Origin of the sequence: Pseudomonas vancouverensis, assembly GCF_004348895.1 — a bacterium.
GTDB classification, from domain to species: domain Bacteria; phylum Pseudomonadota; class Gammaproteobacteria; order Pseudomonadales; family Pseudomonadaceae; genus Aquipseudomonas; species Aquipseudomonas vancouverensis.
The window spans coordinates 1-115,343 of the sequence record NZ_RRZK01000032.1 but is presented as its reverse complement, the minus strand read 5'-3'; the positions used below and the strand labels follow the sequence as shown (position 1 = coordinate 115,343).

The 115,343-nt window shown below is 60.4% G+C and carries 103 protein-coding genes (1 of these 103 running past the window's edge); 41 read left to right on the top strand and 62 right to left on the bottom strand.

All coding sequences use genetic code 11. The features are described from left to right. Positions 1-1,261: the 5' portion of a multicopper oxidase family protein gene (locus EIY72_RS24730; protein WP_093230301.1), read on the bottom strand. The gene continues 116 nt to the left of window position 1, outside the view; only the first 1,261 of its 1,377 coding nucleotides appear in the window; the start codon lies at positions 1,259-1,261; its stop codon lies off the left edge, out of view. A gap of 207 nt (positions 1,262-1,468) precedes the next feature. Between EIY72_RS24730 and EIY72_RS24725 the strand changes: the two genes are divergently transcribed. After that, positions 1,469-4,486, top strand: a complete 3,018-nt coding sequence (locus EIY72_RS24725; RefSeq protein WP_093214465.1) for a membrane-targeted effector domain-containing toxin — start codon at positions 1,469-1,471, stop codon at positions 4,484-4,486. A gap of 83 nt (positions 4,487-4,569) precedes the next feature. Here EIY72_RS24725 and guaA read toward each other — a convergent pair whose 3' ends face one another. The 8 genes from guaA to EIY72_RS24685 all read right to left on the bottom strand — a co-directional run bounded on the left by guaA (position 4,570) and on the right by EIY72_RS24685 (position 11,935). Further along, the gene (gene guaA / locus EIY72_RS24720) at positions 4,570-6,147 is read right to left on the bottom strand and encodes a glutamine-hydrolyzing GMP synthase (RefSeq protein ID WP_093214462.1); all 1,578 of its coding nucleotides are present in this window, start codon (positions 6,145-6,147) and stop codon (positions 4,570-4,572) included. A 99-nt stretch (positions 6,148-6,246) separates the two neighbouring features. Further along, on the bottom strand, positions 6,247-7,716 hold the full coding sequence (guaB, locus tag EIY72_RS24715; protein ID WP_093214457.1) for an IMP dehydrogenase: 1,470 nt from the start codon (positions 7,714-7,716) through the stop codon (positions 6,247-6,249). Positions 7,717-7,946: 230 nt separating this feature from the next. Continuing rightward, positions 7,947-8,495 carry a sugar ABC transporter ATPase gene (locus EIY72_RS24710; RefSeq protein ID WP_093214452.1) on the bottom strand — a complete coding sequence of 183 codons (549 nt, stop codon included), beginning with the start codon at positions 8,493-8,495 and terminating at the stop codon, positions 7,947-7,949. Between the two features lie 109 nt (positions 8,496-8,604). Beyond that, entirely contained in the window at positions 8,605-9,786 is a 1,182-nt protein-coding gene (gene purT / locus EIY72_RS24705; RefSeq protein WP_093230298.1) for a formate-dependent phosphoribosylglycinamide formyltransferase, read from the bottom strand. 90 nt (positions 9,787-9,876) lie between these two features. Beyond that, positions 9,877-10,344: a VUT family protein gene (locus EIY72_RS24700; RefSeq protein ID WP_093214448.1), complete on the bottom strand. Its 468-nt coding sequence runs from the start codon at positions 10,342-10,344 to the stop codon at positions 9,877-9,879. A 209-nt stretch (positions 10,345-10,553) separates the two neighbouring features. Further along, on the bottom strand, positions 10,554-10,769 hold the full coding sequence (locus EIY72_RS24695) for a DUF1289 domain-containing protein (RefSeq protein WP_093214443.1): 216 nt from the start codon (positions 10,767-10,769) through the stop codon (positions 10,554-10,556). Next, positions 10,766-11,290, bottom strand: a complete 525-nt coding sequence (locus EIY72_RS24690) for a gamma carbonic anhydrase family protein (RefSeq protein ID WP_093214439.1) — start codon at positions 11,288-11,290, stop codon at positions 10,766-10,768. Before EIY72_RS24690 ends, EIY72_RS24695 begins: the two co-directional genes overlap by 4 nt. Before the next feature lie 45 nt (positions 11,291-11,335). Continuing rightward, positions 11,336-11,935, bottom strand: a complete 600-nt coding sequence (locus EIY72_RS24685) for a CoA pyrophosphatase (RefSeq protein WP_093214435.1) — start codon at positions 11,933-11,935, stop codon at positions 11,336-11,338. Positions 11,936-12,082: 147 nt separating this feature from the next. On the opposite strand from EIY72_RS24685, the gene EIY72_RS24680 reads away from it, so the two are divergent. The 7 genes from EIY72_RS24680 to nagE all read left to right on the top strand — a co-directional run bounded on the left by EIY72_RS24680 (position 12,083) and on the right by nagE (position 20,775). Then, the gene (locus tag EIY72_RS24680) at positions 12,083-12,631 is read left to right on the top strand and encodes an NUDIX hydrolase (protein ID WP_093214430.1); all 549 of its coding nucleotides are present in this window, start codon (positions 12,083-12,085) and stop codon (positions 12,629-12,631) included. 48 nt (positions 12,632-12,679) lie between these two features. After that, positions 12,680-13,183: a L,D-transpeptidase family protein gene (locus EIY72_RS24675; protein ID WP_093214424.1), complete on the top strand. Its 504-nt coding sequence runs from the start codon at positions 12,680-12,682 to the stop codon at positions 13,181-13,183. 295 nt (positions 13,184-13,478) lie between these two features. Then, positions 13,479-14,210, top strand: a complete 732-nt coding sequence (locus EIY72_RS24670) for a GntR family transcriptional regulator (protein ID WP_093214419.1) — start codon at positions 13,479-13,481, stop codon at positions 14,208-14,210. 29 nt (positions 14,211-14,239) lie between these two features. Further along, positions 14,240-15,346 carry an N-acetylglucosamine-6-phosphate deacetylase gene (nagA, locus tag EIY72_RS24665; RefSeq protein ID WP_093214414.1) on the top strand — a complete coding sequence of 369 codons (1,107 nt, stop codon included), beginning with the start codon at positions 14,240-14,242 and terminating at the stop codon, positions 15,344-15,346. Then, complete coding sequence (locus EIY72_RS24660; protein WP_093214409.1) at positions 15,327-16,349, top strand: SIS domain-containing protein; 1,023 nt, start codon at positions 15,327-15,329, stop codon at positions 16,347-16,349. Before nagA ends, EIY72_RS24660 begins: the two co-directional genes overlap by 20 nt. Positions 16,350-16,502: 153 nt before the next feature. Continuing rightward, complete coding sequence (gene ptsP / locus EIY72_RS24655; protein ID WP_093214405.1) at positions 16,503-19,019, top strand: phosphoenolpyruvate--protein phosphotransferase; 2,517 nt, start codon at positions 16,503-16,505, stop codon at positions 19,017-19,019. 40 nt (positions 19,020-19,059) lie between these two features. Continuing rightward, positions 19,060-20,775, top strand: coding sequence for an N-acetylglucosamine-specific PTS transporter subunit IIBC (gene nagE / locus EIY72_RS24650; protein WP_093214399.1), 1,716 nt, complete (start codon positions 19,060-19,062; stop codon positions 20,773-20,775). 198 nt (positions 20,776-20,973) lie between these two features. On the opposite strand, the gene EIY72_RS24645 is transcribed toward nagE, so the two are convergent. After that, complete coding sequence (locus tag EIY72_RS24645; protein ID WP_093214395.1) at positions 20,974-21,285, bottom strand: YqfO family protein; 312 nt, start codon at positions 21,283-21,285, stop codon at positions 20,974-20,976. Positions 21,286-21,290: 5 nt separating this feature from the next. Beyond that, positions 21,291-25,187 carry a phosphoribosylformylglycinamidine synthase gene (gene purL, locus EIY72_RS24640; protein WP_093214391.1) on the bottom strand — a complete coding sequence of 1,299 codons (3,897 nt, stop codon included), beginning with the start codon at positions 25,185-25,187 and terminating at the stop codon, positions 21,291-21,293. 285 nt (positions 25,188-25,472) lie between these two features. On the opposite strand from purL, the gene mltF reads away from it, so the two are divergent. Continuing rightward, positions 25,473-26,933, top strand: a complete 1,461-nt coding sequence (mltF, locus tag EIY72_RS24635) for a membrane-bound lytic murein transglycosylase MltF (RefSeq protein ID WP_093214379.1) — start codon at positions 25,473-25,475, stop codon at positions 26,931-26,933. Between the two features lie 111 nt (positions 26,934-27,044). Here mltF and pdxJ read toward each other — a convergent pair whose 3' ends face one another. The 8 genes from pdxJ to lptF form a co-directional block, all read right to left on the bottom strand. Further along, a complete protein-coding gene (gene pdxJ / locus EIY72_RS24630; protein WP_093214373.1) occupies positions 27,045-27,791 on the bottom strand; it encodes a pyridoxine 5'-phosphate synthase in 747 nt (248 codons plus the stop codon). 49 nt (positions 27,792-27,840) lie between these two features. Beyond that, positions 27,841-28,530, bottom strand: coding sequence for a DNA repair protein RecO (gene recO / locus EIY72_RS24625; protein ID WP_093214370.1), 690 nt, complete (start codon positions 28,528-28,530; stop codon positions 27,841-27,843). 191 nt (positions 28,531-28,721) lie between these two features. After that, positions 28,722-29,624: a GTPase Era gene (era, locus tag EIY72_RS24620; protein ID WP_093214366.1), complete on the bottom strand. Its 903-nt coding sequence runs from the start codon at positions 29,622-29,624 to the stop codon at positions 28,722-28,724. Next, positions 29,617-30,306 carry a ribonuclease III gene (rnc, locus tag EIY72_RS24615; RefSeq protein ID WP_093214361.1) on the bottom strand — a complete coding sequence of 230 codons (690 nt, stop codon included), beginning with the start codon at positions 30,304-30,306 and terminating at the stop codon, positions 29,617-29,619. The genes era and rnc overlap by 8 nt, the downstream gene beginning before the upstream one ends. A 184-nt stretch (positions 30,307-30,490) precedes the next feature. Next, positions 30,491-31,345 (bottom strand): signal peptidase I, encoded by an 855-nt coding sequence (lepB, locus tag EIY72_RS24610; RefSeq protein WP_093214357.1) that lies wholly within the window; start codon positions 31,343-31,345, stop codon positions 30,491-30,493. A 5-nt stretch (positions 31,346-31,350) separates the two neighbouring features. After that, positions 31,351-33,150, bottom strand: a complete 1,800-nt coding sequence (lepA, locus tag EIY72_RS24605) for a translation elongation factor 4 (RefSeq protein WP_093214352.1) — start codon at positions 33,148-33,150, stop codon at positions 31,351-31,353. A gap of 172 nt (positions 33,151-33,322) precedes the next feature. Next, positions 33,323-34,384, bottom strand: coding sequence for an LPS export ABC transporter permease LptG (gene lptG / locus EIY72_RS24600; RefSeq protein ID WP_093214348.1), 1,062 nt, complete (start codon positions 34,382-34,384; stop codon positions 33,323-33,325). After that, the gene (lptF, locus tag EIY72_RS24595; protein WP_093214342.1) at positions 34,377-35,495 is read right to left on the bottom strand and encodes an LPS export ABC transporter permease LptF; all 1,119 of its coding nucleotides are present in this window, start codon (positions 35,493-35,495) and stop codon (positions 34,377-34,379) included. The genes lptG and lptF overlap by 8 nt, the downstream gene beginning before the upstream one ends. Positions 35,496-35,802: 307 nt before the next feature. Here lptF and EIY72_RS24590 point away from each other — a divergent pair, with 307 nt between their 5' ends. Genes EIY72_RS24590 through EIY72_RS24580 form a run of 3 tightly spaced genes read left to right on the top strand, consistent with a single transcriptional unit; the run spans position 35,803 to position 38,194 of the window. Then, a complete protein-coding gene (locus EIY72_RS24590; protein WP_093214338.1) occupies positions 35,803-37,293 on the top strand; it encodes a leucyl aminopeptidase in 1,491 nt (496 codons plus the stop codon). 59 nt (positions 37,294-37,352) lie between these two features. Beyond that, positions 37,353-37,781, top strand: a complete 429-nt coding sequence (locus tag EIY72_RS24585; RefSeq protein ID WP_093214332.1) for a DNA polymerase III subunit chi — start codon at positions 37,353-37,355, stop codon at positions 37,779-37,781. 8 nt (positions 37,782-37,789) lie between these two features. Further along, positions 37,790-38,194, top strand: coding sequence for a DNA polymerase III subunit chi (locus tag EIY72_RS24580; protein ID WP_093214329.1), 405 nt, complete (start codon positions 37,790-37,792; stop codon positions 38,192-38,194). A gap of 63 nt (positions 38,195-38,257) precedes the next feature. Here the strand turns inward: EIY72_RS24580 and EIY72_RS24575 are convergent, their stop codons facing one another. After that, positions 38,258-39,025, bottom strand: coding sequence for a sulfite exporter TauE/SafE family protein (locus EIY72_RS24575; protein WP_093214325.1), 768 nt, complete (start codon positions 39,023-39,025; stop codon positions 38,258-38,260). A 145-nt stretch (positions 39,026-39,170) separates the two neighbouring features. Between EIY72_RS24575 and xseA the strand changes: the two genes are divergently transcribed. From xseA to leuA, 3 genes are all read left to right on the top strand, one after another. Then, entirely contained in the window at positions 39,171-40,550 is a 1,380-nt protein-coding gene (xseA, locus tag EIY72_RS24570; RefSeq protein ID WP_093214320.1) for an exodeoxyribonuclease VII large subunit, read from the top strand. A 3-nt stretch (positions 40,551-40,553) separates the two neighbouring features. After that, positions 40,554-41,375 (top strand): M23 family metallopeptidase, encoded by an 822-nt coding sequence (locus EIY72_RS24565; RefSeq protein WP_093214315.1) that lies wholly within the window; start codon positions 40,554-40,556, stop codon positions 41,373-41,375. Between the two features lie 409 nt (positions 41,376-41,784). Next, entirely contained in the window at positions 41,785-43,464 is a 1,680-nt protein-coding gene (leuA, locus tag EIY72_RS24560; protein ID WP_093214310.1) for a 2-isopropylmalate synthase, read from the top strand. 89 nt (positions 43,465-43,553) lie between these two features. Here the strand turns inward: leuA and EIY72_RS24555 are convergent, their stop codons facing one another. The 21 genes from EIY72_RS24555 to trmJ form a co-directional block, all read right to left on the bottom strand. After that, the gene (locus EIY72_RS24555; protein WP_093214306.1) at positions 43,554-44,345 is read right to left on the bottom strand and encodes an amidohydrolase; all 792 of its coding nucleotides are present in this window, start codon (positions 44,343-44,345) and stop codon (positions 43,554-43,556) included. After that, positions 44,333-45,481, bottom strand: a complete 1,149-nt coding sequence (locus EIY72_RS24550; protein WP_093214302.1) for a pyridoxal phosphate-dependent aminotransferase — start codon at positions 45,479-45,481, stop codon at positions 44,333-44,335. The genes EIY72_RS24555 and EIY72_RS24550 overlap by 13 nt, the downstream gene beginning before the upstream one ends. Before the next feature lie 122 nt (positions 45,482-45,603). Then, positions 45,604-47,073: a ribosome biogenesis GTPase Der gene (gene der / locus EIY72_RS24545; RefSeq protein WP_093214297.1), complete on the bottom strand. Its 1,470-nt coding sequence runs from the start codon at positions 47,071-47,073 to the stop codon at positions 45,604-45,606. A 134-nt stretch (positions 47,074-47,207) separates the two neighbouring features. Then, the gene (gene bamB, locus EIY72_RS24540) at positions 47,208-48,359 is read right to left on the bottom strand and encodes an outer membrane protein assembly factor BamB (protein WP_093214292.1); all 1,152 of its coding nucleotides are present in this window, start codon (positions 48,357-48,359) and stop codon (positions 47,208-47,210) included. Next, a complete protein-coding gene (locus EIY72_RS24535; protein ID WP_093214288.1) occupies positions 48,352-48,993 on the bottom strand; it encodes a YfgM family protein in 642 nt (213 codons plus the stop codon). The genes bamB and EIY72_RS24535 overlap by 8 nt, the downstream gene beginning before the upstream one ends. Positions 48,994-49,034: 41 nt before the next feature. Next, positions 49,035-50,324, bottom strand: a complete 1,290-nt coding sequence (hisS, locus tag EIY72_RS24530) for a histidine--tRNA ligase (protein WP_093214283.1) — start codon at positions 50,322-50,324, stop codon at positions 49,035-49,037. Positions 50,325-50,363: 39 nt separating this feature from the next. Beyond that, positions 50,364-51,473 carry a flavodoxin-dependent (E)-4-hydroxy-3-methylbut-2-enyl-diphosphate synthase gene (ispG, locus tag EIY72_RS24525; protein ID WP_093214278.1) on the bottom strand — a complete coding sequence of 370 codons (1,110 nt, stop codon included), beginning with the start codon at positions 51,471-51,473 and terminating at the stop codon, positions 50,364-50,366. 3 nt (positions 51,474-51,476) lie between these two features. Continuing rightward, positions 51,477-52,508 (bottom strand): RodZ domain-containing protein, encoded by a 1,032-nt coding sequence (locus EIY72_RS24520; RefSeq protein WP_093214274.1) that lies wholly within the window; start codon positions 52,506-52,508, stop codon positions 51,477-51,479. Then, positions 52,508-53,266: a type IV pilus biogenesis/stability protein PilW gene (pilW, locus tag EIY72_RS24515; RefSeq protein ID WP_093214269.1), complete on the bottom strand. Its 759-nt coding sequence runs from the start codon at positions 53,264-53,266 to the stop codon at positions 52,508-52,510. Before pilW ends, EIY72_RS24520 begins: the two co-directional genes overlap by 1 nt. A 12-nt stretch (positions 53,267-53,278) precedes the next feature. Beyond that, on the bottom strand, positions 53,279-54,418 hold the full coding sequence (rlmN, locus tag EIY72_RS24510) for a dual-specificity RNA methyltransferase RlmN (protein ID WP_093214260.1): 1,140 nt from the start codon (positions 54,416-54,418) through the stop codon (positions 53,279-53,281). A 28-nt stretch (positions 54,419-54,446) separates the two neighbouring features. Next, on the bottom strand, positions 54,447-54,872 hold the full coding sequence (ndk, locus tag EIY72_RS24505; protein WP_003227894.1) for a nucleoside-diphosphate kinase: 426 nt from the start codon (positions 54,870-54,872) through the stop codon (positions 54,447-54,449). A gap of 88 nt (positions 54,873-54,960) precedes the next feature. Continuing rightward, positions 54,961-55,161 carry a Fe-S cluster assembly protein IscX gene (iscX, locus tag EIY72_RS24500; protein ID WP_093214252.1) on the bottom strand — a complete coding sequence of 67 codons (201 nt, stop codon included), beginning with the start codon at positions 55,159-55,161 and terminating at the stop codon, positions 54,961-54,963. A gap of 14 nt (positions 55,162-55,175) precedes the next feature. After that, entirely contained in the window at positions 55,176-55,517 is a 342-nt protein-coding gene (fdx, locus tag EIY72_RS24495; RefSeq protein ID WP_093214247.1) for an ISC system 2Fe-2S type ferredoxin, read from the bottom strand. 2 nt (positions 55,518-55,519) lie between these two features. Next, a complete protein-coding gene (gene hscA / locus EIY72_RS24490) occupies positions 55,520-57,382 on the bottom strand; it encodes a Fe-S protein assembly chaperone HscA (protein ID WP_093214243.1) in 1,863 nt (620 codons plus the stop codon). Positions 57,383-57,433: 51 nt separating this feature from the next. After that, positions 57,434-57,955, bottom strand: a complete 522-nt coding sequence (gene hscB, locus EIY72_RS24485; protein WP_093214238.1) for a co-chaperone HscB — start codon at positions 57,953-57,955, stop codon at positions 57,434-57,436. Between the two features lie 8 nt (positions 57,956-57,963). After that, positions 57,964-58,287: an iron-sulfur cluster assembly protein IscA gene (gene iscA / locus EIY72_RS24480; protein WP_003227904.1), complete on the bottom strand. Its 324-nt coding sequence runs from the start codon at positions 58,285-58,287 to the stop codon at positions 57,964-57,966. A gap of 34 nt (positions 58,288-58,321) precedes the next feature. Next, on the bottom strand, positions 58,322-58,708 hold the full coding sequence (gene iscU, locus EIY72_RS24475; RefSeq protein ID WP_028620148.1) for a Fe-S cluster assembly scaffold IscU: 387 nt from the start codon (positions 58,706-58,708) through the stop codon (positions 58,322-58,324). 99 nt (positions 58,709-58,807) lie between these two features. Further along, on the bottom strand, positions 58,808-60,022 hold the full coding sequence (locus EIY72_RS24470; protein WP_093214233.1) for an IscS subfamily cysteine desulfurase: 1,215 nt from the start codon (positions 60,020-60,022) through the stop codon (positions 58,808-58,810). Positions 60,023-60,069: 47 nt separating this feature from the next. Continuing rightward, the gene (gene iscR / locus EIY72_RS24465) at positions 60,070-60,561 is read right to left on the bottom strand and encodes a Fe-S cluster assembly transcriptional regulator IscR (protein ID WP_007982741.1); all 492 of its coding nucleotides are present in this window, start codon (positions 60,559-60,561) and stop codon (positions 60,070-60,072) included. A gap of 249 nt (positions 60,562-60,810) precedes the next feature. After that, on the bottom strand, positions 60,811-61,587 hold the full coding sequence (gene cysE, locus EIY72_RS24460; protein WP_060543103.1) for a serine O-acetyltransferase: 777 nt from the start codon (positions 61,585-61,587) through the stop codon (positions 60,811-60,813). A 2-nt stretch (positions 61,588-61,589) separates the two neighbouring features. Further along, positions 61,590-62,360, bottom strand: a complete 771-nt coding sequence (gene trmJ / locus EIY72_RS24455; RefSeq protein ID WP_093214228.1) for a tRNA (cytosine(32)/uridine(32)-2'-O)-methyltransferase TrmJ — start codon at positions 62,358-62,360, stop codon at positions 61,590-61,592. 146 nt (positions 62,361-62,506) lie between these two features. Between trmJ and suhB the strand changes: the two genes are divergently transcribed. Beyond that, entirely contained in the window at positions 62,507-63,325 is an 819-nt protein-coding gene (gene suhB / locus EIY72_RS24450; RefSeq protein ID WP_007941397.1) for a type III secretion system regulator SuhB, read from the top strand. Positions 63,326-63,574: 249 nt separating this feature from the next. On the opposite strand, the gene rplS is transcribed toward suhB, so the two are convergent. The 5 genes from rplS to ffh all read right to left on the bottom strand — a co-directional run bounded on the left by rplS (position 63,575) and on the right by ffh (position 67,144). Then, positions 63,575-63,925: a 50S ribosomal protein L19 gene (gene rplS, locus EIY72_RS24445; protein ID WP_003175895.1), complete on the bottom strand. Its 351-nt coding sequence runs from the start codon at positions 63,923-63,925 to the stop codon at positions 63,575-63,577. A 45-nt stretch (positions 63,926-63,970) separates the two neighbouring features. Further along, on the bottom strand, positions 63,971-64,723 hold the full coding sequence (gene trmD, locus EIY72_RS24440; RefSeq protein ID WP_007941398.1) for a tRNA (guanosine(37)-N1)-methyltransferase TrmD: 753 nt from the start codon (positions 64,721-64,723) through the stop codon (positions 63,971-63,973). A 2-nt stretch (positions 64,724-64,725) separates the two neighbouring features. Further along, entirely contained in the window at positions 64,726-65,262 is a 537-nt protein-coding gene (rimM, locus tag EIY72_RS24435; protein ID WP_093214223.1) for a ribosome maturation factor RimM, read from the bottom strand. 5 nt (positions 65,263-65,267) lie between these two features. Continuing rightward, complete coding sequence (gene rpsP, locus EIY72_RS24430) at positions 65,268-65,519, bottom strand: 30S ribosomal protein S16 (RefSeq protein ID WP_007972721.1); 252 nt, start codon at positions 65,517-65,519, stop codon at positions 65,268-65,270. 248 nt (positions 65,520-65,767) lie between these two features. Beyond that, positions 65,768-67,144, bottom strand: coding sequence for a signal recognition particle protein (gene ffh / locus EIY72_RS24425; protein ID WP_093214218.1), 1,377 nt, complete (start codon positions 67,142-67,144; stop codon positions 65,768-65,770). A gap of 210 nt (positions 67,145-67,354) precedes the next feature. On the opposite strand from ffh, the gene EIY72_RS24420 reads away from it, so the two are divergent. The 5 genes from EIY72_RS24420 to rlmF all read left to right on the top strand — a co-directional run bounded on the left by EIY72_RS24420 (position 67,355) and on the right by rlmF (position 75,318). After that, on the top strand, positions 67,355-68,167 hold the full coding sequence (locus EIY72_RS24420; protein WP_093214215.1) for a cytochrome C assembly family protein: 813 nt from the start codon (positions 67,355-67,357) through the stop codon (positions 68,165-68,167). Positions 68,168-68,179: 12 nt separating this feature from the next. Continuing rightward, a complete protein-coding gene (locus EIY72_RS24415; protein WP_093214212.1) occupies positions 68,180-69,415 on the top strand; it encodes an HlyC/CorC family transporter in 1,236 nt (411 codons plus the stop codon). A 293-nt stretch (positions 69,416-69,708) separates the two neighbouring features. Next, on the top strand, positions 69,709-71,022 hold the full coding sequence (locus EIY72_RS24410) for an MFS transporter (RefSeq protein ID WP_093214209.1): 1,314 nt from the start codon (positions 69,709-69,711) through the stop codon (positions 71,020-71,022). Between the two features lie 183 nt (positions 71,023-71,205). Further along, positions 71,206-74,052 carry a valine--tRNA ligase gene (locus EIY72_RS24405; protein ID WP_093214206.1) on the top strand — a complete coding sequence of 949 codons (2,847 nt, stop codon included), beginning with the start codon at positions 71,206-71,208 and terminating at the stop codon, positions 74,050-74,052. Between the two features lie 240 nt (positions 74,053-74,292). Continuing rightward, a complete protein-coding gene (gene rlmF / locus EIY72_RS24400; protein ID WP_093214199.1) occupies positions 74,293-75,318 on the top strand; it encodes a 23S rRNA (adenine(1618)-N(6))-methyltransferase RlmF in 1,026 nt (341 codons plus the stop codon). 112 nt (positions 75,319-75,430) lie between these two features. Here rlmF and EIY72_RS24395 read toward each other — a convergent pair whose 3' ends face one another. Next, entirely contained in the window at positions 75,431-75,712 is a 282-nt protein-coding gene (locus EIY72_RS24395; protein WP_007905514.1) for an HU family DNA-binding protein, read from the bottom strand. A 396-nt stretch (positions 75,713-76,108) separates the two neighbouring features. Here EIY72_RS24395 and yejK point away from each other — a divergent pair, with 396 nt between their 5' ends. After that, positions 76,109-77,113 carry a nucleoid-associated protein YejK gene (gene yejK / locus EIY72_RS24390; protein WP_093214193.1) on the top strand — a complete coding sequence of 335 codons (1,005 nt, stop codon included), beginning with the start codon at positions 76,109-76,111 and terminating at the stop codon, positions 77,111-77,113. After that, on the top strand, positions 77,113-77,463 hold the full coding sequence (locus tag EIY72_RS24385) for a glutaredoxin family protein (RefSeq protein WP_093214189.1): 351 nt from the start codon (positions 77,113-77,115) through the stop codon (positions 77,461-77,463). The genes yejK and EIY72_RS24385 overlap by 1 nt, the downstream gene beginning before the upstream one ends. A gap of 169 nt (positions 77,464-77,632) precedes the next feature. On the opposite strand, the gene EIY72_RS24375 is transcribed toward EIY72_RS24385, so the two are convergent. From EIY72_RS24375 to EIY72_RS24335, 9 genes are all read right to left on the bottom strand, one after another. Further along, complete coding sequence (locus EIY72_RS24375) at positions 77,633-78,568, bottom strand: glutathione S-transferase family protein (protein ID WP_093214175.1); 936 nt, start codon at positions 78,566-78,568, stop codon at positions 77,633-77,635. 88 nt (positions 78,569-78,656) lie between these two features. Then, positions 78,657-78,950 (bottom strand): GIY-YIG nuclease family protein, encoded by a 294-nt coding sequence (locus EIY72_RS24370; protein WP_093214170.1) that lies wholly within the window; start codon positions 78,948-78,950, stop codon positions 78,657-78,659. A gap of 40 nt (positions 78,951-78,990) precedes the next feature. After that, positions 78,991-79,461, bottom strand: coding sequence for a nuclear transport factor 2 family protein (locus tag EIY72_RS24365; RefSeq protein ID WP_093214165.1), 471 nt, complete (start codon positions 79,459-79,461; stop codon positions 78,991-78,993). A gap of 100 nt (positions 79,462-79,561) precedes the next feature. Further along, positions 79,562-80,866: a CynX/NimT family MFS transporter gene (locus EIY72_RS24360; protein WP_093214158.1), complete on the bottom strand. Its 1,305-nt coding sequence runs from the start codon at positions 80,864-80,866 to the stop codon at positions 79,562-79,564. Further along, positions 80,856-81,515, bottom strand: coding sequence for a FadR/GntR family transcriptional regulator (locus EIY72_RS24355; protein ID WP_093214155.1), 660 nt, complete (start codon positions 81,513-81,515; stop codon positions 80,856-80,858). Before EIY72_RS24355 ends, EIY72_RS24360 begins: the two co-directional genes overlap by 11 nt. Positions 81,516-81,768: 253 nt before the next feature. Continuing rightward, the gene (locus tag EIY72_RS24350; protein WP_093214152.1) at positions 81,769-82,533 is read right to left on the bottom strand and encodes an amino acid ABC transporter ATP-binding protein; all 765 of its coding nucleotides are present in this window, start codon (positions 82,531-82,533) and stop codon (positions 81,769-81,771) included. Positions 82,534-82,561: 28 nt separating this feature from the next. Further along, entirely contained in the window at positions 82,562-83,659 is a 1,098-nt protein-coding gene (locus EIY72_RS24345; protein WP_093214148.1) for an amino acid ABC transporter permease, read from the bottom strand. Positions 83,660-83,669: 10 nt separating this feature from the next. After that, a complete protein-coding gene (locus EIY72_RS24340) occupies positions 83,670-84,851 on the bottom strand; it encodes an amino acid ABC transporter permease (RefSeq protein ID WP_093214146.1) in 1,182 nt (393 codons plus the stop codon). Positions 84,852-84,916: 65 nt separating this feature from the next. Then, positions 84,917-85,948: an amino acid ABC transporter substrate-binding protein gene (locus EIY72_RS24335; protein WP_093214143.1), complete on the bottom strand. Its 1,032-nt coding sequence runs from the start codon at positions 85,946-85,948 to the stop codon at positions 84,917-84,919. Between the two features lie 467 nt (positions 85,949-86,415). On the opposite strand from EIY72_RS24335, the gene EIY72_RS24330 reads away from it, so the two are divergent. The 5 genes from EIY72_RS24330 to EIY72_RS24310 all read left to right on the top strand — a co-directional run bounded on the left by EIY72_RS24330 (position 86,416) and on the right by EIY72_RS24310 (position 91,642). Then, on the top strand, positions 86,416-87,072 hold the full coding sequence (locus EIY72_RS24330; RefSeq protein WP_093214140.1) for an alpha/beta hydrolase: 657 nt from the start codon (positions 86,416-86,418) through the stop codon (positions 87,070-87,072). Positions 87,073-87,170: 98 nt separating this feature from the next. Continuing rightward, entirely contained in the window at positions 87,171-88,661 is a 1,491-nt protein-coding gene (gene rhlB, locus EIY72_RS24325) for an ATP-dependent RNA helicase RhlB (protein WP_093214137.1), read from the top strand. 123 nt (positions 88,662-88,784) lie between these two features. Further along, positions 88,785-89,729: an ornithine cyclodeaminase family protein gene (locus EIY72_RS24320; RefSeq protein ID WP_093214134.1), complete on the top strand. Its 945-nt coding sequence runs from the start codon at positions 88,785-88,787 to the stop codon at positions 89,727-89,729. 52 nt (positions 89,730-89,781) lie between these two features. Then, positions 89,782-90,909, top strand: a complete 1,128-nt coding sequence (locus tag EIY72_RS24315) for an NAD(P)/FAD-dependent oxidoreductase (protein WP_093214131.1) — start codon at positions 89,782-89,784, stop codon at positions 90,907-90,909. Positions 90,910-91,000: 91 nt separating this feature from the next. Continuing rightward, positions 91,001-91,642, top strand: coding sequence for a helix-turn-helix transcriptional regulator (locus tag EIY72_RS24310; protein WP_093214128.1), 642 nt, complete (start codon positions 91,001-91,003; stop codon positions 91,640-91,642). 150 nt (positions 91,643-91,792) lie between these two features. Here the strand turns inward: EIY72_RS24310 and EIY72_RS24305 are convergent, their stop codons facing one another. The 6 genes from EIY72_RS24305 to EIY72_RS24280 all read right to left on the bottom strand — a co-directional run bounded on the left by EIY72_RS24305 (position 91,793) and on the right by EIY72_RS24280 (position 97,007). Beyond that, positions 91,793-92,569: an ABC transporter substrate-binding protein gene (locus EIY72_RS24305; RefSeq protein WP_093214124.1), complete on the bottom strand. Its 777-nt coding sequence runs from the start codon at positions 92,567-92,569 to the stop codon at positions 91,793-91,795. Between the two features lie 254 nt (positions 92,570-92,823). Next, complete coding sequence (gene moaE / locus EIY72_RS24300; protein ID WP_093214121.1) at positions 92,824-93,276, bottom strand: molybdopterin synthase catalytic subunit MoaE; 453 nt, start codon at positions 93,274-93,276, stop codon at positions 92,824-92,826. A 3-nt stretch (positions 93,277-93,279) separates the two neighbouring features. Beyond that, positions 93,280-93,522 carry a molybdopterin converting factor subunit 1 gene (gene moaD / locus EIY72_RS24295; RefSeq protein ID WP_093214116.1) on the bottom strand — a complete coding sequence of 81 codons (243 nt, stop codon included), beginning with the start codon at positions 93,520-93,522 and terminating at the stop codon, positions 93,280-93,282. After that, on the bottom strand, positions 93,519-93,992 hold the full coding sequence (gene moaC, locus EIY72_RS24290; RefSeq protein WP_093214112.1) for a cyclic pyranopterin monophosphate synthase MoaC: 474 nt from the start codon (positions 93,990-93,992) through the stop codon (positions 93,519-93,521). Before moaC ends, moaD begins: the two co-directional genes overlap by 4 nt. A 169-nt stretch (positions 93,993-94,161) precedes the next feature. Next, positions 94,162-95,556 (bottom strand): PhoH family protein, encoded by a 1,395-nt coding sequence (locus EIY72_RS24285; protein ID WP_093214108.1) that lies wholly within the window; start codon positions 95,554-95,556, stop codon positions 94,162-94,164. 326 nt (positions 95,557-95,882) lie between these two features. Beyond that, positions 95,883-97,007: a polysaccharide deacetylase family protein gene (locus tag EIY72_RS24280; protein ID WP_093214105.1), complete on the bottom strand. Its 1,125-nt coding sequence runs from the start codon at positions 97,005-97,007 to the stop codon at positions 95,883-95,885. Positions 97,008-97,157: 150 nt separating this feature from the next. On the opposite strand from EIY72_RS24280, the gene yaaA reads away from it, so the two are divergent. From yaaA to EIY72_RS24205, 13 genes are all read left to right on the top strand, one after another. Further along, the gene (gene yaaA, locus EIY72_RS24275; RefSeq protein ID WP_093214101.1) at positions 97,158-97,937 is read left to right on the top strand and encodes a peroxide stress protein YaaA; all 780 of its coding nucleotides are present in this window, start codon (positions 97,158-97,160) and stop codon (positions 97,935-97,937) included. Between the two features lie 799 nt (positions 97,938-98,736). Continuing rightward, the gene (locus EIY72_RS24270) at positions 98,737-100,053 is read left to right on the top strand and encodes a nucleotide sugar dehydrogenase (RefSeq protein ID WP_093214096.1); all 1,317 of its coding nucleotides are present in this window, start codon (positions 98,737-98,739) and stop codon (positions 100,051-100,053) included. Positions 100,054-100,148: 95 nt separating this feature from the next. Continuing rightward, positions 100,149-101,630, top strand: a complete 1,482-nt coding sequence (alg8, locus tag EIY72_RS24265) for a mannuronan synthase (RefSeq protein ID WP_093214088.1) — start codon at positions 100,149-100,151, stop codon at positions 101,628-101,630. 35 nt (positions 101,631-101,665) lie between these two features. Then, a complete protein-coding gene (locus tag EIY72_RS24255; protein WP_093214085.1) occupies positions 101,666-102,835 on the top strand; it encodes an alginate biosynthesis protein Alg44 in 1,170 nt (389 codons plus the stop codon). A gap of 15 nt (positions 102,836-102,850) precedes the next feature. Then, positions 102,851-104,350 (top strand): alginate biosynthesis TPR repeat lipoprotein AlgK, encoded by a 1,500-nt coding sequence (gene algK / locus EIY72_RS24250; protein WP_093230292.1) that lies wholly within the window; start codon positions 102,851-102,853, stop codon positions 104,348-104,350. Continuing rightward, positions 104,347-105,831: an alginate export family protein gene (locus EIY72_RS24245; RefSeq protein ID WP_093214081.1), complete on the top strand. Its 1,485-nt coding sequence runs from the start codon at positions 104,347-104,349 to the stop codon at positions 105,829-105,831. Before algK ends, EIY72_RS24245 begins: the two co-directional genes overlap by 4 nt. Before the next feature lie 26 nt (positions 105,832-105,857). Then, positions 105,858-107,444 carry a mannuronan 5-epimerase AlgG gene (gene algG / locus EIY72_RS24240; RefSeq protein ID WP_093214078.1) on the top strand — a complete coding sequence of 529 codons (1,587 nt, stop codon included), beginning with the start codon at positions 105,858-105,860 and terminating at the stop codon, positions 107,442-107,444. Between the two features lie 10 nt (positions 107,445-107,454). Further along, positions 107,455-108,906, top strand: a complete 1,452-nt coding sequence (locus EIY72_RS24235) for an alginate O-acetyltransferase (protein ID WP_093214075.1) — start codon at positions 107,455-107,457, stop codon at positions 108,904-108,906. 8 nt (positions 108,907-108,914) lie between these two features. Beyond that, positions 108,915-110,039: a mannuronate-specific alginate lyase gene (locus EIY72_RS24230; RefSeq protein WP_093214072.1), complete on the top strand. Its 1,125-nt coding sequence runs from the start codon at positions 108,915-108,917 to the stop codon at positions 110,037-110,039. Positions 110,040-110,285: 246 nt separating this feature from the next. Next, positions 110,286-111,851 (top strand): MBOAT family O-acyltransferase, encoded by a 1,566-nt coding sequence (locus EIY72_RS24220; protein ID WP_093214068.1) that lies wholly within the window; start codon positions 110,286-110,288, stop codon positions 111,849-111,851. An 11-nt stretch (positions 111,852-111,862) separates the two neighbouring features. Then, entirely contained in the window at positions 111,863-113,038 is a 1,176-nt protein-coding gene (locus EIY72_RS24215; protein ID WP_093214064.1) for an alginate O-acetyltransferase, read from the top strand. Positions 113,039-113,055: 17 nt separating this feature from the next. Further along, on the top strand, positions 113,056-113,709 hold the full coding sequence (locus EIY72_RS24210; RefSeq protein ID WP_093214059.1) for an alginate O-acetyltransferase AlgF: 654 nt from the start codon (positions 113,056-113,058) through the stop codon (positions 113,707-113,709). 126 nt (positions 113,710-113,835) lie between these two features. Continuing rightward, entirely contained in the window at positions 113,836-115,287 is a 1,452-nt protein-coding gene (locus tag EIY72_RS24205) for a mannose-1-phosphate guanylyltransferase/mannose-6-phosphate isomerase (RefSeq protein WP_093214054.1), read from the top strand. The last annotated feature ends 56 nt before the right edge of the window (positions 115,288-115,343 follow it).

Sequence of the window (115,343 nt, the reverse complement as noted above, 5' to 3'; positions counted from 1 at the left end):
TGCCCAGCAGGTACGTGTCGGTGAAATACGGGATCACCTTGTGCCGGTTCGAGGCAATCACCTTGAAACTCATGCCGTGCAGGTGAATCGGGTGCTGATACTGCGTCATGTTTTTCAGTTCGAGAATGTAGCTCTTGCCCAGCTCAAGCTTGGCAATCGGTCGGTCGGCACAGGTCTTGTCGGTGATGTCCCAGGCTTTGCCGTTGATCTGCCAGAGGCTCGGCGGCTTGCCGTTGTCGACGTTGACCGACACCGAACCGACCCACTCGAAATTGAAGTTGAGTTTCTCCGCATTGGCCAGGTCCGGCTCGGCGATCGGGTTGGCCGGCAAGGCTTTCGGCCAGTCGGTCGGAGCATCGCTGTTGGCCACCGAGCGCAACGTGCCCAGGCGTACCGGACCGTTGCGCAAGGACAACTCTTCACCGGCGGGCGGTGCCTTGATCGCCAGGCAGATACGCATGCCGGGGCCCAACCAGTATTCCTTGCCCAATGGCCGTGGCTCCACCGGGTTGCCGTCCAGAGCATAGATCTGCGCTTCGACACCGGGGATGTTGATGCGATAGGTCAGGGTGTTGTCGAGGTTAAGCAGGCGCACCCGGGTGATCTGCCCGGCCGGCAATTCGATCACTGGCGACGGCACACCATTGATGGTCGACAGGCGACCTGCCGTACCGCCACGAGCCGCCTCGCGGGGAATGCTGAAATCGACGAAGTTGCCTTCATCGTCGATGTGCCAGTTTTTCAGGCTCAGGGTCTTTTCATACTTGAAGCCGGTCGGCTCGCGTTCCTCGATGATCAGCGGCCCGACCAGCCCGCGACCGAGTTCTTCGCTGCTGCTGACGTGCGGGTGATACCAGTAGCTGCCGGCATCCGGCACGCGGAACTTGTAGTCGAAGTATTCCCCCGGCAACACCGGCAGTTGCGAGACGTAAGGCACGCCGTCCATTTCCAGCGGCAGGCGGATGCCATGCCAGTGGATGGTGGTCGCCACCGGCAGGTGATTGATGAAGCGCACCCGCAGCCAATCACCCTGGCGTGCCCGCAACTCGGTGCCCGGCGCCGACGGGCCGAACGCCCAGGCCTCGGTCTTGTGCCCGGCCACCAGTTCGACGTCCAGCGGCGCAGCAATCAGCTCGTAATCGTGACCGGCTTCGGCGTCGGCCATCTTGCCCAGCCAGTACCGCGACGCGCCCCCGGCCCCTACGCCAACGACTACAAGACCGACCAGGCCACCGAGGATTTGGCGACGGGTAAAGGACATGAACTCAACTACCTCACGTTTCTGCGGCGGGCCCAGGCCCGCAAAAGGCGAATACGATACACCTGCAAGTGCGAAACAGTAAGGGCAGCGCGGCGGATGGACGCAGTCCTGGCATATTTGGGCCAGTGTCAGGCGGTACATATCAGTCGCCACTGCGCTCAACCCAAGCGCCATGCTCAACGTCCCGTATTCAAGGACGAAGACCCCATGAACCCATCGCATACCCACACGCTGCCCAACGCCGCCGACAAAGCCGCACTGCAAACCATCGCCGCGACGGTAGTGGCTTCCTGCCCAGGCTTGCAGGACAGTGCACACCAGGTCGCCAGCGACCTTCTGACTCGACAAGGCTTGAGTGATCTGGACCCGGACCACGTCTACTTTCATCGATTCAAGGCGGCCAAAAGCAGCTCAACGTCATTTACCGGCTGGGAACACAGCCTGCACAAACCCTACGAATCCCAGACCCTCACCCAACTGGTGATCCATCGCTTCCGTGCCACCGATCAGGACAACGCCGACCTGCTGGACGTGTGGGGCGGCTTCTACACGGCCGGGCCGCAGGAGGAGGAATTCAATCAAACCAACGAAGTACGCCTGCATGGCAACGAGGTGCTGAGAGCGTTTTGGGCGGTTGATTTCAGCACCCTTTATACCGACCACTTGAACGCTTTCTGGAGCGAACATGCCGACGATTTTCGCACGCTCGCCAAGTGCCAATTCCTGATCAAGGCCGTGGAGGCACGGGACAAGCAACAATTGTCCGAAGAGGACCTGGCGTTTGTCGTCAATGCACTGATGGCGCCGATGAGCTGGCCGGTCAATCTGCAGACACTGCAACAAACCCAGGAGGCAGGCAGCGAAGTCCGGGCGTTCGACATCGCCGGGCACGTGGCGACCAATGTGCTACGCATCGTCGACCCCAAGGGCCGGCAGATTGTCTATCTGCCCGGAGAAGCTCAGCCACTGCGGGTATTCGAGACCGAAGCGGACTTGCACTGGTGGGTCCTGGGGCAGATGAACGACGAGACCTCGCGCCAGTCCTTCCTGACCCACTTTCCCCTGGCTGATCGCCAGGAAATAACAGACAACCTCACAGACCTGATGAATCGACTGGTGAGCACCTGGGGTAAAGCCGAGCATCACTTGATCAACCAGAAAAACCAGGCCGTGAGTGCCGATGCCTTCACCTGGTTAATGGACATGACCCGCAACAGCATGAATGCAGAGGCCAGCCTGTCGCTGACCTCCAATGGTGATTTGCGTAAAAAGCTCTGGGTCGGCTACCTCAGCGCCGGCCTCAAAGTCTTTGGGCCGATGGCCATCATCGGCTGGCCAGTAGCACTGCCGTTACTTGGCGCCAGCATTGCCAGCCTGGGGCTGAACATTGATCAGGCCGTCAGTGGCAAGACCTCAGCCGAACGCAAGGCCGGCGTCATCGGTGCGGTGATTGCCGGCCTCGATACGCTGTTCAACCTGCTGTCACTCAATGGCCCGAAGGTACTGGCCGAAACCGGACCCGACATCGATGCCGCGCTGGCTGCCGAAGACGCGGAATTGGCTGAGGCCACGTCCAACCCGAAAGGGGAACCCTCGGATCCCGAGGAAGATGCCGCACCGGCGATCCCCGAGGTTATCGCTCCCGTGCCCGCAGAACCCACGATCCACCCAGTGGTTCCGGACGCCTGGCAAGCCAACGAACTGCTGGAAGGCGAAACGCTGGTCACCGAACCCGGAAAGTACAACGGCATCTACAAGCTGAGATCCAATCCGTCCACCGCCATCATGATGAATGACATGGCGTATTACGTGCGCTATGAAAAGGACCTCAATGGCCCCGACTATTGGGCGATTTTTGATCCACAGAAACCCGACGCCTGGTCCCCCTCGATTCCGGTACGCCTGAATGCCGAAGGCAACTGGGAGACCTTGCCACGCAGCGGGCTAAAGGGCGGCGGCAAACCCGCGACGATTGCCAACGAGTTGTCGCCGGCACCCGGCGCATCGTCCACAGCACCGCAACCCTATTCCGCCTATGAAGTCCCCTCGCAGTTTCGCGCAAGATTGAACCGTGCGGCGCAAGGCTTTGAAGAGCGGTCATTGATGGACATCACCGACACCCTCGATGAAGTTGATCCGTACCGAGAATTCAAGGCCCTCAGAAAACGCCTGTACCAGGACGCCCAAGTTTTTTTCGCTAAGCCCGCCCTGCCACCCCGCCCGCCGATCCCGCAAATGCACCCTCAGACAGAGGGGTACGACATCCTCAAGCGGATCTTCAACAATGCCCGCGGCCTGGTGGTTGGTGAAAGCCATGCCGACATTGGCAGCAAGCAGTTCCTGATCGAAAACATGGGCTGGTTGGCGCGCAACAACGTGAAAACCCTCTACATGGAGCATCTGTTCACCGATTTCCATCAGGTCGATTTGGACCTGTTCGGCAAGACCGGGCTGATGTCGAAGGGGCTGGAACTTGACTTGGCCAGGCTCGACGCGGGGCATATCACCGACCCGCTGGAACGCTACAACTTCCTCGAGCTGGTCAGGGCGGCGCAACGACACGGCGTGCGGGTGCAGGCTATCGATTGCATGGCCAGCTACAGACTCGGTGGCATGGAGCTCTTTACGCCGGAAGGGGGCCGTTTGCTTGACCCTCTGGCGCGTCAGAAAATGATGAACTTCTATGCCCGCGGCGTGATTCGCGCAGATCAGGCCTCCCGTGGCGTGCATAAATGGGTCGCGCTGGTGGGCAATACCCATTCCAATACTTTTCAAGGGGTGCCGGGCGTCAGCGAAATGGAGGAAGCCATCGGCGTTCGGGTCGTGGATGTCGCTGAGGGGCAATCCGCCGGCATCGTGGCAGATCCGGGTGAACAGCTGGCAACCTCCCAACTCGAGCGAACACAACAGCTCGTCAAAGGTGATCTACGGCTGCAAATCGAAACCCCCTGGGCCGCCCAGAGGACCAGTGAGATCAAGGACCTTCTGCCTCGCCAGGGCATGTACACCCTGGTTCAGGAGCCGCGGGCGACGTACCTGGTCCATCGCAGCAAGGATGGCTCCCTCGTTCGCACGGCCATCGAAAACGACAGTGGCCGCTTCTCCATTGAACGTACGAACTGGCCGACAATCAGTGGCCAACGTTTCAACAGCATTCCAGCACTGCTGAAGACGCTCGATCGCATGGGCATGAAACTCGCCGGCTGGTCCCGGCCGCTTTTGTAAACTCAAAAAAAAGGCCCCGTGACATGGATTCACGGGGCCTTTGCGGTGCAATGTCTGCTCAGGTCACAAGGACCGGTGCAACATCATTCCCACTCAATGGTCGCCGGCGGCTTGCTCGACACGTCGTAGGTGACGCGGGAGATGCCTTCGATTTCATTGATGATGCGGCCGGAAACGGTTTCCAGCAGTTCGTAAGGCAGGTGTGCCCAACGCGCAGTCATGAAGTCGATGGTTTCCACGGCACGCAGGGCCACAACCCAGGCGTAACGACGGCCATCGCCGACCACGCCCACGGATTTCACTGGCTGGAACACCACGAAAGCCTGGCTGACCTTGTGGTACCAGTCGGCCTTGCGCAGTTCTTCGATGAAGATGTGGTCGGCGCGACGCAGCAGGTCGGCGTATTCCTTCTTCACTTCGCCAAGGATGCGCACACCCAGGCCCGGGCCCGGGAACGGGTGACGGTAGACCATGTCGTACGGCAGGCCCAATTCCAGGCCAAGACGACGGACTTCGTCCTTGAACAGTTCGCGCAGTGGCTCGACCAGTTTCAGGTTCATCTCTTCCGGCAAGCCGCCCACGTTGTGGTGCGACTTGATCACGTGGGCCTTGCCGCTTTTCGCGCCAGCCGACTCGATCACGTCCGGGTAGATGGTGCCCTGGGCCAGATACTTGATGTTGTCCAGCTTGCAGGATTCGGCATCGAACACGTCGATGAAGGTACGACCGATGATCTTGCGCTTTTTCTCAGGGTCAGCTTCGCCGGCCAGGTTGTTGAGGAACTGGTCCTCGGCGTTGGCGCGGATCACCTTGACGCCCATGTTCTCGGCGAACATGGCCATTACTTGCTCGCCTTCGTGCAGGCGCAGCAGGCCGTTGTCGACGAATACGCAGGTCAGTTGGTCGCCAATGGCCTTGTGCAGCAGCGCAGCAACCACGGACGAATCAACGCCGCCGGACAGGCCGAGCAGGACGTTGTCGGTGCCGACCTGGGCGCGCACCTGGGCGATGGCGTCTTCAGCGATTTTCGAAGGGGTCCACAGGGCTTCACACTCGCAGATGTCGAGAATGAAGCGCGACAGGATGCGGCCGCCCTGCTTGGTGTGGGTCACTTCCGGGTGGAACTGCACGCCGTAGTAGCGACGCTCGTCGCTGAACATGCCGGCAATCGGGCAGCTCGGGGTGCTGGCCAGGATGTGGAAGTCTTCCGGCATCTTGGTGACCTTGTCACCGTGGCTCATCCACACGTCGAGGCCGAACAGGCCGTCGGCGTCGATGTGATCTTCGATGCCGTCGAGCAGGCGGCTCTTGCCGACCACGTCAACGCGGGCATAACCGAACTCACGCAACTCGGAACCTTCAACCTTGCCGCCCAGTTGCTCGGCCATGGTCTGCATGCCGTAGCAGATGCCGAAGACCGGGACGCCCAGATCAAATACGGCCTGCGGGCAGCGCGGGCTGCCGGCTTCGTGCACGGACTCGGGGCCGCCGGCGAGGATGACGCCTTTTGGAGCGAATTCGCGGATCGCATCTTCGTCCATGTCGAACGGGTGCAGTTCGCAGTACACGCCGATTTCACGCACGCGACGGGCGATCAGTTGGGTGTATTGGGAACCGAAGTCGAGGATCAGGATGCGGTGAGCGTGAATATCGAGGGCCATGATTCAGTCTCGTTTAAGTCATTCAGAAACAGTCGTGATTCAGAAACAACTCGGGGCTGAATCAAACAGCCCCGGTTGCTTAACTTATTGCTTGAAGGCTCAACCTACGCGGTAGTTCGGCGCTTCTTTGGTGATTTGCACGTCGTGAACGTGGGACTCGGCCATACCGGCACCGGTGATCCGCACGAACTCGGGCTTGGTGCGCATTTCTTCGATGTTGGCGCTACCGGTGTAGCCCATCGAGGAGCGCAGGCCGCCCATCAACTGGTGGATGATCGCGCTCAGGGTGCCCTTGTAAGGAACACGGCCTTCGATACCTTCCGGAACCAGCTTCTCGGCGCCTGCCGAGGAGTCCTGGAAGTAGCGGTCGGAAGAACCTTGGGCCTGGGACATGGCGCCCAGCGAACCCATGCCGCGATAAGCCTTGTAGGAACGGCCCTGGAACAGTTCGATCTCGCCCGGAGCCTCTTCGGTACCGGCGAACATCGAGCCCATCATCACGCAGGAAGCACCGGCGACGATGGCCTTGGACAGGTCACCGGAGAAACGGATGCCGCCGTCGGCGATCAACGGTACGCCAGTACCTTCAAGGGCAGCGGCGACGTTGGCGATGGCACTGATTTGCGGGACGCCGACACCGGCGACGATACGGGTGGTGCAGATCGAGCCAGGGCCGATACCGACCTTGACCGCATCAGCGCCGGCTTCGGCCAGGGCCTTGGCGGCAGCGCCGGTGGCGATGTTGCCGCCGATGACCTGCACTTCAGGGAAGTTTTCCTTGACCCAGCGCACGCGGTCGATCACGCCTTTGGAGTGGCCGTGAGCGGTGTCGACCACCACCACGTCAACACCGGCGTTGACCAGAGCGGTCACACGGTCACCGGTGTCTTTACCGGTACCGACGGCAGCGCCCACACGCAGACGACCTTGATCGTCCTTGCTGGCCAGCGGGTAAGCCTTGGCTTTTTCGATGTCGTTGACGGTCATCATGCCCTTGAGGGCGAACTTGTCGTCGACGATCAGCACGCGTTCGATGCGGTGCTTGTGCAGCAGCTCGCGAACGTCGTTCTTGTCGGCACCTTCGCGGACAGTGACCAGACGCTCTTTAGGCGTCATCACTTCACGCACACTGGCGTCCAGACGGTTTTCGAAACGCACGTCACGGGAAGTGACGATGCCGACCAGGTCGCCATCGTGCAGCACCGGAACGCCGGAAATGTTGTGCATGCGGGTCAGTTCGAACAGATCACGAACCGTGGCGTCAGCCTCGATGGTGATCGGGTCTTTGACGACGCCGGCTTCGAACTTCTTGACCTTGCGCACTTCGGCAGCTTGCTGCTCGATGGTCATGTTCTTGTGGATGATGCCGATACCACCTTCCTGAGCCATGGCAATTGCCAGACGGGCTTCAGTGACGGTGTCCATGGCGGCGGAAACCAGTGGAATATTCAGCTCGATGCCACGGGTAAGGCGGGTCTTGAGACTGACTTCGTTAGGAAGCACCTCGGAATAACCGGGCACGAGGAGAATGTCGTCGAATGTCAGAGCTTCTTGGCTGATACGCAGCATCGCGGGGGCTCCCGAGCGGGAAAATGGAAGCGCGCCATTATAGTCAGACACCCTCTCGGGTTCAATGTAAAACTCTGTCTATTATTGGCATTACAGATATACGGGATGCGATGGCAGCTTTCCCGCAGGAGCGAGCTTGCTCGCGATGGCATTAAATCCACTGCGGGGCACCAGGGTAATCGCGTTTTCGTTGACGACCATCGCGAGCAAGCTCGCTCCTACAAAGGCGATCAGAGTTCGACTTTTACCCAACTGACAGGCTGATCCAGCCAGTCGGCGAACTCATCGAGAAAGCTCTGCTTGAACCCGGCTTCGGCCCAGTTGTTGAAGATGAACCCGAGGTTGGAAAAGCCGCACTCCTGCAGGAACAGAAAGCCGTTGATGTCGTCTTCATGCCCACATTCAGGGCAGGTGAAGTTATCGGTCCGCCCGGGCATCCAGTCTTCCAGGCTTTCGAACAGCGCCTCACCGATTTCCTTGCGGCACTCGGCGCACCCAGCTTCTTCCAGGAAACCCTTGGCCGGCGTATAGATGCAACGCTTGGTGACGATCTCCAGGCCATTGACCGGCTCGCTGAACGGCAACGCCTCCGGGTGCAACACCACGGCGCGGGCGCCCTCGGCAATGGCATGGCCCATGCGATTGCCGGTGCGGCCGCAGGTGGTCAGTTCTTCCTGAATGATGTTCTTGCGCACCAGCCAGCGCACGATCGCCCGGGCCCGCGGCTCGTGCACCGGCAGGGTGGAGATTTTCGGGACGATGATGCTTTGGGAATTCATGGAATACAGGCCTGAAGCTTTGATAAATGACCTGTAGGAGCGAGCTCGCTCCTACAGGTAAAGCATTGGGGCGATACCCATAGAAGGTATAGGCCCGCCAGCGAGGTTTTTACAGTTCGACGACAACTGCCTGCGACGCACGGGTCGCCTTGGCGCGGGCAGCTTCGATCGATTCGTCACGTGCCAGGGCCACGCCCATGCGGCGTTGGCCGTTGACTTCAGGCTTGCCGAACAAACGCAGGGCGGTATCCGGCTCGCTGAGTGCCGCGCCCAGATTGGCGAAAGCGGTCTGAGTCGACTGCCCTTCCACCAGAATCACTGCCGAAGCCGAAGGCCCGAACTGCCGCACGACCGGAATCGGCAGGCCGAGGATCGCCCGGGCGTGCAGGGCGAACTGCGACAGGTCCTGGGAAATCATGGTGACCATGCCGGTGTCGTGCGGTCGCGGCGACACTTCGCTGAACCACACCTGATCACCCTTGATGAACAGCTCGACGCCGAACAGACCGCGACCGCCCAGCGCTTCGGTAACGGCCTTGGCGACGCGCTCGGATTCGGCCAGGGCAATCGGGCTCATGGCCTGTGGCTGCCAGGACTCCTGATAGTCGCCCTTCTCCTGACGGTGGCCGACCGGCGCAAGGAAGGTGGTGCCACCGACGTGGCGCACGGTCAGCAGGGTGATTTCGTAGTCGAAATCGATGAAGCCTTCGATGATCACCCGACCTTTACCGGCACGGCCACCTTCCTGGGCGTAGTCCCAGGCTTGCTGTACGTCATCGGCGCTGCGCAGCAGGCTCTGGCCTTTGCCCGACGAGCTCATCACTGGCTTGACCACACAAGGGAACCCGAGGTCCTCGACAGCCTTGCTGTAGTCCTCGAAAGTGTCGGCGAAGTGGTAAGGCGAAGTCGGCAGGTCCAGCTCTTCAGCAGCCAGGCGACGGATGCCTTCGCGGTTCATGGTCAACTGCGTGGCGCGGGCAGTCGGGATCACGGTGAAGCCTTCGGCTTCCAGCTCCACCAGGGTGGCGGTGGCGATGGCTTCGATTTCCGGGACGATGAAGTGCGGCTTTTCCGCCTCGATCACCGCACGCAGGGCGGCGCCATCGAGCATGTTGATCACGTGACTGCGATGCGCGACCTGCATGGCCGGTGCGTTGGCGTAGCGGTCCACGGCAATCACTTCAACACCCAGGCGTTGCAGCTCGATCACCACTTCCTTGCCCAACTCGCCACAGCCACACATCAATACGCGGGTCGCGGTCGGCGACAATGGGGTTCCGATACGGGTCATCTTGAGGTCCTCAAAGAAGCGGATCATCGAGGGAAGCACGCTTCCCATGGGAGAAAGCGCGGCATTTTACATGAACCGCGAGGTTTGGCTTCAGCTGACGACGGCTTGTTTGCGCAGGCGCCAGGCCATGATCAGCCAGACGGCGGTGACCCCGGCGAACTTCGAGCCCAGTGCGGTGAGGATCACCCCGGGGGTCAAGGCGCCGATCATGCCGAAGAAGATGAAGGTATCGAGGGGAATACTCAGGGCCGAACTTATCCACAGGCGGTCATGCAAAGGGCGCTTGGTGATGCTGAACACCAGCCAGTCGATGCACTCGGACACCGCGAACGCTGTGGCGCTGGCCAGGGCGATGGACGGATCGGAAGTGAGGTAGGACAACACCAGCGCGGCCAGCATGGCGACCAGCGCGCCATGGCCAAAGCGGGTTTGCACCATGTCGCGCAGGATGAACACCAGACCACCCCAGGCGGACCAGATGATGTCCAGGTGCGGGGCGGTGGAGAAAGCGAAGTTGATCAGCACGACGCTGCTGATGTAGGCGATCAGGAAGAGCATGGATTAGGAAACACCTGTGAATGTGCCGCACAGGGTACTTCATCTTCAGATCACAAATAACCTGTGGCGAGGGAGCTTGCTCCCGCTGGGCTGCGAAGCGGCCCCCGTTTGTTCAATGCCGTAGAACTGACACACCGCATGTTCTGATTTTGGGACCGCTCCGCGCTCCAGCGGGAGCAAGCTCCCTCGCCACAGAAGAATCGATCGGCTCAGGCGTCAGATTTGGAAGGCAACATCCAGATCAACCCACTGGCCTTGGCCCGCTCATGACACAACCCCAGCACCTTGCGGCGCTCGTCGTTGTCCATGCGGCTCCAGCGGGTAATTTCCTCCACCGTACGCTGACACCCGGTGCAGATATCATCCTCATCCAGCGCACAAATGCTCACGCAGGGCGATGCCACCGGGCGTTCGGGAACGGTCATTGTTCCTGCTCGACCAGATCACGGGCATAACGCTGGGCGTTATGCACATAGTGGGCGGCGCTGGCCTGGAGCATTTTGATCTGCGCCTCGGTCAGTTCTCGAACGACCTTGCCCGGCGAGCCCATGACCAGCGAACCGTCAGGAATCTCCTTGCCTTCACCGATCAGCGAATTGGCGCCGATGATGCAGTTCCTGCCAATTTTGGCGCCGTTGAGGATGATGGCGTTGATGCCGATCAGGCTGTTGTCGCCCACGGTGCAGCCGTGCAGCATGGCGTTGTGGCCGACGGTCACGCCGGTGCCGAGGGTCAGCGGGTAGCCCATGTCGGTGTGCATCACGGTGCCGTCCTGGACGTTGCTGTTCTTGCCGATCAGGATCAGTTCGTTATCGCCACGAAGTACGGCGTTGAACCAGACGTTGGCGCCCTCTTCCAGTTTGACCTTGCCCACCAGCACGGCATTGGGTGCAACCCAGCTCTGTGGGTGGGTTTCGACACGGGCGTCGCCCAGGCGGTATTTCATGGTGGTTGTCCTCAGGGCTCTGGCACGGCCATTCGAATGATGGCTTCAGATATTGATAAAGCTTTTGGGTGGCTGGTGCAGGCTGATTTTCGCGTCATAGAGCAGGTTGATCAACTCGACGATCATGATCGCCGTCAGCCCCCAGATCTTGTACTCGCCGAAGCGATAGCTCGGCACGTACCAACTGCGGCCCTGATAATCGATGCGGTGGGTGTGTTCGCGCGGGTCCTTGCGGAAAAACTCCAGGGGCACGCTGAACACGGCCGCAATCTCGGCATCGTTGGCCTGGTATTCGACAAAATCCGGCACCACACCGACGTACGGCGTCACCTTGATGCCGTGCAGGGAAATCAGCGGGCTTAAAGGGCCGATCACCTCAACCAGGCCCGGCGGCAAGCCGATTTCCTCTTCGGCCTCACGCAGGGCGGTGAAAATCAGGTCTGGGTCTTCGGGGTCACGGCGACCGCCGGGGAAGGCGACTTCGCCGCCATGGGTCGAGAGCCCGCTGGCGCGAAGGGTCAGTACCAGCTCCGGCTCGTCACTGCGGGTGATCGGCACCAGCACCGCGGCCTCGGGGAATCGCCGGTCGGTCTCCAGCGTGTGCGGTGTATGGTTACTTACCCGATGCAGTAGCTCATCCAGCATGAGTGTTCTCGATCTGTAGCTTACCCTGCATCATGCACCAATCATTGCGGCCGCCCAACCCCCGAATCGGCCCCATGTCGCGAAACGACAACTTGCCGACCGGCACCGCCGCACGCCAAGATAGGCGCAGCCTCCAGAGACCCCAGCATGAAATTTTGCAGCCAGTGCGGTAACCCGGTGACCCAACGCATTCCCGAAGGCGATTCACGCCTGCGTTTTGTCTGTGACAGCTGTCACACCATCCATTACCAGAACCCCAATATCGTCGCCGGCTGCGTGGCGACCTGGGGCAACAAGGTTCTGCTGTGCCGGCGCGCCATCGAGCCACGGCTGGGCTACTGGACCCTGCCCGCCGGCTTCATGGAGAACGGTGAAACCATCGAACAGGCGGCCATTCGCGAAACAGCGGAAGAAGCCTGTGCGCGGGTACGCAACCTGAGCATCTACACCCTGATCGACGTGCCGCACATCAGCCAGGTGCACGTGTTCTTCCGTGCCGAGCTTGCGGACCTGGACTTTGCCGCTGGCCCCGAAAGCCTGGAAGTGCAGCTTTTCGATGAAGCCGACATCCCTTGGTCCGACCTGGCTTTCCGCACGGTGGGCCGTACCTTAGAATGCTTCTTCGCTGACCGGCGGACCGAAGTCTACCCCGTGCGGTCGGAATCGATCCCGCCGCTGGCTCAGCCTGCCATCTAAAAACATCTATAAATAAATAGTCGCGACACCTTTTGGGGAATTGTTTCAATGCGCTGGTTGCTTGCCGTTTTTTGCTTGACGTTCATCAGTGTTTCCCAGGCGTCGACCGTGGAAACCCTGGACGGCAAGGTCATCGAGAAAATCCTGGTCCTGAAGTCTTCCCATCAACTGCAATTGATCAACGACGGCAAACCACTCAAGACCTACCGCATCTCCCTGGGCAAGCGCCCCAAGGGCCAGAAGCTGATGGAAGGTGACAAACGCACGCCTGAAGGCTTCTACTGGGTGGACTGGCGCAAGGTCAGCGACAAGTTCAACCTGGCGATGCACATTTCCTACCCGAACATCAGTGATTCAGCCCGCGCACGCCGCGAAGGCGTCGATCCCGGCGGCATGATCATGATCCATGGCACCCCGGACACCGAAGACACCCCGGAAGACCTGTTCCACACCCTGGACTGGACCGACGGCTGCATCGCCATGCGCAACATGGACATGCGCGAAGTCTGGAACCTGGTGCCGGACGGCACGATGATCGAGATTCGGCCGTAATCCCCACGACCATTGGTCGCCAGAAAAAATAAATTCAAAAAAACGCAGCCTGAATCAGTGCCGGGACAAGTGATACCACTTCTCTTCAAAGGCACTGGCACTGGCTGCTTTTTTTTGTCTTTGAATACCCACCACTAATACCACTTCAAACCAAGCACTTTTCAGATCACCTGAACAGGCCGGTTTTGCTGCGTTAGCGCGCCAGCACCCGCGTTGACATGGTATTCAAGTGGTATTAGGTTTCACCCCACAACCGAGCGACAACAATCCTACAACCGCATCGGAACAGACCTACATGAATGACCTTCACGCCCTGCGTCCTGACGAAACCCAGCCCACGCCGCTGTACCTGCAACTGGCGCGTAATCTGGAAGCGGCGATCCATGCCGGCCAGTGGAAAGCCGAACAGGCCATGCCGTCGGAGCGCAATCTCAGCGAAGTGCTCGGCATCTCGCGCGTCACCGCCCGCAAGGCCTTGGAAGTGTTGTTCGAACAAGGCCTGATCCGCCGTAATCAAGGTTCCGGCACCTTCATCACGCCACGCCTGGAACAACCGCTGTCGCGGCTTTCCGGTTTCAGTGAAATGTTGCGCCTCAAGGGTTTCGTGCCCAGCTCGCAGTGGCTGGAGCGGGACATCACCCTGCCGACCCACGAAGAACTGATTCGCCTGGGCCTGTCGCCCAACGACAAGGTCGCGCGTCTCAAGCGGCTGCGCAAAGCCGACGACACGGTCATGGCCATTGAAATGAGCACCCTGCCCGCCTCGATCATTGCCAAGCCGCAAACCGTCGGCGACTCGCTTTACGAATACCTCGACGGCATCGGCAAGCCGATCGTCCGCGCCTTGCAGCACATTCAGGCGATCAACGCCTCGGACGAGTTTGCCGCCCTGGTCGGCATCGCTCCGGGCACCGCCATGTTGCTGATGACCCGGGTCGGCTACCTGGAAGACAACACGCCGATCGAAGTCACCGACACCTATTGCCGCAACGATTACTACGACTTTGTTGCCGAGCTGCGCCGCTAGCGCGCGTCGCCACACAGCGAGATACGATCATGTCCGAAGACAATATCCTTACCCCCAACGGCTGGGTTCGCGGCCGAGTGGTGCACGAGCACGGCAAAGTCGTGTCGATTGAAGGCGTGCCTTGCGATCCCGCGGACAACGATCTGCCCTACCTGCTGCCGGGGTTCATCGACCTGCACGTCCACGGCGGTGGCGGCAAGGACATCATGGAAGGTGCTCCGGCGTTCGAGACCATCACCAGAACACACGTGCGTTTCGGCACCACTTCGCTGCTGGCCACCACCATGACTGCGCCGAGCGAAGAGATTTCCAGCGTGCTCAAGGCCGTCGGCGAATTCTGCGAAACACGGCCGCAAGGCAGCGCGCGGGTGCTGGGCGTGCACCTGGAAGGTCCGTACATCAACCCGGGCAAACTCGGCGCACAACCCAACTTCGCCCACACCGCTCTGATGGCCGAAGTCGAGGAGTACCTGGCGCTGGCGCCGATTCGGGTGATCACCATCGCCCCGGAAATCGCCGGTCACGCGGCCTTGATCCGTGACTTGAGCAACCGGGGCGTGCGCATGCAGATTGGCCACACCCTGGGCAGCTACGAGGAAGGCGTGGCCGCGCTGGAAGCGGGAGCCACCAGTTTCACCCATTTGTACAACGCCATGAGCCCGCTGCATCACCGCGAACCGGGCATCGTCGGCGCCGCTCTGGCCCACGCCCGATATGCCGAACTGATCCCCGACCTGCTGCACGTGCACCCTGGTGCCATACGCGTGGCCCTGCGCTCGATCCCGTGCCTGTATTGCGTCACCGACTCGACCGCGGCCGCCGGCATGCCCGATGGCCAATACAAGCTCGGCAGCCACACCGTGACCAAATGCCTGGGCGGCGTACGCCTGCCCGACGGCACCCTGGCCGGCAGCACCCTGACCATGGACCAGGCCCTGCGCAATCTGGTGAAGATCGGCCTGCCCATCGCCGAAGCCTCGCAACGCCTGTCGCAATTCCCCGCCGACTACCTCGGCATCACCGAACGCGGGCGCCTGCAGCCCGGCGCCTGGGCCGACTGCGTGCGGCTGGACCGTTCACTCACACTGACCGCCGTCATGGTCGAAGGAGAAGACATTGACTTCAAAAATGCTTGAAGAGGCGCTGTCCTCGTTCGAGGCCGTGCACGCCCAATTGCAGCAGCTCGATCCGCAGATGATCGAAATCGCCGGGCGTTTGCGTCGCCAGCCACCGCAAGTAGCCATGACCGTGGCCCGCGGCAGCTCCGATCACGCAGCGAGTTACTTCGCTTACCTGACCATGCAACTGCTGGGCATTCCGGTGGCCTCGTTGCCCATGTCGGTGGTGACCATGCAACAGGCGCCCTTGAAGGTCAGCGGTCAGGTGGCGTTCGCCTTTTCGCAATCGGGGCAAAGCCCTGACCTGGTGAACAGCCTGCGTCTGCTGCGCAAACGTGGCGCCCTGAGCATTTCCCTGGTCAATGCCGAAGATTCACCTCTGGAAGCCGCCTGCGAATTCAGCCTGCCCCTGTGCGCCGGCACGGAAAGCAGCGTGGCAGCGACCAAGAGTTTCATCGCCACCCTCAGCGCCAGCGCACGACTGATCGGCCACTGGAAAGAAGACGGCGACCTGCTCGAAGCCGGCCTCGCCCTGCCCGAAGGTCTGCGCGACGCCGCGCAGCAGGACTGGAGCGTGGCCGTCAAAGCCCTGCGCGATTGCCAACGCCTGATGGTCATCGGCCGTGGCGCCGGGTTCGCCATCGCCCAGGAAGCGGCGCTCAAGTTCAAGGAAACCTCGGCGATCCAGGCCGAAGCCTTCAGCAGCGCCGAGGTACGTCACGGTCCGATGGCGCTGATCGGTGATAACTACCCACTGCTGGTATTCGCCCCGCGTGGTGCCGAACAGGCCGGCTTGCTCAGCCTGGCCGCCGACATGCGCCAGCGCGGCGCCCGCGTGCTGCTGGCCGCACCGGACGACGTGCGCGAACGCGACCTGACATTGACCCGCGCCGAACACCCGGCCCTCGATCCGATCCTGGCGATCCAGAGCTTCTATGTGATGGCCGCCAACCTCGCCGTCGCCCGCGGCATGGACCCGGATCAGCCGCGGCATTTGAGCAAGGTCACCCGAACCCATTAACGCCCTCCCTGTAGGAGCGAGCTTGCTCGCGATGACGTCGGTACATCCGATATTCAACTGCGACTGGAATGCCGCCATCGTCGGAACGCCGCCCGGAGCAAGCTCTCTCCCACAGGGTGATGTGTTGATCCGAACTTTTTATGAGACCGAGCCATGCACAACAACAATAAAGAGCTGACCCTCAGCGCCCCGCTCAGCGGCCCGGTACTCACGCTCGCGAAAGTCCCGGACCCGGTGTTCGCCAGCGGCACCATGGGTGACGGTATCGCCATCGATCCGCTGAATGACACCCTGCACGCACCGTGCGCCGGCGTCGTGGTGCACATTGCCCGTACAGGTCACGCGCTGACACTGCGAGCCGACAACGGTGCCGAACTGCTGCTGCACCTGGGCCTGGATACCGTGGAGTTGCAAGGTCAAGGCTTCTCGGTGCTGGTCAAGGAAGGCGACCGGGTCAGCAACAGCCAGCCACTGCTGCGCTACGACCTGGACCAGGTCGCGCAACAATGCAAAAGCCTGGTCAGCCTGCTGATCCTCACCAACAGCCAGGACTTTCAGGTGCGGCCCATTACCCTGAAGTCAGTGAAGGTCGGCGAACCGCTGCTGCACATCATCCGGCGGCAGACATCGGGCGGGGAGTCCGCTGAGGACTTCATCGGCGAGGAGCTGACAGGACACGTCCGTATCGCCCATCGCGGCGGCTTGCACGCTCGCCCTGCGGCGCTGATCCGCCAGACCGCGCAAGGCTTCAAGAGCAAATCCTGGCTGCATTACGCTGGCAAGTCGGCGACCTGCGACAGCCTGATCGGGCTGATGGGTCTGGCTATCGGTGAGCAAGCCGAGGTGCATGTCAGCTGCCAGGGACCGGATGCCGAGGCGGCATTACAGGCATTGCTGGCAGCACTTTCCACAGCGCTGGCCGAAGACAGCCACGCAGCGGCGCCAGCCATGCCCGCTGCCCGTGTGCGTGCCGCCGAAGCAGGCGTATTGCACGGCGTTTGCGCAGCACCGGGCCTGGTCAGCGGGCCGTTGTTTCGCCTGAGCGCCATCAGCCTGCCACAAGATCCCGGTGATCATGATCCACAGCAGCAACTGCAAGCTCTGGAAACTGCGCTGAATCAGGTCCGCAGTGACATCGACCACACACTGAACCAGGCAAAAAAACAGCGCAACAGCGACGAAGAAGCGATCTTCAGCGCGCACCTGGCCTTGCTTGAGGATCCTGCACTGCTGGAGGCCGCAGGCCAGTTCATGGCCTCGGGCATGGCCGCGACGCACGCCTGGAGCCAGGCGATTGAGTCGCAATGCGAGGTACTCCGGCAAACCGGCAGCACCTTGCTCGCCGAGCGCGCCAACGACCTCATCGACCTCAAGCAACGGGTATTGCGCGCGCTGCTCGGCGACGCCTGGCATTACGAGGTGCCGGCCGGTGCCATCGTCGCCGCCCATGAACTGACACCGTCCGACCTGCTTCAACTAAGCCAGCAAGGCGTCGGCGGACTGTGCATGGCCGAAGGTGGCGCGACCTCCCATGTCGCCATCCTTGCCCGCGGCAAAGGCCTGCCCTGCATGGTCGCGCTGGGATCGACACTGCTCGATCAGCCACAAGGCCAATCAGTCGTGCTGGACGCCGATGGCGGTCGCCTCGAGTTGACGCCTGGCCCCGAGCGGCTGGCGGAGGTCCACCAGATCCAGCTACAGCAGCAACAACGCCGCGCCGAACAGCAAGCACAGGCGCACTCGTCGGCACTGACCCGCGATGGCCTGCACATCGAAGTCGCCGCCAATGTTGCATCCGCCACCGAAGCCGCCGAGGCCCTGGCCAATGGCGCTGACGGCGTCGGCCTGTTGCGCACTGAATTCCTCTTCGTCGATCGCCACACCGCACCGGATGAACAGGAACAACGCCTGGCCTATCAAGCCGTGCTCGACGCCATGGGCGACAAGTCGGTGATCATCCGCACCATCGATGTCGGCGGCGACAAACAACTCGATTACCTGCCACTGCCCGTGGAGGCCAACCCGGTGCTCGGTCTGCGCGGCATTCGCCTGGCTCAGGTTCGCCCCGAACTGCTCGATCAACAACTGCGCGCGCTGCTGCAGGTGAGCCCGCTGTCGCGTTGCCGGATCCTCCTGCCGATGGTGACCGAGGTCGACGAACTGCTGCATATCCGCCGGCGTCTCGATGCCCTGTGCAGTGAACTCAGGGTCAAGCAGCGTCCGCAACTGGGCGTGATGATCGAAGTGCCGGCCGCTGCGCTGTTGGCCGAACAACTGGCCGAGCACGCGGACTTCCTGTCCATTGGCACCAACGACCTGTCGCAATACACCCTGGCCATGGACCGCGATCACGCCGGCCTCGCGGCGCGGGTCGATGCCCTGCATCCAGCCTTGTTGCGGTTGATTGCCCAAACCTGCGCCGGTGCTGCTGTGCATGACTGCTGGGTCGGCGTGTGCGGTGCGCTGGCATCGGACCCACTGGCCACTGCGCTATTGATCGGCCTCGGCGTCCGCGAGCTGTCGGTCAGCCCGGTGCAGGTCGCAGAAATCAAGGATCGCGTGCGTCACCTCGATGCCAGCGAATGCCGACGCATCAGCCAGGACCTGCTCACGTTGAGCAGCGCCAGCGCCGTACGACACGCCTGTCACCAGCATTGGCCGTTGGGCTGAGCTTTTGCCCAAGAACAACAAGAACCCACGGAGAAGCGCCATGTACCAATACTTCATCGAAGGCCTGCAACGCCTCGGTCGCGCGCTGATGCTGCCGATCGCGATCCTGCCGATTGCCGGGCTGCTCCTGCGCCTGGGCGATACCGACCTGCTGAACATCGCGATCATCCACGATGCCGGTCAGGTGATCTTCGCCAACCTGGCGATGATCTTCGCCATCGGCATCGCCGTCGGGTTCGCCAAGGACAACAACGGCACTGCTGGCCTTGCCGGGGTGATCGGCTACCTGGTGATGATCTCCACGCTCAAGGTGCTCGACGCGAGCATCAACATGGGCATGCTCGCCGGGATCGTCAGTGGTTTGATGGCCGGTGCGCTGTACAACCGCTTCAAGGACATCAAGCTGCCGGAGTACCTGGCGTTTTTCGGTGGTCGGCGCTTCGTGCCGATCATCACCGGCTTCGCCGCCGTCGGCCTCGGGGTCGCCTTCGGCTACATCTGGCCGCCGATCCAGCACGCCATCAACAGCTTCGGCACCCTGATGATGGAGAGCGGAAGTTTCGGCGCCTTCGTCTTCGGCGTGTTCAACCGCCTGCTGATCGTCACCGGCCTGCATCACATCCTCAACAACATGGCCTGGTTCGTGTTCGGCAACTTCACCGACCCGACTACCGGGGCGCTGGTAACCGGGGACTTGTCACGCTATTTCGCTGGCGACCCGAAAGGCGGCCAGTTCATGACCGGCATGTTCCCGATGATGATCTTCGGCCTTCCCGCCGCCTGCCTGGCGATGTACCGCAACGCCTTGCCGGAACGGCGCAAAGTGATGGGAGGGATTTTCCTGTCGATGGCGCTGACCTCGTTCCTGACTGGCGTGACCGAACCCATCGAGTTTGCCTTCATGTTCCTCGCGCCGCTGCTGTACCTGCTGCACGCCTTGCTGACTGGCCTGTCGATGGCGATCACCAATGCGCTGAACATTCACCTGGGCTTCACCTTTTCCGGCGGTTTCATCGACATGATCCTCGGTTGGGGCAAGTCAACCAACGGCTGGCTGGTGGTACCGGTGGGCCTGGCGTATGCAGTGATCTACTACGCGGTGTTCGACTTCTGCATTCGTCGCTTCAACCTCAAGACGCCTGGCCGTGAAGACGTCGCCGTCACCGGACAAATCGCCGTAGCAGAAAACGAGCGTGCCGGGGCTTATATCAAGGCACTGGGTGGCGCAGCCAACCTGATCACGGTCGGCGCCTGCACCACGCGGCTGCGGCTGGACATGGTCGATCGCAACAAGGTCTCGGATGCGGAGTTGAAAGCATTGGGTGCGATGGCAGTGGTACGCCCCGGTAAAGGCGGAAGCCTGCAAGTGGTGGTCGGGCCGATGGCCGATGCGATTGCCGATGAGATTCGCCTGGCCATGCCAGCACTGGGCCGCGCCATTACCTCGTCACCGGCAGCGGAGATCGACTCACCGCCCGCTGCCGATGTCGCCACATCCGAAGCACAACAATGGCTGAATGCCCTGGGTGGCAGTGAAAATGTGCTGCAACTCGACTGCATCGCGATGACCCGCATTCGCCTGCAACTGGCTGGCAGCAATGCCCTGCCGGAGAGTGAATTGAAAGCACTGGGGTGTCAGGGTGTGAGTCAGTTGGACGGTGGTGTCTGGCACCTGTTGATTGGGGACAAGGCGCAGAGTTTGTGTGCAGCGCTGGAGAGGCTGGTCAATCGCAGTGAGGTGAGTGCCAGGGTTTAGCTTCTCTGTGCCTGATAGTCCTTCATCGTCGGAACGCCGCCCGGAGCAGGCTAGCTCCCACATTTGATCCGCGAACACCGGACCATTGTGGGAGCGAGCTTGCTCGCGAAGAGGCCCTGACGGTCAGCACAAAATCCGGGGCAACAAAAAACCCGCTGAAATCACTTTCAGCGGGTTTTTCATTTCAGCGGTCGAGAATCAGAAATCCTCCAGCCGCCACACCTCATAAGCCGGTGTCTCGTAGGGGTGGCTCTGCTTCAGAGCCGCCACCACCGAACGAATCAACTCATCGGCCACAACCAGCTCAACCTTCCACTCCTCGACCTGTTCGACCTGCCCCGCTTCGCCAATGAACGGCTGGCTGCCGTCCAGAGGACGAAACTGACCCAGGCCCAACACCTGCCATGCGCAATGATCGTAAGCGCCGATCCGCCCACCACCGGCGGCGAATACGGCACTTTTGACCTGTTCCACATGACTGGCCGGAACGAAAAAGCCGAGCTTGTACACAGGCCTTAGTTCACCCACACGCGAGCGTTACGGAACATGCGCATCAGCGGAGCGTCTTCGTTCCAGTCATCGGAACGCCACGAGTTCTGCACGGCGCGGAACACACGCTCCGGGTGCGGCATCATGATGGTCACGCGACCGTCGCGGCTGGTCAGACCGGTAATCCCGCGCGGCGAGCCGTTCGGGTTGGCCGGGTAGCTTTCGGTGACCTTGCCGTGGTTGTCGACGAAACGCATTGCCACGCAACCGGACAGGTCGGCTTCCAGCAGTGCCTCTTCGCTGGCGAACTCGGCATGACCTTCACCGTGGGCAATGGCGATCGGCATACGCGAACCGGCCATGCCTTGCAGGAAGATCGAGTTCGATTCCTGGATCTGCACCATCGCCACACGCGCTTCGAACTGCTCGGAACGGTTACGCACGAAGTGCGGCCAGAGCTCGCTGCCCGGGATCAGTTCGTGCAGGTTGGACATCATCTGGCAACCGTTGCACACACCGAGGGTGAAGCTGTCGTTGCGCTCGAAGAAGCCCTGGAAGGCATCGCGGGCACGGCTGTTGAACAGTGCCGACTTGGCCCAGCCTTCACCGGCACCCAGCACGTCACCGTAGGAGAAACCGCCACAAGCGACCATGCCCTTGAACTCGTTCAGGTCGACGCGGCCGGCCAGAATGTCGCTCATGTGCACGTCGATCGCGCTGAAACCGGCGCGGTCGAACGCGGCGGCCATTTCCACCTGACCGTTGACGCCCTGCTCGCGCAGCACGGCAACCTTCGGACGAATGCCTTTCTTGATGTAAGGCGCGGCGATGTCCTGGTTGATGTCGTAGCTCAGCTTGACGCTCAGGCCAGGGTTGTCTTCTTCCAGCAGCACGTCGAACTCTTGCTGCGCGCAGTCGGCGTTATCACGCAGGCGCTGGATCTGGTAGCTGGTCTCGGCCCACTGACGTTGCAGCAGACGACGCTGGCCTTCGAACACGGTGTCACCGTTGAAGGTGATGTTGATCTCGCCATTGTTGATCGGCTGACCGATCACCGACACGCAGTCACCCAGGCCGGCAGCGCTGAACTGCGCGAGGATGTCCGGGGTAGCGTCCTGGCGAACCTGGATCACCGCGCCCAGCTCTTCGTTGAACAGGATCGCGGCGATGTCGGCCGAGGAGTCCGCCAGGCTGTCGAGGTTCAGGCTCAGGCCGCAGTGACCGGCGAAGGCCATCTCGACCACGCTGGTCAGCAGACCACCGTCGGAACGGTCGTGGTAAGCCAGCAGGTGACCGTCGGCGTTGAGGCCCTGGATCACGGCGAAGAAGGCTTTCAGGTCTTCGGCGTCATCGACGTCCGGAGCCTGCTTGCCGAGCTTGCCGTGTACCTGCGCGAGGATCGAGGCGCCCATGCGGTTCTGGCCACGACCGAGGTCGATCAGGATCAGGTCGGTGGTGCCCTTGTCCATGCGCAGTTGCGGGGTCAGGGTCTGGCGGACGTCGGTCACCGGCGCGAAACCGGTGACGATCAGCGACATTGGCGAGGTGACCGCCTTGTCTTCGCCCTTGTCGTTCCAGCGCGTGGCCATGGACATCGAGTCCTTGCCCACCGGAATGGTGATGCCCAGTTCCGGGCACAGCTCCATGCCGACCGCTTTCACGGTGTCGTACAGGCGGGCGTCTTCGCCCGGGTGACCGGCCGCGGACATCCAGTTCGCCGACAGCTTGATGTCGGAGATCTTGCCGATGCGCGAAGCAGCGATGTTGGTCAGGGTTTCACCGATGGCCATGCGACCCGACGCCGGGGCGTCCAGCAGCGCCAGCGGAGTACGCTCGCCCATGGCCATGGCTTCACCGGTATAAACGTCGAAACTGGTGGCGGTCACGGCAACGTCCGCTACCGGCACCTGCCATGGACCAACCATCTGATCGCGGGCAACCAGGCCGGTGATGGTGCGGTCGCCGATGGTGATCAGGAAACTCTTGCTGGCCACGGCCGGGTGATGCAGAACGCGCTCGACGCAGTCGGCGATGTTCAGGGTCGACGGATCGAAATCGTCGCCCAGCTCGTTCTCACGAACCACCGAGCGGTGCATGCGCGGGGCCTTGCCCAGCAGCACTTCGAGTGGCATGTCCACCGGGCTGTTGCCGAAGTGGCTGTCGGTTACGGTCAGTTGCGGTTCGGCAGTGGCTTCGCCGACCACGGCGAACGGGCAACGCTCACGTTCGCAGATGGCCTTGAAGCGCTCGAAATCCGCCGGGCCGACCGCCAGGACGTAACGTTCCTGGGATTCGTTGGACCAGATTTCGTGCGGGGCCATGCCCGGCTCGTCGTTGGGAATGTTGCGCAGTTCGAAACGGCCACCGCGGTCGCCGTCGTTGACCAGTTCCGGGAAGGCGTTGGACAGACCGCCCGCGCCCACGTCGTGGATGAAGCTGATCGGGTTCTTGTCACCCAGTTGCCAGCAACGGTCGATGACTTCCTGGCAGCGACGTTCCATTTCCGGGTTTTCGCGCTGTACCGAAGCGAAGTCCAGGTCGGCCGAGCTGGTGCCGGTGGCCATGGAGGAAGCGGCGCCGCCACCCAGGCCGATCAGCATCGCCGGGCCGCCGAGCACGATCAGCTTGGAGCCGACGACGATCTCGCCTTTCTTGACGTGCTCTTCACGGATGTTGCCCATGCCGCCGGCCAGCATGATCGGCTTGTGGTAACCGCGAACTTCATCACCGTGCGGGGTGGTGATCGATTGTTCGAAGGTACGGAAGTAGCCGGTCAGTGCCGGACGGCCGAATTCGTTGTTGAACGCGGCGCCGCCCAATGGGCCTTCGATCATGATGTCCAGCGCGGTGACGATGCGCTCAGGCTTGCCGTACGGCACTTCCCACGGCTGTTCAAAGCCCGGGATCTGCAGGTTGGATACGGTGAAACCGGTCAGGCCAGCCTTTGGCTTGGCGCCACGGCCCGTTGCACCTTCGTCACGGATCTCGCCACCGGAACCGGTGGACGCGCCCGGGAACGGAGCGATCGCGGTCGGATGGTTGTGGGTCTCGACCTTCATCAGAATGTGCACCGGTTCCTGCACCGCGCCGTACTGGCGGGTTTCAGGGTCCGGGAAGAAGCGCCCGGCGACGGAACCGACGATCACCGAAGCGTTGTCCTTGTAAGCGGACAACACGCCTTCGCTGTGCATCTGGTAGGTGTTCTTGATCATGCCGAACAGGCTTTTTTCCTGGCTCTGCCCGTCGATGTCCCAACTGGCGTTGAAAATCTTGTGGCGGCAGTGCTCGGAGTTCGCCTGGGCGAACATCATCAGTTCGATGTCATGGGGGTTGCGCTTCAAGCCGACGAAGGCGTTGACCAGGTAATCGATCTCGTCTTCGGCCAGGGCCAGGCCCAGCTCGGTGTTGGCTTTTTCCAGCGCGGCACGGCCGCCGCCCAACACGTCGATGGCAGTCAGCGGCTTTGGCTCGGCGTGGCTGAACAGGCCGGCGGCCTGCTCCAGGTTGCCCAGAACGATCTGGGTCATGCGGTCGTGCAGACCGTCAGCGATCAACTGAGCGTCAGCGTCGCTGAACTGGCCGGCGACGTAGAACGCGATACCGCGCTCCAGGCGCTGGATCTTGCTCAGGCCGCAATTGCGCGCGATGTCGCTGGCCTTGCTCGACCACGGCGAGATGGTGCCAAAACGTGGCAGCACCAGGAACAGACGGCCGGTCGGCTCTTGTACCGGAACACTTGGACCGTACTTCAGAAGGCGCGCAAGCACCTGCTGTTCGTCGCCGGTCAGGACGCCGGTAACTTCGGCGAAGTGAGCGAATTCAGCATACAGGCCACTGACAGCCGGAACCTTCTGGCTCAGTTGCTCAAGGAGCTTGCTGTGGCGAAAGGCAGAAAGGGCAGGAGCGCCGCGCAGGATCAACATCTTCGGGACAGCCTCGGGAAGGGGTGTGCTTTGAGGCCGTGCATTCTAGCGTAAACCGCCCTCAACATCACCCGAAACGCTACGCACGGTTGCACTCGGGTGCCATTCTGTGTTTCTGCCTCGAAAGTCAGGATAATCAGGGCTCTGACGACAGCTTATTTTTACTGTAACAAAATGCAGAAAACGCCCATTCCTGCGGGGTTTCGGCCGATTTTGTGATCGCTAGCAGACAACCCCGTTGCTGTCGAGATATGGCGCCCGTGGTCCTTTGCGTATACTGCGCAGATGTTTTCCCCAATGGCTTTGCGTCCGCGATTTGCCAAATGGCTGATCGCAACCGGACTCTTCCTGATGCTCGGTGGTTGTGTTGATAAACCCAACACCCTGGAGCGTGTAAAGGAGGATGGTGTGCTGCGGGTCATTACCCGCAACAGCCCCGCCACCTACTTTCAGGATCGCAACGGTGAAACCGGCTTCGAATACGAGCTGGTGAAGCGTTTCGCCGACGATTTGGGGGTCAAGCTCGAGATCGAGACCGCCGACAACCTCGACGACCTGTTCAGCCAGATCGGCAAGCCCAATGGCCCGGTCCTCGCGGCCGCTGGTCTGGTCAGCAGCGAAGAACGCAAGAAGCAGGTGCGCTTCTCCCACTCTTATCTGGAAGTCACCCCGCAGATCATCTATCGCAACGGCCAGTCGCGGCCAACCGATGCCAAGGATCTGGTGGGCAAGAAGATCATGGTGCTCAAAGGCAGCACCCATGCTGAACAACTGGCCCAGCTCAAGCAGCAGAATCCCGGCATCGAGTACGAAGAGTCCGACGCCGTCGAGGTGGTCGACCTGCTGCGGATGGTCGATGAAGGCCAGATCGACCTGACCCTGGTCGACTCCAACGAAGTGGCGATGAACCAGGTGTATTTCACAAACATCCGGGTCGCCTTCGACCTCGGTGATGCCAACAACCAGAGTTGGGCGGTCGCCGCCGGCGACGACAACAGCCTGCTCAACGAGGTCAACGAGTACCTCGACAAGGTCAAGAAGAACGGCACGCTGCAACGCCTCAAGGACCGCTACTACGGGCACGTCGATGTGCTTGGCTACATGGGCGCCACCACCTTCGCCCAGCACCTGCAGCAACGGTTGCCCAAGTACGAGCAGCACTTCAAGGCCTACGCCAAGAAAGAAAAAGTCGACTGGCGCCTGCTGGCCGCCATCGGCTATCAGGAGTCGCTCTGGCAGCCTGCGGTCACCTCCAAGACCGGCGTACGCGGCCTGATGATGCTGACCCAGAACACGGCGCAGGCCATGGGTGTTTCCAACCGACTCGATCCGAAACAGAGCATCATGGGTGGCGCCAAGTACCTGGCCTACATGAAGGATCAGCTGGATGATTCGATCCAGGAGCCGGACCGCACCTGGTTCGCCCTGGCGGCCTACAACGTCGGCAGCGGGCACCTGGATGACGCGCGCAAACTGGCGGCCAAGGAAGGGTTGAACCCGAACAAGTGGCTGGACGTGAAGAAGATCCTGCCGCGCCTGGCCGAGAAGAAGTGGTACAGCAAGACCCGCTACGGCTACGCCCGTGGCGGTGAGCCGGTGCATTTCGTGGCGAACATCCGTCGCTACTACGACATCCTGACGTGGGTCACGCAGCCGCAGCTTGAGGGCGACCAGGTCGCCGAGGGCAAGTTGCTGGTGCCGGGGATCGACAAGACCAAACCGGCGCAGGAGCCTGCGCCGCTGTAGGAGCGAGCTTGCTCGCGATGGTGGGTAACGATAACGCAGGTGTTCTGAATGAACGCGGCGCTCTCAAGCCCATCGCGAGCAAGCTCGCTCCTACAAGTTATGTGTTGGCTTTTAAGCCTTGGCGGCAGCCGCCAGGATCAGGGCCTTCATTTCTGACACGGCCGACTTGAAGCCAACGAACAAGGCGTGGGCCACCAGCGCGTGGCCGATGTTCAGCTCGTTGATGCCCTTGATCGCCGCTACTGCCTCGACGTTGTGATAGTGCAGGCCATGGCCGGCGTTGACGATCAGGCCCTGAGCCAGACCAAAAGCCACGCCATCGGCAATGCGCTTGAGTTCTTCAGCCACCTCGGTCGAGGTCTCGGCATCGGCGTAACGACCGGTGTGCAGTTCGATGGCCGGCGCGCCGACACGGCGTGAAGCTTCGATCTGGCGTTCGTCGGCATCGATGAACAGCGACACTTCGGCACCGGTCTTCGACAGGCGCTCAACCGCGGCCTTGATCCGCGCTTCCTGCCCCGCCACGTCCAGACCGCCCTCGGTGGTCAGTTCCTGACGGGTTTCCGGCACCAGGCAGATATGCGCAGGACGAATGCGCTCGGCGAAGGCCATCATTTCTTCGGTCACGCCCATCTCGAAATTCATACGGGTTTGCAGCACTTCGCTGAGCACCAGCACGTCGCGTTCCTGGATATGCCGACGGTCTTCACGCAGGTGCACGGTAATGCCGTCGGCGCCCGCCTCTTCCGCGTCCAGTGCCGCCTTGACCGGGTCCGGGTAACGAGTGCCCCGGGCCTGACGCAGGGTGGCAACGTGGTCGATGTTCACGCCAAGAAGAATACGGGTGCTGGTGGTCACGGAAGCGCTCCAGAAGAAGAGAAAGTTCGGTGCACAGCATACGGGGAGACTACGGCTTGCGAAACAGCTCACGACTGACCAATGGACGACCGCCCAGGTGAACGGCCAGCGCCTGGCGCATCAAGCGCTTGGCAGCCGACAATGCACCGGGCGCACTCCAGTCCGCTTCAGCCATGGCCAGCAGCTCTGTGCCATTGAACAACCCGGGTTGCAGCAGATAAACCCGCTCCAGCCCTGCATCCACTTGCAATCGGTACAGGCCGTCGGGAGCAATGGCCTCATCGTGAATGTCTGTGGTCAGCGAGAATCCGTAGCCGAGATCATCAAGCAGGCGCCACTCGAAAGAGCGCAGCAAAGGTTCCAGCGCTCGACCTTCGGCCAGAGCGACCAGGGTCGCGGCGTAATGATCGAATACCGAAGGGAAAGGGTCTTCAGCCGGGAGCAGGCGAATCAGCAACTCATTGAGATACAGCCCACTGAACAGCGCCTCGCCATTGAGCCAGGCAGAGACACCGGCACTTTCCATGCGCCCGACATTCTTCAACTCGCCCTTGCCGCGAAACTCCACTTCCAGCGGCACGAAGGGCCGCGCCAGTGTTCCGGCCTTGCCCCGCGCACTGCGCAACACCGCCCGCAGCCGGCCTTGCGGCGTGAGAAAGTCGACCAGCGCACTGGTCTCGCGGTAGGCGCGCGAGTGGAGGACGTAGGCGGGTTGGGGGATGGGTGGGCTGGATGACATCAGTTTTCGAATCTCTGGAGATCCACTGTGGCGAGGGAGCTTGCTCCCGCTGGGCCGCGAAGCGGACCCAAAACCATTCTCTTCAGTGTTTCAGGTAAAACGCGATGACAGGGTTTACGACTGCTTCGCAGCCGAGCGGGAGCAAGCTCCCTCGCCACAAAAGCTCGCTCCCAAGGTGGATCTATGTTGGCTTACAGGTCGCCATAACCCAGCGAACGCAGCGCACGCTCGTCATCGGACCAGCCACCCTTAACCTTCACCCACAGGTTAAGCATGATCTTGGAGTCGAACAGCAGCTCCATGTCCTTGCGCGCCTCGGTGCCGATGCGCTTGATGCGCTCGCCCTTGTCGCCAATGATGATTTTCTTCTGGCCATCACGCTCGACGAGGATCAAGGCATGGATGTGCAGGGTCTTGCCCTGCTGCTTGAACTCTTCGATTTCGACGGTGATCTGGTACGGCAGCTCGGCACCCATCTGGCGCATGATCTTCTCGCGCACCAGTTCAGCGGCAAGGAAGCGGCTGCTGCGGTCGGTGATCTGGTCTTCCGGGAAGAAGTGATCGTTTTCCGGCAGGTGCTCGGCAATCACCCGCTCCAGCGCATCGAGGTTGTGACCGTGCTGCGCGGAAATCGGGATGATCTGGGCGTTCGGCAACTGCTCCTGCAACCAGCTCAGGTGCGGCATCAGCTCGGCCTTGTCCTCGATGCGATCAGTCTTGTTCAGTGCCACGATCAGCGGGCCGGTCACGTACTGCACGCGCTCGAGGACCATCTGGTCTTCGTCGGTCCACTTGGTGCGATCAACCACGAAGATCACCACGTCGACGTCTTTCAACGCCGCCGAAGCAGTCTTGTTCATGTAGCGGTTCAGGGCCTTTTCGCCACCCTTGTGCATGCCGGGGGTGTCGACGTAGATGGCCTGCACATCACCTTCGGTCTTGATGCCGAGCATGTTGTGGCGGGTGGTCTGCGGCTTGCGCGAGGTGATCGCCAGCTTCTGCCCGAGGATGTGGTTCAGCAGCGTGGACTTGCCCACGTTGGGACGGCCGACGATGGCAACATAGCCACAGCGCGTTGCGTTTGTATCAGTCATTGCCATTCTCCACACCCAGGGCAATCAGTGCTGCGGCGGCCGCTACCTGTTCGGCAATACGACGGCTCACACCCTGACCTCGGCTTTTTTCATTCAGTAAGATGATTTCGCATTCGACGAAGAACGTCCGGCAATGCGGCTCACCCTGGATATCCACCACTTCGTAACGCGGCAGTTCGCAACCACGGGATTGCAGGAATTCCTGCAGGCGGGTTTTCGGATCTTTGTTGGTGTCGACCAGGGTCAGCCCTTCGAACTCGCCGGCCAGCCAGGCCAGGACACGTTCACGGGCCGTTTCCATGCCGGCATCGAGGTAGATCGCACCGATCAGGGCTTCCAGGGCGTCGGCCAGGATCGACTCGCGACGGAAACCGCCACTTTTCAGCTCACCGGAACCCAGGCGCAGGTAGTCACCGAGATCGAAACCACGGGCCAGTACGGCCAGGGTCTCACCTTTCACCAGGCGTGCGCGCAAACGCGACAACTGGCCTTCGCGAGCCAGGGGGAAACGCTCGAACAGCGCCTCACCGGCAACGAAGTTGAGGATGGCGTCACCGAGGAATTCCAGGCGCTCGTTGTTGCGCCCGGCAAAGCTGCGATGAGTCAGGGCCAGGACCATCAGTTCCTGGTCCTTGAAGGTGTAGCCGAGCTGACGCTCTAGACGGCTTAAGGAGACGCTCACGGTTTACCCACGCTGAGTTCGTGGTTGGATTCCACCGCCATCGCCGAGAGTCGGCGCAGGCCTGGGACAATTAACGCTGTGTTCAAAAATTACGTCCTGAATATCATTGTTTTCATGCATCTGGGCCCGATTGTGGCGGTTCCAGAAATGCATTCGGCGCTGTGTTCAACAGCGCCGTGTCTGATTACTTGATCAGGCCAACCCGCGAGAAGTTCGGCAGGTGGCTGAGTTTGGGTTCCGGCCAGCTCATCCAGACCGCGAAGGCCTTGCCGACGATATTCTTGTCGGGAACCATGCCCAGCAGGTCCTTGGGAATGTTCGGATCATCCCAGAAGCGACTGTCGTTGGAGTTGTCGCGGTTGTCGCCCATCATGAAGTAGTGCCCGGCCGGCACGGTCCAGGTGTGGTCCGGCATGGCGCGGTAGCGACTCATCTCCTTGCGGATCAAGTGCTCGGCGGCGCCCAGCTTTTCCTTGTACAGCTCGGCGCTGCCCAGGGTGCCCGGCTCGGAACCGATCATCTGCTCGGCAATCGATTCGCCGTTGACGAACAGACGCTTGTCAGCGGTGTAACGAACCTTGTCACCCGGCAGGCCCACCACACGCTTGATGTAGTTGACGTTCGGGTCGCTCGGGTAGCGGAACACCATCACATCGCCGCGCTGCGGGTCACCAACCTCGATGATTTTCTTGTCGATCACCGGCAGGCGGATCCCGTAAGAAAACTTGTTCACCAGAATGAAGTCGCCGACGTCCAGGGTTGGTTTCATCGAGCCCGAAGGAATCTGGAACGGCTCAACCAGAAACGAGCGCAGCACCAGAACGATGAACAACACCGGGAAGAACGACTTGCCGTATTCAACCAGCAGTGGCTCTTTGTTCAGTTTCTCGACCACAACCATATCCGGCTGGCTGACGCTGCCCTGATAGGAGGCAATGGCGGCGCGACGACGCGGCGCCAGGAAAATCAGATCGAGCAACGCCAACAGGCCGCATACGAATACGGCGATGACCAGCAACAGCGGGAAATTTAGTGACATAGGACCTAACTATCCAACCTGAGCACTGCAAGGAAGGCTTCCTGTGGAATTTCCACGTTGCCGACTTGCTTCATGCGTTTTTTACCGGCCTTTTGCTTTTCAAGCAGTTTTTTCTTACGGCTGACGTCACCGCCATAGCATTTGGCCAATACGTTCTTTCTGAGCGCCTTGACGGTTGTACGCGCCACAATCTGCCCGCCAATGGCGGCCTGGATTGCCACGTCGAACATCTGCCGCGGAATCAGATCTTTCATCTTCTCGGTCAACTGGCGACCTTTGTAGTGCGAATTGTCACGGTGCACGATCAGCGCCAGGGCGTCGACCTTGTCGCCGTTGATCAGCACGTCCAGTTTCACCAGACTAGCCGATTGGTAACGATCGAAATGGTAATCCAGCGAAGCATAGCCGCGACTGGTGGATTTCAAGCGGTCGAAGAAGTCCAGAACCACTTCGTTCATCGGCAGATCGTAGGTCACTTGTACCTGGGAGCCGAGGAACAGCATGTCGACCTGTACGCCACGCTTTTCGATACACAGGGTAATGACGTTACCCAGGTGCTCTTGCGGCACAAGAATATTGGCGCGCACGATCGGCTCACGCATGTCTTCGATGGAAGACAGGTCCGGCAGCTTCGACGGGTTGTCGACGTAAATCGTTTCACCGGTCTTGAGCAACAGCTCGAAGATTACCGTCGGTGCCGTGGTGATCAGGTCCAGGTTGTATTCGCGCTCCAGGCGCTCCTGGATGATTTCCATGTGCAGCATGCCGAGGAAGCCGCAACGGAAGCCGAAGCCCAGTGCGTCGGAGCTTTCCGGCGTGTATTGCAGCGACGAATCGTTCAGGGTCAGCTTTTGCAGGGCTTCACGGAAGTCTTCGAAGTCGTCGGAGCTGACCGGGAACAGGCCGGCGTACACCTGCGGCTGGATACGCTTGAACCCCGGCAGCACGTCGACGTCCGGCGTGGTGCTCAAGGTCAGGGTATCGCCCACTGGCGCACCGTGAATGTCCTTGATGCTGGCGATGATGAAGCCCACTTCACCGGCCTTGAGGTCGGCAGTCGGGGTGTGTTTCGGGTTGAATACACCGACGCTGTCCACCAGGTGGACCTTGCCGGTGGATTTCACCAGGATCTTGTCGCCCTTCTTCACGCGGCCGTGGCGCACGCGAACCAGGGACACAACGCCCAGGTAGTTGTCGAACCAGGAGTCGATGATCAACGCTTGCAGCGGATCTTCGATATTGCCGGTCGGCGCAGGAATGGTGGTAACCAGGCGCTCCAGCACTTCGTCGACGCCCAGACCGGTCTTGGCGGAGCAAGTGACCGCGTCGGTGGCATCGATACCGATGATTTTCTCGATTTCTTCCTTGACGCGGTCCGGATCGGCCTGTGGCAGGTCGATCTTGTTCAGCACCGGCATCACTTCCAGGCCCTGCTCGATCGCGGTGTAGCAGTTGGCAACCGACTGGGCTTCAACGCCCTGACCGGCGTCAACCACCAGCAGCGCGCCTTCACAGGCGGCCAGCGAACGGCTCACCTCATAGGTGAAGTCAACGTGGCCGGGGGTATCAATGAAGTTCAACTGATAGTTGATACCGTCGCGAGCCTTGTAATACAAGGTGACGCTATGCGCCTTGATGGTGATACCGCGCTCACGCTCAAGGTCCATGGAGTCCAGGACCTGGGCTTCCATTTCACGCTCGGCCAGGCCGCCGCACATCTGGATGAAGCGATCGGCCAGCGTCGACTTGCCATGGTCAATGTGGGCGATGATGGAGAAATTGCGGATATGACTCAAATCACTCACGGATCAACACTCAAAAAGGCTGCAGGCATAGCCCGCCGAAAAATAGCCGGGAATTGTACCTGATCCACGGCGCCAGCGTCACGTTTGCAGGTCAGACGGCATGTACAAAAACGCCCCGGTCTGGCGACCGGGGCGTTTTCCTGTTACTTGCGCGGGGCAAAACGCCCCGTCATCAACCAGCCCTGCGCAGCAGCCAGACGCCCGCCAGGGCACAGACACTGGCCGGCACCAGCACCGCGAACAGCGGCGAGAAGCCAAATACCAGGCTCGACGGACCGAGCAAATCCTGGACGATACGGAAGGTGAAACCCACCAGCACGCCGGTAAACACACGTTGGCCGAGCGTCACCGAACGCAACGGGCCGAAGATGAACGAGATGGCCATCAGCACCAGCGCAGCAGTCACCAACGGCTGCAACACCTTGACCCAAAATGCCAGCCAGTAGCGACCATTGCTCAGCCCTTGGTTGGCCAGGTAGTGAATGTAGCTCCACAGACCGCTGATCGACAGCGACTCCGGGACCATGACCACGGTGCTGAGCAATTGCGGGCTCAGCGCCACGCCCCACTGCTCGACCGGCGTCGTGACGATTTCGGTGCTTTTTTCGTGGAACAGCGTGGTGGTGACGTCTGTCAGGGTCCAGTGATCCTTGTCGAAGTCTGCACGTTTGGCGAAGCTCGCCGACAGCATGTGACGCTCATTGTCAAAACGGTAACGAGTCACCCCGTACAGAATACCGTTGGGTTGCACCGAGTTGACGTGAATGAATTCGTCACCCTGGCGATGCCACAGGCCGTGCTTGGCGCTTTGTGCATCGCCACTGCCCTGGGCCAGCGAGCGATTGGCCTGCGCAGCCGTTTCAGCTGGCGGCGCAACGTACTCACCGATCAGCACACCGGCGAGCATCAGCACCAGCATCGGCTTCATCACCGCCCAGACGATCCGCCCGATCGATACGCCAGCCGCACGCATGATGGTCAGTTCGCTGTTGCTGGCCAGACTGCCCAGGCCGATCAGGCAACCGATCAGTGCGGCCATCGGCAGCATGTCGTAGAGACGACGCGGTGCCGTCAGCAGCACGTAACTCAACACGTCGACCAGGGTGTAAGTGTCGCTGACTTCACTCATCTCATCGATGAAGGCAAACAGCGTGGCCAGGCCGAGAATGATCCCGAGCACCGCCAGGATCGCCATGAACACACTGCTACCAATGTAGCGATCGAGCTTAACCACGGGCCACCTCCAGCGCACTGCGGCGACTCGCCATCTTCAAGCGCAAAGGCTCCCAATAAAGCATGCCCAGGCCAATGGCCAGGAAAATCCCGTGGACCCACCACAACCCCAATGCCGCCGGGATCTTGCCTTTGTCGAGGGCACCGCGAGCGGCAATCAGAACGGTCAGGTAAGCCATATAAAGAAGAATCGCCGGCAACAACTTGAGGAATCGCCCCTGACGCGGGTTGACCCGTGACAGCGGGACCGCCATCAAGGTCACGATAAACACCAGCAATGGCAGGGAAATGCGCCACTGCAATTCGGCGCGCAGACGAATGTCGTCGCTGCCGATCAAGGAGCGGGTCGGCATGGCGTCGCGATCGGTCACTTCGTCGCTGACATCCGGTTTGGCCAGCAAGACACCGTACTCGTCATACTTGATCACACGATAGTCAGCCTGCCCGGGGTTGCCGTCATAGCGGTAGCCGTTGTCGAGAATCAGGTAACGGTTGCCATCCGGGCGAATCTCCTGACGGCCCTTTTCGGCCACCAGAACGGAAATGCCGCGATCCTTGTTGTCCGAACTGACGTTTTTCTGCGAGATGAACACGCCGCCCAGATGAATCCGGTCATCGGTCATGCGCTCGGTGTAAGTCACGCGAGTGCCGTCGCGCAGGGCCTGGAAGCGCCCCGGCTCCAGGGTGTCGAACTCGGTCAGGGCGTCCTGCTTGTTCAGCAGCAACTGGAACTGGTTGGCTCCCTGCGGCGCCAGGCTCAGGCTCAGCCAGGCCACGACCACGGCAACCAGCGTGGCCGGAAACAGCGTGATGAAGAACAGGCGCTGCTGACTCATGCCGGTGGCCGACAGCACCGTCATCTCGCTTTCGAGGTACAGGCGGCCGTAGGACAGCAGGATCCCGAGAAACAGCCCCAGAGGCAGGATCAACTGCAGGAAACCCGGCAGGCGGAAGCCCATGATCAGGAACAGCGAACCCGGGTCCAGCAGGCCCGAAGCCGCCTGGGCGAGGTATTTGATGAAGCGACCACTCATGATGATGACCAACAGCACGGCGCTGACGGCGCTCAAGGTCAACATGACTTCGCGGGACAGATAACGGAAGACGATCAAACCAGACACTCCAGGGTTGTCAGGCTAAGGCGGCCAAACAAGCAAACGTATCAGACAGCCCGTGAGGCAGAGCTGCCGAAAAAGATGGCGCATTATCCTGTGATTGGGTGCGCCTGTCACTGCGCATGCTCAAGCAGGCTGTCAAAGCACTGAAGATCGTACAACCGAGGGTTGTCAGCCGCCGGTAGCGAGGTTCAAACTGCGGCCTTTGTCGCCAGACGATCCTGGCGCGTTTCTATTTTCAGGCAAGCGGCGCACACACGATGTCCGGCGCTTGCACGTTAGCCATCAATTCAGGGACCCGGACATGGAACTGGTTGTAAAGAGCGTTAACCCGGAAACGTTGAAGACCGCCACGCTGGTAGTCGCCGTCGGTGAAGGCCGCAAGCTCAGTGCTGCAGCCAAGCAGATGGACGAGCTCAGTGGTGGCGCGATCAGCGCAGTGCTCAAGCGCGGTGACCTGGCCGGAAAAGTTGGCCAAAGCCTGTTGCTGCACAGCCTGCCGAACCTCAAGGCCGAGCGCGTACTGCTGGTCGGCGTGGGCAAGGATGACGAACTGGGCGACCGTCCGTTCCGCAAGATCATCGCCGGCATCCTCAATACCCTGAAAGGCCTGGGTGGCAGCGATGCCGTACTGGCCCTGGATGAAGTGGTCGTCAAAGGCCGTGACAGCTATGGCAAGACCCGCCTGCTGGCTGAAACCCTGGTCGATGGCGAGTACACCTTCGATCAGTACAAGAGCCAGAAAGCCGAACCCCGCGCCCTGAAGAAAATCACCCTGCTGACCATCAAAGCCGCGCAGGCAGAAGTGCAGCGCGCCGTGAACCACGGCACCGCGATTGCCAATGGCATGGCGTTCACCCGCACCCTGGGCAACCTGCCACCGAACATCTGCCACCCGACCTTCCTTGGCGAACAGGCGAAGAACCTCGGTAAAGAGTTCAAGGATCTGAAAGTCGAAGTGCTCGACGAGAAGAAGATCAAGGACCTGGGCATGGGCTCCTTCAACGCCGTTGGCCAGGGCAGTGCCCAGCCTCCACGCCTGATCGTCATGCAATACAACGGCGGCAAGAAATCCGAGAAGCCGTACGCGCTGGTCGGCAAGGGCATTACCTTCGACACTGGCGGTATCAGCCTCAAGCCTGGCCTGGGCATGGACGAGATGAAGTTCGACATGGGCGGCGCCGCCAGCGTATTCGGTACCCTGCGTGCCGTGCTGGAGCTGAAACTGCCGATCAACCTGGTGTGCATCCTGGCCTGTGCCGAGAACATGCCGAGCGGCAATGCAACCCGTCCGGGCGACATCGTCACCACCATGAGTGGCCAGACCGTGGAAATCCTCAACACCGACGCCGAAGGCCGACTGGTGCTGTGCGATGCCCTGACCTACTCCGAGCGCTTCAAACCGCAAGCGGTGATCGACATCGCTACCCTGACCGGTGCCTGCGTGGTTGCACTGGGCGCCCATACGTCGGGCCTGCTGGGCAACAACGATGAACTGATCGGCCAACTGCTCAGTGCCGGCAAGGCGGCCGACGACCGTGCCTGGCAATTGCCGCTGTTCGATGAGTACCAGGAGCAGCTGGACAGTCCGTTTGCCGACATCGCCAACATTGGTGGCCCGAAAGCCGGCACCATCACTGCCGCCTGCTTCCTGTCGCGCTTCACCAAGAACCTGAACTGGGCACACCTGGACATCGCCGGTACCGCCTGGACCAGCGGCGGCAAGGACAAGGGCGCCACTGGCCGTCCGGTGCCATTGCTGACCCAATACCTGCTGGATCGCGCCAAAGCCTGAAACCGATGAATCCGGACGGTGTTGCCTGCGGGTAACGCCGTCCGGACTCAGGAACCGCAATGACCAAAGTCGACTTCTATATCCTGCCCAGCGCCGATCCTTCGGCACGGCTGGACTTCGCCTGCAAGCTCACCGAGAAAGCCTGGCGTATGGGCCACCGCATCTACCTGCATTGCAGCGATACGACCCAGCGCGACGATCTCGATGCACGTTTGTGGGCCTTCAAGGGCGAAAGCTTCGTGCCCCACGGCCCTGCCGAAAGCGAACCGGATGGCCTGATCGTGCTCGGCGTTGGCGATGACTGCGGTCAGCACCAGGACTTGCTGGTCAACCTCGACCTGAAAGTTCCCGCCTTCGCCCAGCGTTTCGCCCGTGTCGCGGAAGTGGTTGTCGAAGACCCGACGATTCGCCAGGCCGCGCGGGAGAGTTTCCGTTTCTACCGCGAACAGGGCTATCCTCTGCAAGATCACCGTTTACAGCGACTCTGAGCCTGCCAATGGACACTCCAAAACCGCTGCAACAGTCTGCGCACCTGCTTGACGACCTCGAGTCGATCCGCCAGTTGCTCGGCGACGACAACCTGCAACCGCCCCTGCTGACCGATACGGTCGAGGAAGGCGATCAGGAACAGATTCCCATGCTGTTTGACGCTGTGAGCGAGCGCCCTGCCGAACCGACGCCAGCGCCCGCCCCGGTCGTCGAACCTGCTCCGCCAGCAGCACCGGCACCCGCGGCCAGCAAAAACCCGGATGACCTGCTGCATCTGGACAGCGAACTGCGCGCCGCAGCGCAATTGATCATGCAGGACGTGATCGATGATTTCGCCCCGCACATCGAAACCGAAATCAAACGCCGCCTCAGCGCGCGGCTTGAGCGGTTGTTAAGCCAGTACAACGATTGAATCGGCATTGAACGCTCTTCTGTAGGAGCGAGCTTGCTCCTACAGAAGAGCGTTCAATGCCGATCAAGTGCTCAAGTAACGCCCGATCAAGGCAATCCCACTCGCCAGCACCAGCCACGTCACCAACCGCACGAAGGCCTCGCGGGACAACCTCATGGCCAGTCGTCGACCGCACCAGAGCCCCAGTGCCATTGCCGGCAACAAGCACACGGCCAATGCCAGCAAAGGCAACTCGGCGTACACCCCGGCGATCACGAACAGGCTCAAGCGAACCACCGTGCTGCAACTGATCAAGGCGCTTTGGGTTGCTCGGGCTGAGTCCTTGGGCAATCGGCTGTTCAGATAAATCGCGTACAAAAAGCCGCCACTGCCAAAAAGCGCGCCGAACATTCCGCCCACCGTGCCCATCGGCAACGCCCATACAGCAGACATCTGCTGCGGGCGCGCTTTGACCCACAGGCTGTAAATCGCATAGACGCTGATAAACAACCCCATCAACAGCAGCAACAGATCGGACTTGAGGTTCAACAGGAAAACCACCCCGAGCGTGCACCCCACGGCCATGCACGGCAACAACCGCAGCAGTTCGGGCCTCGCCACATCGCGCCGCGACGGCAAAAGGTTGCCAAACGCCGCGACAAAATCCAGCAGCACCAGCAACGGCACGATCTTCGACAGTGGCATGAACAGGATCAGAATCGGCCCTGCCACCAGGGCGGTGCCGAAACCGGCGACGCCGAACACGATGTAGGCCAGGGCAATGCCTGCACCGATCACTAGCCAGTCCAGCGGGCCGAAGGTCCATTGGTTCAACAACTCAAACACGCTCATTGCTTTCCTTCCATGAATGCACCCTCCCCCACGGGAGCGAGCCTGCTCGCGAATGCCGAGCATCAGTCAATGCGGGAAATGAATGTTAAACCCTATTCGCGAGCAGGCTCGCTCCCACAATGGAATTACCTTTAAACTGCGCCCCATGATTAAAGATCCCTTTGCAAGACTCGGCCTCGACCGCGAAGTCCTGACCGTCAGCCAGCTCAACGGCCGCGCGCGGGTGTTGCTCGAAGACGTGTTCAGCAACATCTGGGTCGAAGGCGAAATCTCCAACCTCGCCCGCCCGGCGTCCGGCCATGTGTATTTCACCCTCAAGGACAGTGGCGCCCAGGTTCGTTGCGCATTGTTCCGGCAGAACGCCGCGCGGGTTCGCCAGGCGCTGAAGGATGGTCTGGCGGTCAAGGTTCGCGGCAAGGTCTCGCTGTTCGAAGGTCGCGGTGACTATCAACTAATCCTCGATACCGTGGAGCCGGCCGGCGATGGCGCGTTGCGCCTGGCATTCGATGCACTGAAGGAAAAACTCAGTGCCGAAGGCCTGTTCAGTGCCGAGCGCAAAGTACCGTTGCCCGCGCATCCGCAGCGTATCGGCATCATCAGCTCGCCCACCGGGGCGGTGATCCGCGACATCATCAGCGTATTCCGCCGCCGTGCACCGCAGATTCAACTGACCCTGATCCCCACTGCCGTGCAGGGCCGTGAAGCGACTGCGCAAATCGTCCGCGCCCTGAAACTGGCGGATGCCCGCGGTTTCGACGCGCTGATCCTGGCCCGTGGCGGCGGCTCCCTCGAAGACCTCTGGTGCTTCAACGAAGAAGCCGTGGCCCGCGCCGTCGATGCCTGCGTGACGCCGATTGTCAGCGCCGTCGGCCACGAAACCGATGTGTCGATCAGCGACTTCGTGGCCGACGTGCGCGCCCCGACCCCCTCCGCCGCCGCCGAACTGCTCGCGCCGGACGTAGGCGATCTGGTGCGTCGCGTCGAAAGCCTGCATCGGCGCCTGGTGATGCGCATGCGTGACCGCTTGATGCGCGACCGTCTGCGCCTGGAAGGCATTTCCCGGCGCCTGCGTCATCCCGGCGAGCGCCTGCGCCAGCAAGCACAACGCCTCGATGACCTGGACATGCGCATGCGCCGGGCGTTCGAGCGCAGTCTCAATACCCGCCGCGAACGCCTGATCCGCCTGGAAACGCGCCTGGCCGGTCAACATCCGGGACGGCAACTGGCACTGCTTCGCCAACGTCTGGACAGTCTCGCCGAACGCTTGCCCCGCGCCATCCGCGAAGGCCTGAAAAACCGTCGACTGCAATTGCACAGCCAAATGCAAACCCTGCACGTGGTCAGCCCGCTGGCAACGCTCGGCCGTGGCTACAGCATCCTGCTGGATGAACGCGGCAATGCGATCCGCAGTGCCGAACAGACCCACACGGGGCAACGCCTCAAGGCCAGGCTGGGCGAAGGCGAACTGCAAGTGCGGGTCGAAGACAACCACCTGACGCCTGTCACCCTATCTCTACTGGATTGATCAATGCCGCGTTTTCTAGCTCCGCTGCTGTTGCTGTGCCTGACCTTCAACGCCCACGCCGACAGCTACATCACCCGCGCGCTGAACAAACCAGTGCCGGGCGGCGTAGCCGTAGTGAATCTGGGCAGCGCCACCCAGGCACCGAAAGCCAGCTACCAAGGCAAACCGGTGCTGGTGGTCAAGGAGCAGGACAACTGGCTGGCGATTGTCGGCGTTCCCCTGACGGTCAAGCCGGGCACCCAGTCCATCAGCAGCGCTGGCCGCAACCTGAGCTTTACCGTCGGCAACAAGAAATACCCGGAGCAGCGCATCACGCTGAAGAACACCCAGCAGGTCAATCCGGATCAACAGAACCTCAAGCGTATCGAGCGGGAACTGGCTGAACAGATTGCCGCCTACCGTACCTTCAGCCCGAACACGCCAAGCAACCTGCTGCTGGACAAACCGGTCAACGGCCCGCTATCGAGCAAGTTCGGCGTGCGTCGCTTCTTCAATGGCGAAGAACGCAACCCGCATTCCGGTCTCGACTTCGCCGTGCCGGCCGGCACACCGATCAAGACTCCAGCTGCAGGCAAGGTGATATTGATCGGCAATTACTTCTTCAACGGCAACACTGTGTTTGTCGACCATGGCCAGGGCTTCATCAGCATGTTCTGCCATATGTCGAAAATCGATGTGAAGGTAGGCCAGCCGCTGGCTCGTGGCGCTGTGGTGGGCAAGGTCGGCGCGACCGGCCGTGCGACCGGACCGCACATGCACTGGAATGTCAGCCTGAATGATGCGCGCGTGGATCCGGCCATCTTCATTGGCGCGTTTCAGCCTTAGGGCATCCGGTTGATCGCAGTGAGCTCATCGATAGCAGGCTAGCGATGAGCTCACTGTGAGCGCAAATGACTCTATAACCTTCATCACCCACAATTGCGCACCGCTCGAACCTCGCGCAAAAAACACAATCCTCGCAACCCTTTGAAGCAATAAAATCTCGATAAATACTCACCCACGAGTATTCCTCTCAATTTTTTTCGACCGCTTGCCATCCTTCCCCCCCGCGGTTAGGGTTGAAGGCATGAAAACCTCTCACACCCTCATTCAGCTCCGCCAGCACCGCAGCCTGTGCCTCGTCAGTGCACGACTGCCGGGCTGAATCGTGGTGCCCCGTCTCAAGCGTTACCCCAAGCACATTTGATCCACCGGCAGGCCGCCTCTTTTCGGCCAACACAATAAGGATTTCCCGATGAGCATGCTCAAAGACCCGTCTTCGAAATACCGCGCGTTCCCGACCATCGACCTCCCGGACCGTACCTGGCCGTCGAAAACCATCACCGCCGCGCCTATCTGGTGCAGCTCCGACCTGCGTGATGGCAACCAGTCGCTGATCGAACCGATGGACTCGGCGAAAAAGCTGCGCTTCTGGAAAACCCTGGTGCAGGTCGGTGTCAAGGAAATCGAAGCGTCGTTCCCGGCCGCCTCGCAAACCGACTTCGACTTCGTGCGCACCCTGATCGAAGACGGCCACATTCCGGACGACACCACCATCCAGGTGTTGACCCAAGGCCGTGAAGATTTGATCGCGCGTACGTTCGAGTCCCTTCGCGGCGCGAAAAAAGCCATCGTCCACCTGTACAACGCGACCTCCCCTTCCTTCCGCCGCATTGTCTTCAACCAGGACAAGGACGGCATCAAGGAAATCGCAGTCAGCGCGGCCAAGCTGTTCGTCAAATACGCCGCCCAGCAGCCGGAAACCCAGTGGACCTTCGAGTACTCGCCGGAAACCTTCAGCGCCACCGAACTGGAATTCGCCAAGGAAGTCTGCGACGCGGTGATCGAGGTCTGGAACCCGACGCCGGAGCACAAGATGATTCTCAACTTGCCGGCCACCGTCGAATGCGCCACCCCGAACATCTATGCCGACCAGATCGAATGGTTCGGTCGTCACATCAACCGTCGTGACAGCGTGATCATCAGCCTGCACACCCACAACGACCGTGGCACCGGCGTCGCCGCCACCGAGTTGGGCCTGATGGCCGGTGCCGACCGAGTCGAAGGCTGCCTGTTCGGCAACGGTGAGCGTACCGGTAACGTCGACCTGGTGACCGTGGCCCTGAACATGTACACCCAGGGCCTCGACCCTGAGCTGGACTTCTCCGACATCGACGGCGTGCGCAAGGTCGTCGAAGAGTGCAACCAGATCCAAGTGCACCCACGTCACCCGTACGTCGGCGACCTGGTGCATACCGCATTCTCCGGTTCGCACCAGGATGCCATCCGCAAAGGTTTCGCCCAGCAGAAATCCGATGCCTTGTGGGAAGTGCCTTACCTGCCGATCGACCCGGCCGACATCGGCCGCAGCTACGAGGCGGTGATTCGCGTCAACAGCCAGTCGGGCAAAGGCGGTATCGCTTACCTGCTCGAGCAGGAATACGGCATCAGCCTGCCACGTCGCATGCAGATCGAGTTCAGCCAGGTCGTACAGCGCGAAACCGATCGCCTGGGCCTGGAAATGACCGCCCAGCAAATCCACGCGTTGCTGCACAGCGAGTACTTGCAGGCCAACACCCCGTACGCGCTGGTCAGCCATCGCCTGCAGGAAGAAAACGGCAACAGCGCCGTCGAAGTCGAAGTCGCCAGCAAAGGTCAGGGCGAAACCAACCTGCACTGGCGCGGCAAGGGCAACGGCGCCCTGGAAGCCCTGGTGGCCGGTCTGCCGGTACCGGTGGAGATCATGGACTACAACGAACACGCCATCGGCGCAGGCACCAATGCCAAGGCTGCGGCCTACATTGAACTGCGGGTGAACGGTGAGCGTGCCGTGCACGGCGTGGGCATTGATGAAAACATCACCACCGCCAGCTTCAAGGCCCTGTTCAGCGCGCTGAACCGCTCGCTGAGCCAGCCTGAGGCAAAAGCGGCGTAAGTCTCTGCTGAAATGCAAAAGGCCCCTTGGTGTGAACCTTGGGGCCTTTGTTTTGCCTGAACGTTTTGCTCGGTCTGACAGCGGGAAGATCAGGTGAACTCGAAAGTATCGGCATCCAGATTCGCTGGAAACCGCGCGCGATACGCCGCCAGTTCCGCTGCATCCAGTGTCGCCTTGAACACCCCGTCCGCCTCACCGGCGCTGAGCAGTGTCTCCCCCTGGAAGTCCAACACCTGGCTGTCACCGGTGTAGGCAAAACCTTTGCCGTCCGTACCAATGCGGTTCACCGCCGCCACATAACACAGGTTTTCGATCGCACGGGCCGGCAACAAGCGGTTCCAGTGTTGACGCCGCGCACCCGGCCAATTCGCCGTGTAGAGCAGCAGGTCGGTGTCCTGGGCGTCACGACTCCACACCGGGAAGCGCAGGTCGTAGCAGATCAGCGGCCGCACCCGCCAGCCCTTGAGCTCGAACTGCACCTGGCGTTCGCCCGGCGTGTAGTGATTGTGCTCACCGGCCATGCGGAACAGATGGCGCTTGTCGTAATGCCACACTTCGCCGTCCGGACGTGCCCACAGCAGACGGTTGCGATGGCTGCCGTCCGCCGCTTGCACGATGATGCTGCCGGTGATGACCGCATCCAGCTTCGCCGCCTGAATACGCAGCCACTTGCTGGTGGGACCGTTTTCCGCCTCGGCGAGGGTTTCCGACTCCATGGAGAAACCGGTGGTGAACATTTCCGGCAGGATGATCAGGTCCGCACCGCGCGCCTGTTCCAGCAGCCCCTCGAAATGCTCGAGGTTGGCCTGACGGTCATGCCAGGCCAGCGACGTCTGGATCAACGCCAGATTCAATTTGGGTAGAGCACTCAGATCACGCATAGTTTTTCCGCTGCTTCGCGCAGGGTCTCCTCGCGTTTGGCAAAACACAGCCGTATCAGACGCTGGCCTTCCGGCGGCGTCTGGTAGAACACCGAAATCGGGATGCTTGCCACACCGTGCTCGCGGGTCATCCACAGGGCCATCTCGACGTCATTGAGGTCAGGGCGGATCTGCGAGTAATCGACCAACTGGAAGTAAGTGCCGCTCACCCGTGTGAAGCTGAAACGCGAGGGTGCCAGCAGATCGCAGAACAGATCGCGCTTGGCCTGGTAGAAACCCGGCAGTTCCTCGACGTGCTCGGGATGCTCGGCCATGAAATCGGCCAAGGCGTACTGCAGTGGTGTCACACCACAGAAATTGACGTATTGGTGCACTTTGCGCAGTTCCGCCGTCAGGGCCGGCGGTGCAACCACGTAGCCGGTTTTCCAGCCAGTGACGTGGTAGGTCTTGCCGAAGGAACTGACCACGAAGGCACGTTGATACAGCTCTTCATGGGCCAGCACGCTGACATGGGGCACACCGTCATACACCAGGTGTTCGTAGACTTCGTCGCTGATCACATAGATATCGCGATCACGGATCAAGGCTGCCAGCTGGTCGAGCTCGGCCCGGCTGATCAGCGCACCACTGGGGTTGTGCGGAGAGTTGAGAATGATCATCCGCGTGCGCGGGCTCAGTGCCTGGGCAAGCTTGTCGAAGTCGATACTGAAATCGTTCAGGCCCAGTTGCACGTGCACGCAACGCCCCCCGGCCAGCTCTACCGAAGGTTCGTAGCTGTCATAGGCCGGGTCGAACACGATGACTTCGTCGCCACTGTGGATAACGGCCTGAATGGCACAGAAAATTGCTTCGGTCGCACCAGGGGTGACCGTGACTTCCGTATCGACATCAACCTGCACACCATAGCTGCGGGCGATCTTCGCCGCGACCTGCTGGCGTAATACCGGCAATCCGGTCATCGGCGAATACTGGTTGTGGCCGTTGGATATGTGCCGACCGACCGCATCGCACAAGGCTCGCGGCGCATCGAAATCGGGAAAACCCTGGGACAGATTGAGCGCGCCGGTCTGTGCCGCGAGCTGAGACATCTGGGTGAAGATGGTGATGCCGACATTCGGCAGCTTGCTGGTGATCATCGGTGGTTCCCTGCTCAACACCCGGCTCTACGACGGCGCGGGGGAGTCCGAGGATAGCCCAAACGACAGACATGAAAAAGGGCGCCATCGGCGCCCTCTTCATCCCACGAAAAAAACCTCGATCAGCGCTTGTCGCGGCGCTTCTTGTCGGCTTTCTTGTGGTGCGACATCAAGCGACGCTTCTTGTTGACCTGACGGTCGGTCAGCGAGTTCTTGTTGCCTTCGTACGGGTTCTCACCGCCCTTGAACTCGATGCGGATCGGCGTACCGACCAGCTTCAGCACGCGGCGATAAGTGTTTTCCAGGTAGCGAACGTAAGACTTCGGCACCTTCTCGATCTGGTTACCGTGAATCACGATGATCGGCGGGTTCGCGCCACCCAAGTGGGCATATCGCAGCTTGATCCGGCGGCTGTTGACCATCGGCGGCTGGTGCTCGGTGACCGCATCTTCGAGGATCTGGGTCAGGCGGCTGGTCGGCCAACGGGTGACCGCAGACTTGAAGGAGTTCTGTACCGACGCATACAGGTTGCCCACGCCAGTACCGTGCAGGGCCGAGATGAAGTGAATGTCGGCGAAGTCGACGAAGAACAGACGACGCTGCAACTCGACCTTGACGAAGTCACGCTCGCTCGGCGTCATGCCGTCCCACTTGTTGATCGCGATGACCAACGCACGACCGGCTTCGAGGGCGAAGCCCAGCAAGTTGAGGTCGTGGTCCACCACGCCTTCGCGGGCGTCCATCACGAAGATCACCACGTTGGCGTCTTTGATCGCCTGCAGGGTTTTGACCACGGAGAATTTTTCGACTTCTTCGTGGATCTTGCCGCGCTTGCGCACACCGGCGGTGTCGATCAGCGTGTACTTCTCGTCGTTACGTTCGAACGGGATGTAGATACTGTCGCGGGTGGTGCCGGGCTGGTCGTAGACGATCACCCGGTCTTCACCGAGCATGCGGTTGACCAGGGTCGACTTGCCGACGTTCGGGCGACCGATGATGGCGATCTTGATCCCGTCTTTTTCGCTCGGGCCAGGAATGCGCTTGGCTTCCTCGCCTTCGGCTACGTCTTCTTCTTCGCCTTCTTCCGGCTCGTCTTCGTCTTTCGGGAAGTCACTCAGTGCCGCTTCCAGCAACTGGGTGATACCACGGCCGTGGGCACCGGCGATCGGAATCGCATGGCCCATACCCAATGGAGCGAATTCGGCACGGGCCATTTCCGGGTCGATGTTGTCGACCTTGTTGGCGACCACGTGGGAACGCTTGTTACGCTTGCGCAAATGCTCGGCGATCATCTGGTCGGCAGCGGTAAAACCGGCCTTGGCATCCACCAGGAACAGCACCACATCGGCTTCTTCAATGGCCAGCAGCGACTGCTCGGCCATTTTTTCGTCCATACCATGCTCGTCACCGGAGATACCGCCGGTGTCGATCAGAATGTAGGAACGCCCTTGCCACTTGGCCTCACCGTACTGGCGATCACGGGTCAGACCGGACAGGTCGCCGACGATGGCGTCCCGAGTCCTGGTCAGGCGGTTGAACAAGGTGGACTTGCCGACGTTCGGTCGGCCCACCAGGGCGATTACGGGAACCATGCGGCTCTCCACTTCGTTATTTCAGAAAATACAAAAGCCGCTGCGAGGCAGCGGCTGGTGCTCGGGGCAGCGTTAGACACGCTGCAAACCCCAGAATCCGGGGCTGCCTGGGGGGTTAACCCCAAGCATAGTTCTTACTTGATGGTCAGGGCTTCCAGTTTGCCGCTGTTGCCATACACATAAATCGTGTCGCCCACCACCAGCGGACGGGCACGCAGGCCGTCGCTGTCGATACGCTCACGGGCGACGAATCGACCGTCCACCTGACTCAACAGGTGCAGGTAACCTTCCAGGTCACCGACTGCTACATAGCTGGAGAACACTTCCGGCGCCGACAGTTGACGGCGGGCCAACGAATCGTTGCTCCACAAGGCTGTGGTGGAACGCTCGTCAACGCCTTCAACGGTACCCGAAGACAGGCTCACGTAAACGTTGCCAAAACCCTGGGCGAGGCCGGCGTAGCTGGAAGCATCACGCTGCCAGAGCTGGCGACCGCTTTGCAGGTCCAGCGCGGCAACGCGACCCTGATAGCTGGCGACGTAGATCGTCTCACCCGACAGCAGCAAGCCGCCGTCGATATCCACCACGCGCTCCAGTTCCGAACGACCTTGGGGAATGGCAACACGCTGTTCCCACACCGGTACGCCGTTGGAGATATCCACGGCAACCACTTTGCCGGTCGACAGGCCAGCCACCGCGAGGCGGTTGGTCACGATCGGCGCACTGGTGCCACGCAGGGTCAATACCGCAGGCGTGCTGTCATAGATCCAGCGACGGTTGCCGGTGGACGCATCCAGACCGATCAGACGGTCGTCCTGGGTCTGGACCACCACAACGTCACCGTTGTTGGCAGGTGGCGCGAGGACTTCACTGGTCACGCGAGCGCGCCACTTCTCTTCACCGTTGATGGCGTCGAGCGCCACGATCTCGCCTTTCAGCGTACCGATCAGGACCAGACCGTAACCCACGCCAACGGCGCCGGATACAGGCAGCTCAAGATCCTTTTTCCACTTCACGTCACCGGTGTGACGATCCATGGCCACCAGCACGCCAGTGACGTCGGCGGCATAGATGGTATCGCCATCGATTGCCGGCACCAGCATGTTGTAGGTTTCGCCCTGACCGTCACCGATCGAACGACTCCACTCTTTGTGCAGAACCACTTCTTCCTTGAAGTCGACCAGTTCGGCTGGAGGCAACTCTTTTTTGCTGTTGCTGCTGCAACCCGCGGCCAACAAGGCCAGAGCCAGCAATGCTGCATGTTTCCAACGGATCACGTCACGCATCCCCTTTGGCCAGGTCGTCCAGCTTGATTTGTAGGCCACCGACTGCCGCTTCATCCGACAGGGCTGCCTTGGCTTTTTGATACGCCTTGTACGCGTCGTCGGCACGACCCAACTGCACCAGCAGGTCGCCCTTGAGTTCTTCGCGAGTGGCCAGGAATGCCTTGTCGGCATCGCCGTCCAGCAGTTTCAAGGCTTCGTCAGCCTTGTTCTGCGCGCCCAGCACCTGAGCCAGGCGTTGACGGGCGATTTCGCCCAGCGCCGGGTTGGCCGGTTTGTCGACGATGGCTTTCAGTTGAGCGGCCGCGTCGTCCAGCTTGCCGCTGTCGACCGCGACTTTCGCCACGAACAGGCTGCCGTACTGCGCATAGGCAGTACCGCCGTACTCACTGCTGAGCTTGGAGGCCAGGTCGGCAACACGGGCTGCGTCAGGCTTGCCATCGGGCGTCAGAGTGGTTTCCAGCAATTGCTGATAGAGCACAGACGCGCCTTGCGCCTGACCGCTCTGATATTTGTGGAACGCCTGCCAGCCGAACACGATGACCAGCGCCAACAGGCCGCCAGTGACCAGGGGCTTGCCGTTGCGTGACCACCAATCCTTCAAATCCGCCAGCTGTTCGTCTTCGGTACTCGACACCCCAATACTCCTTAATCGCTAAATCGGCTGTTTAGACAGCTTCAACCCTGCACGACGCAGGTGGCCAGGTGTGCAGCGAGCGCATCCCAGGCAATGCTTTGTTGTTCGCCCTGGCCACGCAGGGGTTTGAAACCTACCACTTGCTGGGCCATTTCGTCGTCACCGAGGATCAGTGCATACAACGCACCGCTCTTGTCGGCTTTCTTGAACTGGCTCTTGAAACTGCCGGCACCGGCGTTGACTTGCAGGCGCAGGTTGGGCAACTGGTCACGCACGCGCTCCGCCAGGGTCAGGCCGGCCAGTTCGGCAGCCTCACCGAAGGCGCAGAGGTAAACGTCGACCTGACGGGAGATTTCTTCCGGGATCTGCTCCAGGGTTTCCAGCAGCAACACCAGACGCTCGATGCCCATGGCGAAACCGACACCGGCGGTAGGTTTGCCGCCCATCTGCTCGACCAGACCGTCGTAACGACCACCGGCGCAGACGGTGCCCTGGGCGCCGAGTTTGTCGGTGACCCATTCAAAAACGGTCTTGCTGTAGTAATCCAGCCCGCGAACCAGCTTCGGGTTGATCACATAAGGAATGCCGGCGGCGTCCAGGCGAGCCTTGAGACCCTCGAAGTGCACGCGAGATTCGTCATCGAGGTAATCGGCCATTTTCGGCGCATTGACCAATACCGCCTGAGTGTCGGCGTTCTTGGTATCAAGCACCCGCAGCGGATTGGTTTTCAGGCGACGCTGGCTGTCTTCGTCGAGCTTGTCCAGGTGCGCCGAGAGGTACTCGACCAGCGCTTCACGGTAACGCCCACGGGACTCGCTGGTGCCCAAGCTGTTGAGCTCGAGCTTGACCGCATCGCGGATGCCCAGCTCGCCCCACAGGCGCCAGGTCAGCACGATCAGTTCGGCGTCGATGTCCGGACCGTCGAGGTTGAACACTTCAACGCCGATCTGGTGGAACTGGCGATAACGACCTTTCTGCGGACGCTCGTGACGGAACATCGGGCCGATGTACCAGAGTTTCTGCACCTGGCCACCGCCGGTGATGCCATGTTCCAGCACTGCCCGTACACAGGCCGCGGTGCCTTCGGGACGCAGGGTCAGGGAGTCGCCGTTGCGGTCGTCGAAGGTGTACATCTCTTTTTCGACGATGTCGGTCACTTCACCGATGGAGCGCTTGAACAGCTCGGTGAATTCGACGATCGGCATGCGGATCTGCTTGTAACCGTAGTTATCCAGCAGGCGCGAAACGGTGCCTTCGAAATGACGCCACAGCGGGGTCTGCTCGGGCAGGATGTCGTTCATGCCACGAATGGCTTGTAGAGACTTGCTCACTTGAATTCCTTAATTCCTTCGGCTCTTTTTTTGCCAGGCTTAGCCACGTGCGATTACGGCAGCGTCGGCTTCGACCTTTTCGGCCGCTTTCTCGCGGATCAAGCGTTCCAGCTCATCCACAAGATTGTCATTGGTCAGTTTCTGTGCCGGCTTGCCGTCGATGTAGATCAGGTTCGGGGTGCCACCGGTCAAGCCGATATGGGCTTCCTTGGCTTCACCCGGGCCATTGACCACGCAGCCGATCACCGCGACATCCAGCGGCACCAGCAAATCTTCAAGGCGCCCTTCCAGCTCGTTCATGGTCTTGACCACATCGAAGTTCTGCCGCGAGCAGCTCGGGCAGGCGATGAAGTTGATGCCACGGGAACGCAGGTGCAGGGACTTGAGGATGTCGTAACCGACTTTGACTTCCTCGACCGGGTCGGCCGCCAACGAAATGCGAATAGTATCGCCAATCCCTTCGGCGAGCAGCATACCGAGGCCCACGGCGGATTTCACTGTGCCTGAGCGCAATCCGCCCGCTTCAGTGATCCCCAGGTGCAACGGCTGGACGATTTCCTTGGCCAGCAGACGGTAGGCCTCAACGGCCATGAACACGTCGGAAGCCTTCACGCTGACCTTGAAGTCCTGGAAATTCAGGCGCTCCAGATGTTCGACGTGACGCAAGGCGGATTCGACCAGCGCGGCCGGCGTCGGCTCGCCGTATTTCTTTTGCAGGTCTTTTTCCAGGGAACCGGCGTTCACGCCGATGCGAATCGGGATTCCGCGGTCACGGGCGGCATCCACTACCGCACGCACGCGATCTTCACGCCCGATGTTGCCCGGGTTGATCCGCAGGCAGTCCACACCCAGCTCGGCTACGCGCAACGCGATCTTGTAGTCGAAGTGGATGTCGGCAACCAACGGCACCTTGACCAGTTGTTTGATCTTGCCGAAGGCTTCGGCTGCGTCCATGTCCGGTACGGAGACCCGCACGATATCGACACCGGCCGCTTCCAGACGATTGATCTGCGCGACAGTCGCCGCGACGTCGTTGGTGTCGCTGTTGGTCATGCTCTGCACGGCAATGGGTGCATCGCCGCCAACAGGTACGTTACCGACCCAGATCTTGCGGGATTCGCGACGTTTGATTGGAGATTCGCCGTGCATGACTTATTGACCCAACTTCAGGCGAGCAGTCTCGCCACTGGTGAAAGGAGCGACATCAACGGCCTGGCCGTTGTAACTGACCTGCGCGCCACGGGCGAAGCCCAGACGCACGGCGAACGGTGGTTTGCCGTTGACGGTAACACTGTCGCCTTTACGCTTGAGACCACTGAACAGTACTTTGCCGCCACCGTCGGTGACTTGTGTCCAGCAATCGGCGGTGAACTGGATTTGAACCTGACCTTGACCGGCCGTCGGGGCCGTTGCAACCGGAGCTGGCGCACTTGGGACAGCCGGCGCAGTCACAACCGGAGCTGGCGCGGCAGGCGCAGCCGGCGTTGCGGGAATTGCCGGGCTCACGGGTGCAGCCACAACCGGCGCAGTGTTATGGGCCGGTGCCGCAGGCACCGGTGCAGCCTGTGCAGGCGCGGCTGGCGCAGCGGCTGGTGTTTCGCTCGGTGCTTCAGCCGTGCTTTCGGACGGAGTCGTGGTCGAACCTTCGGCCTGGCCTTCCGCGACAGCCTGGTCCTCCGGCTCGTCCAGCGGATGGATCTGGGTGGTGCCGTCGGCACCTTCGACTTCAACGTGCTCAGGCGTCAGGCCGATCAGGTCCTTGGCGCGCATCGAGGTTTGATCCTGCCACCAGACGAAGCCACCGCCGATCACCGCGATCAGCAGCAACAGGCTGACGATGCGCAGGATGGTATGGGAGACACGCACCGGCTCTTCGATGCGCCCCAGGCTGTGCACATTGCTGCCCTGGGAGTCGGTACCGGTGGATTGGTCGAATTGCTGGACGAGAATGGCCTGGTCCATGCCGAGCAGCTTCGCGTAGGCGCGAATATAACCGCGGGCAAAGGTGTGACCCGGCAGCTTGTCGAAGTCACCGGCTTCCAGGTTGCTCAGGGAGCTGACAGTGAGGTTGAGCTTGAGGGCCACTTCGCTCAGCGACCAGCCATTGCTCTCGCGGGCCTGGCGCAAAGTCTCACCGGGGTTAACGCGATTCGCTGCTACAACTTCGGGATGCGCCGCTTTCATCATTGCTCCGACAGGTATTGCTGATATTCCGGCGTACCGGGATAAAGTCGTTTTAATTTCAGGCCTGCACTGGCGGCCTTGTCGCGATCGTCGAACACTTTTGCCAGCCGAACGCCGAGCAATAGACTACGTGCATTTTGCTCGGTAAGCAGGCTAAAACGATCGTAATAATCGCGCGCGGGCACATAATGCCTGTCTTCGTAAGACAACTCAGCCATTTCCAGCAACGCACGTGGCTGTTGACGGTTCAAACGCAGGGCTTTTTCCAGTTGCTGCTGCGCCAACTCGCGCTGACCGAGCATCGAAGCCGTCATGCCGAGGTTCTCGAACACACGCGAACGCTCAGGATACAGGGTGTCGGCAGCGGCTTGTTCAAAGCGCTCGTAGGCTTGCTTGTAACGTTTTTGCTCGAAAAGAAAACTGCCGTAGTTGTTAAGGATTCGCGCATCTTTTGGGCGCGAGGACAGCGCCTTGCGAAAATGCTCATCGGCCAGCGCAGGCTCCATCTCCGCCTGGAAGACCAAGGCCAGCGCGGCGTTGGCGTCCGCATCCGAGCCATCCAGCTCCAGCGCCTTTTTCAGAGGGACTTTCGCACGCTCGGTCATGCCTTCCTGCAGATAACCGATACCCAACTGTACGTAGGCCTCTCGCGCTTCATCACGACCCTTGCTGGTCTTCATCGGGTTGTAGTCACCCGAAAGCACACAGCCAGCGCAAAGGCTGGCCAATAGCAAAAGCAGCGCAAAGCGCAGGGGCATAGAGATCCTCTCTTAGTTATTGTTCGCAGCGATATCGTTGTCGGCGTTCAATTCACGCACGGCAATGTAACGTTCGCTGCGACGGGTGCGATCCAGCACCTGCCCTACCAATTGGCCACACGCGGCATCGATGTCTTCGCCACGGGTGGTACGCACCGTGACGTTGAAACCGGCATGATGAAGCTGATCCTGGAAGCGACGAATCGCGTTATTGCTCGGACGCTCGTAACCGGAATGCGGGAACGGGTTGAACGGGATCAGGTTGATCTTGCACGGGATATTTTTCAGCAGCTCGATCATTTCTACCGCATGCTCGACCTTGTCATTGATGTCTTTGAGCAAGGTGTATTCGATGGTCAGCACGCGCTTCTCGCCGAGGTTCGACATGTAGCGCTGGCACGACTCGAGCAGCATCTTAAGCGGATACTTCTTGTTGATCGGCACCAATTGGTTACGCAATGCGTCATTCGGTGCGTGCAGGGACAACGCCAGGGAGACGTCGATGTGCTTGGAGAGCTCATCGATCATCGGCACCACGCCGGAGGTCGACAGGGTTACGCGGCGCTTGGAAATGCCGTAGCCCAGGTCGTCCATCATCAAGTGCATGGCCGCGACGACGTTGTCGAAGTTCAGCAGCGGCTCACCCATGCCCATCATCACCACGTTGGTGATGGCACGGTCGACGGTTGCCGGGACGCTGCCAAAGGATTTGTTGGCAATCCACACCTGGCCGATGACTTCGGCGGCGGTGAGGTTGCTGTTGAAGCCTTGCTTGCCGGTGGAGCAGAAACTGCAATCCAGGGCACAGCCTGCCTGGGACGAAACGCACAAGGTGCCGCGCTTGCCCTGGGGAATGTACACGGTCTCGACGCAGCTGCCGGACGCCACGCGCACCACCCATTTACGGGTGCCGTCGCTGGAGATGTCCTCGCTGACCACTTCCGGACCACGGACCTCAGCAACGGCCTTGAGCTTTTCGCGCAAGGCCTTGCTGACGTTCGTCATGGCGTCGAAATCATCGACGCCAAAGTGGTGAATCCATTTCATTACCTGACCGGCACGGAAACGCTTCTCCCCGATTGAGTCGAAGAATTTTTCCATTTCCAGCTGAGTCAGCCCCAGCAGGTTGGTTTTTACAGTCGATGTAGTCATGGATTCACCTTCACTCTTAAGCCAATGCTTAGCGAGTGGTTACTTCAGTAGCTGCGAAGAAGTACGAGATTTCGCGAGCGGCAGCGGCTTCGGAGTCCGAACCGTGTACGGCGTTGGCGTCGATCGATTCAGCGAAGTCAGCGCGGATGGTGCCGGCAGCAGCTTCTTTAGGGTTGGTAGCGCCCATCAGCTCACGGTTGCGAGCGATAGCGTTTTCGCCTTCCAGAACCTGAACAACAACCGGACCGGAGATCATGAAAGCAACCAGGTCACCGAAGAAACCGCGCTCTTTGTGCTCAGCGTAGAAGCCTTCGGCTTCGGCTTTGGACAGCTGCTTCATTTTCGAAGCAACTACTTTCAGGCCAGCTTTTTCGAAGCGGGTAACGATTTCGCCGGCAGCGCCTTTTGCAACAGCGTCAGGCTTGATGATGGAGAAAGTACGTTGAACAGCCATGGTGTAACTCCAGAAACGGTAATTTACGAAAAATTAAACCCGCGAATTATACGCGGGTTCTCGGGTATTGCCTAACCTGCGGCGTGGCTCAGTCGCGTTCTTCGATCCAGTGGGCCTGAATGGCCTCCAGGATCTTCTCGCCACAATGCTCAGGCTTGTCTGCGAATTCAGGCAATTCCATCACCCATTTCCGCAGATCGACGAAGTTGACCGACATAGGGTCCACTTCGGGTTTGCTTTCAGCCAACTGGATTGCGATCTCCAGAACATCAGTCCACATGAGACTCATGACAATTCCTTGAATCAGTGCGGCGCTTCGGCTGCGTGGTTGAGCGAATACTTCGGAATTTCGACGGTCAGGTCTTCAGTGCCGACCTTGGCCTGACACCCCAGACGGGACTCGCGTTCAAGCCCCCAAGCCTTGTCCAGATAATCTTCTTCCAGCTCATCAGCCGCTTCCAGCGAGTCGAACCCCTCGCGAATGATGCAGTGACAAGTGGTGCAGGCGCAGACACCACCGCAGGCGCTTTCCATCTCGATGTGGTGCTCATGCGCCAGTTCGAGGATGGACGTACCGGTCTCAGCCTCCACAACCATGCCTTCGGGGCAGAACTTCTCGTGTGGCAGAAAAATGACCTGCGGCATCGTTATTCCTCAATCTCGTTCAGGTTGCGGCCCGCCAGAGCGGCTTTCACGGTCGAATCCATGCGACGGGCGGCAAAAGCGTCGGTCACTTGCGACAGACGCTTGGTCTGCTGCTCGATGGCGTAGCCGTCGGTGCCCTTCATCAGTTCAATCAGTTCCTGCACCTGCATGTCGATGACCATGCGCTCTTCAGCGTCGAGCAAACGCTCGCCATCGACTGCAAGCGCACCTTGCACCGCCTCGACCAGGCGCTGGGCATCGACCTGCTGCTCGCGCAACACGCGGGCAACCTTGTCGTCATTGGCGTGCTGGAACGAATCCTTGAGCATTTTGGCGATTTCGCCGTCGGTCAGACCATAGGACGGCTTGACCTGGATACTGGCTTCAACGCCCGAACCCAGTTCGCGCGCGGAAACGCTGAGCAAACCATCGGCGTCGACCTGGAAGGTCACGCGAATTTTCGCCGCACCCGCCACCATCGCCGGAATGCCGCGCAATTCGAAACGTGCCAGGGAGCGGCAGTCGCTGATCAGCTCGCGCTCGCCCTGCAACACGTGGATGGCCATGGCCGACTGGCCATCTTTGTAGGTGGTGAAATCTTGCGCCCGGGCGACGGGGATGGTGGTGTTGCGCGGAATCACCTTCTCCATCAGGCCGCCCATGGTTTCCAGGCCCAGGGACAATGGAATCACATCGAGCAGCAGCAGTTCGGCGCCGTCGCGCTTGTTACCGGCCAGGGTATCGGCCTGGATCGCAGCACCGATGGCCACCACTTGATCCGGATCGATTTCGGTCAGCGGCTGACGACCAAAGGCCTCGGCAACGGCTTCGCGCACACGCGGCACGCGCGTCGAACCACCCACCATGACCACGGCATGCACATCTTCCAGCTCGATACCGGAATCACGTACCGCGCGACGGCAGGCTTTCAGGCTGCGCGCAACCATCGGCTCGATCAGCGCATCGAAGGCTTCACGGGTCAGTTCGGCTTTCCAGTCGCCATAAACCACTTCGACCGAGGCCGCGTCAGTCAAGGCTTCCTTGGCCGCGCAGGCAGTTTGCAACAGGTTGCGTTGCGCGCCCGGATCGAGATCGGCGGACAAACCAGCGCCTGCGATAATCCAGCCAGCAATCGCATGATCGAAATCATCGCCACCCAGCGCGGTGTCGCCGCCGGTCGCCAACACTTCGAACACACCGCCGGTCAGGCGCAGGATGGAAATATCGAAGGTGCCGCCGCCCAGATCATAAATGGCGACCAGGCCTTCGGCATGCTGATCAAGACCGTAAGCCACCGCCGCCGCAGTCGGCTCGTTGAGCAGACGCAGCACGTTCAGGCCGGCGAGTTTGGCCGCATCTTTGGTGGCTTGGCGCTGGGCATCGTCGAAATAGGCCGGAACGGTGATCACCGCCCCTACCAGCTCGCCGCCCAGGGTCGCTTCTGCACGCTGGCGCAGGACCTTGAGGATGTCGGCTGAGACTTCGACCGGGCTTTTCGGCCCTTGAATGGTGTCGATGAACGGCATGTGCGACTCGCCGCCGACAAATCGGTACGGCAGTTGATCACCAAGCTGCTTGACGTCGGACAGACCACGACCCATCAAGCGCTTGACCGAGAGCACGGTGTTCAAGGGATCAGACGCAGCGGCCAGCTTGGCCGACTCGCCAACCTCGACGCGGTCGGCGTGGTAGCGTACGGCGGACGGCAGGATAACCTGCCCGTCAGCGTCAGGCAGAGGCTCGGAAAGACCACTGCGCAAAGCAGCGACCAGCGAATTGGTAGTGCCCAAGTCGATCCCCACAGCCAGGCGACGCTGGTGCGGTTGAGGACTTTGGCCGGGTTCGGCGATCTGCAGTAGGGCCATCGTTATCAGGACTTATCTGTATATCAGGCGTGCGACCGGAGCGGCACTGGGTTAATCGTCGAGGCGCTCTTCTAATTGGCGCACTTCGTAGGTCAGCTTGTCGAGAAACTGCATGCGCCGCATCAGACGCTCGGCCTGCTCGCGTTGCGCTGCATCATCCCAACAGGCCGCAAAACTGTCGTTCAGTTGGTCCTGAGCGACCTTCAAGCGGCGCTTGAACACGGCAACACCCGCTAGGTCGGCGCTGACTTGCAGGTCTTCGAGTTCTTCGCGCCATTGCATCTGCTGCAGGAGAAATTCCGGATCATGCACCGTGACCTCCAGCGGCAGCTCACCTCCTTTCAATGCAAGCAGATAGCGTGCACGTTTTGGCGGGTTCTTGAGCGTCTGGTAGGCCTCGTTGAGGCTTGCGGATTGCTCCAGCGCCAGCCGCTGCTCACGCTCGGAAGCGTCGGCAAAGCGGTCTGGATGAACACTGCGCGCCAACTCACGGTAGCGCGTAGCCAGCTGATCGAGGTCCAGATTGAAGCTCGGTTGCAGCTCGAATAAAGCGAAATGACAAGGAGTACCCACGACAAGCCTCAGATGTTGAAGCTTTCGCCGCAGCCACACTCACCGCGAACGTTGGGGTTGTTGAACTTGAAGCCTTCGTTCAACCCTTCCTTGACGAAATCGAGCTCGGTGCCGTCCAGGTAAGCCAGACTCTTGGGGTCGATAATCACTTTCTCGCCGTGACTTTCGAACACCTGGTCTTCGGCAACCACTTCGTCGACAAACTCCAGCACATAGGCAAGGCCGGAACAGCCCGTGGTGCGAACACCCAGACGAATTCCTTCACCTTTGCCGCGCCCGTCGAGGGAGCGTCGCACGTGTCGGGCAGCCGCTTCTGTCATGCTGATAGCCATCGGTGACTCCTTACTCGTCGCCAAAACTCGAAAATCAGATCAAGCCTTTCTTCTGCTTGTAGTCGCGAACGGCCGCCTTGATGGCGTCTTCAGCGAGTACCGAGCAGTGAATTTTCACCGGCGGCAAGGCCAGTTCTTCAGCCAGCTGGGTGTTCTTGATGGTTTCCGCTTCGTCCAGGGTCTTGCCCTTCATCCACTCGGTGGCGAGGGAGCTGGAGGCGATGGCCGAACCGCAGCCGTAGGTCTTGAACTTGGCATCTTCGATGATGCCGGCTTCGTTGACCTTGATCTGCAGGCGCATCACGTCGCCGCACGCCGGAGCGCCGACCATGCCGGTGCCGACATCAGGATCTTCCGCGTCCATCTTGCCGACGTTGCGCGGGTTTTCGTAGTGGTCGATGACCTTTTCGCTGTAAGCCATGATTCTCAATCCTCACTCATCAGGGCCGCTCTTGAGACCCTGTAGTTCGCTGCGTCAGTCGCCGCGCACTACAGGAGCTGTATCTGGCGGCTTCTATATTTAGTGTGCCGCCCACTCGATCTTCGAGATATCGACGCCGTCTTTGTACATGTCCCACAGCGGCGACAGAGCGCGCAGCTTGGTAACGGCCTCGCAGACTTTCTGCGCGGCGTAATCGATTTCTTCTTCGGTGGTGAAACGACCGAAGGTGAAACGGATCGAGCTATGTGCCAGTTCGTCGTTACGGCCCAGGGCGCGCAATACGTACGAAGGCTCCAGAGAGGCCGAGGTGCAGGCCGAACCGGACGAAACCGCCAGGTCCTTGAGCGCCATGATCAGCGACTCGCCTTCAACGTAGTTGAAGCTCAGATTCAGATTGTGCGGAACGCGGGCGGTCAGGCTGCCGTTGACGTACAGCTCTTCCAGGTGCTCGACCTGCTTGTAGAAGCGATCGCTCAAGGCCTTGATGCGCACGTTCTCTGCAGCCATGTCTTCCTTGGCCACGCGGAAGGCTTCACCCATGCCGACGATCTGGTGGGTCGCCAGGGTACCGGAACGCATGCCGCGCTCGTGGCCGCCACCGTGCATGGTCGCTTCGATGCGCACACGCGGCTTGCGGCTCACGTACAGTGCGCCGATGCCTTTAGGGCCATAAGTCTTGTGAGCGGAGAAGGACATCATGTCGACTTTCAGCTTCGACAGGTCGATGTCGACCTTGCCGGTGGACTGAGCAGCGTCGACGTGGAACAGGATGCCCTTGGATCGGGTCAGTTCGCCGATCGCTGCGATGTCGTTGATGGTGCCGATTTCGTTGTTCACGTGCATGACCGACACCAGGATGGTGTCCTCACGCAGTTCGGCTTCGATCATTTCCGGGGTAACCAGGCCATCGGTGCGCGGTTCGATGTAGGTGACTTCGAAACCTTCACGCTCCAGTTGGCGCATGGTGTCCAGGACAGCCTTGTGCTCGATCTTGGTGGTGATCAGGTGCTTGCCTTTGGTGGCGTAGAAATGCGCCGCACCCTTGATTGCCAGGTTGTCGGACTCGGTGGCACCGGAGGTCCAGACGATTTCACGCGGGTCGGCGTTGACCAGGTCGGCGACCTGACGGCGAGCATTTTCAACGGACTCTTCAGCTTTCCAGCCGAACACGTGGGAACGGGACGCCGGGTTACCGAAGTTTCCGTCGACCAGCAGGCATTCACTCATTTTTTGCGCAACACGCGGATCAACCGGGGTGGTCGCAGAGTAATCAAGGTAAATCGGCAATTTCATGGACTATCTCCTAAATCAGGGCTGGCGTGCCGCTAGCTCTTCGGCTGTCATTCGACGGCGGACGCTTCAATCTTGTCCAGGCGTGGCACCTTGCTGTTGCAACGGCGCTGGTCCTGACGCTGGGCTACTTCTTGCACCTCACGGCGAGTCACAAGGTCAGCCAAGCTGATACCGCTTAGAAATTCGTGAATCTGCAAGCTCAGATCGCACCACAAGTGATGGGTCAGGCAAGTGTCGCCGGAATGGCAATCGCCCTGCCCTTGGCACTTGGTAGCATCGACCGATTCGTTTACCGCATCGATCACCTGGGCGACCTGAATGCCCTGCATGTCGCGGGACAGTTGGTAGCCGCCACCCGGACCACGCACACTGGACACCAGATTGCTGCGGCGCAGCTTGGCGAAAAGCTGTTCGAGGTAGGACAGGGAGATGCCTTGGCGCTCGGAGATATCGGCCAGGGACACGGGCCCGTGCTGCGCGTGCAACGCCAGGTCAAGCATGGCGGTCACGGCGTATCGGCCTTTTGTAGTCAGTCGCATGGACAATTACCACGGAGTTCAGAATGGGGCGAGTATGCAATTCCCGAGTATTTAAGTCAACTATAAGACCTAGTACTTTAGTCAGGTTTACCCGCAAAAGAGCGCGCGCATCATAGCAAAGACTGGGCGGTTACAGCCAGCGGTACTGCAGGAACGAGCATGTTCGCGATGGTCGGCAACGATAACGCGGGGCGCCTGACACCCTGCGGCGCCCCCAGATCCATCGCGAGCAAGCTCGCTCCCACAGATCTAGCTGGCCTGGCTCTGATCCTTATCCTTCACACAGGCGAAATCCTCTTCGCGCAATTCCGGCAGATCTTTCGCACAGTAATTACTGCCCAGATCCTTCAACGCCCCGCACATCCCCTCCAGACGCCCGTCGACCGCCTGCAGATGATCGAGCAATTGATTGATGGCGCGAGCCACCGGGTCCGGCATGTCTTCAGTTACACCGTAGGCATCGAAACCGATCTTCTCCGCCATCGCCTTGCGTTTGGCGTCCAGCTCTTCGTCGGGCTTGACGATGATTCGCCCGGGAATGCCGACCACAGTAGCGCCCGGCGGCACTTCTTTGGTCACAACGGCATTTGAGCCCACTTTGGCGCCGGCTCCCACGGTAAAGGGACCCAGCACCTTGGCACCCGCCCCAACCACCACACCATCACCCAGCGTCGGGTGGCGCTTGCCCTTGTTCCAGCTGGTGCCACCCAGGGTCACCCCCTGATAAATGGTCACGTCGTCACCGATCTCGGCGGTTTCGCCAATGACGATACCCATGCCATGGTCGATGAAGAAACGACGACCAACCTTGGCCCCCGGGTGAATCTCGATACCGGTCAACCAGCGACCAAAGTTCGACACCAGCCGCGCCAGCCACTTCAGGTCAGCACGCCAGAGCATTGCCGACAAACGGTGAATCCAGATCGCGTGCATGCCGGGGTAGCAGGTCAGGACTTCAAAAGCGTTACGCGCCGCCGGGTCTCGATGGAATACGCTCTGGATATCTTCACGCAAACGCTCAAACATCATTAATCCTTCCGCTTTAGAAGCTCACCACGGGCCGCTTTCTGGGTTTCCGTGAGGATGCCACGCAATATATTCATTTCCGCCCGGCTGACCGAGCTGCGTCCGTACAACCGGCGCAGGCGCGCCATCAAGTGGCGTGGTTTTTCCGGATCGAGAAACTCGATGGCCACCAGGGTCTGCTCCAGGTGCTCATAGAATCGTTCCAACTCATCCATGGTCGCCAGCTCAGTGCTTTTGACCGACGCCACCTCTTCCTTCTCGACCTTGCTCGGCTGCCCTTGGGCCGCCAGCCAGGCCATGCGCACTTCATAGCTCAACACCTGCACCGCCGCTCCAAGGTTCAGCGAACTGAACTCAGGGTCGGATGGGATATGCACGTGATAGTGACATCGCTGCAGCTCGTCATTGGTCAGGCCGGAATCTTCACGCCCGAACACCAGCGCGATCTCGGCGCCCTGGGCAGCCTCCTCGACCACTTTCGTCCCGCATTCGCGGGGGTCGAGCAGCGGCCAGGGAATGCGCCGGTCGCGGGCACTGGTGCCAAGCACCAGATTGCAGCCGACCAAGGCATCTTCCAAGGTGGCGACGACTTGCGCGTTTTCAAGGATGTCACCGGCACCGGAGGCGCGAGCATCAGCCTCGTGATGCGGAAACAGGCGCGGCTCGACCAGCACCAATCGCGACAGACCCATGTTTTTCATGGCGCGCGCAGTCCCGCCGATATTGCCCGGATGGCTGGTATTGACCAGGACGACACGAATGTTTTGCAGCAAGGGAGGCGCTCTCGAACACATAAATGAGGAGCAGAATCTTACAGCGCTGACTACCGTTAAGCTATGAAAGTGAACACCGACCTTCACCTGTAGAAACTTTCTGATAGAATGCTCGGCTTTCTTTAACAACCTTAGGTGACACATCCATGCAGCCCATGCTGAATATCGCGCTGCGCGCCGCCCGCAGCGCCAGTGAATTGATTTTCCGCTCCATCGAGCGCCTGGATACCATCAAGGTCGACGAAAAAGACGCCAAGGATTACGTATCCGAGGTGGATCGCGCCGCTGAACAGAAAATCATTGATGCGCTGCGCAAGGCTTATCCGAACCACTCGATCATGGGTGAAGAGACCGGCCTGCACGCCGGCACCGGCATCGAAGGCGAAGAGTACCTGTGGATCATCGACCCACTGGACGGCACCACCAACTTCCTGCGCGGCATCCCTCATTTCGCTGTCAGCATCGCCTGCAAATATCGCGGCCGTCTTGAGCACGCCGTGGTTCTGGACCCGGTTCGCCAGGAAGAATTCACCGCCAGCCGTGGCCGTGGCGCTCAACTGAACGGTCGTCGCCTGCGCGTCAGCGGTCGCACCAGCCTCGACGGCGCCCTGCTGGGTACCGGCTTCCCGTTCCGTGACGACCAGATGGACAACCTCGACAACTACCTGGGCATGTTCCGCGCCCTGGTTGGCCAGACTGCCGGCATCCGCCGCGCCGGCTCGGCAAGCCTGGACCTGGCCTATGTCGCCGCCGGCCGATTTGACGCCTTCTGGGAGTCGGGTCTGTCCGAGTGGGACATGGCTGCTGGCGCCCTGCTGATTCAGGAAGCAGGCGGCCTGGTGAGCGACTTCACCGGCGGTCACGACTTCCTCGAGAAAGGCCACGTCGTTGCCGGCAACACCAAGTGCTTCAAGGCAGTACTGACGGCTATCCAGCCGCACCTGCCGGCCTCGCTGAAGCGCTAAGCTCCAAGGCAGCCGCCATACAAAAAAGCCCCGCATCGAAAGATACGGGGCTTTTTTTCGTCTCGACCTCCCAATTTACGGCGCGCAGCACAGGAGCACAACCACACCGGTCGAGAGCAAAGAACGGAAAAACCTTTCTCCAGCACAAAAACAAACGCCCCGAACAAGTCGGGGCGTTTGTTGGCAGCTTGGCCAGCGTGCTTTTCACACCACTGACGCAAACTGCTTCTACTGCATCGGGAGCTGGACTTAAGCCAGTTTTTCCTTGATGCGAGCTGCTTTACCGGACAGGTCACGCAGGTAGTACAGCTTGGCCTTACGTACGTCGCCGCGACGCTTGACAGCCATGCTGTCGATTTGCGGGCTGTAGGTCTGGAAAGTACGCTCTACGCCAACACCGTTGGAGATTTTACGAACGGTGAATGCACTGTTGACGCCGCGGTTACGCTTGGCGATTACAACGCCTTCGAACGCTTGCAGACGCGAACGGTCGCCTTCCTTCACTTTCACCTGAACGACAATGGTGTCGCCCGGGGCGAAGGTAGGGATCTCTTTGGTCATCTGCTCTGCTTCGAGTGCAAGGATGATTTTGTTAGTCATGCTGTGCTCCTAAGGTAAATCGTCTGATCTACCATCGATACGTTGTTAACTATCGTCCCGCTCGCGGATGTATTCCTCGAGCAGCTTCTTCTCTTCTCCAGAAAGCGAGCGGCTTTCCAGAAGATCGGCGCGTCGTTCATAGGTCCGACCAAGGGACTGCTGTAAACGCCAACGCCGGATGTGCGCGTGATTGCCACTTAGCAATACGTCGGGAACACGCTGATCCGCATACACCTCCGGTCGGGTGTAGTGCGGGCAATCCAGCAAACCATCCGTAAAGGAATCTTCCTCAGCGGAGTCCGCATGCCCTAAAGCTCCAGGCAGCAGTCGTGTAACCGCATCGATCAGGACCATCGCCGGCAGCTCGCCGCCAGACAGGACATAGTCCCCAATCGACCACTCTTCATCGACATGAGCATCAATAAAACGCTCGTCAATGCCTTCATAGCGACCGGCAATCAGGATCAATGCATCCAGATTCGCCAACTCGCGCACCGCCGACTGAGTCAGTTGACGGCCTTGGGGCGACAGGTAAATCACCTTCGCCGCCTCCCCGGCTGCTGCCTTGGCCTGAACCAGAGCATCTTCCAGGGGCTTGATCTTCATCACCATGCCCGGACCACCGCCAAACGGGCGATCGTCCACAGTGTGATGCCGATCCGTCGTGTAGTCTCGCGGATTCCAACAGGTGAGCTGCAAGAGCCCCTGCTTCACCGCCCGACTGGTGATGCCGTACTCGCTGATGGCGGAGAACATCTCGGGAAACAAACTGATCACTTCTACGCGCAAGTTAGCCACGCTTAGAAATCCGCGTCCCAATCCACCTTCATCTCACCTGCCGCCAGGTCGACAGCCAACACGCATTGCTCCGTATAGGGCAACAGGCGTTCGCGATCATCCAGGCTGCCAGCGCAAGGCTTGACCACCATGACATCGTTCGAGCCGGTCTCCAGCAGATGATCGATCTTCCCGAACAATTGTCCGAGGGTATCGATGACCTTGAGACCTTCCAGCTGGTACCAGTAGTACTCGCCGTCGTTCAGCTCAGGGAACAGGTTGCGCGGCACGCAGATCTCATAACCGGCCAGAAGACGAGCTTCTTCGCGATCATCGAGACCCTTGAGCTTTGCGACCAGGAATTTGTCATTCCCGCGCCCGCTGACCAGCTCTACCTGCTTTACATTGCCGTCACGCTTGAGCGTCCAGGTTTTGTAATCCAGCAGGTTCTTAATCGGATCAGTAAAGGAATACACCTTCACTTCGCCGCGAACGCCGTGAACAGAATAAATCTTGCCGATAACGATCAAATCATCAGCAACAGCTGGCGTCGCGTTCATATTGCTCAGGCCGCAGCCTTAGCAGATTCCTTCAACAACTGAGCAACGCGCTCAGAAGGTTGTGCACCAACGCTCAGCCAGTAGGCTACGCGCTCTTGGTTCACGGACAGACGAACTTCCTGACCACGAGCAACAGGGTTGAAGTAGCCAACCTGTTCCTTGTGCGAACCGTCGCGCGGGTTGCGGCTGTCGGTTACGGTCAAGTGGTAAAACGGGCGCTTTTTGGAGCCGCCAAGGGCAAGACGGATTGTTAGCATGTGAACATCGTTCCTGTAGTCGGTGCTGCAAATCTAAATGCACAGCGGGCATGGGTGCCCGAAAGGCCGCATATTCTAAGGAATATCCGGACTTTTGCAAATGACTTTTTCCGGCGCCTGTCGGCCGCCATGCAGATTTGCCATAGAGCCGTCGTTTAAAACGGCCGGTCAGCTCCCGCCAGATGCGGGTTTGCTGGAGATCCCGCTTCCTTGCGGGACTGCGCCGGTACGACGACCGGCGAGTTCTTTCAGATCTTTGGCATGCCGCCGCCGGGCAACATTCCGCCCATGCCGCGCATCATCTTGGCCATGCCGCCTTTGGCAGAGAACTTCTTCATCATCTTCTGCATCTGCTTGTGCTGCTTGATCAAGCGACCGATGTCCTGCACCTGGGTACCGGAACCCATGGCGATCCGACGCTTGCGCGAACCGCTGATCATCTCGGGGTCGCGACGCTCGGCCGGGGTCATCGAGTTGATGATGGCTTCCATCTGCTTGAATTGCTTCTCTGCCGCACCTTGGGCATTGCCCATCTGCGCCAGGTTCATGCCACCCATGTTCGGCAGCTTGTCCATGAGCCCACCGAGGCCGCCCATGTTTTTCATCTGTTGCAGCTGATCACGGAAGTCTTCGAGGTCGAAGCCCTTGCCCTTCTTCAGCTTCTTGGCCAGCTTGTCGGCCTTGTCCTTGTCGAGCGTGGCTTCGGCCTGCTCGATCAGGCTGAGCACGTCGCCCATGCCGAGGATTCGCGAAGCGATACGCTCAGGGTGGAACGGATCGAGCGCTTCGCTCTTCTCGCCCATACCGATGAACTTGATCGGCTTGCCGGTGATCGCACGTACCGACAGCGCGGCACCGCCTCGGGCGTCACCGTCGACCTTGGTCAGGATCACACCAGTCAGTGGCAGCGCATCGCCAAAGGCCTTGGCCGTATTGGCGGCGTCTTGACCAGTCATGGCATCGACTACGAACAGGGTTTCGACCGGGTTGATCGCGGCATGCAGCGCCTTGATCTCGCCCATCATCTCTTCGTCGATGTGCAGGCGACCGGCGGTATCGACAATGACGACGTCGATGAATTTGAGTTTTGCTTCCTTTATAGCCGCCTGGGCGATGTCGACCGGCTTCTGGCTCAGGTCCGACGGGAAGAAGGTCACGCCAATGTCATTGGCCAGGGTTTCCAGCTGCTTGATCGCCGCCGGACGGTAGACGTCCGCGGAGACCACCATGACCGACTTCTTTTTGCGCTCTTTAAGGAAGCGCGCGAGCTTGCCGGCGGTAGTGGTTTTACCCGCACCCTGCAAACCGGCCATCAGGATGACCGCTGGTGGCACGGCGCTGAGGTTGAGGTCCTCGTTTGCCGCGCCCATCAGGCTTTCGAGCTCGGCCTGGACGATCTTCACGAAGGCCTGGCCCGGCGTCAGGCTGCGCGACACCTCGGTACCGACGGCGCGCTCCTTGACCGAATTGACGAAGTCCTTGACCACCGGCAGGGCAACGTCGGCTTCAAGCAACGCCATGCGCACTTCACGCAGGGTGTCTTTAATGTTGTCTTCAGTCAGCTTGGCCTTGCCGGTGACATGGCGCAGCGTCTGCGAGAGACGGTCGGTTAAGTTTTCAAACATTGCGCGATCCTTTCAGGCCCTGTGTAGACCGGGATAATGGCGGCCCGGACCGGACTAAACATGTGCTCGGCGAGCCTGCGGCGTGGGCAGGTCGCGGATTATAGCGAAGACTGCGAGCGGCGGACACCTCGCTGTCAGCTTGTGCGGTCTTTCGTGCAGCGGCGATTCTATGCCAAACTCAGCGCCTTTCGGGCTTGCCTAACAGGATTTATGCTCCCCTTGTCACCCAGTTTGCTTACCACCCTCGCCGCCGCCTGCCTGTACGCCGCTGCGACTTTCTATCAGGGCAGTCGTCTGGCCTCCGCTGCCAAGGCCAACAAACGCCTGCTGGTCACGCTTGGCGTGCTCGCCGTGCTGGCCCACAGCGCCAGCCTGCTGACCCACCTGCTGACCCCGATCGGCCTGGGCCTGGACTTCTTCAGCGCTGCCAGCCTGATTGCCGTCGCTGTCATTGCCCTGACCCTGCTGGCCTGCTCGCGGATCCCCGTGGAGAACCTGCTGGTCCTGCTGTTCCCGCTCGGCGCCCTGACCGTGCTGCTGGCGCAATTCGCCCCGGCCGGCACGGTACAGATCATTGACGAGGAGCCGGGCATCCTCGCCCACATCCTGCTGTCGATCCTGGCCTATGGCATGTTCACCATCGCGGTGTTCCAGGCCCTATTGCTGCTGGTCCAGGACCATCAACTCAAGCACAAGCACCCCTCCGGGCTGATCAAGAACTTTCCGCCGCTGCAAACCATGGAAAGCCTGCTGTTCGGCTTCCTCTGGGCCGGCTGGACGTTGTTGTCGATGTCGCTGATTTCCGGCTGGCTGTTCGTCGAAAACCTGTTTGCCCAGCACCTGGTGCACAAGACCCTGCTGGCGTGCCTGGCGTGGATCGTCTTCAGTGTATTGCTATGGGGACGCAACCATCTCGGCTGGCGCGGGCACAAAGCCATTCGCTGGACCCTGGCCGGTTTCTGCCTGCTGATGCTGGCGTACTTCGGCAGCAAGCTGGTTCGTGAATACATCCTGCATATCTGACGGGCGGCATTAATGGACGATTTGCCCATAGGGCCGATGCTTGCAGTAGTGGTCCTGCTGATTTTATGGTCGGGGCTGTTCACCGCCATCGAGGCCGCACATCAGCATCTGCTGGCCCAGCGCACCGCAACGCGTTCCAGCGACAAGCCGCCGGCCAGACTCAGCTTCCCGCTCCACAGCCTGATCCTGTGCAACACCCTTTGTCGCGCACTGGTCGTCGTCATCAGTACACTGCTGGCGATTTTCACCTGGGCAGAAAACGGCCCCTGGATCGCCTGCCTGGCAGCAGGCGCAGTACTGCTGGTGTTCGCCGACTACCTGCCCCGCGCCCTCGCCACCCGCTATCCAGATGCCATTCTGGCCCAAGGCAACAATCTGTTGCGCTTGCCGCTGAAAGTCATTTACCCCGCGGCCTGGCTGCTCAACAGCATCAGTCAACTGCTGATGCGCCCCTTTGCCCGCAAACCCAAAGTGGTGCAGCAAAGTGACGAGGATGTGCCAGTGGAGCGACATGAGGGCCCCGACAGCACCGTCAGCCGCCCGCACGCCATCTCCGGCATCCACGCCCTGGACAACATCACGGTCAACGACATTCTGGTGCCGCGCAGCGAAGTAGACGGCATCAACCTCGACGACCCGATCGAAGAGATCATCGAACAACTGCGCCACAACAAGCGCACGCGCCTGCCGGTGTTCCACAGTGACATCAATCAGGTCGAGGCGGTGCTCAACACCCGGCACATCCTGCACCTGCTGCCCGATGCCAGCCTGACCAAGGAAGCGCTGCTCGCGGCCAGTCACGAGCCCTACTTCGTTCCGGAAAGCACGCCGCTGCAACTGCAACTGCTCAACTTCCATAAACAGCAGCGACGCCTGGGCATGGTGGTCGATGAGTATGGCGAAGTGCTGGGTATCGTGACCCTGGAAGACATTCTCGAAGAAATCGTCGGCGAATTCGAAAGCCAGCACAGCCTGGACAACCCGCACATCCACCCGCAAGCCGACGGCCGCCTGGTGGTCGATGGCGCTGCCTCGATCCGTGAACTCAACAAAAGCCTGGGCTGGCATCTGCCAAGCGATGGGCCGAAAACCCTCAATGGGCTGGTAACCGAAGCCCTGGAGACCATCCCGGAAAGCGCCGTGTGCCTGAAGATTGGCCGCTATCGCCTGGAAATTCTCGCGACCGAGGAAAATCGGGTTACACGGGTACTGATCTGGCAGACCAGTTCGGTGCCTGCTGTCATCTGATGTGGCGAGGGAGCTTGCTCCCGCTAGGGCGCGTAGCGGCTGCAAAACGTTTGAAACCGGGTGCTCTGCACTTAGGACTGCTTCGCAGCCCAGCGGGAGCAAGCTCCCTCGCCACAGGGACCTGCGCTGGATCCAAGCCCCTTGTTGATTCGTTAGCCACCTTCCTATAATCGAGCCGCTTACCCAAGCCGCTCGACCCTGTGCTACCCGCACCCCGCTGCAAACCCACATCCCTGGGTACTCGACCATAATAATTCGCTCCACCGGAGCACATGACTGTCAGGGATAACCGCATGACGACCAGCACGACTTACAGCGAGTCCACACCCGCGCCAACCAATTCCGCGAGCCGCGTCGCCACGGCGAGCTTCATCGGCACGGCCATCGAGTTCTACGATTTCTACGTGTATGCCACCGCCGCTGCGCTGGTGATCGGTCCGGTGTTCTTTCCACAAACGTCCGGCACCGCGCAGATGCTGTCGGCCTTCCTCACCTTCGGCATCGCATTTCTGGCACGCCCGCTGGGCTCGGCACTGTTCGGGCACTTTGGCGACCGCATCGGTCGTAAATCGACGCTGGTCGCTTCGCTGCTGCTGATGGGCGTGTGCACCACGCTGATCGGCGTGCTGCCGGGATACGACAGCATCGGCGCCTGGGCACCGATCCTGCTTTGTGTGCTGCGCTTCGGCCAAGGCCTGGGGCTGGGCGGTGAATGGGGTGGCGCGGCCTTGCTCGCCACGGAAAACGCGCCCAAGGGCAAACGCGCCTGGTTCGGCATGTTCCCGCAGCTTGGCCCGTCCATTGGTTTTCTGGCCGCGAACGGCTTGTTCCTGACCCTGGCCATGGTCCTCGATGACGAACAGTTCCGCGCCTGGGGCTGGCGCATTCCATTCCTGCTCAGTGCCGCGCTGGTGATGGTCGGCCTGTATGTGCGCCTGAAACTGCATGAAACGCCCGTCTTCGCCAACGCGATGGCGCGTCAGGAACGGGTGAAAATCCCGCTGTTCGAATTGTTCGGTCAGTATTGGGCACCGGTATTGCTCGGCGCCGGTGCGATGGTGGTGTGCTACGCGCTGTTTTACATTTCCACGGTGTTTTCGCTGAGTTACGGCGTCGCCACCCTCGGCTACAGCCGCGAGACCTTCCTCGGCCTGCTGTGCTTCGCCGTGCTGTTCATGGCTGCCGCCACACCGCTGTCGGCGTGGGCCAGTGACCGTTACGGACGCAAACCGGTGCTGATCATCGGCGGCGTGCTGGCGATCCTATCCGGCTTCCTCATGGAGCCGTTGCTGACCCAGGGTTCGACCTGGGGCGTGGCGTTGTTCCTGTGCATCGAACTGTTCCTGATGGGCGTGACCTTTGCGCCCATGGGCGCGCTGCTGCCGGAGCTGTTTCCCACCCACGTGCGCTACACCGGCGCGTCGGCGGCCTACAACCTGGGCGGTATCGTTGGTGCTTCGGCGGCACCCTTCTTCGCTCAGAAACTGGTGGCGATGGGCGGTTTGAGTTATGTCGGCGGCTATGTGTCCGGCGCTGCGGTACTGAGTTTGCTCGCGGTGTTGTGTCTGAAAGAAACGCGGCATAACGATCTCAATCGGGTGGATTGACAGGCTGTTATCGTCGGATCGCCGCCCGGAGCGAGCTTGCTCCGGGCGGCGATGGGGTCCTCAATGACCACTCACACGGCATATTTTCCCCCGCCCATTGTCACCTCGCTCTACGCGCAAACGCTCATCCCCGCTATACTTCCCGGCTTTTCCTGAATAAATGCCAATAGGGTCCCGCCGCGCATGGATAAGACCTACCAGCCGCACGCCATTGAAACTTCCTGGTACAACACTTGGGAGTCAGAGAATTACTTCGCCCCGCAAGGCGCGGGCGAGTCCTACACCATCATGATCCCGCCGCCGAACGTCACCGGCAGCCTGCACATGGGTCACGGTTTCAACAACGCGATCATGGACGCCCTGATCCGTTTCCGCCGCATGCAGGGTCGCAACACCCTGTGGCAGCCGGGCACCGACCACGCCGGTATCGCCACGCAGATGCTGGTAGAGCGTCAGCTCGAAGCCAAGGGCCAGAACCGTCACGACCTCGGTCGCGAGAAATTCCTCGAGAAAGTCTGGGAGTGGAAGGATGAATCCGGCGGCAACATCAGCCGGCAGATCCGTCGTCTCGGTTCGTCCGTAGACTGGAGCCGCGAGCGCTTCACCATGGACGACGGCCTGTCGGAAGCAGTGAAAGAAGCGTTCGTGCGCCTGCACGAAGACGGCCTGATCTATCGCGGCAAGCGCCTGGTCAACTGGGACACCAAGCTGCACACGGCGATTTCCGACCTCGAAGTGGAAAACCACGACGAGAAAGGCTTCCTGTGGAACCTGAAATACCCGCTGGCTGACGGCGCCAAGACCGCTGAAGGCAACGATTTCCTGATCGTCGCGACCACTCGCCCGGAAACCATGCTCGGCGACTCCGCCGTCGCAGTTAACCCGAACGACGAACGCTACAAAGCCCTGATCGGCAAATTCGTCGAGCTGCCGCTGGTTGGCCGCCGCATCCCGATCATCGCCGACGATTACTGCGACCCTGAATTCGGCACCGGCTGCGTGAAAATCACCCCGGCCCACGATTTCAACGACTACGAAGTCGGCAAGCGTCACAACCTGCCGCTGCTGAACATCTTCGACAAGAACGCCGCAGTCCTGTCGGCCTGCCAGGTGTTCAATCTCGACGGCACGCTGAACGACAGCATCGACGGCAAGATCCCGGCTGAATACGCTGGTCTCGACCGGTTCGAAGCGCGCAAGCAGATCGTGGCTGCGTTTGAAGCTGCCGGGCTGTTGGTCAGCGTCGACGATCACGCCCTGAAAGTGCCGAAGGGCGACCGCTCCGGCACCGTCATCGAGCCGTGGCTGACCGACCAATGGTACGTGTCGACCAAGCCGCTGGCCGAGCCGGCGATTGCCGCCGTGGAAGACGGCCGCATCCAGTTCGTGCCGAAGCAGTACGAAAACATGTACTTCTCGTGGATGCGCGACATCCAGGATTGGTGCATCAGCCGTCAACTGTGGTGGGGCCACCGGATTCCAGCCTGGTACGACGAGTCGGGCAAGGTCTATGTCGGCCGCGATGAAGCCGAAGTACGCGCCAAGCACAACCTCGGTGACGACGTCACGCTGCAACAGGACAACGACGTACTCGACACCTGGTTCAGTTCGGGCCTGTGGACCTTCTCCACCCTGGGCTGGCCGGAAAAGACCGAGTTCCTGAAGAAATTCCACTCCACCGACGTGCTGGTGACGGGCTTCGACATCATTTTCTTCTGGGTTGCCCGGATGATCATGCTGACCATGCACCTGATCAAGAACGAGGACGGCACCCCGCAGGTTCCATTCAAGACCGTCTACGTGCACGGCCTGGTGCGTGATGGCCAGGGCCAGAAGATGTCCAAGTCCAAGGGCAACGTCCTTGACCCGCTGGACATCATCGACGGTATCGAACTGGAAACCCTGGTGCAGAAACGCACCTCGGGCCTGATGCAGCCGAAACTGGCGAAGAAGATCGAGAAAGCCACCCGCGAAGAGTTCGCCGAAGGCATCGCCAGCTACGGCACCGACGCCCTGCGCTTCACTTTCTGCTCGCTGGCCTCCACCGGTCGCGACATCAAGTTCGACATGGGCCGCGTCGAAGGCTATCGCAACTTCTGCAACAAGATCTGGAACGCGGCGCGCTACGTGCTGGACAAGGGCGAAGACTGCGGCCAGAACGGCGAAGCCTTTGAGCTGTCCCTGGCGGATCGCTGGATCATTTCGCAGTTGCAGCGCACCGAAGCCGAAGTGACCCGCCAGCTCGACCAGTTCCGTTTCGACCTGGCGGCACAAGCCCTGTACGAGTTCATCTGGAACCAATATTGCGACTGGTACTTGGAACTGTCCAAGCCTGTGCTGTGGGACGAAAACGCCCCGGTTGAACGTCAGCGCGGCACCCGTCGCACCCTGGTGCGCGTCCTGGAAGTCGCCCTGCGCCTGGCGCACCCGTTCATGCCGTTCATCACCGAAGAAATCTGGCAGCGCATCGCGCCGCTGGCCGGCATTCAAGGCAAGACGATCATGCTGCAACCTTGGCCGGTGGCCAACGAAGAGCGCATCGATCCGGCGGCCGAAGACGACATCGAATGGCTCAAGGGCCTGATGCTCGGCACCCGCAACATCCGTGGCGAAATGAACATCGGCCCGGGCAAACCGCTGCCGCTGTTCCTGAAAAACGTCAGTGCCGAGGATCAGCGTCGTCTGACCGAGAACGAAGCCCTGCTGAAGAAGCTGGCACGCCTCGAATCGATCACTGTCCTGGCTGCCGGCGAAGAAGCGCCACTGTCCGCCACCGCCCTGGTCGGCGAGATGGAAGTGCTGGTGCCAATGGCCGGCCTGATCGACAAAGGCGCTGAACTGGCGCGTCTGGACAAGGAAATCCAGCGCCTGCAAGGTGAAGTGCAGCGTGTCGGCGGCAAGCTGTCCAACGCCGGTTTCGTCGACAAGGCTCCGGCCGAAGTCATCGAGAAAGAACGCGCCAAGCTGGCCGAAGCCGAACAGGCTCTGGGCAAGCTGGCCGAGCAGCATGCGCGGATTGCCAGCCTGTAACGGCAAGTTGCGATGAACAAGGGAGGCCGATGGCCTCCCTTTTTTTGCCTGCCATTTTCTTACATCTAATGAAAATCCCCTGTGGGAGCGAGCTTGCTCGCGAAGACGGAGTACCCATCAACGAAGATGGCAACTGGCCCAGCCCTCGTGAACAGACTCGCTCCCACATTTGATCAGTGTTGCACCACAGATGTGGGACAATACCCGCCACTTTCAGCCATACCCGAATCGACCACGCCCATGAACGCCCCCCGTACACCTCGCCCCGCGCGCAAGAAGCCTGACTCCGCCACCCCGGCCAAGCCCGTGGAGCCGCGTAAAGAAGCCAGCCTGCACCCGCGCAATCGCCATCAGGGTCGTTACGACTTCCCGGCGTTGATCAAAACCACGCCAGAGCTGGCGAAGTTCGTGATCATCAACCCCTACGGCAAGGAAAGCATCGACTTCGCCAGCCCCGACGCGGTGCGCGTATTCAACCGGGCGTTGCTCAAGTCGTTCTATGGCATCCAGCATTGGGACATCCCGGCCGATTACCTTTGCCCGCCGGTACCGGGCCGTGCCGACTACATACACTTCCTCGCTGACCTGCTGGCCAGCAACAACGACGGCGTGGTTCCGCGTGGCGCCATTGTCAATGTGCTGGATATCGGCATGGGCGCCAACTGCGTGTATCCGCTGATCGGTAACAGCGAATATCGCTGGCACTTCCTGGGCTCGGAAATCGACCCAACGGCCGTGGCCGCCGCCAAAGCCATCGTCCAGTCCAACGATCTGAACAAGGTCATCAAGCTGCGACAGCAAGAGAACCGCAAGCACATCCTGATCGGCCTGCTGGAACCTGGCGAACGCTTTGACCTGACCATGTGCAACCCGCCGTTCCACGCCTCGATGGACGAAGCGACCAAAGGCAGCGAGCGCAAATGGCGAGCCTTGGGCAAGGCCGACCCGAAACGCAAACTGCCAGTACTGAACTTCGGCGGTCAGTCGGCCGAGTTGTGGTGTGAAGGTGGCGAAGCGCGTTTCGTGACGCAACTGATCGCCGAAAGTGCGAACTTCCAGCACAAAGTGTTGTGGTTCAGCACCCTGGTCTCGAAAGCCTCGAACCTGCCCGCCATCGAGACAGCGCTGAAAAAGGCCGGCGCGCTGGAAAGCCAGGTGGTGGAAATGTCCCAGGGGCAGAAGCAGAGCCGCTTCGTCGCCTGGACCTATCAGACCAAGTCCGAACAGCAGATCTGGCGCCGTGAACGCTGGGTTCGCAAGGGCTGAGTGCCTGGACACTTGAAGCGGCAGTCGATTGCCGCTTCAGCTTTTACCCAATCGGCAGGCACAAAAAAGCCGTGCCCGGATCGCTCCGGCGCACGGCTCTTTTTAACAAGTCTTACTTGTTCACAGCGTCGGTCAGGCCTTTGGCCACAACCAGCTTGATCACTTTCTTGGCAGCGATTTCGATGGCAGCGCCAGTCGAAGGGTTGCGGCCGGTACGGGCAGGACGCTCAGTCACTTTCAGTTTGCCGATACCTGGCAGAGTGATTTCGCCGCCGTTTTCCAGCTGATCAGCAACGATTTGGCCCAGTTGGTCCAGAGCGTTACGCGCGGTGGTTTTCGGCGCGTCGATAGCTTCAGCGATGTCGGCGATCAGTTGGTCTTTAGTAAGAGCCATTTAGTGTTCCTTCCCTATCAAATTCATATGGATTGCAGAGTGCAATGTCAGCCATCGAGCCCGATCTTTTGGATCCGGCACCCTCGGCCAAATAACCTCGGGATCGGGGTTATAGATACCGAAATCAGGGTTTGGTTCGACCTGACAAATGCTGACTGCACGCTTAACGCAGTGACTTCGCGCAAGACCGGGCAAAGCTAGCACACAGACGTGGAAATATCCGCCTCTAGCTACCCATTTGGTCAGCTTTATTGAACTAAAACGGGAAAAAACCGCATATGCACCGCCGGTCGCCCCGGAATTGCCCTACAACCCGCGCCAAATCGAGTGGTTGCGGTACACTGAGCGCTTTTTCGGGGGAGCACGCCCTCCTCTCTTCATTCAGCCGAGAAGCCCATGCCGATCCGTCATTGCATCGTCCACCTGATCGACAAAAAACCTGACGGCACACCCGCAGTTCTTCATGCCCGCGACTCCGAACTGGCCGAGTCGAGTGCCATCGAGAACATGCTTGCCGACCTCAACGAAAGCTACAACGCCAAACAAGGCAAGGCCTGGGGATTTTTCCACGCCGAGTCCGGCGCGCATCCGTTCAGCGGCTGGCTGAAGGAGTATTTCGAAGGCGGCAAGGACTTCACCGCATTCAGCCGCGTGGCGGTGGAGCACCTGCAAAAGCTGATGGAAGAGTCGAACCTGTCGGTCGGCGGCCACGTGCTGTTCGCGCACTATCAACAAGGCATGACCGACTACCTGGCCATCGCCCTGCTGCACCACAGTGAAGGCGTGGCGGTGACCGACGAGCTGGACGTCACGCCATCCCGTCACCTGGACCTTGGCCAGCTGCACCTGGCGGCTCGGATCAACGTCTCCGAATGGCAGAACAACAAACAGTCCAAGCAGTACATCTCCTTCATCAAGGGCAAGAACGGCAAGAAGGTCTCGGAGTACTTCCGCGACTTCATCGGCTGCCAGGAAGGCGTCGACGGCCCGGGCGAGACCCGCACCCTGCTCAAGGCCTTCAGTGACTTCGTCGAAAGCGAGGACTTGCCGGAAGACGATGCCCGCGAGAAGACCAAGACCCTGGTCGACTACGCCAGCAGCCAGGCCAAACTGGGCGAACCCATGGGCCTGGAAGAGCTGTCGGAACTGATCGACGAAGAACGCCCGAAAGCCTTCTATGATCACATCCGCAACAAGGACTACGGCCTCTCGCCGGAGATCCCGGCGGACAAGCGCACCCTCAACCAGTTCCGCCGCTTCACCGGTCGCGCCGAAGGCCTGTCGATCAGCTTCGAAGCGCACCTGCTGGGCTCGAAGATCGAATACGACGAAGAAGCCGGCACCCTGATCATCAAGGGCCTGCCGACCTCGCTCACCGACCAGCTGAAGCGACGCAACTGATGCTCGGCGGCGTCCTGAAGAAATGCCTGCTGATCCTGCTGGTGGTCGTGGCCTACCAGAACTGGGGCAAGATCGAGCGGGTGTTCAACCCTTCGCAGGTGGTGTCCGAGCAGACCCAGGCCAAGGCCAACGTCGTGCTCTACGCCACCGAATGGTGTGGCTACTGCAAGCTGACCCGGCGCTTCCTCGATCAGAAAGGCATTCCGTACAAGGAGTTCGATATCGAGAAAGATGCGGTTGCGCGCAAGGACTATGAGGCCCTGGGTGGCGGCGGGATACCGATCATCGATGTGAACGGAACGCTGATTCGCGGGTATGACCCGGATGCGATCCTGGCGGCCCTGAAATAACTATTCAATTTTACACATTTCTTGTGGCGAGAGAGCAAGGGAGCTTTGTGGCGAGGGAGCTTGCTCCCGTTGGGCAGCGAAGCGGCCCCAAAAAAGAGGGACTGCTACGCAGTCCAACGGGAGCAAGCTCCCTCGCCACGAAGTCTTTCGTCACAGTGGTGTTTGGGTATCAGCTGGCTTCGATGCGGAAACCCAGGCGCGGGAAGTGCACATGCACCACGCCGCCGCGCTCGTCCTCGCGACGTACGATCAACTCTTCGCAACCTGCGAACAGCAACTCCCCCGCCACCGGATCAACGCCATAGTCGGTGGCCGCGATCACCACCTGCTGACCGGCCTTGAAGCCGTTAGGATCAACGAACTGCTCGTCCGGCAACGCTGCCGGCGTCGACGTTCGCGCCACTTCCAGCGCTTCTTCGGAACTCATTTCGCTGGCGGCACCATGCCCAAAGCCCAACACCCGGGCATGCCAAGCTGCCACCGCCGGGTAGGCATCCACCAACGGGCTCGTGACAGGCGTGGCCTTGAGGAACCACAGGCAATGGGCCAAAGCGAAATCGGCAATCGATGGTTCACCGAACAGGAAGTCACCCTGCTCGCGCTGCAATTGCAGCTCCAGGCGCGACATGATGGTCGGCCACTGGTGTTTGGCTTGTTCGACGGAAAGCTTTGTAGCACTGCCACCACTGAACAGACCGGCACGGTCAGCGATAAACGCCTTGATTGCTTCCGGCGGCAAATTACCGAAGCGCACAGCGACCGACTCTGGCTGGAACACCAGGCTGACCGCATGCTGGAACACCACAGAATCGGCCCAGGCGGCAAAGGTGGCCGCGATCATTTCCTGCCCTTCGGGGAAGAACGCCGGCAAGGCTTTTTCCTGCTCCAGACGACGGGCGATCAACGCCGTGTCGCAATAGATGTCGGCACCGATCTGCAACACCGGAGTTTTGCGATAACCACCGGTGAGGGCGGTGAGATCAGGCTTGGGCATCACCGGCGAGATTTTCACCGAGCGCCAGGACAATCCCTTGAAGCCGAGCAACAGGCGCGCCTTTTCGGCGAAAGGGGACGTCGGGTAATGATGCAGAATCAACTCGGACATGCTCGGCTCCGCCGCAAAGTTCAGGAACCCGCAGCTTAGCGTGCTATCACTTCGCGGCCTACCGATCTGCCTGATGGGAACCGATCAGTCACAGTGATAGGCCGGCGGCAGCACTGGCCACCAGGCACTCCTTGGCGCTTTTCCTGAGTTTCTTGATCAGTCGTTCCTGGCGCAACGCTTCGCTCTTATCGCGACACAGCTCGGTGTAGACAAGCGCCATGGCCGGGCTGGAAAGGAAGAACCGCGCCCCCTTGCCGCTCTGGTGTTTGGCGAAGCGACGCACGGGATCGTCGCTGATCCCGCAATACAGCGAACCATTGGCCGCACGGACGAGGTAGACGTACCAGGGCTTGCTGACGGGGGGCTCGACTGGAGTGTTCACGTAACGATCAGGCTTGTAAGGAAAACAAGCGGCGATCTTATCAGCGACCGGCCTGAAACGCCTTCAAGCCCTTGAGTGCCTGGGCACGCACGGCGTTTCTCACCAGTGGCGTCCAGCCCAACACGAGACCTTTGAAACCCAGGGCCTGGCGCGACCAGGCCCACAGATCAAAGCGGTCGTGATGCTCGCAGATCTTGCCGTCACGGAAGACAAAACGCGCCTGGATATCATTGATGACAACGTTGCCGGTCTGGCTGAACAGATAGGTCGCCACCCAATGAGCGCCTCCGCTGCGCTCGTCGCTGCGCACGTTGTCGAAGGTCAGGGAGAAATCCTTGGCCCGGGTGGTGAGCATGCGCCACATGTCGCCGGCGTCGCGCCCACGCAACTCGCCGAACGCCGGATCACTGAACACCACGTCGTCGGTATAACAGGCAGCCATGGCCTCGGCGTCAAGGCGCTGAAAAGCCTGGTAGAAGCGGGTGATCAGCGCGCTGTGGGCATCACTCATGGGCAAACTCCGTCGAATGGAAGAATGCCTGCACAATAATCTGCAAACGCGCGGAACACTATCGGCATTCGCAGGCCGAATACCGACAAGTGTTCGCGTCTCAGACCTTTTCGCTTTCCACCTGCACGTACAGCGCGCGACCGGCGCCCAGGCCGGCGATGATCGCGCCCAGACCGATGACGCCAAAGATCCAGCCCACGGCGGTCCAGCCACCGGTCCAGTCATGCACCACGCCGACCGCAAACGGCCCCATCGACGCCAGGGTGTAGCCAAAGCCCTGGGCCATGCTCGACAGGTTTGCCGCCACATGAGAGTCCCGCGAACGCAGGACGATCAGGGTCAATGCCAGGCTGAAGGTGGCCCCCTGCCCCAGGCCCAGCACGATCGCCCAGCCCCACAGGCCTTCGATAGGCGCATAGAGGCAACCGAACAATCCGGCGAGGGTCAACGCCATCACGATCACGATGGCCAGGCGTTGATCCTTGCCACGAGTCGCCAACCATGGGGCAGATAATGAACTGACCAACTGCACGATTACCGAACCCGACAGCACCAGCCCGGCCTGGGTCGGCGTCAGGCCGCGCCCGATCAGGATCGACGGCAGCCAGCCGAAAACGATGTAGGCCAGCGACGATTGCAGCCCCATGTACAGGGTCACCTGCCAGGCCAGTTTGTCACGCAGCAATCCGCGAACGCGGTAGGCGACATTGTGCGCACCGTGTTTCGAGCCGACCTGCGGTAACCAGAACAAGGCGGCCACCAGGGCCGGGATGACCCAGAAACCCAGGCCCATCGCCCAGCTCTTGTCGAAATGTTCGCTCAGCGGCACGGTCGACCCGGCGGCCATCGCCGCACCCAGGCACAAGGCCATGGTGTACACGCCGGTCATGGTTCCGGCCTGTTTCGGAAAGTCGCGTTTGACGATGCCCGGCAGGAGCACACCGATCACGCCAATGCTCGCACCCGCCAGGATGCTGCCGGCAAACAGGCCGATTTCACCGAAAGAACTGCGCAGGATGATCCCGCCGGCCAGTGTCAGCAAAATCCCCAGCACCACGCGCTCGGCACCGAAACGTCGCGCCAGGACCGGTGCCAGTGGCGCAAACAGCCCCAGGCAAAGCACCGGCAAGGTGGTCAGCAGACCGGCCTTGGACGCCGACAGGCCAAGGGATTTCGACACCTCGCTGAGCATCGGCGCCATGCTCGACAGCGCCGGGCGCAGGTTCAGCGCCACTAACACCAACCCCAACAACAGCAGCCAGGGGCGCCGCAACAGTGGTTGCGTTTGCTGGACCTGCTCGTCATCGGCCTCGGCGTCGATCAGCAGCTCTTCCAGCTCGGCGGTGCGTTTCGGCGCTGTGGATAAATCCTGGCTGGACATGGGTTTCTCGGTTTCAAGGTTCATTGATCAACTGCCTCGACAGGGCTTTGGCCCGCTCCGGGTCGCGTTGTTCGACGGCATCGAGCATCTCGATGTGCAGGTCGAACACTTCCTGGCGGCGCGGGACGATGTTCAGGGTCTGGCGCAACTGGGCGCCGACAATGCTGGAGAAATAGCGATACAACTCGCTCAGGGTCGGGTTGTGCGCGGCGTCCACCAGACGGCGGTGGAACGCCAGATCGCAGGCGATGTAGGCATCGAGGTCGCCATGGTAGTGACTGCCGCTGACACCCAGTGCCTCGCGCAATGCCACCAGGTCTTCCTCGGTTCGGCGCAGCGCAGCCAGGCCAATGGCCTCGACTTCGAGAATGTGCCGGGTTTCCCGGGCCTGTTCGAGGGAGCACTTGGACAGGGCCTTCAAAGTGTCCAGCGGATCGACCACGGCGCGCAGGTAACTGCCATCCCCTTGGCGGATCTCGATCAAGCCGGAAAACGCCAGCACGCGCATGGCTTCACGCACGGTGTTGCGGCTGATGCCCAGCTCGGCAGACAACTCAGGCTCGGTGGGCAGACGCTGGCCAACCTCCCACACACCTTGATTGATGCGCAGGCGCAGTTGTTCCAACGCCTGATCGACGAGGGAACGTTTCACTATTGGAGAGTGTTCAGACATGGAATTCGCCCTGTCATCCAATCATAGGATGAATTTGCTGACATGGTAGTCAGCTTTGCCCAGGAGAGCAACATGCCGCCTCTGTAGGAGCGAGCATGCTCGCGATGGTCGTCAACGATAACGCTGGTTGGCAGGTCCCCCGCGGTGCTCTCAAGTCCATCGCGAGCATGCTCGCTCCTACAGGGTGCGGGTTTTCTGTGGGCAAAAATAAACCCGGAACACAGTCCGGGTTTATTTCAGCGCCTGGTTTCGATCAATGCAGGATCTGGCTCAGGAACAGTTTGGTGCGGTCGTTCTGCGGGTTGTCGAAGAAGTCGTTCGGCGCGGCCTGTTCGACGATCTCGCCCTTGTCCATGAAGATCACGCGGTTGGCCACGGTGCGGGCGAAGCCCATTTCGTGGGTCACGCAGAGCATGGTCATGCCGTCTTCGGCCAGGCCGATCATGGTGTCCAGAACCTCTTTCACCATCTCCGGGTCGAGGGCCGAGGTCGGTTCGTCGAACAGCATGATTTTCGGTTTCATGCACAGCGCACGGGCAATCGCCACACGCTGTTGCTGACCGCCGGACAGTTGCCCCGGAAACTTATGCGCCTGCTCCGGAATGCGTACGCGCTCCAGGTAATGCATGGCGATTTCCTCGGCCTGGCGCTTGGGCATCTTGCGCACCCACATTGGCGCCAGCGTGCAGTTCTGCAAAATGGTCAGGTGCGGGAACAGGTTGAAGTGCTGGAACACCATGCCGACTTCACGACGGATCGCTTCAATCTGCTTAAGGTCGTTGGTCAGCTCCACGCCATCGACCACGATGCGCCCCTGCTGGTGTTCTTCCAGGCGGTTGAGGCAGCGGATGGTCGTGGATTTGCCTGACCCTGACGGCCCGCACAGGACGATGCGCTCGCCCTGCTTGACGTTCAGGTTGATGTCCTTGAGTACATGAAACTGGCCGTACCACTTATTCACGCCCTGCATCTGAATGATGCCTTCAGGGTTCACCGGCTGCTTGATTGCTTCGCTCATCACAAAACTTCCTAAATAAGGTAGCGACTTAGCGCTTGTGGCCAGTGTCGAGCTTGCGTTCCAGATGCATGGAATAGCGCGACATACCAAAACAGAAAATCCAGAACACCAGGGCTGCGAACACATAGCCTTCAGTGGCCATGCCCAGCCATTTCGGGTCGGCGGCAGCTTGCTTGACGCTGTTGAGCAGATCGAACAGGCCGATGATGATCACCAGGCTCGTGTCCTTGAACAGCGCAATGAAGGTGTTGACGATGCCGGGGATCACCAGCTTCAGGGCTTGCGGCAGAATCACCAGGCCCATGCTGCGCCAGTAACCCAGGCCCATCGCCGCGGCCGCTTCGTACTGGCCCTTGGGGATCGCTTGCAGGCCACCACGCACCACTTCGGCGACATAGGCCGACTGGAACAGGATCACGCCGATCAGCGCCCGCAGCAGCTTGTCGAAGTTCATGCCTTCAGGCAGGAACAGCGGCAGCATCACCGAGGACATGAACAGCACCGTGATCAACGGCACACCGCGCCAGAACTCGATGAAGGTCACGCAGACCACACGAATCGCCGGCATGTTCGAGCGACGGCCGAGGGCCAGCAGAATCCCCAACGGCAGGGCACCGGCGATGCCGACGGTGGCGATCACCAGGGTGAGCATCAGGCCGCCCCATTGGCTGGTCGCGACGTTGGTCAGGCCGAAGATGCCACCGTGCAGCAGAAAGTAGGCAATGATCGGGTACAGCACCAGGAAGCTCAGGCCATACACCGCTTTACGGTGAAAGCGCGAGATGAACAGCGGTGCGACGCCTATGACCGCCAGCCACACGGTCAGGTCCACGCGCCAGCGCAGTTCCGGCGGATAGTAGCCGTACATGAACTGGCCGAAACGCTGCTGGATGAACACCCAACAGGCGCCTTCCTTGGTGCAGTCGGCGCGGGTGGTACCGACCCAGTTGGCGTCGAGGATGGCCCAATGCAGGATCGGCGGGACCACCAAGTAGATGAGGTAGAACGCAAACAGGGTCAGCAGGGTATTGAGCCAGCTGGAGAACATGTTCGCGCGCATCCATGCCATCGGTCCGAAGACTTTGCTAGGTGGCGGCATGTCAGGTTTGAAAATATGAGTGCTCATGCGCTTTTCCTTACCGCTCGATCAGCGCAATGCGCTTGTTGTACCAGTTCATCAGCAGGGAGATGCTGATACTGATCGCCAGGTACACGCTCATGGTGATGGCAATCACCTCGATCGCCTGGCCGGTCTGGTTGAGCACGGTGCCGGCAAACAGCGAAACCATTTCCGGATAACCGATACCGGCGGCCAGCGAGGAGTTCTTCGCCAGGTTCAGGTATTGGCTGGTCAGCGGTGGAATGATCACCCGCAGAGCCTGCGGAATAATCACCTTGCGCAGGGTCGGGCCGTTGCGCAGCCCGAGCGAATGCGCCGCTTCGGTTTGGCCGTGACTGACCGACTTGATGCCCGAACGCACGATCTCGGCGATGAACGCCGCGGTGTACACGGTCAGGGCCAGGGTCAGGGCGAGCAGTTCAGGAATCAGCACCCAGCCACCGACGAAGTTGAAGCCTTGCAGCTTGGGCAGTTCCCAGTGCAGCGGCGCACCGAAGACCAGCGCGCACAGCGCCGGGATGACGATGAACAGCGCCAGGCCAGTCCAGAACTTGTGGAAGGGCACACCGGTGGCTTCGAAGCGTTTGGTCGCCCAGCGGCTCATCAGCACGATGGCAACGATGGCCACGACCACGCTGACCACGAATGGCCAGAAACCGTCCGCCATCTTCGCCGCCGGCATGTTCAGGCCACGGGCGCTGACGAAGAAGGTGTCGCCGAAGTTGTGACTGTTGCGCGGCCCCGGCATGGTCAGGAACACCGCGAAGTACCAGAACAGGATCTGCAGCAGCGGTGGAATGTTGCGGAAGACTTCCACGTACACCGTCGCCAGCTTGGCGATGATCCAGTTCTTCGACAGCCGCGCCACACCGATGATGAAGCCGAGGATGGTCGCCAGGATCACGCCGATGAAGGTCACCAGCAAGGTGTTAAGCAGACCGATGACAAACACCCGGGCATAGCTGTCCGATTCGGTGTAGTCGATCAGGTGTTGAGCGATGCCGAAACCGGCACTGCGCTCCAGGAAGCTGAAGCCCGAGGTGATGCCCCGGTGCTGAAGGTTGGTCTGTGTGTTGTCAAACAGGTACCAGCCCATCGAGACCACCGCGACAATGGTGATGATCTGGAAAAGCCACGCGCGCACTTTCGGATCGCTGAGGCTGAGCCTCTGCTTTGGTGCGCCGATTGAATTTTGCATGAAGTGCCCCGGAAATAATGGAACAGAACATCACCCGGTGGTTGGCCCACCGGGTGACAGAACCATCAGCGCACTGGTGGTGCGTATTGAATGCCGCCAGCGTTCCACAGAGCGTTGAGCCCGCGGTCGATTTCCAGCGGAGTGCTCTTGCCGAGGTTTTTCTCGAACACTTCGCCGTAGTTGCCCACTTGTTTGACGATCTGTACCACCCAGTCCTTCTTCACTTTCAGGTCTTTGCCGTACTCACCGTCGGAACCGAGCAGACGGGCAACGTCCGGGTTCTTGGTGTCTTTGGCTTCGGCTTCGACGTTTTTCGAAGTGATGCCGGCTTCTTCGGCGTTGAGCATGGCGTAGCCCACCCAACGAACGATGGCCAGCCACTCGTCGTCGCCGTTACGCACGACCGGGCCCAGAGGCTCCTTGGAAATGGTTTCCGGCAGAACCACGTAGTCCTTCGGCGATGCCAGCTTGCTGCGCTGGGCGAAGAGTTGGGACTTGTCGGAAGTCAGCACGTCGCAACGACCGGATTCCAGCGACTTGGCGCTTTCGTCGGAGGTGTCGAAGGTGATCGGGGTGTATTTCAGGCCGTTGCCGCGGAAGTAGTCGGAAACGTTCAGCTCGGTGGTGGTACCGGCCTGGATGCAGATGGTTGCACCGTCCAGTTCCTTGGCGCTCTTGACGCCGAGCTTGTTGTTCACCAGGAAGCCGATGCCGTCATAGTAGGTAATGAAGCCTGGAAACTTCAGGCCCATGCCCGCATCGCGAGAGCTGGTCATGGTGGTGTTGCGCGACAGGATGTCGATTTCGCCGGATTGCAGCGCGGTGAAGCGCTCCTTGGCGTTCAACTGGCTGAACTTGACCTTGGTTGCGTCGCCGAACACGGCAGCCGCTACGGCACGGCAGTAGTCGGCATCGATACCGACGATCTTGCCGGTGGAATCCGGAACCGAGAAGCCTGGCAAACCATCGCTGACGCCACACTGCACGAAGCCTTTCTTCTGCACTGCATCCAGGGTTGCACCCGCCTGGGCGAACCCGCTGACACCGAGTACCGCGGCTGCAGTCACGATGGCCAGGGTGGATTTCAACATCTTCATTCAAACCTCCAGTTTTGCTCTTGTTGTGTCGGAGCGTGAGTCCTGTCGCACCCTTTTGAGGCGTAGTCGACCCGTGTTGGCTTGTTTTGGGGTCAACCGACGTAAGACGTTAGCTATGAGTCTAGTAGGAGAAAATCCACATCATGGAAAACTCACTCTCACCAGGCGGCCGAACGGGCTGTAGCCCTTTCACGTTCGCGAAGCCCCGTTGCGGCCCGTGGCGAACATCCATCACCGGATTCATTGCTATCCCAACGACGGCAGTACACTGATAGTGTTACCGCCGGGCGCGAGATGTGTTGCACGGTTTCTCCATAGCAAAGCCCGTACCACACCGTTTGCTGAAGCGGTTCAGATGCAGGTCAAGAGCAAAACTTGTACGCTTGCGACATCTTGTTAACAGATCAACCAGACGCGCACTCCGATCACGCACTTATTGGGAGCGCGCGCACATATTTGGAGCAGCCATGACCGAGCCCCTGATTCTCGAACCCGTCAAGCCCGCAGACGCCTGCGTTATCTGGCTGCACGGCCTGGGTGCCGATCGCTATGACTTTCTGCCGGTCGCCGAAGCCCTGCAGGAAACCCTGCTGAGCACCCGCTTCGTTCTGCCCCAGGCGCCCACCTGTGCTGTCACTATCAACGGTGGCTACGAGATGCCGAGCTGGTACGACATATTGGCCATGAGCCCGGCGCGGGCGATCAATCGTGAGCAACTGGAAGAATCGTGCGAGCGGGTCATCAAACTGATCGACACCCAGCGCGCCGTCGGAATAGACGCTTCGCGGATTTTCCTCGCCGGTTTCTCCCAGGGTGGCGCCGTGGTCTTCCACACCGCTTTCCTGAAATGGCAGGGACCACTGGGTGGCGTCATTGCCCTGTCCACTTATGCGCCGACCTTCAGTGACACCCTGGAACTGTCCGCCAGCCAGCAACGCATTCCGGTCTTGAGCCTGCATGGCCAGTACGACGACGTGGTGCAAAACTCGATGGGACGCAGCGCCTACGAGCATCTGAAGCAGCGTGGTGTCACCGTGACATGGCAGGAATACCCAATGGGTCACGAAGTGTTACCCGAAGAGATTCGCGACATCGGCGCCTGGCTGACCGAGCGCCTGCGTTGAGCATTGCGGTTTAAAAACACCCTTTGATCCATCCCACTACGCCGCGCCCGATTCTTGCATTACACTGGCCGGCGTACATTCCTTAACCAATTGATGAGATGACCGTGCTCAAAGCACTCAAGAAAATGTTCGGTAAAAGCGAGACTGAGCAACTCGCGCCAGTCCCCAGCGCTCCGTCTCACACGCCCGGCCACCGCACCGACGGTAATCAGCCAGGTCGGACCGCCACCCCGGCGGCTCCCAAACACGAGGCAAAAGCCGCCCCGGTCGCACCGCCTGCGGTCGCCCCTGCCGCCGAGCAGCCTCGCAGAGAAGCGCCAAAACCCGCCAGGCCACGCCGCGAACCCAAGCCCAAGGCCCCGGTGATCCCGTGGAAACTCGAAGACTTCGTCGTCGAGCCCCAGGAAGGCAAAACCCGTTTTCACGATTTCAAACTCGCTCCGGAACTGATGCACGCCATCCAGGACCTCGGCTTCCCGTACTGCACGCCGATCCAGGCGCAGGTGCTGGGTTTCACCCTCGCCGGCAAAGACGCCATCGGCCGCGCGCAGACAGGTACCGGTAAAACCGCGGCCTTCCTGATTTCGATCATCACCCAGCTGCTGCAAACCCCGCCGCCGAAAGAGCGCTACATGGGCGAGCCGCGGGCGCTGATCATCGCGCCGACCCGCGAGTTGGTGGTGCAGATCGCCAAGGATGCAGCCGACCTGACCAAATACACCGGTCTCAACGTCATGACCTTTGTCGGCGGCATGGACTTCGACAAGCAGCTCAAGCACCTCGAGGCGCGGCACTGCGACATCCTCGTCGCCACGCCGGGCCGCCTGCTCGACTTCAACCAGCGCGGCGACGTGCACCTGGACATGGTCGAAGTGATGGTGCTGGACGAAGCCGACCGCATGCTCGACATGGGTTTCATCCCGCAAGTGCGTCAGATCATTCGTCAGACGCCGCCGAAATCCGAGCGCCAGACCCTGCTGTTCTCCGCGACCTTCACCGAAGACGTGATGAACCTGGCCAAGCAATGGACCACCGATCCTGCCATCGTCGAAATCGAGGTCACCAACGTGGCCAACGAAAACGTCGAACAGCACATCTACGCCGTGGCCGGGGCTGACAAGTACAAACTGCTGTTCAACCTGGTCAACGACAACGGCTGGGAGCGCGTCATCGTCTTCGCCAACCGCAAGGATGAAGTACGCCGCATCGAAGAGCGCCTGGTGCGCGACGGCATCAACGCCGCGCAACTGTCCGGCGACGTGCCGCAGCACAAGCGCATCAAGACCCTGGAAGGCTTCCGCGAAGGCAAGATTCGCGTGCTGGTCGCCACAGACGTCGCCGGTCGTGGCATCCACATCGACGGCATCAGCCACGTGATCAACTTCACCCTGCCGGAAGTGCCGGACGACTACGTGCACCGCATTGGCCGTACCGGTCGCGCAGGCGCTGACGGGGTGTCCATCAGCTTTGCCGGCGAAGACGATTCCTACCAGCTACCGTCCATCGAGGAAAAGCTGGGACGCAAGATCAGTTGTGAAACGCCACCGACGCATCTGCTGCGGCCGGTTGAGCGCAAGCGTCCTCAGTAAGCGACGCAAAAAAGACAGGCGCAGCCGGCAACGGACTGCGCTTTTTTTTCGCCCGGATATTGCCCGACAAAACTAAAAGTCCATAATGGACAAATTAGTTTACTTTCAATGCCGGAGTCGAACATGACCAGTACGCCGCAAGTGATCACCCAGGCCCAGGCACGCGAGCTGCTGGCACAGGTCGATGTGCCGCAAATCCTGCGCAAGCTGTTCCGCGACCTTGCAGCAGGGCGAGCCGTGCAACCGGCGCAGCAACTGGTGGAATTCCCCCAAGGCGGCGACTTCATCAACTACCTGGGCGTGCTGGCTGAAGACGGTGTGTACGGGGTGAAAACCTCGCCCTACATCGTCCGCGAACAAGGCCCCCTGGTGACGGCCTGGACCCTGCTGATGTCGATGCAAACCGGCCAGCCACTGCTGTTGTGCGATGCGGGTGAGCTGACCACGGCACGCACGGCGGCCACCACCGCCGTGGCGGTCGACGCCCTCGCGCCGCTCAAGGCCACGCGCCTGGCCATTATCGGCAGCGGCAAGGTGGCCCAGGCGCATCTGCACTATGTGAAGGGCATGCGCGAGTGGCAAAACATCAGCCTGTATTCGCCGAGCCTGAAGGATAAAAGTGCCGACGAGCTGGCTCGAATCACAGATCTCGACCCTCGCCTGAGCATTGCTGGCAGCTGCGAGGCCGCCATTGAAGGCGCCGATGTGATCATGCTCTGCACCTCGTCCGCAGGCCCGGTGATTGACCCGTCGCGCTTGAGCAAACCGGCTCTGATCACCTCGATCAGCACCAACGCCCCCCGCGCCCATGAGGTGCCACCGCAAAGCCTCAATGACATGCAGGTGTTCTGCGACTATCGCGTAACCACACCCGGCTCAGCGGGCGAAATGCTGATCGCGAGCGAGCAGCATGGCTGGGACAAAACGCTGATATGCGGTGATTTGCCTGATCTGATCAGTGCAAAGGTGCAACGCCCCGACTACGATCGATCGGTATTTTTCCGCTCGATTGGCCTGGGTCTGGAGGATATTGCGCTGGCCAATGCGATCTACCGGCCGCAGCTCTGACACCACAGGGACTCACCACAATTTCGGCTTTACGCTTGATCAGGAGATGTTCATGAACCAGGCAGATTTCATCATCATCGGCGGCGGGATCGCTGGCGCCTCCACCGGTTTCTGGTTATCACAGCACGGACGCGTGGTGGTGCTGGAGCGTGAATCCCATCCCGGTTACCACTCCACCGGGCGCTCGGCAGCGCTGTTCTCTGCCGCCTATGGCAACCCACAGGTGCGGGCGCTGACCCAGGCCAGTCGTGATTTCTTCGACAATCCACCGAGCGGCTTCAGCGAACATCCGCTGCTGACCCCGCGCGGCGAAATGACCGTGGACTTCACCGGCGACCCGACGGAACTGAACAATCAATACCTCAGCGCGAAAGCCACCGTGCCGCAGATGCAGATGCTCACTGCCGACGAGGCCTTCGCACGCATGCCGATTCTGCGCCGGGAAAAAGTCCACGGTGCAATCTACGACCCGACCGCCAGCGACATCGACACCGATGCGCTGCACCAGGGTTACCTGCGCGGCATCCGCCGCAATCAGGGCGAAGTGCATACCGATTGCGAAGTCGTGAGCCTGCAACGGGATGGCGAAGGTATCTGGCACGTCCAGACGCAAACGCAGAACTACCGCGCGCCCATCGTCATCAATGCCGCCGGTGCGTGGGCCGACCAGATCGGCCAGATGGCCGGGGCGAAAGCGCTGGGCTTGCAACCCAAGCGCCGTGCAGCGTTTATCTTCGCCGGACCTGAAGGTATCGACACTCATCACTGGCCGATGCTGGTCAGCCTCGACGAGTCCTTCTACATGAAACCGGACGCCGGGATGTTCCTCGGCTCGCCGGCCAATGCCGACCCGGTGGAGCCTCATGACGTGCAGCCGGAAGAGCTGGACATCGCCATGGGCATCTATCAGATCGAAGAGGCCACCACCCTGACCATCCGCCGTCCAACCCGCACTTGGGCGGGTCTGCGCAGCTTTGTCAGCGATGGCGATCTGCTCTCCGGTTTCGATCCACAGGTACCCGGGTTGTTCTGGGTCGCAGCACAGGGCGGTTATGGCATCCAGACTTCGCCGGCCATGGGCCAGGCCAGCGCCGCCCTGGTGCGTGGTGAAGCCCTGCCCGAAACACTCACCCGTTTCGGCCTGAACGCCAAGATGCTCTCCCCTTCCCGCCTGGGTTGATCATCGACCTCGGGTGACGTGCCCAGCCGATTACGGCACACTTTCAACGCCCCTTTTCACGGGGCGTTGACGCCGCCTGGAGCTCCACTGAATGAACGCCCCCGAAAAAGACTCAGCCCTGAACGATGCCTCGCTGGACAACTTCCATGCGATTGCCGATGCCATCGCCACGCTGTTCTTTCCCCACGCCGAGGTGGTGCTGCACGACCTGCGAACGCAAAAGGTCGACTACATCGCCAACAACCTGTCAAAACGCGAAATTGGCGACGACTCGGCACTCGACGACATGCTCAGTGACGAGGTCAGCGAACGAAACATCGGGCCGTACGAAAAGCTCAATTGGGATGGTCAGAAGATTCGCAGCCTGAGCACCGTGCTGCGCGACAGCCAGGATCGTCCGCTGGCGGTGCTGTGCATCAACCTGAATATTTCGCTGTTCGAGAATGCCAAGGCGGCACTGGACCTGTTCCTCTCGCCGAGCAAGTTGATCCCGCAACCGGACTCGCTGTTTCGCGATGACTGGCAGGAGCGCATCAATACCTTCCTGCATGCCTGGCTGCGTGAACGGCAGTTGAGCCTGAACCTGCTGACCCGCGATCACAAACGCGAGCTGGTGCTGGCGCTGCATGCCGAGGGCGCGTTCAAGGGCAAGAGCGCGTCGAACTATGTGGCCAATGTGCTGAACATGGGCCGGGCGACGGTTTACAAGCATTTGAAGGAGCTGAAGGGCTGAAACCCTGAAAGCTGTATTGCCTGCCTTGGCCCCTTCGCGAGCAAGTCGAATCGTCGCACCGTCGCTCCCACAAAGGTTCTGCACCGAACACAAAATCTGTGTTTGATGGAGATCCCATGTGGGAGCGAGCTTGCTCGCGAAAGCGGTGAATCAGTCGCCGTAGATATCAGACTTGAAGTACTTCTCGGAAATCTTCTGGTATTCGCCATTGGCGCGAATGCCGTCGATGGCCGTGTTCAACTCGCTGACCAGCTCGGCATTGCCCTTGCGCACCGCGATCCCGGCACCCTCGCCGACATACTTGGGATCCTTCAGCTCAGGCCCGACAAAAGCGTAACCCTTGCCCCGGGGCATCGACAGGAAATCATTAAGCGGAATGGTGTCGGCAAAAATCGCATCGAGACGACCGGCCGCCAGGTCCATGTAGATCTCTTCGTTGTTGCTGTAGCGCTTGACGTTGATGCCCTTGGGCTCGAACACCTCGGTGGCGTAACGGTCAGTCGTGGTCGCACGCTGGACACCCACGGTCTTGCCCTTGAGGCTGGCGTACTGATCATCCACCACCGCGCCGTCCTTCATCACCAGACGTGAGGAGGTGAAGTAGTACTTGTGGGTGAAATCCACCGACTTCTTGCGATCCTCGTTGATGGTCATGGAGGACAGCGCCATGTCGATTTTCTTCACTTTCAGGGAAGGAATCAGACCGTCGAACTCGCCTTCGACCCACACACACTTGACCTTCATTTCCGCGCACAGGGCGTTGCCGATGTCGTAGTCGAACCCGACGATTTCGCCTTTGTCGGTTTTCGAGGCGAATGGGGGATAAGCGGCTTCGATGCCGATGCGCAAGGTTTTCTCGGTGGCGAACACCGAGCTGCACGCCAACAGGCTCAGGGCCAGGCCGGTGATGAGGGGGAGTTTCTTCATGTTCGTTTCTCGCGGTTGTTGTTGGTTTGGCAAGACAGAAGAAAAAGCTGAAACGGGGGGGAACACCTTTTTTGTACTTATAATTCCATATTGGACTTTTACGTATTGATCGTCAATGAGGCAAATGCAGCCCGTGCCGGCCGGTGGTCGGGTGGTGAATCCCTGAGTGAAGGGTTGAATCAAAGGGCCTCATCGCGAGCAAGCTTGCTCCGGGCGGCGTTCCGACGATGACTGACTGAAGGACGCCGCAGGAACTACTGCTTCCAGCGATCCGCCGCCGCGTGATCGCTGTCACGCCCCTCAACCCAACGCGGCCCGTCACTGGTGTTCTCTTTCTTCCAGAACGGCGCACGGGTTTTCAGGTAGTCCATGACAAAGGCGCAGGCGTCGAATGCCGCCTGGCGGTGAGCGCTGGCGGCGCCAACGAAGACAATCGGCTCGCCCGGCTCCAGGGCGCCGATGCGGTGCAGCACTTCCAGCTTGAGCAGCGGCCAGCGCTGTTCGGCTTCGACGGCAATCTTGCCGAGGGCTTTTTCGGTCATGCCCGGATAGTGCTCGAGGAACATGCCCGCCACGTCGAGCCCGTCATTGAAATCGCGCACGTAACCGACAAAACTCACCACGGCACCGACGCCGACATTGGCATCGTGCATGGCGTTGACTTCAGCCCCCGGGTCGAACGCCGTGGCTTGTACACGGATGGCCATGGTTCAGCCTCCGGTCACGGTGGGGAAAAACGCCACTTCGTCACCGTCGCTGACGGGCTCGTCGAGCTGGCACAGATCCTCGTTGCGTGCGCACATCAGATTCTGCTCGCTCAAGACCTCGGCGCCATCGCGCTTGGCCAGCAGCGCACGCACATCATCAACGGTCGCAAAATCGCCTTCGACCTTCACCGCATCCACGCCCAGCGCTTCACGATAACGGGCAAAAAACTTCACGGTGAGCTTCATGACGGGTCCGCCTGAAAATGCCCGCTCTTGCCGCCGACCTTTTCCAGCAAACGCACGCTTTCAATGGTCATGCCACGGTCGACGGCCTTGCACATGTCGTAGATGGTCAGTGCCGCCACACTGGCAGCGGTCAGCGCTTCCATCTCGACGCCGGTCTGCCCGGACAGCTTGCAGCGCGCGACGATACGCACGGTGTCTTCACCATCGGCGCTGAGCTCGACCTTGACACCGGTCAGCATCAGCGGATGGCACAGAGGAATCAGGTCACTGGTTTTTTTCGCCGCCTGGATGCCGGCAATGCGCGCCACGGCAAACACGTCGCCCTTCGGGTGACCGCCACTGACAATCATCTGCAGGGTCTCAGGCAACATGCGCACCAGCGCTTGGGCAGTCGCTTCACGGAAGGTCACCGCTTTTTCGGTGACGTCGACCATATTGGCGCGACCTTGGGAATCGAGATGAGTCAGCACGGGGTTACTCCTGATCAGGAGCGTCGATTGTAAACCCGGGGGTCAATTTTTCGCACGCGCGATTATCGGCCCACCACAAACCAATGTGGGAGCGAGCTCGCTCCCACAGGTTTTTCATACGTCCACAAAAAACCGGGCGGCTGTGAGGCCGCCCGGTTCCGGTAGAACGTTACAAATGCGATTCGGCGTATTCGGCCAGGATCGAACGCGGTACTCCTTGCAGGGTGATGTGCACCCCGTTCGGGAAGTCCTTGAAGCGCTCAGTGAGGTAGGTCAGCCCGGAGCTGGTCGCGGACAGGTAAGGGGTGTCGATCTGCGCCAGGTTGCCCAGGCACACCACTTTGGAACCGGCGCCGGCACGGGTGATGATGGTTTTCATCTGGTGCGGCGTGAGGTTCTGGCATTCGTCGATCAGGATCAGGCTTTGTTGAAAGCTGCGACCCCGGATGTAGTTGAGGGATTTGAACTGCAACGGCACTTTGCTGAGGATGTAGTCGACGCTGCCATGGGTGCTTTCGTCATCCATGTGCAAGGCTTCGAGGTTGTCGGTGATGGCGCCCAGCCAAGGCTCCATTTTTTCCGCTTCGGTGCCAGGCAGGAAGCCGATTTCCTGGTCCAGGCCCTGCACGCTACGCGTGGCGATGATGCGGCGATAACGCTTGCTGACCATGGTCTGTTCGATGGCAGCGGCGAGCGCCAGGATGGTTTTACCGGAACCGGCGGCACCTGACAGGTTGACCAGGTGTATGTCCGGATCGAGCAAGGCGTACAGCGCCAGGCTCTGGTAGATGTCACGTGGTTTCAGGCCCCAGGCTTCCTGGTGCAGCAGTGGTTCCTGGTGCAGGTCGAGGATCAGCAGCTTGTCTTCTTCGATCTCCTTGATCCAGCCGACAAAACCTTGCTCATCGATGATGAACTCGTTGATGTGCACCGCCGGCAGGTTGTCGATCAACTGCACCTGGTGCCAGGTGCGGCCGTGGTCCTGACGGGTTTCGACCTTGCTCACGCGGTCCCAGAAGGAGCCGGTCATGTTGTGGTAGCCGTTAGGCAGCAGCGAGACGTCATCGACCAGTTGGTCGGTGCTGTAGTCTTCGGCCTCGATCCCGCAGGCGCGGGCCTTGAGGCGCATGTTGATGTCTTTGGTGACCAGCACCACAGGCTTTTTCGGGTCGCGGGTGTGCAGGTCGATCAGTTGGTTGATGATTTTGTTGTCGTTGAGGTGCTCGGGCAGAATCAGGTTCGGCTCGGCGTGCTTGCTCATCAGAATTGACAGCAAACCCTTGGGACCACTCTTGCCACGCTGGATCGGCACCCCCTGCTCGACGTCTTCGGGCGAAGCATCGCCCAGGGTCTTGTCGATCAGTCGGATGGCCTGGCGGCATTCAGCAGCAACGCTGTGATGCCCGCTCTTGAGCTTGTCCAGCTCTTCAAGCACGGTCATCGGGATGGCGACGTGGTGTTCTTCGAAATTGAGCAGCGCGTTTGGATCGTGAATCAATACGTTGGTATCGAGTACATAAAGGATTGGCTGGTTGGAAGAAGCGCTACGTCCGTGATCATCCATACTCGGTCACCTTTGTGGGAGCCAGTCGACGCAATACCTTGGCGGTGCTGCGCCTCGAAGGGCCGCCGAATCTCACCTGCGGAGAATCAAGTGACTGCAAACAAACGGGTCTTGGGAGACGCCACCTGTGTTGCAGGTTTCGGCGGTCTGTCTTCGTAATACTCCAAAACATGTGACAGAAAAAAGCACTTTGACGCTTTTTTGAAGTTTATTTTTCAGAATGACCAATAGCACTTGGCGGACTGCCATCACCCGTTTACAGTCGGAGATCAACCTGCACCGAATTCCCCGCAAAAATCACCCCAAGCCCAATGTTTCCGGGCTTTTCAGCGAAATCCGTTCTGACAGTCTTCCCAACCGATACCGATGGGCGCCGTTTGCGTGACCAGCCAGGGCAGTGAGGTTTTCACCGCATCCTGCTTCGCGTTGAAATTGATCACCCCGTGCCGCCACAACAACATCAATGTCAGCACCCGCTGCGCACTCTGCTCGCCCTTGAGCCGCCCTGCGCCGTCCTGGGCATCGATGTCCCACAACGCCACCTGCAAGCCCTGGGTCCTGAAGAAAGCTTCGGCATCGGCCCGACGCTGGCCATCGGGTGGACGAAACTGCGGCACGAAGTTCTCCGGCAGTTTGTTTTTCACCAGTTCCACGCTGCGCCGTACCGAGTCCTGCCAGTCCTGCCAGTGACTGTGGGAACGGAACTCCCAGCCCTGCACGCCGACGCATTGTTGCGAGAAGGTCGATTGCAGGCTGCTCACCGACTGTTCGGCCAAACGCGCCTGAATGTCCTTACCCAACACGAAGAAGGTGCCGCCGATGTTCGATTTGCGCAGGTACTGCGCGATCCAGGCCGAATTGTCCGGCAGCGCGTTGGCGGCGCTGTCGAAGGTCAGCAAAAACAGGCGGTCGTGCATGTCGTCGCCGTCACGCTCGTAGTCGCCAAAATGATCGACTTCACTGCTGGTTTGCGGGAACAGCGCAGCCTTGCGCAGCTGCTCGTCGAGGTAACGGGTGTGGAAGGTCCGGCTCGGTTCGGCCCACTTGATGTAGAAGCTGTCCTCGCTGACCTGGAACTTGGCAGCCTGTTCGCGAAGGGTGGCGATGTCCTCGACCAGAAAGCAGAAAGACGCGTCCTGATCGCAGCTCTGCTGGGCGAATTCATAGTTGCTCAGCAAGCGGTGCCACAGCTGCGCGCGGACTCGGTTGATCGATTCCATGTTGATCGTGCGCAGGCCCAGGCGCTGGGCCAATGCCGGCTCATCCAGCGTCTCGCTGGTGATCAGCACGCTGGAAAACATCAGGATTTCAGCCCGGGAAGCCACGTCGAACAGGGTCGGGTTGCTGAGCTTTTCCGGCCAGGTGCTGCGATCCAGCGTCGCGATATCGCCTGGGGCCGCCAGGGCGCCGAAGCTCAGCAGCCAGATCGAAATGAAAAAAACGATACGCAATGGGATGTCTCCATAACAAAACCCGCGCGGCACTATAGCTGATCCAGCCTGCCCCCTGTGGGAGCGCCATTGATCACCTATGGCCGCGATAGCTGGAGTCAAAACCGACAACCCCCTAGAATCGCCGCCACGATTAAAGGAGACGACTTCATGCTGATGGTGATTTCACCCGCCAAGACCCTCGACTACGAAACACCGCCGGCGACCCAGCGTTTTACCCAGCCGCAGTACCTCGACCACTCCCAGGAACTGATCCAGCAACTGCGCGAGCTGACCCCGGCCCAGATCAGCGAACTGATGCACGTCTCCGACAAGATCGGCGGCCTCAACGCCGCGCGTTTTGGCAGCTGGACGCCAGCATTCACCGCGGATAATGCCAAACAGGCCCTGCTGGCCTTCAAGGGTGACGTGTACACCGGCATGAATGCGAACACCCTCAACGAAGCCGATTTCGACTACGCCCAGCAGCATCTGCGCATCCTGTCAGGCCTGTACGGCCTGCTGCGCCCGCTGGACCTGATGCAGCCCTACCGCCTGGAAATGGGCACCAAACTGGCCAATGCCCGCGGCAAGGACCTGTACGCCTTCTGGGGTACGCGCATCAGTGAATGGTTGAACGAAGCGCTGGTCGATCAGGGCGACGATGTGCTGCTTAACCTGGCGTCCAACGAGTACTTCTCGGCGGTCAAACGCACCGCCCTGAACGCACGCATCATCAATACCGAGTTCAAGGACCTGAAGAACGGTCAGTACAAGATCATCAGCTTCTACGCGAAAAAGGCGCGCGGCATGATGAGCCGTTTCGTCATTGAAGAACGCATCAACGATCCCGCCGCCCTCAAGCAGTTCGACGTGCAGGGCTATCGCTACAGCGCCGAACAGTCGAAACCGGACAATCTGGTGTTCCTGCGCGATCACGCCCCAGAGTGATGCACAGGGTCGGTACACACCCTGTGCGCCGGCCCTGTATTGCCTTCAGACTTCCCCGCAAATTCGCCAGTTAATTGGCGCCAATAAAACAACAGTTACATTTCTAACTTTAGTTTCACTCGACTTCGATCATTTTTTTCAGTAGTGGCACTGAAAATTTTTCTCTGTAGTGGCAAAAAACTACCCTCCCCGATTATTCCCCTTTATATAAAGGGCGAAACGGCAAGTGCTATCAATTTGAAAGCAGTGCCATCTTTTTCAATATTTCAAGAAATTTCAGATTTCGCGATGGATGGACTGGAACTATGTCAAAACCCATAGCTCATACCACCGGTAACGATTATCAACGAACATGTACGAGATAACTTACGCGAAGCAGTGACTCATATAGCGAAGTTGTCATATTAACTTTCGCCCAACTAACCCCCGAGCTGGGCAACGCATGAAGGACAGGAGATTCGCCCCATGACGATCCCCTACAAGGCCAAGGCCGCGCCTCTGTAACCGTGCCCTTTCTGGCACCCAACCGCTTGAGCCACAGGCCTTTTGCCTGGCATCAAGTGCGCAGGACTGTTGCACCCGCACTCTTTCGAACAGAACTGCGGCTGCATGACAGAGCAAGCCATAACAATAAGGCTTAGTTACGCACACCTTGAGTGCATTTATTTAGACACTCGTAATTCATATGCCATGACACGGGCGATTTGTGCCTGTAAACCGCACTTACGAGTGCATAACGACCGCTGAACACCATTAACTCCGGCCATTTAATGGCTTGATCAATACAGAGGTAATTGCGATGCGCATCAGCATATTTGGTTTGGGTTACGTCGGCGCAGTGTGTGCCGGTTGCCTGTCTGCACGGGGCCATGACGTCGTTGGCGTCGATGTCGCCAAAGACAAGATCGACATGATCAATGCCGGCAAATCACCCATCGTTGAACCGGGTCTGGGCGAGCTGCTGGCTCAAGGTATTCGTACCGCTCGTCTGCGTGGCACGACCAACTTCGCCGAGGCGATCCGCGACACCGACCTGTCGATGATTTGCGTCGGTACGCCGAGCAAGAAGAATGGCGACCTGGAACTGAACTACATCGAAGCCGTGTGCCGCGAAATCGGTTTTGTCCTGCGCGACAAGACCACCCGCCACACCATCGTCGTGCGCAGCACCGTGTTGCCAGGCACCGTGGCCAACGTGGTCATCCCGATCCTCGAAGACTGCTCGGGCAAGAAAGCCGGCGTCGATTTCGGCGTCGCGGTCAACCCTGAGTTCCTTCGCGAAAGCACCGCCATCGCCGACTACGACCAGCCGCCAATGACCGTCATCGGCGAATTCGACAAAGCCTCGGGCGACGTTCTGCAATCGCTGTACGAAGAACTCGATGCACCGATCATCCGCAAGGACATCGCCGTTGCCGAGATGATCAAGTACACCTGCAACGTCTGGCATGCCACCAAGGTCACCTTCGCCAACGAGATCGGCAACATCGCCAAGGCTGTCGGCGTCGACGGTCGTGAAGTGATGGATGTGGTCTGCCAGGACAAGGCCCTGAACCTGTCGCAGTACTACATGCGTCCGGGTTTCGCTTTCGGCGGCTCGTGCCTGCCCAAGGACGTACGCGCCCTGACCTACCGTGCCGGTTCCCTCGACGTCGAGGCGCCGCTGCTCAACTCGCTGATGCTGAGCAACGAGTCCCAAGTGCAAAACGCCTTCGACATCGTCCAGAGCCACGACAAACGCAAAGTCGCCCTGCTGGGCCTGAGCTTCAAGTCCGGCACCGATGACCTGCGCGAAAGCCCGCTGGTGGACCTCGCGGAAATGCTCATCGGCAAGGGCTACGACCTGAGCATCTACGACAGCAACGTCGAGTACGCCCGCGTTCACGGCGCGAACAAAGACTACATCGAGTCGAAAATCCCTCACGTTTCTTCGCTGCTCAATGCCGACTTCGACGCGGTGATCAACAACAGCGACCTGATCATCCTCGGTAACCGTGACGAGAAATTCCGCGCCCTGGTGCAGGAAGTTCCCCACGGCAAGCAAGTGATCGACTTGGTGGGCTTCATGTCCAAGGCCACCTGCGCGGACAGCCGCGCGGAAGGCATCTGCTGGTAAGGCAGCCGCAAGCTTCAAGCTCCAAGCCACAAGTTCAAGGCTCCGCGCTGGGGGCTTGAAGCTTGGAGCTTGCAACTGACTTTAAGGATCAGATCATGCACAGGCTAAAGCACGGCCTACTCCAGGCCGCCGGTTGGCTGTTTTACCTGACGTTACTGATGGGCCTCGCCATGGCGCTGCCTGTCTCCACCTTCGACTCCGATTCGAAGGACTTTATTTTTCTGATTGGCGCCGTGGGTATCTGGCGCTACTCGATGGGTGCCACTCACTTTGTGCGCGGCATGATTTTTCTCTACATCGTCTACCCGCACCTGCGCCGCAAAGTGCGCAAGCTGGGTAAAGCGGCAGAGCCGTCGCACGTGTTCCTGATGGTCACCAGCTTTCGTATCGACGCATTGACCACTGCCCAGGTCTACAGCTCGGTGATCCGCGAAGCCATTGACTGCGGCCTGCCGACCACCGTGGTCTGCTCCATCGTCGAAATGTCCGATGAGCTGCTGGTGAAAAGCCTGTGGAACCGTATGAACCCGCCAGCGCGGGTGAAGCTGGACTTCGTGCGCATCCCCGGCACCGGCAAACGCGATGGCCTGGCCTATGGTTTCCGCGCGATATCCCGTCACCTGCCCGACGACCGCGCCGTGGTGGCCGTGATCGATGGCGACACCGTGCTCGCTGAAGGCGTGGTGCTCAAGACCGTGCCGTGGTTCCAGCTGTTCGGCAACGTCGGCGGCCTGACCACCAACGAATTCTGCGAAGTGCGCGGCGGCTACATCATGAGCGAATGGCACAAGCTGCGCTTCGCCCAGCGCCACATCAACATGTGCTCGATGGCCCTGTCCAAACGCGTGCTGACCATGACCGGGCGCATGTCGGTGTTCCGCGCCACCGTGGTCACCAACCCGGACTTCATCGCCGACGTCGAAAGCGATTCGCTGCAGCACTGGCGTCTGGGCCGCTTCAAGTTCCTCACCGGCGACGACAAGTCGAGCTGGTTCAGCCTGATGCGCCTGGGCTACGACACTTTCTACGTACCCGACGCGGCCATCCACACCGTGGAACACCCGCCGGAAAAAAGCTTTATCAAAGCCAGTCGCAAACTGATGTTCCGCTGGTACGGCAACAACCTGCGGCAGAACTCCCGAGCCCTGGGCCTGGGGATCAAACGTCTGGGCGTGTTCACCTCGGTGGTGCTGTTCGACCAACGCGTGTCGATGTGGACCTCGCTGCTCGGCCTGACCGTGGCCCTGATCGCCAGCTTCAAGTACGGCACCGCGTTCATCCTGGTGTACCTGCTGTGGATCGGCATCACCCGCCTGATCCTGACCCTGCTGCTGTCCTGCTCCGGACACCGGATCGGCCCGGCCTACCCGGCGATTCTCTATTACAACCAGATCGTCGGCGCGCTGGTGAAGATCTACGTGTTCTTCCGCCTCGACCAACAGTCCTGGACTCGCCAACCCACATCCCTGACCCGTGATCTCGCCAGCTTTCAACGTTGGTTCAACACCTGGTCGTCTCGGACCATGACCTTCTCTGCCGGCAGCATTTTCGTCGCCGCGCTGCTGTTGATGGTCTGACTGCCCCTTATTGAATTAACAAGGAAACCGCCTCCATGAATACCGCCGTCAATGCCAACGTAGTGCACGAATCCGAAGCCCAGCGCCAACACGCCCGGGTGAAAATCCCGGCCAAGCTGCGCTTCTTCGGCCCCGACCGCACCCCGGTCGAAGCCCGAGTGATCGACCTGTCCGCCGGTGGCCTGGCCTTCAACGCCGGCCAGTTGCCGCTGAAAATCGGTGATGCCTACAAGGCCCGCCTGCAATTCGTCATCGACAATCTCGGCCTGGCCATGGACGTCGAACTACAGGTGCGCTCCTACGACCGCCAGACCGGCCGTGCCGGTTGCCAGTTCCAGAACCTCGAGCCGCAAGACATCTCGACCCTGCGCCACCTGATCACCTCGCACCTGGCCGGCGACATCGTCAGCATGGGTGAAGTACTGGCAACCCTTCAGCGCGACAACTTCACCAAGGCGCGCAAGGTCAAGGACGGCGGCCACGGCATGAGCGCGTTCGGGCGCCTCAAGGCCGTGACCTTCAGTCTGGGGATTTTCGTCGTCGGCCTGGCTGCGTTCGGCTTCGTCTTCAAATCGGTGTACGGCATGTACTTCGTCAGCCATGCCCAGGCCGGTCTGGTCAGCGTGCCGGGTGTGAACATCACCATGCCTCGCGACGGCACCGTACAGAGCCTGGTGAAAACCGACGGTGTGGCCGCCAAAGGCGCGCCGCTGGCGACCTTCAGCACCAGCATGCTCGACGTGCTCAAGGGCCATCTGGACGAAGACCAGCTGCAACCGGCCAAGGTCGAAGAGCTGTTCGGCAAGCAAATGACCGGCACCCTGACCTCGCCTTGCGACTGCACCGTGGCCCAGCAAATGGTTGCCAACGGTCAGTACGCCAGCAAGGGCGACGTGATCTTCCAACTGGTGCCACGCGGCAGCGAGGCCAATGTCGAAGCCCGTTTCTCCTATCGCCAGTTCGGTGATGTGCGCCCGGGAACCTCGGTACGCTTCCAGATCGCCGGTGAAGACCAGACCCGCACCGGCAAGATCGTCAGCAGCACCAGCCTGAAAAGCGCCGACCTGTCCTCCGACATCCGCGTGCTGATCCAGCCTGACGAAGCCCTCGACAGCGCCCTCGCCGGCCGCCCGGTGGAAGTCAACAGCGATCGCGGCCCGAACCTGAACTGGCTGATCGACAAAGCCATGGCTGCTGGTCTGTAACCGGAGGACATGCCTGTGAGTACGCCTATCCTCATCACTCCGCCGACCCTGTGGGAGCGAGCTTGCTCGCGAGGCGGTCAACCCGGTTGGTCTGATGCACCGCGCCGCCTGCTTCGCGAGCAAGCTCGCTCCCACATGGGTTCACTGTGTGCCGTTGCGCTGGCCGTGTCGCTGGCCGGTTGCGCCGGCCTGCCGGACCAACGCCTGGCCAACGAAGCGCTCAAGCGTGGCGACACTGCCACCGCCGCGGCAAACTACCGGCAACTGGCGGACCTGGGCTACAGCGAGGCCCAGGTCGGCCTGGCCGACATTCAGGTCGACAGCCGCGACCCCGAGCAAATGAAACAGGCCGAGGCAACCTATCGCGCCGCAGCCGATGTTTCGCCGCGCGCCCAGGCACGCCTTGGTCGACTGCTGGTGGCCAAGCCCGGCTCCACCGAAGCCGAGCAGCACGAAGCCGAAACCCTGCTGAAAAAGGCCGCCGCCAATGGCGAAGGCAATACCCTGATTCCGCTGGCGATGCTGTACCTGCAATACCCGCACAGCTTCCCCAACATCAACGCGCAGCAGCAGATCAGCCAATGGCGCGCCGAGAACAAACCGGAAGCCGGCCTCGCGCAAGTCCTGCTGTATCGCACCCAAGGCACCTACGACCAGCACCTGGATGACGTCGAGAAAATCTGCAAGGTCGCACTCAACAGCAATGACATCTGCTACGTCGAACTGGCCACGGTCTATCAGAAACAAGCCAAGCCGGAACAACAGGCGGCGCTGATCAAACAACTGCAAGCCGCTCATGCCCGCGGCACGGTATCCGCGCAACGGGTCGACAGCGTCGCCCGTGTGCTCGCCGATTCGACCCTGGGCAAAACCGACGAAAAAACCGCGCAGTCGCTGCTCGAACCCATCGCGCCGGGCTACCCGGCGTCGTGGGTCACCCTCGCGCAGTTGCTCTACGACTTCCCCGAACTGGGCGACGTCGACCAGATGATGAAGTACCTGGATAACGGCCGCGCCGCCGACCAGCCACGCGCGGAACTGCTGCTGGGCAAGCTCTACTACGAAGGCAAGCTGGTACCCGCCGACGCCAAGGTCGCCGAAGCGCACTTCCAGAAAGCCGTCGGCCGCGAAGTGGCGGCCGATTACTACCTCGGCCAGATCTATCGCCGTGGCTACCTGGGCAAGGTCTATCCGCAGAAAGCCCTCGACCACTTGCTGACCGCAGCGCGCAACGGCCAGAACAGTGCTGACTTCGCCATCGCCCAGCTGTTTTCCCAGGGCAGGGGCACCCAGCCTGACCCGGTCAATGCCTATGTCTTCAGTCAGTTGGCCTTGGCCCAGAACACCCCACAAGCCACCGAGCTTGCACAGACACTGCAAACGCAACTGCCGCCTGACCGGCTGGCCGAGGCCCAACGCCTGTTGAAACAAGAACAGTCGGTGCGTGGTGCCTTGAGCCAGAACACGCCGGAACTGCACGCCCTGCAAGAAGACGACGGCGAGGAAACGCTATGAAGTTAAATCCATTCATGAAGGCCGGTATCGGTCTGACATTCGCCTTGATCTGGTCTTGCCCGACCCTCGCAGCGATGACTGAAGCACCAAAAAACTTCGGCCTCGAAGTGAAGATCACCGGCCAATCCGAAGACGACCGCGACCTCGGCACCGCGCCCGGTGGCGACGTCAATGGCGTCGGTCTCGACCTGCGTCCGTGGATCTACGGCGAAAGCGGAGCGTGGAGCGCCTACGCCATGGGTCAGGCGGTGACGTCCACCGACATCATCGAGACCGACACCCTGCAGCAATCCGACGGTAACGAGACCACCAACAACAGCGATCGCGAGACCAAAAAGAACTACCTGGCCATGCGTGAATTCTGGGTCGGCTACAGCGGCTTCACGCCCTACCCCGGCGAGATCCTCAAGCTCGGTCGCCAGCGCCTGCGCAACGACGACGGTCAATGGCGCGATACCAACATCGAAGCGCTGAACTGGACCTTCGACACCACCCTGTTGCGCGCCAACGCCGGTGTTGCCGAACGCTTCAGCGAGTACCGCACCGACCTGAAAGAGCTGTCGCCCAAGGACAAGGATCGCCTGCACGCCTACGCCGATGCCGCGTACCAATGGACGCCGGGCAACTGGGTCGGCATTCGTGGTCATCACACCCACGACGACGGCAAGCTCGACTACCCGCAGCCGGGCGTACCGACCGACTCGCTGGACAAGAAACAGAACGGTGACATCAGCTGGCTCGGCCTGACCGCCGACAGTGACGCCTACAACTGGCGCAACACCAACCAGCTCAATTACTGGGGCAGCATCACCGGCATGCGCGGCGACACCGACACGGTCAACCCGCTGAACGCCGATGGCACGCGCCCGACCGAAGCCAAACGCGGCGATGACCTCAACGGCTGGGCCACCGACGTCGGCGTGCGCCTGCGCCTCGACCCGCAATGGCAAGTCGGTGCGGCTTACGCTCGCGCCAGCGCCGAATACCAACAGAACGGCCTGGAAAGCAACCGCTCGAACTACACCGGTACCCGCTCCCGCGTGCACCGATTCGGCGAGGCCTTCCGCGGTGAAATGAACAACATGCAGACCGCCACCCTGTTCGGCTCGTGGATGCTCAACGACGAATACGACGCCAGCCTGATCTACCACAAGTTCTGGCGCGTCGACGGCAACAAGCCGGTCGGCAGCAACGGCATCAACGCCGTCGAGAACAACACCGATGACGTGACCGGCGCGATTCTTTCCAGCACCTCGCTGCCGTTGAACGACGGTGAGAAAGACCTCGGTCAGGAGATGGACCTGGTCGTCACCAAGTACTTCAAGCAGGGTCTGTTGCCGGCGGCGTTGAGCCAGTCGATCGACGAGCCTTCGGCCCTGGTGCGTTTCCGTGGTGGCGTGTTCAAGCCCGGCGATGCCTATGGCAGTCAGGTCGATTCGTACATGCACCGCGCGTTCATCGACGTGATCTGGCGCTTCTGATGCAAACCGCGAAGGGAGTGCCCGACATGAATAATTCGAAGCGAGGTTCACTGACCTTGCTGGCCGGCGCGATGCTGCTGGCCAGCTCCGTCACCTTCGCCAGTGTGGAGCCGGCAGCGCCTGCCAAGGCGGCGCGTCCGGCGACCATTGCCAAAGAACTGCAACAAGCCAAGACCTACACCGTCAGCAGTGCACCGACTGCGCCACTGGAGCTGGCCACGCCGACACTGCCGGACCTGTCGGGCTACACCGCCGAGGCCGCCGCGGCGAAAATCGTGCGCAGCAAACCCGGCAAGGTCAGCCTGCGCCGGATGATGCAGGAAGACGCCCTGAAGGACTTCATCGGCGGCGACAACAAGATGGCTGAATGGGTGGTGCGTCAGCACGGCATTCCCCAGGCGATCTTCGTCGACGACGGCTACATGAACCTCAAGGACCTGGCCAAGAAGCAGCCCAAGTACGTGATCGAAACCGCGCCCGGGGTTTACCTGGCGCGGTTGCCGATTGTCGTGGGTCGTCACGGCATTCTTGAAATCGACAAGCAGACCCAGGAGTTGCGCCTGTCCCAGGAGGCCGGATCGTTCCTGGTCAACGACGGCCAGCTGTTCGTACGGGATACCAAAATCACCGGTTGGCGCGAGAAGGCCAACGGCCCGGCAACCTTTACTTCGCCCAAGGATTTCCGCCCGTTCCTGCTGTCCTGGGGCGGTACCGAGACTTACATCGTCAACAGCAAGATCGCCAGTTTCGGCTACGCCAACAGTAAGTCCTACGGCGTGAGTATTTCCCAATACACGCCGAACATGGCCAAGGTGCTCAAGCGTCCGGAACCGACCGGCTGGATCATCGGCTCCGAGTTCTCGGACATGTGGTACGGCTTCTACTGTTATGAAACCCGCGACTTCGTGGTCAAGAGCAACACCTACAAAGACAACATCGTCTACGGCATCGACCCCCACGACCGTTCCCACGGTCTGATCATTGCCGACAACACCGTGCACGGCACGAAGAAGAAGCACGGGATCATCATCTCCCGTGAGGTCAACGACAGCTTCATCTTCAACAACCGCAGCTACGACAACAAGTTGTCCGGCATCGTCATCGACCGTAACAGCGTCAACAACCTGATCGCCCACAACGAGGTTTATCAGAACCACACCGACGGCATCACCCTCTACGAGAGTGCCGACAATCTGCTGTGGGGCAACAAGGTGCTGAGCAACCGTCGCCACGGCATCCGCATTCGTAACAGCGTGAACATCCGCCTGTACGAAAACGTCGCCATGGCCAACGGCCTGACTGGCGTCTACGGCCACATCAAGGACCTCACCGACACCGACCGCGACATCAAGCTCGACCCGTTCGACGCCGAGGTCTCGCTGATCGTGGTTGGCGGCGAACTAGCCGCCAACGGCAGCGGCCCGCTGTCGATCGACTCGCCCTTGAGCGTCGAGTTGTACCGCGTCTCCATGCTCGCTCCGACCAAATCCAGCGGTATCAGCTTCACCGGGATCCTTGGCGAACGTCAGGATGAAATTCTCGATTTGCTGGTGCGCCAGCAGAAAGCCGTGCTGATCGACCCTGTCGAACGCCAGACCGAAATGCAGGACTGAGGATAATTTTATGCCCCCACATTTGATCAAGTTACTCAGCCTGTCGGGCCTGACCCTCGGCATCCTCGCGGCCGCTGGCGGCGCCCGGGCAGATGAGGTGAAGGCGCCAACCTTCACCGCAGAACCGTGCTGCAACCTGTGCCCGGCTGCCCATGATGCGAAGAACTACACCACGCGTTATCAGCAGAACTTCACCACGCTGGTGCAGGCCCAGGGCGACTGGTTGTTCCGCACCCAGGAAGACTTGCGCACCGAATTCGACACCACGCCCGCCGGCTACAAGCGCATGCAGCAACTGCACGATGCGTTCAAGAGCAAGGGCGTCGAACTGGTGGTGGTCTATCAACCGACCCGTGGCCTGGTGAACCGCAACAAGCTCAACCCGGCGGAGAAAGCCAGCTACGACTTCGACAAGGCGCTGAAGAACTACAAGACCATGCTCGGCCGTTTCGCCCAGATGGGTTACGTGGTGCCGGACCTGTCGCCGCTGACCAACGAGTCGCTGCCCGACACCCTGCCGGCCCACGATTTCTACTTCCGTGGCGACCAGCACTGGACGCCGTACGGCGCTCAGCGCACGGCGAAAATCGTCGCCGAAAAGGTCAAGCAGATGCCGGCCTTCGCCGACATTCCCAAGCGTGAATTCGAGACCAAACGCTCCGGGCGCATGGGCAAGACCGGAACGTTGCACAACATGGCCGGTCAACTCTGTGGCACCAGCTACGCGATCCAGTACATGGATCAGTTCACCACCGAGCCGAAAGGTGAAGCCGGTGACGGCGATCTGTTCGGTGACTCCGGCAACCCGCAGATCACCCTGGTGGGCACCTCCCACAGTGGCAAGAACTACAACTTCGCCGGTTTCCTCGAAGAGGCCATCGGCGCCGACATTCTCAACGTGGCCTTCCCCGGCGGCGGCCTGGAAGGTTCGATGCTGCAGTACCTGGGCAGCGACGAATTCCAGAAGACCCCGCCCAAGATCCTCATCTGGGAATTCTCGCCGCTGTATCGCCTCGACCAGGAAACCATCTATCGCCAGATGATGGCCCTGCTCGATAACGGCTGCGAAGGCAAAGACGCCCAGATGAGCGCCAGCACTACCTTGAAGCCGGGCGGTAAACAGGAACTGCTGGTCAACAGCAACAACATGAACCTGCAGAACAGCAGTCATCAGGTCGACATCCGCTTCGCCGACACCTCGGTGAAAACCCTGCACGCCACCCTCTGGTACATGAATGGGCGCCACGAGGACATCAAGATCGAAAAACCGGAAACCTCCGACACGGACGGGCGTTTCGCTTTCGAGTTGCGCACCGACGAAGACTGGGCCTCGCAGAACCTGCTGGCCGTTGAAGTCCAGGGCCCTGAAGCCGGTACAGCGCCACAGAAAGTCGAAGCAAAAATCTGCAAACGCAACGTATTCCCGAGTGCCGAGCAGCGTACTGCTTCGGTCGGGCAATGAGGTCTGCCATGCGAACTGTGAAACTTTCCACACTGTTGGCTCCAACCCTGCTGGGCCTGGCGATGTTCGCCGGGGCCACCCAGGCCGCGGCGCCACTGCGTCCCCCTCAGGGCTATTTCGCGCCTGTGGATAAATTCAAGAGCAGCGACAAGAGCGAAGGCTGTGATGCCATGCCGACGCCTTACACCGGCTCGCTGCAATTTCGCAGCAAATACGAAGGCTCGGACAAGGCACGCGCCACGCTCAACACCCAGTCGGAAAAAGCCTTCCGCGACAGCACCGCCGACATCACCAAGATCGAACGCGGCACCAGCAAACGGGTGATGCAGTTCATGCGTGACGGTCGCCCGGAACAGCTCGATTGCACCCTGAGCTGGCTGACCGCGTGGGCACAATCCGATGCCCTGATGTCCAAGGACTTCAACCACACCGGCAAGTCGATGCGCAAATGGGCGCTGGGCAGCATGGCGTCCGCCTACCTGCGCCTGAAGTTCTCCGACTCCCATCCTTTGGCTGCGCACCAGCAGGAAGCGCAAGTCATCGAAGCCTGGTTCAGCAAGATGGCTGATCAGGTGGTCAGCGACTGGGACAACCTGCCGCTCGAAAAAACCAACAACCACTCGTACTGGGCCGCCTGGTCGGTGATGGCCACGTCCATCGCCACCAATCGCCGCGACCTGTTTGACTGGGCCGTGAAGGAATACAAGGTCGGTGCCAATCAGGTCGATGCTGACGGCTTCCTGCCCAACGAGCTCAAGCGCCAGCAACGCGCCCTCGCCTATCACAACTACGCCCTGCCACCGCTGGCGATGATCGCCAGTTTTGCCCAGGTCAACGGTGTGGATCTGCGCCAGGAAAACAACGGCGCGCTGAAACGCCTGGGTGACCGGGTGCTGGCCGGGGTGAAAGACCCGGACGAGTTCGAGAAGAAGAACGGCAAGGAACAGGACATGACCGATTTGAAAGAGGACATGAAGTTTGCCTGGCTGGAACCGTTCTGCTCGCTCTACACCTGCGCGCCGGATGTGCTTGAGAAGAAGCACTCGATGCAGCCGTTCAAGACCTTCCGCCTGGGCGGTGACCTGACCAAGGTCTACGACCCGGCCAATGAAAAGGGCAACAAGGGTTCTTGAGGCTGACTGCTTTCCCTGTGGCGAGGGAGCTTGCTCCCGCTCGGCTGCGAAGCAGTCGTAACCCAATGAACGCGGATTGACTTTGCACCGTGTCACCAGGTTTCAGGGGGCGCTTTGCACCCCAGCGGGAGCAAGCTCCCTCGCCACAGGTAACTGCGCAACATGCAATACAACCACCCGGATTTTCATGGGGGGTTTGGGGGGGCTTCGGCCCTTGAATGTTGGTTCAAACAAGGAGAGATCGGGATGGTATTTTCATCCAACGTGTTCCTGTTTTTGTTCTTGCCGATCTTTCTCGGCTTGTACTACCTGAGCGGGCAACGCTATCGCAATCTGCTGCTGCTGATTGCCAGCTACGTGTTCTACGCCTGGTGGCGGGTGGACTTCCTCGCGCTGTTCGCCGGTGTCACCCTGTGGAACTACTGGATCGGCCTGAAAGTCGGCGCCGCCGGCGTCAGGACCAAGCCGGCGCAGCGCTGGCTGCTGCTCGGCGTGGCCGTCGACCTGTGCATCCTCGGCTACTTCAAGTACGCCAACTTCGGCGTCGACAGCATCAACGCGATGATGACGTCGGTGGGTCTGGAGCCGTTCATTCTGACCCACGTGCTGCTGCCGATCGGTATCTCGTTCTACATTTTCGAGTCCATCAGCTACATCATCGACGTCTACCGTGGTGACACACCGGCAACGCGCAATTTGATCGACTTCGCCGCGTTCGTGGCGATCTTCCCGCACCTGATCGCCGGTCCCGTGCTGCGTTTCCGCGACCTCGCCGACCAGTTCAACAACCGCACCCACACCCTCGATAAATTCTCCGAGGGCTGCACGCGGTTCATGCAGGGTTTCATCAAGAAAGTCTTCATCGCCGATACCCTGGCCGTGGTCGCCGACCATTGCTTCGCCCTGCAAAACCCGACCACGGGTGATGCCTGGCTGGGTGCCCTGGCGTACACCGCACAGCTGTACTTCGACTTCTCCGGTTACAGCGACATGGCCATCGGCCTGGGCCTGATGATGGGCTTCCGCTTCATGGAGAACTTCAAGCAGCCGTACATCAGCCAGTCGATCACCGAGTTCTGGCGGCGCTGGCACATCAGCCTGTCGACCTGGTTGCGCGACTACCTGTACATCACCCTGGGCGGCAACCGCAAAGGCACGCTGATCACCTATCGCAACCTGTTCCTGACCATGCTGCTCGGTGGTCTGTGGCACGGCGCGAACATCACCTACATCGTCTGGGGTGCGTGGCACGGCATGTGGCTGGCGATTGAAAAAGCCATCGGCCTGAACACTTCGCCACGCCGCTTCAACCCTATCCGTTGGGCACTGACCTTCCTGCTTGTTGTGATGGGATGGGTGATCTTCCGCGCAGAAAACCTGCACGTCGCCGGGCGCATGTATGGCGCGATGTTCAGCTTCGGCGACTGGTCGCTGTCGGAACTCAACCAGGCCAGCCTCACCGGTCTGCAAGTGGCGACCCTGATCGTGGCCTACGTGACCCTGGCGTTCTTCGGTCTGCGCGATTTCTACAGCAACCAGCCGCCGGTCAAGACCAAGCCTGAAGTCAAGGTCGACGCCGACGGTCCGGCCGCCGCGACCGCCGGAACCATCAAAGCCGTGCCTGGGGATAACCCGGCCAGCATCCACCAGCCGGGCTATACCGTGGGCGTCGACGCCCAGGTGCAACCGGCCTACTGGAGCGCTGACTGGTCGCGCTACGTGATGCGCGCCCTGGTGCTGCTGCTGTTCATCGCCTCGATTCTCAAACTCTCGGCGCAAAGTTTCTCGCCGTTCCTTTACTTCCAGTTCTGAGGGATCTGACCATGACCCGCTCATTACGCATCTTCTACATCGCGCTGTTTCTACTGACCTTGCTCGTGCTGGGCCTGTGGTCGGTGCGCAGCTTCTTCGGCTTCAGCACCAACGCCGACGCGACCGTGCTCAACGGACGCTGGACCAAAGCCGTGGAAACCCACTACGACGACGAGTTCCCGATCAAGCGCCTGGGCACCAACCTCTGGGCCGCGCTGGACTTCAAACTGTTCAACGAAGGCCGTCCGGGTGTGGTGCTCGGTCGTGACCAGTGGTTGTACAGCGATGAAGAATTCCACCCGGTGGTCAACGAAGAGTTGAACCTGCAGGGCAACTACGCGCTGGTCGAAGGTGTACGCCAGACCTTGAAAGCCAAGGGCGTGCAACTGGTCATGGCGGTGGTACCGGCCAAGGTGCGCCTGTACCCGGAGCACCTGGGTGAGGTCAAACCGGCCAGCATCCATGCCGACCTGTACAAGGACTTCCATCAGCGACTGGCCGCCGACCGGATTCCCGCCCCGGACTTGCTCGGCCCATTGCAACAGGCCAAGCAAAACGGCAAGCAAGTGTTCCTGCGCACCGACACCCACTGGACCCCGGAAGGCGCCGAGATTGCCGCCAACCGCCTGGCCAGAACCATTGCCGACAAGTACCCGCTGAGCGGCGAGCCACAGCGTTTCGTCACCACACCTGCGGAAAAAGTCACGCACAAGGGTGACCTGCGCCTGTTCCTGCCGCTCGATCCACTGTTCGAAAACCTGATGCCGGCGCAAGAGCCGCTGCAGAAGCGCAACACCGTCGCGGTCGAGGATCAACCTGCCGGTGATGACGCCCTGTTCGCCAACACCGAAGTGCCGGTGGCCCTGATCGGCACCAGCTACAGCGCCAACCCCAACTGGAACTTTGTCGGTGCACTCAAGCAGGCGCTGCACAGCGACGTGGTCAATTACGCCGAAGACGGCCACGGCCCGATCCTGCCGATGCTCAGCTACCTGAAAAGCGATGCTTTCAAGAACAGCCCGCCGCAGGTGCTGATCTGGGAGTTTCCTGAACGTTATCTGCCTGTGAACAACGAAATCGGCGACGCCGACCCGCAGTGGGTCGCAGAGCTTAAACAAGCCGGCGCGCGCCAACAAAACGTAGCAATCAACACCAAATCCGAGACGCCCGACCGGGCGCAAAACTGAAAGAGAGAGGTACTTCCATGACTTTCAATACTCCTCGTCGTCTCGCCAAGACCTTTGCACTGGTTGCCGGCATGGGCGTGCTGTCGACTCAGGCTTTCGCCGGTGGCGACGCAGCACTTTACGGCCCGACCGCACCGAAAGGCTCGACCTTCGTGCGCATCTACAACGCCAGCAATGCTGAAGTCAGCGCGACTGTCGGTAGCACCAACCTGAGCGATGTTGCGCCGCTGTCGAGCAGTGATTTCAGCTTCATGCCCGGCGGCGACTACAGCGCCAAGGTCGGCAGCCAGACCCTGCCGGTGAAACTGGCCGGCGATCACTATTACACCCTGGTCAACAACGCCAGCGGCGCACCGCAACTGATCGAAGAACCACCGTTCAAGAACAAGCAGAAATCCCTGGTGCGGGTGCAGAACCTCAGCGACAAACCGCTGACCCTGAAGACCGCCGACGGCAAGACCGACGTGGTGCCGAACGTTGCCCCCAAGGGCCGTGGCGAACGTGAAATCAACCCGGTCAAAGTCAGCCTGGCGCTGTACGACGGCAGCACGAAAGTCGGCGACGTGAAACCGGTCGCCCTGGAACGCGGTGAAGCGGCAGTGCTGTACGTCACCGGTAACGGCAGCAGCCTGTCGCCAGTCTGGGTGAAACGCCCGGTGTCGACGCGCTAATCAATTTTTCGGATTGACCCATGTCCCCTGCAGGACCGAAGCGTCAATCCGGACTCGAAACAAAAACAAGAGTGAAACGACACAGCGTTCGTAGCTCTAACCAAACGATTTTCAAGGAGTAACAACATGATTCCGGTAATCTTGTCAGGTGGTAGTGGCTCACGTCTTTGGCCGCTTTCCCGTAAGCAATTCCCAAAACAGTTCCTGGCCCTGACCGGCGAGCACACGCTGTTTCAGCAAACCCTGGAACGCCTGGTGTTCGAAGGTATGGACACACCGATCGTGGTCTGCAACAAAGACCACCGGTTCATCGTCAACGAGCAACTGGCCGCGCGCAAACTCGAAACCCAGCGCATCCTGATGGAGCCGTTCGGTCGCAACACCGCACCGGCCGTGGCGTTGACCGCGATGATGTTGGTCAACGAAGGGCGTGACGAACTGATGCTGGTGCTGCCGGCCGACCACGTACTGGAAGACCAGAAAGCCCTGCAACGCGCCCTTGCCCTGGCCACGGTCGCCGCCGAAAACGGCGAAATGGTGCTGTTCGGCGTACCGGCCACCAAACCGGAAACCGGTTACGGCTACATCAAGTCGACCAACGATTCGCTGCTGCCCGAAGGCGTCAGCCGCGTCTCGCATTTCGTCGAAAAGCCGGACGTCAAACGCGCCACCGAATTCGTCCAGTCCGGTGGTTATTTCTGGAACAGCGGCATGTTCCTGTTCCGCGCCAGCCGCTTCCTGGAAGAGCTGAAAAAGCACGATCCGGACATCTACGACACTTGCGTGCTGACCCTGGAACGCAGCGAGCAGGACGTCGATACCGTCAGCATCGACGAAGCCACCTTCGCCTGCTGCCCGGACAACTCCATCGACTACTCGGTGATGGAAAAAACCCGCCGCGCCTGCGTGGTGCCGCTGACCGCCGGCTGGAGCGATGTCGGTTGCTGGTCATCGTTGTGGGAAGTGAACGAGAAAGACGCCAACGGCAACGTCACCAAAGGCGATGTGGTGATCCAGGACAGCAAGAACTGCATGATCCACGGCAACGGCAAACTGGTGTCGGTGATCGGCCTGGAAAACATCGTCGTCGTCGAAACCAAGGACGCCATGATGATCGCCCACAAGGACAAGGTCCAAGGCGTGAAACAGTTGGTCAACACCCTCAACGAACAGGGCCGCAGCGAAACCCAGAACCACTGCGAGGTCTACCGTCCGTGGGGCTCCTATGACTCGGTGGACATGGGTGGGCGCTTCCAGGTCAAGCACATCTCGGTCAAGCCGGGCGCATGCCTGTCGCTGCAGATGCACCACCACCGTGCCGAGCACTGGATCGTGGTCAGCGGCACGGCCGAGGTGACTTGCGATGAAAACGTGTTCCTGCTGACCGAAAACCAGTCGACCTACATTCCGATTGCTTCGGTGCATCGCCTGCGCAACCCGGGCAAGATTCCGCTGGAGATCATCGAGGTGCAATCGGGCAGCTACCTGGGTGAGGACGATATCGAGCGGTTTGAGGACATTTACGGGCGCTCGACGCCGGTTGAGCGCGGGGTGTCGGTGAAAACCATCGCGCAGTAATTAGCGCAAAACCTTGAGCCCCCGGCCAACCTGCTGCGTCCCCTATCCGCAGCAGG

Bases quoted from the DNA above. Each gene is read 5' to 3' on its own strand.
- ndk (WP_003227894.1), bottom strand. From the start codon at position 54,872: ATGGCTGTTCAACGTACTTTCTCCATCATCAAGCCTGACGCTGTTGCA.
- rpsP (WP_007972721.1), bottom strand. From the start codon at position 65,519: ATGCTAACAATCCGTCTTGCCCTTGGCGGCTCCAAAAAGCGCCCGTTT.
- cysE (WP_060543103.1), bottom strand. From the start codon at position 61,587: ATGTTTGAGCGTTTGCGTGAAGATATCCAGAGCGTATTCCATCGAGAC.
- EIY72_RS24315 (WP_093214131.1), top strand. From the start codon at position 89,782: ATGAACCAGGCAGATTTCATCATCATCGGCGGCGGGATCGCTGGCGCC.
- EIY72_RS24670 (WP_093214419.1), top strand. From the start codon at position 13,479: ATGAATGACCTTCACGCCCTGCGTCCTGACGAAACCCAGCCCACGCCG.
- era (WP_093214366.1), bottom strand. From the start codon at position 29,624: ATGACTGATACAAACGCAACGCGCTGTGGCTATGTTGCCATCGTCGGC.
- EIY72_RS24590 (WP_093214338.1), top strand. From the start codon at position 35,803: ATGGAACTGGTTGTAAAGAGCGTTAACCCGGAAACGTTGAAGACCGCC.
- rlmF (WP_093214199.1), top strand. From the start codon at position 74,293: ATGAACGCCCCCCGTACACCTCGCCCCGCGCGCAAGAAGCCTGACTCC.
- EIY72_RS24690 (WP_093214439.1), bottom strand. From the start codon at position 11,290: ATGAAATACCGCCTGGGCGACGCCCGTGTCGAAACCCACCCACAGAGC.
- rplS (WP_003175895.1), bottom strand. From the start codon at position 63,925: ATGACTAACAAAATCATCCTTGCACTCGAAGCAGAGCAGATGACCAAA.
- suhB (WP_007941397.1), top strand. From the start codon at position 62,507: ATGCAGCCCATGCTGAATATCGCGCTGCGCGCCGCCCGCAGCGCCAGT.
- mltF (WP_093214379.1), top strand. From the start codon at position 25,473: ATGTTTTCCCCAATGGCTTTGCGTCCGCGATTTGCCAAATGGCTGATC.
- EIY72_RS24310 (WP_093214128.1), top strand. From the start codon at position 91,001: ATGAACGCCCCCGAAAAAGACTCAGCCCTGAACGATGCCTCGCTGGAC.
- ffh (WP_093214218.1), bottom strand. From the start codon at position 67,144: ATGTTTGAAAACTTAACCGACCGTCTCTCGCAGACGCTGCGCCATGTC.
- EIY72_RS24675 (WP_093214424.1), top strand. From the start codon at position 12,680: ATGCGCTGGTTGCTTGCCGTTTTTTGCTTGACGTTCATCAGTGTTTCC.
- recO (WP_093214370.1), bottom strand. From the start codon at position 28,530: ATGTCATCCAGCCCACCCATCCCCCAACCCGCCTACGTCCTCCACTCG.
- EIY72_RS24415 (WP_093214212.1), top strand. From the start codon at position 68,180: ATGGACGATTTGCCCATAGGGCCGATGCTTGCAGTAGTGGTCCTGCTG.
- der (WP_093214297.1), bottom strand. From the start codon at position 47,073: ATGGTTCCCGTAATCGCCCTGGTGGGCCGACCGAACGTCGGCAAGTCC.
- EIY72_RS24255 (WP_093214085.1), top strand. From the start codon at position 101,666: ATGAATACCGCCGTCAATGCCAACGTAGTGCACGAATCCGAAGCCCAG.
- EIY72_RS24270 (WP_093214096.1), top strand. From the start codon at position 98,737: ATGCGCATCAGCATATTTGGTTTGGGTTACGTCGGCGCAGTGTGTGCC.
- EIY72_RS24335 (WP_093214143.1), bottom strand. From the start codon at position 85,948: ATGAAGATGTTGAAATCCACCCTGGCCATCGTGACTGCAGCCGCGGTA.
- EIY72_RS24330 (WP_093214140.1), top strand. From the start codon at position 86,416: ATGACCGAGCCCCTGATTCTCGAACCCGTCAAGCCCGCAGACGCCTGC.
- EIY72_RS24410 (WP_093214209.1), top strand. From the start codon at position 69,709: ATGACGACCAGCACGACTTACAGCGAGTCCACACCCGCGCCAACCAAT.
- rimM (WP_093214223.1), bottom strand. From the start codon at position 65,262: ATGAACGCGACGCCAGCTGTTGCTGATGATTTGATCGTTATCGGCAAG.
- xseA (WP_093214320.1), top strand. From the start codon at position 39,171: ATGATTAAAGATCCCTTTGCAAGACTCGGCCTCGACCGCGAAGTCCTG.
- iscA (WP_003227904.1), bottom strand. From the start codon at position 58,287: ATGGCTATCAGCATGACAGAAGCGGCTGCCCGACACGTGCGACGCTCC.
- EIY72_RS24725 (WP_093214465.1), top strand. From the start codon at position 1,469: ATGAACCCATCGCATACCCACACGCTGCCCAACGCCGCCGACAAAGCC.
- moaE (WP_093214121.1), bottom strand. From the start codon at position 93,276: ATGGCCATCCGTGTACAAGCCACGGCGTTCGACCCGGGGGCTGAAGTC.
- EIY72_RS24245 (WP_093214081.1), top strand. From the start codon at position 104,347: ATGAAGTTAAATCCATTCATGAAGGCCGGTATCGGTCTGACATTCGCC.
- EIY72_RS24470 (WP_093214233.1), bottom strand. From the start codon at position 60,022: ATGAAATTGCCGATTTACCTTGATTACTCTGCGACCACCCCGGTTGAT.
- guaB (WP_093214457.1), bottom strand. From the start codon at position 7,716: ATGCTGCGTATCAGCCAAGAAGCTCTGACATTCGACGACATTCTCCTC.
- EIY72_RS24555 (WP_093214306.1), bottom strand. From the start codon at position 44,345: ATGCGTGATCTGAGTGCTCTACCCAAATTGAATCTGGCGTTGATCCAG.
- rlmN (WP_093214260.1), bottom strand. From the start codon at position 54,418: ATGACTACATCGACTGTAAAAACCAACCTGCTGGGGCTGACTCAGCTG.
- iscU (WP_028620148.1), bottom strand. From the start codon at position 58,708: ATGGCTTACAGCGAAAAGGTCATCGACCACTACGAAAACCCGCGCAAC.
- EIY72_RS24340 (WP_093214146.1), bottom strand. From the start codon at position 84,851: ATGCAAAATTCAATCGGCGCACCAAAGCAGAGGCTCAGCCTCAGCGAT.
- EIY72_RS24585 (WP_093214332.1), top strand. From the start codon at position 37,353: ATGACCAAAGTCGACTTCTATATCCTGCCCAGCGCCGATCCTTCGGCA.
- iscR (WP_007982741.1), bottom strand. From the start codon at position 60,561: ATGCGACTGACTACAAAAGGCCGATACGCCGTGACCGCCATGCTTGAC.
- EIY72_RS24385 (WP_093214189.1), top strand. From the start codon at position 77,113: ATGCTCGGCGGCGTCCTGAAGAAATGCCTGCTGATCCTGCTGGTGGTC.
- yejK (WP_093214193.1), top strand. From the start codon at position 76,109: ATGCCGATCCGTCATTGCATCGTCCACCTGATCGACAAAAAACCTGAC.
- EIY72_RS24700 (WP_093214448.1), bottom strand. From the start codon at position 10,344: ATGCTCTTCCTGATCGCCTACATCAGCAGCGTCGTGCTGATCAACTTC.
- EIY72_RS24680 (WP_093214430.1), top strand. From the start codon at position 12,083: ATGAAATTTTGCAGCCAGTGCGGTAACCCGGTGACCCAACGCATTCCC.
- fdx (WP_093214247.1), bottom strand. From the start codon at position 55,517: ATGCCGCAGGTCATTTTTCTGCCACACGAGAAGTTCTGCCCCGAAGGC.
- EIY72_RS24235 (WP_093214075.1), top strand. From the start codon at position 107,455: ATGCCCCCACATTTGATCAAGTTACTCAGCCTGTCGGGCCTGACCCTC.
- EIY72_RS24285 (WP_093214108.1), bottom strand. From the start codon at position 95,556: ATGGATGATCACGGACGTAGCGCTTCTTCCAACCAGCCAATCCTTTAT.
- nagA (WP_093214414.1), top strand. From the start codon at position 14,240: ATGTCCGAAGACAATATCCTTACCCCCAACGGCTGGGTTCGCGGCCGA.
- lepB (WP_093214357.1), bottom strand. From the start codon at position 31,345: ATGTCACTAAATTTCCCGCTGTTGCTGGTCATCGCCGTATTCGTATGC.
- EIY72_RS24350 (WP_093214152.1), bottom strand. From the start codon at position 82,533: ATGAGCGAAGCAATCAAGCAGCCGGTGAACCCTGAAGGCATCATTCAG.
- algG (WP_093214078.1), top strand. From the start codon at position 105,858: ATGAATAATTCGAAGCGAGGTTCACTGACCTTGCTGGCCGGCGCGATG.
- EIY72_RS24365 (WP_093214165.1), bottom strand. From the start codon at position 79,461: ATGAGTGATGCCCACAGCGCGCTGATCACCCGCTTCTACCAGGCTTTT.
- moaD (WP_093214116.1), bottom strand. From the start codon at position 93,522: ATGAAGCTCACCGTGAAGTTTTTTGCCCGTTATCGTGAAGCGCTGGGC.
- hscA (WP_093214243.1), bottom strand. From the start codon at position 57,382: ATGGCCCTACTGCAGATCGCCGAACCCGGCCAAAGTCCTCAACCGCAC.
- EIY72_RS24565 (WP_093214315.1), top strand. From the start codon at position 40,554: ATGCCGCGTTTTCTAGCTCCGCTGCTGTTGCTGTGCCTGACCTTCAAC.
- alg8 (WP_093214088.1), top strand. From the start codon at position 100,149: ATGCACAGGCTAAAGCACGGCCTACTCCAGGCCGCCGGTTGGCTGTTT.
- EIY72_RS24345 (WP_093214148.1), bottom strand. From the start codon at position 83,659: ATGAGCACTCATATTTTCAAACCTGACATGCCGCCACCTAGCAAAGTC.
- purL (WP_093214391.1), bottom strand. From the start codon at position 25,187: ATGTTGATCCTGCGCGGCGCTCCTGCCCTTTCTGCCTTTCGCCACAGC.
- EIY72_RS24230 (WP_093214072.1), top strand. From the start codon at position 108,915: ATGCGAACTGTGAAACTTTCCACACTGTTGGCTCCAACCCTGCTGGGC.
- bamB (WP_093214292.1), bottom strand. From the start codon at position 48,359: ATGCGTGACGTGATCCGTTGGAAACATGCAGCATTGCTGGCTCTGGCC.
- purT (WP_093230298.1), bottom strand. From the start codon at position 9,786: ATGACCCGTATCGGAACCCCATTGTCGCCGACCGCGACCCGCGTATTG.
- EIY72_RS24520 (WP_093214274.1), bottom strand. From the start codon at position 52,508: ATGAAAGCGGCGCATCCCGAAGTTGTAGCAGCGAATCGCGTTAACCCC.
- EIY72_RS24305 (WP_093214124.1), bottom strand. From the start codon at position 92,569: ATGAAGAAACTCCCCCTCATCACCGGCCTGGCCCTGAGCCTGTTGGCG.
- EIY72_RS24405 (WP_093214206.1), top strand. From the start codon at position 71,206: ATGGATAAGACCTACCAGCCGCACGCCATTGAAACTTCCTGGTACAAC.
- EIY72_RS24580 (WP_093214329.1), top strand. From the start codon at position 37,790: ATGGACACTCCAAAACCGCTGCAACAGTCTGCGCACCTGCTTGACGAC.
- EIY72_RS24320 (WP_093214134.1), top strand. From the start codon at position 88,785: ATGACCAGTACGCCGCAAGTGATCACCCAGGCCCAGGCACGCGAGCTG.
- EIY72_RS24550 (WP_093214302.1), bottom strand. From the start codon at position 45,481: ATGATCACCAGCAAGCTGCCGAATGTCGGCATCACCATCTTCACCCAG.
- EIY72_RS24420 (WP_093214215.1), top strand. From the start codon at position 67,355: ATGCTCCCCTTGTCACCCAGTTTGCTTACCACCCTCGCCGCCGCCTGC.
- EIY72_RS24710 (WP_093214452.1), bottom strand. From the start codon at position 8,495: ATGAATTCCCAAAGCATCATCGTCCCGAAAATCTCCACCCTGCCGGTG.
- nagE (WP_093214399.1), top strand. From the start codon at position 19,060: ATGTACCAATACTTCATCGAAGGCCTGCAACGCCTCGGTCGCGCGCTG.
- EIY72_RS24210 (WP_093214059.1), top strand. From the start codon at position 113,056: ATGACTTTCAATACTCCTCGTCGTCTCGCCAAGACCTTTGCACTGGTT.
- ptsP (WP_093214405.1), top strand. From the start codon at position 16,503: ATGCACAACAACAATAAAGAGCTGACCCTCAGCGCCCCGCTCAGCGGC.
- ispG (WP_093214278.1), bottom strand. From the start codon at position 51,473: ATGCACGGCGAATCTCCAATCAAACGTCGCGAATCCCGCAAGATCTGG.
- guaA (WP_093214462.1), bottom strand. From the start codon at position 6,147: ATGGCCCTCGATATTCACGCTCACCGCATCCTGATCCTCGACTTCGGT.
- EIY72_RS24205 (WP_093214054.1), top strand. From the start codon at position 113,836: ATGATTCCGGTAATCTTGTCAGGTGGTAGTGGCTCACGTCTTTGGCCG.
- EIY72_RS24375 (WP_093214175.1), bottom strand. From the start codon at position 78,568: ATGTCCGAGTTGATTCTGCATCATTACCCGACGTCCCCTTTCGCCGAA.
- EIY72_RS24695 (WP_093214443.1), bottom strand. From the start codon at position 10,769: ATGACCGTTCCCGAACGCCCGGTGGCATCGCCCTGCGTGAGCATTTGT.
- EIY72_RS24395 (WP_007905514.1), bottom strand. From the start codon at position 75,712: ATGGCTCTTACTAAAGACCAACTGATCGCCGACATCGCTGAAGCTATC.
- pilW (WP_093214269.1), bottom strand. From the start codon at position 53,266: ATGCCCCTGCGCTTTGCGCTGCTTTTGCTATTGGCCAGCCTTTGCGCT.
- EIY72_RS24215 (WP_093214064.1), top strand. From the start codon at position 111,863: ATGACCCGCTCATTACGCATCTTCTACATCGCGCTGTTTCTACTGACC.
- iscX (WP_093214252.1), bottom strand. From the start codon at position 55,161: ATGAGTCTCATGTGGACTGATGTTCTGGAGATCGCAATCCAGTTGGCT.
- EIY72_RS24220 (WP_093214068.1), top strand. From the start codon at position 110,286: ATGGTATTTTCATCCAACGTGTTCCTGTTTTTGTTCTTGCCGATCTTT.
- leuA (WP_093214310.1), top strand. From the start codon at position 41,785: ATGAGCATGCTCAAAGACCCGTCTTCGAAATACCGCGCGTTCCCGACC.
- rhlB (WP_093214137.1), top strand. From the start codon at position 87,171: ATGACCGTGCTCAAAGCACTCAAGAAAATGTTCGGTAAAAGCGAGACT.
- EIY72_RS24355 (WP_093214155.1), bottom strand. From the start codon at position 81,515: ATGTCTGAACACTCTCCAATAGTGAAACGTTCCCTCGTCGATCAGGCG.
- yaaA (WP_093214101.1), top strand. From the start codon at position 97,158: ATGCTGATGGTGATTTCACCCGCCAAGACCCTCGACTACGAAACACCG.
- EIY72_RS24575 (WP_093214325.1), bottom strand. From the start codon at position 39,025: ATGAGCGTGTTTGAGTTGTTGAACCAATGGACCTTCGGCCCGCTGGAC.
- EIY72_RS24685 (WP_093214435.1), bottom strand. From the start codon at position 11,935: ATGCTGGATGAGCTACTGCATCGGGTAAGTAACCATACACCGCACACG.
- EIY72_RS24360 (WP_093214158.1), bottom strand. From the start codon at position 80,866: ATGAACCTTGAAACCGAGAAACCCATGTCCAGCCAGGATTTATCCACA.